Origin of the sequence: Kribbella sp. NPDC049227 (genome assembly GCF_043197265.1) — a bacterium.
Classification (GTDB): Bacteria; Actinomycetota; Actinomycetes; order Propionibacteriales; family Kribbellaceae; genus Kribbella.
The window spans coordinates 587,097-700,289 of record NZ_JBICST010000005.1 but is presented as its reverse complement, the minus strand read 5'-3'; the positions used below and the strand labels follow the sequence as shown (position 1 = coordinate 700,289).

Annotated in this window: 101 protein-coding genes (2 of these 101 running past the window's edge); 31 read left to right on the top strand and 70 right to left on the bottom strand. The window is 68.1% G+C overall.

Translation table 11 applies throughout. The features are described 5' to 3' along the window. Together ACGFH6_RS25605 and ACGFH6_RS25600 are read right to left on the bottom strand one after the other, a co-directional pair. Nucleotides 1-314: the beginning of a response regulator transcription factor gene (locus ACGFH6_RS25605; protein ID WP_360441320.1), read on the bottom strand. The gene continues 331 nt to the left of window position 1, outside the view; the window shows 314 of its 645 coding nt (coding positions 1-314); it begins with the start codon at nt 312-314; its stop codon lies off the left edge, out of view. Continuing rightward, nucleotides 311-1,276, bottom strand: a complete 966-nt coding sequence (locus tag ACGFH6_RS25600; RefSeq protein ID WP_393388504.1) for a histidine kinase — start codon at nt 1,274-1,276, stop codon at nt 311-313. Before ACGFH6_RS25600 ends, ACGFH6_RS25605 begins: the two co-directional genes overlap by 4 nt. Nucleotides 1,277-1,453: 177 nt before the next feature. Here ACGFH6_RS25600 and ACGFH6_RS25595 point away from each other — a divergent pair, with 177 nt between their 5' ends. Next, nucleotides 1,454-2,017: a hypothetical protein gene (locus ACGFH6_RS25595; protein ID WP_393388502.1), complete on the top strand. Its 564-nt coding sequence runs from the start codon at nt 1,454-1,456 to the stop codon at nt 2,015-2,017. Here ACGFH6_RS25595 and ACGFH6_RS25590 read toward each other — a convergent pair. The 3 genes from ACGFH6_RS25590 to ACGFH6_RS25580 all read right to left on the bottom strand — a co-directional run bounded on the left by ACGFH6_RS25590 (nt 2,005) and on the right by ACGFH6_RS25580 (nt 5,040). Then, on the bottom strand, nt 2,005-3,291 hold the full coding sequence (locus ACGFH6_RS25590; protein WP_393388499.1) for an ArsB/NhaD family transporter: 1,287 nt from the start codon (nt 3,289-3,291) through the stop codon (nt 2,005-2,007). The genes ACGFH6_RS25595 and ACGFH6_RS25590 overlap by 13 nt on opposite strands. Before the next feature lie 3 nt (nt 3,292-3,294). After that, nucleotides 3,295-3,810, bottom strand: a complete 516-nt coding sequence (locus ACGFH6_RS25585; protein WP_393388496.1) for a CBS domain-containing protein — start codon at nt 3,808-3,810, stop codon at nt 3,295-3,297. A gap of 138 nt (nt 3,811-3,948) precedes the next feature. Continuing rightward, entirely contained in the window at nt 3,949-5,040 is a 1,092-nt protein-coding gene (locus ACGFH6_RS25580; RefSeq protein ID WP_393388493.1) for a methyltransferase, read from the bottom strand. A 119-nt stretch (nt 5,041-5,159) separates the two neighbouring features. On the opposite strand from ACGFH6_RS25580, the gene ACGFH6_RS25575 reads away from it, so the two are divergent. Beyond that, nucleotides 5,160-6,044, top strand: coding sequence for a LysR family transcriptional regulator (locus ACGFH6_RS25575; protein ID WP_393388490.1), 885 nt, complete (start codon nt 5,160-5,162; stop codon nt 6,042-6,044). Between the two features lie 18 nt (nt 6,045-6,062). On the opposite strand, the gene ACGFH6_RS25570 is transcribed toward ACGFH6_RS25575, so the two are convergent. After that, entirely contained in the window at nt 6,063-6,560 is a 498-nt protein-coding gene (locus tag ACGFH6_RS25570) for a winged helix-turn-helix transcriptional regulator (RefSeq protein WP_393388487.1), read from the bottom strand. Between the two features lie 75 nt (nt 6,561-6,635). Between ACGFH6_RS25570 and ACGFH6_RS25565 the strand changes: the two genes are divergently transcribed. The 3 genes from ACGFH6_RS25565 (at nt 6,636) to ACGFH6_RS25555 (ending at nt 8,573) form a co-directional block, all read left to right on the top strand. Beyond that, complete coding sequence (locus ACGFH6_RS25565; protein WP_393388484.1) at nt 6,636-7,232, top strand: dihydrofolate reductase family protein; 597 nt, start codon at nt 6,636-6,638, stop codon at nt 7,230-7,232. After that, nucleotides 7,226-8,062: an MBL fold metallo-hydrolase gene (locus ACGFH6_RS25560; protein ID WP_393388482.1), complete on the top strand. Its 837-nt coding sequence runs from the start codon at nt 7,226-7,228 to the stop codon at nt 8,060-8,062. The genes ACGFH6_RS25565 and ACGFH6_RS25560 overlap by 7 nt, the downstream gene beginning before the upstream one ends. Nucleotides 8,063-8,123: 61 nt before the next feature. Further along, complete coding sequence (locus ACGFH6_RS25555) at nt 8,124-8,573, top strand: SRPBCC family protein (RefSeq protein WP_393388479.1); 450 nt, start codon at nt 8,124-8,126, stop codon at nt 8,571-8,573. 33 nt (nt 8,574-8,606) lie between these two features. Here the strand turns inward: ACGFH6_RS25555 and ACGFH6_RS25550 are convergent, their stop codons facing one another. Beyond that, nucleotides 8,607-8,882: a hypothetical protein gene (locus ACGFH6_RS25550; RefSeq protein WP_393388477.1), complete on the bottom strand. Its 276-nt coding sequence runs from the start codon at nt 8,880-8,882 to the stop codon at nt 8,607-8,609. Nucleotides 8,883-9,023: 141 nt separating this feature from the next. Between ACGFH6_RS25550 and ACGFH6_RS25545 the strand changes: the two genes are divergently transcribed. Next, nucleotides 9,024-9,767: a response regulator transcription factor gene (locus tag ACGFH6_RS25545; protein ID WP_393388474.1), complete on the top strand. Its 744-nt coding sequence runs from the start codon at nt 9,024-9,026 to the stop codon at nt 9,765-9,767. A 99-nt stretch (nt 9,768-9,866) separates the two neighbouring features. Here ACGFH6_RS25545 and ACGFH6_RS25540 read toward each other — a convergent pair whose 3' ends face one another. Continuing rightward, nucleotides 9,867-12,107 carry a carboxypeptidase regulatory-like domain-containing protein gene (locus ACGFH6_RS25540; RefSeq protein ID WP_393388471.1) on the bottom strand — a complete coding sequence of 747 codons (2,241 nt, stop codon included), beginning with the start codon at nt 12,105-12,107 and terminating at the stop codon, nt 9,867-9,869. Between the two features lie 153 nt (nt 12,108-12,260). Continuing rightward, nucleotides 12,261-13,280, bottom strand: coding sequence for a LacI family DNA-binding transcriptional regulator (locus ACGFH6_RS25535; RefSeq protein WP_393388469.1), 1,020 nt, complete (start codon nt 13,278-13,280; stop codon nt 12,261-12,263). Nucleotides 13,281-13,370: 90 nt separating this feature from the next. Here ACGFH6_RS25535 and ACGFH6_RS25530 point away from each other — a divergent pair, with 90 nt between their 5' ends. After that, nucleotides 13,371-14,444: a LacI family DNA-binding transcriptional regulator gene (locus ACGFH6_RS25530; protein WP_393388466.1), complete on the top strand. Its 1,074-nt coding sequence runs from the start codon at nt 13,371-13,373 to the stop codon at nt 14,442-14,444. Nucleotides 14,445-14,493: 49 nt separating this feature from the next. Here the strand turns inward: ACGFH6_RS25530 and ACGFH6_RS25525 are convergent, their stop codons facing one another. The 3 genes from ACGFH6_RS25525 to ACGFH6_RS25515 are packed head-to-tail and all read right to left on the bottom strand — an operon-like array spanning nt 14,494 to nt 17,617. Continuing rightward, on the bottom strand, nt 14,494-15,810 hold the full coding sequence (locus tag ACGFH6_RS25525) for an ABC transporter substrate-binding protein (RefSeq protein WP_393388463.1): 1,317 nt from the start codon (nt 15,808-15,810) through the stop codon (nt 14,494-14,496). A gap of 36 nt (nt 15,811-15,846) precedes the next feature. Next, a complete protein-coding gene (locus ACGFH6_RS25520) occupies nt 15,847-16,692 on the bottom strand; it encodes a carbohydrate ABC transporter permease (RefSeq protein WP_393388461.1) in 846 nt (281 codons plus the stop codon). Continuing rightward, a complete protein-coding gene (locus ACGFH6_RS25515) occupies nt 16,682-17,617 on the bottom strand; it encodes a carbohydrate ABC transporter permease (RefSeq protein ID WP_393388458.1) in 936 nt (311 codons plus the stop codon). The genes ACGFH6_RS25520 and ACGFH6_RS25515 overlap by 11 nt, the downstream gene beginning before the upstream one ends. A 296-nt stretch (nt 17,618-17,913) precedes the next feature. On the opposite strand from ACGFH6_RS25515, the gene ACGFH6_RS25510 reads away from it, so the two are divergent. Next, nucleotides 17,914-21,504 (top strand): glycosyl hydrolase 115 family protein, encoded by a 3,591-nt coding sequence (locus ACGFH6_RS25510; protein WP_393388455.1) that lies wholly within the window; start codon nt 17,914-17,916, stop codon nt 21,502-21,504. Between the two features lie 228 nt (nt 21,505-21,732). Continuing rightward, entirely contained in the window at nt 21,733-23,217 is a 1,485-nt protein-coding gene (locus ACGFH6_RS25505) for an alkaline phosphatase family protein (protein WP_393388452.1), read from the top strand. A 73-nt stretch (nt 23,218-23,290) separates the two neighbouring features. Here ACGFH6_RS25505 and ACGFH6_RS25500 read toward each other — a convergent pair whose 3' ends face one another. Continuing rightward, the gene (locus ACGFH6_RS25500; RefSeq protein ID WP_393388448.1) at nt 23,291-23,614 is read right to left on the bottom strand and encodes a YciI family protein; all 324 of its coding nucleotides are present in this window, start codon (nt 23,612-23,614) and stop codon (nt 23,291-23,293) included. 99 nt (nt 23,615-23,713) lie between these two features. Continuing rightward, nucleotides 23,714-24,616 carry an SAM-dependent methyltransferase gene (locus ACGFH6_RS25495; RefSeq protein WP_393388757.1) on the bottom strand — a complete coding sequence of 301 codons (903 nt, stop codon included), beginning with the start codon at nt 24,614-24,616 and terminating at the stop codon, nt 23,714-23,716. Between the two features lie 113 nt (nt 24,617-24,729). On the opposite strand from ACGFH6_RS25495, the gene ACGFH6_RS25490 reads away from it, so the two are divergent. Continuing rightward, nucleotides 24,730-25,689: an ArsR/SmtB family transcription factor gene (locus ACGFH6_RS25490; RefSeq protein ID WP_393388445.1), complete on the top strand. Its 960-nt coding sequence runs from the start codon at nt 24,730-24,732 to the stop codon at nt 25,687-25,689. A 5-nt stretch (nt 25,690-25,694) separates the two neighbouring features. Here the strand turns inward: ACGFH6_RS25490 and ACGFH6_RS25485 are convergent, their stop codons facing one another. Both ACGFH6_RS25485 and ACGFH6_RS25480 read right to left on the bottom strand, forming a co-directional pair. Next, nucleotides 25,695-27,230, bottom strand: coding sequence for an FAD-dependent monooxygenase (locus ACGFH6_RS25485; protein ID WP_393388442.1), 1,536 nt, complete (start codon nt 27,228-27,230; stop codon nt 25,695-25,697). Between the two features lie 93 nt (nt 27,231-27,323). After that, nucleotides 27,324-28,145, bottom strand: a complete 822-nt coding sequence (locus tag ACGFH6_RS25480; protein ID WP_393388440.1) for a hypothetical protein — start codon at nt 28,143-28,145, stop codon at nt 27,324-27,326. A gap of 184 nt (nt 28,146-28,329) precedes the next feature. On the opposite strand from ACGFH6_RS25480, the gene ACGFH6_RS25475 reads away from it, so the two are divergent. The 3 genes from ACGFH6_RS25475 (at nt 28,330) to ACGFH6_RS25465 (ending at nt 32,081) form a co-directional block, all read left to right on the top strand. Further along, on the top strand, nt 28,330-29,097 hold the full coding sequence (locus tag ACGFH6_RS25475) for an SDR family NAD(P)-dependent oxidoreductase (RefSeq protein ID WP_393388437.1): 768 nt from the start codon (nt 28,330-28,332) through the stop codon (nt 29,095-29,097). Nucleotides 29,098-29,125: 28 nt separating this feature from the next. Continuing rightward, entirely contained in the window at nt 29,126-30,127 is a 1,002-nt protein-coding gene (locus ACGFH6_RS25470; RefSeq protein ID WP_393388434.1) for a Gfo/Idh/MocA family protein, read from the top strand. Between the two features lie 139 nt (nt 30,128-30,266). Then, a complete protein-coding gene (locus ACGFH6_RS25465) occupies nt 30,267-32,081 on the top strand; it encodes a hypothetical protein (protein WP_393388431.1) in 1,815 nt (604 codons plus the stop codon). Here ACGFH6_RS25465 and ACGFH6_RS25460 read toward each other — a convergent pair. The 4 genes from ACGFH6_RS25460 to ACGFH6_RS25445 form a co-directional block, all read right to left on the bottom strand. Next, complete coding sequence (locus ACGFH6_RS25460) at nt 32,078-32,728, bottom strand: response regulator (protein WP_393388429.1); 651 nt, start codon at nt 32,726-32,728, stop codon at nt 32,078-32,080. The two genes, ACGFH6_RS25465 and ACGFH6_RS25460, sit on opposite strands and share 4 nt — an antisense overlap. Beyond that, nucleotides 32,725-34,254: a sensor histidine kinase gene (locus tag ACGFH6_RS25455; protein ID WP_393388427.1), complete on the bottom strand. Its 1,530-nt coding sequence runs from the start codon at nt 34,252-34,254 to the stop codon at nt 32,725-32,727. Before ACGFH6_RS25455 ends, ACGFH6_RS25460 begins: the two co-directional genes overlap by 4 nt. Continuing rightward, a complete protein-coding gene (locus ACGFH6_RS25450; RefSeq protein ID WP_393388424.1) occupies nt 34,251-34,607 on the bottom strand; it encodes a response regulator in 357 nt (118 codons plus the stop codon). The genes ACGFH6_RS25455 and ACGFH6_RS25450 overlap by 4 nt, the downstream gene beginning before the upstream one ends. 69 nt (nt 34,608-34,676) lie before the next feature. Next, nucleotides 34,677-36,122 (bottom strand): TRAP transporter substrate-binding protein, encoded by a 1,446-nt coding sequence (locus ACGFH6_RS25445; protein ID WP_393388422.1) that lies wholly within the window; start codon nt 36,120-36,122, stop codon nt 34,677-34,679. A gap of 160 nt (nt 36,123-36,282) precedes the next feature. Here ACGFH6_RS25445 and ACGFH6_RS25440 point away from each other — a divergent pair, with 160 nt between their 5' ends. The 3 genes from ACGFH6_RS25440 to ACGFH6_RS25430 all read left to right on the top strand — a co-directional run bounded on the left by ACGFH6_RS25440 (nt 36,283) and on the right by ACGFH6_RS25430 (nt 41,158). Further along, a complete protein-coding gene (locus ACGFH6_RS25440) occupies nt 36,283-37,989 on the top strand; it encodes a histidine kinase (RefSeq protein ID WP_393388420.1) in 1,707 nt (568 codons plus the stop codon). Nucleotides 37,990-38,056: 67 nt separating this feature from the next. Continuing rightward, entirely contained in the window at nt 38,057-40,159 is a 2,103-nt protein-coding gene (locus tag ACGFH6_RS25435; RefSeq protein WP_393388418.1) for a hypothetical protein, read from the top strand. A gap of 12 nt (nt 40,160-40,171) precedes the next feature. Continuing rightward, nucleotides 40,172-41,158, top strand: a complete 987-nt coding sequence (locus ACGFH6_RS25430) for an NAD-dependent epimerase/dehydratase family protein (protein WP_393388415.1) — start codon at nt 40,172-40,174, stop codon at nt 41,156-41,158. A 3-nt stretch (nt 41,159-41,161) separates the two neighbouring features. Here ACGFH6_RS25430 and ACGFH6_RS25425 read toward each other — a convergent pair whose 3' ends face one another. After that, nucleotides 41,162-42,451, bottom strand: coding sequence for a hypothetical protein (locus ACGFH6_RS25425; RefSeq protein ID WP_393388412.1), 1,290 nt, complete (start codon nt 42,449-42,451; stop codon nt 41,162-41,164). 122 nt (nt 42,452-42,573) lie between these two features. Here ACGFH6_RS25425 and ACGFH6_RS25420 point away from each other — a divergent pair, with 122 nt between their 5' ends. Next, complete coding sequence (locus ACGFH6_RS25420) at nt 42,574-46,515, top strand: NEW3 domain-containing protein (RefSeq protein ID WP_393388409.1); 3,942 nt, start codon at nt 42,574-42,576, stop codon at nt 46,513-46,515. Between the two features lie 39 nt (nt 46,516-46,554). On the opposite strand, the gene ACGFH6_RS25415 is transcribed toward ACGFH6_RS25420, so the two are convergent. Genes ACGFH6_RS25415 through ACGFH6_RS25390 form a run of 6 tightly spaced genes read right to left on the bottom strand, consistent with a single transcriptional unit; the run spans nt 46,555 to nt 52,618 of the window. Continuing rightward, nucleotides 46,555-47,682, bottom strand: a complete 1,128-nt coding sequence (locus ACGFH6_RS25415) for a mandelate racemase/muconate lactonizing enzyme family protein (protein WP_393388406.1) — start codon at nt 47,680-47,682, stop codon at nt 46,555-46,557. A 4-nt stretch (nt 47,683-47,686) separates the two neighbouring features. Then, the gene (locus ACGFH6_RS25410) at nt 47,687-48,550 is read right to left on the bottom strand and encodes an SMP-30/gluconolactonase/LRE family protein (RefSeq protein WP_393388403.1); all 864 of its coding nucleotides are present in this window, start codon (nt 48,548-48,550) and stop codon (nt 47,687-47,689) included. Beyond that, a complete protein-coding gene (locus ACGFH6_RS25405) occupies nt 48,534-49,373 on the bottom strand; it encodes a carbohydrate ABC transporter permease (RefSeq protein ID WP_393388400.1) in 840 nt (279 codons plus the stop codon). Before ACGFH6_RS25405 ends, ACGFH6_RS25410 begins: the two co-directional genes overlap by 17 nt. Continuing rightward, nucleotides 49,370-50,353, bottom strand: coding sequence for a carbohydrate ABC transporter permease (locus tag ACGFH6_RS25400; protein ID WP_393388398.1), 984 nt, complete (start codon nt 50,351-50,353; stop codon nt 49,370-49,372). Before ACGFH6_RS25400 ends, ACGFH6_RS25405 begins: the two co-directional genes overlap by 4 nt. A gap of 4 nt (nt 50,354-50,357) precedes the next feature. Then, nucleotides 50,358-51,806 carry an ABC transporter substrate-binding protein gene (locus ACGFH6_RS25395; protein ID WP_393388395.1) on the bottom strand — a complete coding sequence of 483 codons (1,449 nt, stop codon included), beginning with the start codon at nt 51,804-51,806 and terminating at the stop codon, nt 50,358-50,360. Continuing rightward, a complete protein-coding gene (locus ACGFH6_RS25390) occupies nt 51,803-52,618 on the bottom strand; it encodes an IclR family transcriptional regulator (RefSeq protein ID WP_393388392.1) in 816 nt (271 codons plus the stop codon). The genes ACGFH6_RS25395 and ACGFH6_RS25390 overlap by 4 nt, the downstream gene beginning before the upstream one ends. A 121-nt stretch (nt 52,619-52,739) precedes the next feature. Between ACGFH6_RS25390 and ACGFH6_RS25385 the strand changes: the two genes are divergently transcribed. The 4 genes from ACGFH6_RS25385 to ACGFH6_RS25370 are packed head-to-tail and all read left to right on the top strand — an operon-like array spanning nt 52,740 to nt 56,177. Next, a complete protein-coding gene (locus ACGFH6_RS25385) occupies nt 52,740-53,657 on the top strand; it encodes a dihydrodipicolinate synthase family protein (protein WP_393388389.1) in 918 nt (305 codons plus the stop codon). Further along, nucleotides 53,657-54,787, top strand: coding sequence for a mandelate racemase/muconate lactonizing enzyme family protein (locus ACGFH6_RS25380; RefSeq protein WP_393388386.1), 1,131 nt, complete (start codon nt 53,657-53,659; stop codon nt 54,785-54,787). The genes ACGFH6_RS25385 and ACGFH6_RS25380 overlap by 1 nt, the downstream gene beginning before the upstream one ends. After that, nucleotides 54,784-55,527, top strand: a complete 744-nt coding sequence (locus ACGFH6_RS25375) for an SDR family NAD(P)-dependent oxidoreductase (RefSeq protein ID WP_393388385.1) — start codon at nt 54,784-54,786, stop codon at nt 55,525-55,527. The genes ACGFH6_RS25380 and ACGFH6_RS25375 overlap by 4 nt, the downstream gene beginning before the upstream one ends. A gap of 5 nt (nt 55,528-55,532) precedes the next feature. Next, a complete protein-coding gene (locus ACGFH6_RS25370; protein WP_393388382.1) occupies nt 55,533-56,177 on the top strand; it encodes a DUF624 domain-containing protein in 645 nt (214 codons plus the stop codon). On the opposite strand, the gene ACGFH6_RS25365 is transcribed toward ACGFH6_RS25370, so the two are convergent. From ACGFH6_RS25365 to ACGFH6_RS25350, 4 genes are all read right to left on the bottom strand, one after another. Then, nucleotides 56,113-56,913: an IclR family transcriptional regulator gene (locus ACGFH6_RS25365; protein WP_393388379.1), complete on the bottom strand. Its 801-nt coding sequence runs from the start codon at nt 56,911-56,913 to the stop codon at nt 56,113-56,115. The two genes, ACGFH6_RS25370 and ACGFH6_RS25365, sit on opposite strands and share 65 nt — an antisense overlap. A 90-nt stretch (nt 56,914-57,003) precedes the next feature. Beyond that, nucleotides 57,004-58,461 (bottom strand): sulfatase-like hydrolase/transferase, encoded by a 1,458-nt coding sequence (locus ACGFH6_RS25360; RefSeq protein WP_393388377.1) that lies wholly within the window; start codon nt 58,459-58,461, stop codon nt 57,004-57,006. A 48-nt stretch (nt 58,462-58,509) separates the two neighbouring features. Beyond that, on the bottom strand, nt 58,510-58,998 hold the full coding sequence (locus tag ACGFH6_RS25355; protein ID WP_393388374.1) for a hypothetical protein: 489 nt from the start codon (nt 58,996-58,998) through the stop codon (nt 58,510-58,512). A 153-nt stretch (nt 58,999-59,151) separates the two neighbouring features. Beyond that, nucleotides 59,152-60,657 (bottom strand): alpha-L-arabinofuranosidase C-terminal domain-containing protein, encoded by a 1,506-nt coding sequence (locus ACGFH6_RS25350; protein WP_393388371.1) that lies wholly within the window; start codon nt 60,655-60,657, stop codon nt 59,152-59,154. A 107-nt stretch (nt 60,658-60,764) separates the two neighbouring features. Here ACGFH6_RS25350 and ACGFH6_RS25345 point away from each other — a divergent pair, with 107 nt between their 5' ends. Further along, nucleotides 60,765-61,973, top strand: a complete 1,209-nt coding sequence (locus ACGFH6_RS25345; protein WP_393388368.1) for an ROK family protein — start codon at nt 60,765-60,767, stop codon at nt 61,971-61,973. A gap of 1 nt (nt 61,974) precedes the next feature. Here the strand turns inward: ACGFH6_RS25345 and ACGFH6_RS25340 are convergent, their stop codons facing one another. From ACGFH6_RS25340 to ACGFH6_RS25275, 14 genes are all read right to left on the bottom strand, one after another. Continuing rightward, nucleotides 61,975-63,957 (bottom strand): hypothetical protein, encoded by a 1,983-nt coding sequence (locus ACGFH6_RS25340; RefSeq protein WP_393388365.1) that lies wholly within the window; start codon nt 63,955-63,957, stop codon nt 61,975-61,977. Nucleotides 63,958-63,971: 14 nt separating this feature from the next. Beyond that, entirely contained in the window at nt 63,972-65,561 is a 1,590-nt protein-coding gene (locus ACGFH6_RS25335) for an arylsulfatase (RefSeq protein WP_393388362.1), read from the bottom strand. A 31-nt stretch (nt 65,562-65,592) separates the two neighbouring features. Beyond that, nucleotides 65,593-66,321 (bottom strand): SDR family NAD(P)-dependent oxidoreductase, encoded by a 729-nt coding sequence (locus ACGFH6_RS25330; RefSeq protein WP_393388359.1) that lies wholly within the window; start codon nt 66,319-66,321, stop codon nt 65,593-65,595. Beyond that, a complete protein-coding gene (locus tag ACGFH6_RS25325) occupies nt 66,318-67,211 on the bottom strand; it encodes a carbohydrate ABC transporter permease (protein WP_393388356.1) in 894 nt (297 codons plus the stop codon). Before ACGFH6_RS25325 ends, ACGFH6_RS25330 begins: the two co-directional genes overlap by 4 nt. Beyond that, nucleotides 67,201-68,121, bottom strand: a complete 921-nt coding sequence (locus ACGFH6_RS25320) for a carbohydrate ABC transporter permease (RefSeq protein ID WP_131362052.1) — start codon at nt 68,119-68,121, stop codon at nt 67,201-67,203. The genes ACGFH6_RS25325 and ACGFH6_RS25320 overlap by 11 nt, the downstream gene beginning before the upstream one ends. Before the next feature lie 3 nt (nt 68,122-68,124). After that, complete coding sequence (locus tag ACGFH6_RS25315) at nt 68,125-69,204, bottom strand: enolase C-terminal domain-like protein (RefSeq protein ID WP_393388353.1); 1,080 nt, start codon at nt 69,202-69,204, stop codon at nt 68,125-68,127. Then, complete coding sequence (locus ACGFH6_RS25310; protein WP_393388350.1) at nt 69,197-70,426, bottom strand: ROK family protein; 1,230 nt, start codon at nt 70,424-70,426, stop codon at nt 69,197-69,199. Before ACGFH6_RS25310 ends, ACGFH6_RS25315 begins: the two co-directional genes overlap by 8 nt. Further along, a complete protein-coding gene (locus ACGFH6_RS25305) occupies nt 70,423-71,736 on the bottom strand; it encodes an ABC transporter substrate-binding protein (protein WP_393388347.1) in 1,314 nt (437 codons plus the stop codon). Before ACGFH6_RS25305 ends, ACGFH6_RS25310 begins: the two co-directional genes overlap by 4 nt. Beyond that, entirely contained in the window at nt 71,733-73,226 is a 1,494-nt protein-coding gene (locus ACGFH6_RS25300; RefSeq protein ID WP_393388344.1) for a sulfatase-like hydrolase/transferase, read from the bottom strand. Before ACGFH6_RS25300 ends, ACGFH6_RS25305 begins: the two co-directional genes overlap by 4 nt. Nucleotides 73,227-73,398: 172 nt before the next feature. Continuing rightward, nucleotides 73,399-74,193, bottom strand: coding sequence for a sugar phosphate isomerase/epimerase family protein (locus ACGFH6_RS25295; RefSeq protein WP_393388341.1), 795 nt, complete (start codon nt 74,191-74,193; stop codon nt 73,399-73,401). Next, nucleotides 74,190-75,242, bottom strand: a complete 1,053-nt coding sequence (locus ACGFH6_RS25290; RefSeq protein ID WP_393388338.1) for a zinc-binding dehydrogenase — start codon at nt 75,240-75,242, stop codon at nt 74,190-74,192. Before ACGFH6_RS25290 ends, ACGFH6_RS25295 begins: the two co-directional genes overlap by 4 nt. A gap of 32 nt (nt 75,243-75,274) precedes the next feature. After that, a complete protein-coding gene (locus ACGFH6_RS25285; protein ID WP_393388335.1) occupies nt 75,275-76,171 on the bottom strand; it encodes a carbohydrate ABC transporter permease in 897 nt (298 codons plus the stop codon). After that, a complete protein-coding gene (locus tag ACGFH6_RS25280) occupies nt 76,171-77,088 on the bottom strand; it encodes a carbohydrate ABC transporter permease (RefSeq protein ID WP_393388332.1) in 918 nt (305 codons plus the stop codon). The genes ACGFH6_RS25285 and ACGFH6_RS25280 overlap by 1 nt, the downstream gene beginning before the upstream one ends. A 1-nt stretch (nt 77,089) precedes the next feature. After that, a complete protein-coding gene (locus tag ACGFH6_RS25275; protein WP_393388330.1) occupies nt 77,090-78,394 on the bottom strand; it encodes an ABC transporter substrate-binding protein in 1,305 nt (434 codons plus the stop codon). Nucleotides 78,395-78,526: 132 nt separating this feature from the next. Between ACGFH6_RS25275 and ACGFH6_RS25270 the strand changes: the two genes are divergently transcribed. After that, on the top strand, nt 78,527-79,582 hold the full coding sequence (locus ACGFH6_RS25270) for a LacI family DNA-binding transcriptional regulator (protein WP_393388327.1): 1,056 nt from the start codon (nt 78,527-78,529) through the stop codon (nt 79,580-79,582). Nucleotides 79,583-79,657: 75 nt separating this feature from the next. Here ACGFH6_RS25270 and ACGFH6_RS25265 read toward each other — a convergent pair whose 3' ends face one another. Genes ACGFH6_RS25265 through ACGFH6_RS25220 form a run of 10 tightly spaced genes read right to left on the bottom strand, consistent with a single transcriptional unit; the run spans nt 79,658 to nt 90,885 of the window. Beyond that, nucleotides 79,658-80,479 (bottom strand): IclR family transcriptional regulator, encoded by an 822-nt coding sequence (locus ACGFH6_RS25265; protein ID WP_393388324.1) that lies wholly within the window; start codon nt 80,477-80,479, stop codon nt 79,658-79,660. A gap of 7 nt (nt 80,480-80,486) precedes the next feature. Continuing rightward, the gene (locus ACGFH6_RS25260) at nt 80,487-81,212 is read right to left on the bottom strand and encodes an SRPBCC family protein (RefSeq protein WP_393388321.1); all 726 of its coding nucleotides are present in this window, start codon (nt 81,210-81,212) and stop codon (nt 80,487-80,489) included. Continuing rightward, complete coding sequence (locus ACGFH6_RS25255) at nt 81,209-82,699, bottom strand: CoA-acylating methylmalonate-semialdehyde dehydrogenase (RefSeq protein ID WP_393388318.1); 1,491 nt, start codon at nt 82,697-82,699, stop codon at nt 81,209-81,211. The genes ACGFH6_RS25260 and ACGFH6_RS25255 overlap by 4 nt, the downstream gene beginning before the upstream one ends. A 16-nt stretch (nt 82,700-82,715) precedes the next feature. Next, nucleotides 82,716-83,414, bottom strand: a complete 699-nt coding sequence (locus ACGFH6_RS25250) for an ABC transporter ATP-binding protein (protein WP_393388315.1) — start codon at nt 83,412-83,414, stop codon at nt 82,716-82,718. Continuing rightward, entirely contained in the window at nt 83,411-84,100 is a 690-nt protein-coding gene (locus ACGFH6_RS25245; RefSeq protein ID WP_393388313.1) for an ABC transporter ATP-binding protein, read from the bottom strand. The genes ACGFH6_RS25250 and ACGFH6_RS25245 overlap by 4 nt, the downstream gene beginning before the upstream one ends. Beyond that, on the bottom strand, nt 84,097-86,259 hold the full coding sequence (locus ACGFH6_RS25240; protein ID WP_393388310.1) for an ABC transporter substrate-binding protein: 2,163 nt from the start codon (nt 86,257-86,259) through the stop codon (nt 84,097-84,099). Before ACGFH6_RS25240 ends, ACGFH6_RS25245 begins: the two co-directional genes overlap by 4 nt. Continuing rightward, nucleotides 86,259-87,122: a branched-chain amino acid ABC transporter permease gene (locus ACGFH6_RS25235; protein WP_393388308.1), complete on the bottom strand. Its 864-nt coding sequence runs from the start codon at nt 87,120-87,122 to the stop codon at nt 86,259-86,261. Before ACGFH6_RS25235 ends, ACGFH6_RS25240 begins: the two co-directional genes overlap by 1 nt. Further along, the gene (locus ACGFH6_RS25230) at nt 87,122-89,533 is read right to left on the bottom strand and encodes a xanthine dehydrogenase family protein molybdopterin-binding subunit (protein WP_393388305.1); all 2,412 of its coding nucleotides are present in this window, start codon (nt 89,531-89,533) and stop codon (nt 87,122-87,124) included. The genes ACGFH6_RS25235 and ACGFH6_RS25230 overlap by 1 nt, the downstream gene beginning before the upstream one ends. Further along, a complete protein-coding gene (locus ACGFH6_RS25225; protein WP_393388303.1) occupies nt 89,526-90,029 on the bottom strand; it encodes a (2Fe-2S)-binding protein in 504 nt (167 codons plus the stop codon). Before ACGFH6_RS25225 ends, ACGFH6_RS25230 begins: the two co-directional genes overlap by 8 nt. Then, nucleotides 90,022-90,885 carry an FAD binding domain-containing protein gene (locus ACGFH6_RS25220; protein WP_393388300.1) on the bottom strand — a complete coding sequence of 288 codons (864 nt, stop codon included), beginning with the start codon at nt 90,883-90,885 and terminating at the stop codon, nt 90,022-90,024. The genes ACGFH6_RS25225 and ACGFH6_RS25220 overlap by 8 nt, the downstream gene beginning before the upstream one ends. Before the next feature lie 151 nt (nt 90,886-91,036). On the opposite strand from ACGFH6_RS25220, the gene ACGFH6_RS25215 reads away from it, so the two are divergent. Beyond that, complete coding sequence (locus tag ACGFH6_RS25215) at nt 91,037-91,669, top strand: LysE family translocator (RefSeq protein WP_393388298.1); 633 nt, start codon at nt 91,037-91,039, stop codon at nt 91,667-91,669. Between the two features lie 64 nt (nt 91,670-91,733). On the opposite strand, the gene ACGFH6_RS25210 is transcribed toward ACGFH6_RS25215, so the two are convergent. The 7 genes from ACGFH6_RS25210 to ACGFH6_RS25180 form a co-directional block, all read right to left on the bottom strand. Then, nucleotides 91,734-93,869, bottom strand: a complete 2,136-nt coding sequence (locus ACGFH6_RS25210) for an MMPL family transporter (protein WP_393388297.1) — start codon at nt 93,867-93,869, stop codon at nt 91,734-91,736. Between the two features lie 114 nt (nt 93,870-93,983). Continuing rightward, entirely contained in the window at nt 93,984-94,745 is a 762-nt protein-coding gene (locus tag ACGFH6_RS25205) for an ABC transporter permease (RefSeq protein WP_393388294.1), read from the bottom strand. 8 nt (nt 94,746-94,753) lie between these two features. Further along, on the bottom strand, nt 94,754-95,512 hold the full coding sequence (locus ACGFH6_RS25200) for an ABC transporter ATP-binding protein (RefSeq protein ID WP_393388291.1): 759 nt from the start codon (nt 95,510-95,512) through the stop codon (nt 94,754-94,756). Next, nucleotides 95,512-95,880, bottom strand: coding sequence for a DUF1048 domain-containing protein (locus ACGFH6_RS25195; protein WP_393388288.1), 369 nt, complete (start codon nt 95,878-95,880; stop codon nt 95,512-95,514). Before ACGFH6_RS25195 ends, ACGFH6_RS25200 begins: the two co-directional genes overlap by 1 nt. A 3-nt stretch (nt 95,881-95,883) precedes the next feature. Then, nucleotides 95,884-96,201, bottom strand: coding sequence for a PadR family transcriptional regulator (locus tag ACGFH6_RS25190; RefSeq protein WP_393388285.1), 318 nt, complete (start codon nt 96,199-96,201; stop codon nt 95,884-95,886). A 112-nt stretch (nt 96,202-96,313) separates the two neighbouring features. Next, nucleotides 96,314-98,251, bottom strand: a complete 1,938-nt coding sequence (locus tag ACGFH6_RS25185; protein ID WP_393388283.1) for a family 43 glycosylhydrolase — start codon at nt 98,249-98,251, stop codon at nt 96,314-96,316. 91 nt (nt 98,252-98,342) lie between these two features. Then, a complete protein-coding gene (locus ACGFH6_RS25180) occupies nt 98,343-98,741 on the bottom strand; it encodes a PPOX class F420-dependent oxidoreductase (protein ID WP_393388280.1) in 399 nt (132 codons plus the stop codon). Nucleotides 98,742-98,839: 98 nt separating this feature from the next. On the opposite strand from ACGFH6_RS25180, the gene ACGFH6_RS25175 reads away from it, so the two are divergent. Beyond that, nucleotides 98,840-99,709 carry an LLM class flavin-dependent oxidoreductase gene (locus ACGFH6_RS25175; protein ID WP_393388277.1) on the top strand — a complete coding sequence of 290 codons (870 nt, stop codon included), beginning with the start codon at nt 98,840-98,842 and terminating at the stop codon, nt 99,707-99,709. Here the strand turns inward: ACGFH6_RS25175 and ACGFH6_RS25170 are convergent. Genes ACGFH6_RS25170 through ACGFH6_RS25160 form a run of 3 tightly spaced genes read right to left on the bottom strand, consistent with a single transcriptional unit; the run spans nt 99,687 to nt 101,627 of the window. Then, nucleotides 99,687-100,142 carry a hypothetical protein gene (locus tag ACGFH6_RS25170; RefSeq protein ID WP_393388275.1) on the bottom strand — a complete coding sequence of 152 codons (456 nt, stop codon included), beginning with the start codon at nt 100,140-100,142 and terminating at the stop codon, nt 99,687-99,689. The two genes, ACGFH6_RS25175 and ACGFH6_RS25170, sit on opposite strands and share 23 nt — an antisense overlap. After that, on the bottom strand, nt 100,139-100,906 hold the full coding sequence (locus ACGFH6_RS25165) for an ABC transporter permease (RefSeq protein WP_393388272.1): 768 nt from the start codon (nt 100,904-100,906) through the stop codon (nt 100,139-100,141). The genes ACGFH6_RS25170 and ACGFH6_RS25165 overlap by 4 nt, the downstream gene beginning before the upstream one ends. Further along, nucleotides 100,899-101,627, bottom strand: a complete 729-nt coding sequence (locus tag ACGFH6_RS25160) for an ABC transporter ATP-binding protein (RefSeq protein WP_393388269.1) — start codon at nt 101,625-101,627, stop codon at nt 100,899-100,901. The genes ACGFH6_RS25165 and ACGFH6_RS25160 overlap by 8 nt, the downstream gene beginning before the upstream one ends. A 95-nt stretch (nt 101,628-101,722) precedes the next feature. On the opposite strand from ACGFH6_RS25160, the gene ACGFH6_RS25155 reads away from it, so the two are divergent. Both ACGFH6_RS25155 and ACGFH6_RS25150 read left to right on the top strand, forming a co-directional pair. Next, nucleotides 101,723-102,379: a response regulator transcription factor gene (locus tag ACGFH6_RS25155; RefSeq protein ID WP_393388266.1), complete on the top strand. Its 657-nt coding sequence runs from the start codon at nt 101,723-101,725 to the stop codon at nt 102,377-102,379. 18 nt (nt 102,380-102,397) lie between these two features. Further along, nucleotides 102,398-103,663: a sensor histidine kinase gene (locus ACGFH6_RS25150; RefSeq protein WP_393388264.1), complete on the top strand. Its 1,266-nt coding sequence runs from the start codon at nt 102,398-102,400 to the stop codon at nt 103,661-103,663. Nucleotides 103,664-103,669: 6 nt separating this feature from the next. Here the strand turns inward: ACGFH6_RS25150 and ACGFH6_RS25145 are convergent, their stop codons facing one another. Both ACGFH6_RS25145 and ACGFH6_RS25140 read right to left on the bottom strand, forming a co-directional pair. Further along, entirely contained in the window at nt 103,670-104,353 is a 684-nt protein-coding gene (locus ACGFH6_RS25145) for a response regulator (protein ID WP_393388262.1), read from the bottom strand. Then, on the bottom strand, nt 104,350-105,519 hold the full coding sequence (locus tag ACGFH6_RS25140) for a sensor histidine kinase (RefSeq protein ID WP_393388259.1): 1,170 nt from the start codon (nt 105,517-105,519) through the stop codon (nt 104,350-104,352). The genes ACGFH6_RS25145 and ACGFH6_RS25140 overlap by 4 nt, the downstream gene beginning before the upstream one ends. Before the next feature lie 110 nt (nt 105,520-105,629). On the opposite strand from ACGFH6_RS25140, the gene ACGFH6_RS25135 reads away from it, so the two are divergent. The 3 genes from ACGFH6_RS25135 to ACGFH6_RS25125 are packed head-to-tail and all read left to right on the top strand — an operon-like array spanning nt 105,630 to nt 108,793. After that, a complete protein-coding gene (locus ACGFH6_RS25135; protein WP_393388256.1) occupies nt 105,630-106,562 on the top strand; it encodes an ABC transporter ATP-binding protein in 933 nt (310 codons plus the stop codon). 3 nt (nt 106,563-106,565) lie between these two features. Beyond that, a complete protein-coding gene (locus tag ACGFH6_RS25130; RefSeq protein WP_393388253.1) occupies nt 106,566-107,978 on the top strand; it encodes a hypothetical protein in 1,413 nt (470 codons plus the stop codon). Next, nucleotides 107,978-108,793, top strand: coding sequence for an ABC transporter permease (locus tag ACGFH6_RS25125; protein WP_393388251.1), 816 nt, complete (start codon nt 107,978-107,980; stop codon nt 108,791-108,793). Before ACGFH6_RS25130 ends, ACGFH6_RS25125 begins: the two co-directional genes overlap by 1 nt. A gap of 5 nt (nt 108,794-108,798) precedes the next feature. Here ACGFH6_RS25125 and ACGFH6_RS25120 read toward each other — a convergent pair whose 3' ends face one another. The 3 genes from ACGFH6_RS25120 to ACGFH6_RS25110 all read right to left on the bottom strand — a co-directional run bounded on the left by ACGFH6_RS25120 (nt 108,799) and on the right by ACGFH6_RS25110 (nt 111,257). Further along, on the bottom strand, nt 108,799-109,335 hold the full coding sequence (locus ACGFH6_RS25120; protein ID WP_393388248.1) for a DUF664 domain-containing protein: 537 nt from the start codon (nt 109,333-109,335) through the stop codon (nt 108,799-108,801). Nucleotides 109,336-109,375: 40 nt separating this feature from the next. Next, nucleotides 109,376-110,539, bottom strand: coding sequence for a lipid II:glycine glycyltransferase FemX (locus ACGFH6_RS25115; RefSeq protein WP_393388246.1), 1,164 nt, complete (start codon nt 110,537-110,539; stop codon nt 109,376-109,378). 103 nt (nt 110,540-110,642) lie between these two features. Beyond that, entirely contained in the window at nt 110,643-111,257 is a 615-nt protein-coding gene (locus ACGFH6_RS25110; RefSeq protein WP_393388243.1) for a DUF4386 domain-containing protein, read from the bottom strand. A gap of 302 nt (nt 111,258-111,559) precedes the next feature. On the opposite strand from ACGFH6_RS25110, the gene ACGFH6_RS25105 reads away from it, so the two are divergent. Beyond that, nucleotides 111,560-113,193, top strand: partial view of a glycoside hydrolase family 36 protein gene (locus ACGFH6_RS25105; protein ID WP_393388240.1) — the 5' portion only. 436 nt of this gene lie beyond the right edge of the window; only the first 1,634 of its 2,070 coding nucleotides appear in the window; it begins with the start codon at nt 111,560-111,562; its stop codon lies beyond the right edge, outside the window.

Genomic DNA, 113,193 nt, shown 5'->3' with positions numbered 1-113,193 from the left:
GATTTCAGGACGTAGCCGCAGGCGCCGGCCTTGAGCGCAGCGAAGAAGTACTGCTCGTTGTCGTACATCGACAACATCAGCATCCGCGGCGGCTCCCGCCGGCGTGACAGCTCGCGCGCCGCCTGCAGTCCCGTCATCCGCGGCATCGCCACATCGAGTACCGCCAGATCGATCGGAGTCCGGCGGAACGCCTCCACGGCCTCAGCACCGTCGCTTGCCTCGGCCACCACCTGCAGGTCCGGCTCACTGTCGAGGATCAGTCTTACGCCGCGACGTACCAGGGTGTGGTCGTCAGCCAGCAGGATCCGGATCATCGCGCCGGCTCCAACGGCACGGTGAGGCGGACCGACGTACCGCCGAGCTCCCCCACGCCCACGACCAGTTGCGCGCCGATCAGGAGCGCACGCTCACGCATCCCGTTGATCCCGGTCCCTTCGGCGGCTCCTCGCAGGCCCTGTCCGTCGTCGTCCACCGCGAGGACCACCGCGGATCCCTGGCGTTGCAGGGCAAGCCGCACGGTCCGGGCCTCGGCATGGCGGGCAACGTTCGTCAGCGCCTCCTGTGCTACCCGGTAGACGACCAGTTCTCGTTCCAAGCCGAGATCAGGCAGGCCGGGTGTGGATGTGCGCTGGACCTTCAGTCCATGGGCCGAGAACTCGGTTGTCAGGGCCGCCAGCGCACTGTGCAGGCCGAGATCCTCCAGCACACCTGGCCTGAGTCGCCGGGCCACCCCGCGGACTTCGTCCAACGTCGAGCGCGCCGTCTCCTGGACCTCCAGCAGGTCCCGCCGTACATCGGCCGGCACCCTCGTCGACAGTTGCCTGAGGCCCAGAAGTACGGCTGTGAGTCCCTGGCCGATCTCGTCGTGCAACTCCCGGGCGATGCGATGCCGCTCCGCCTCCTGCGCGGCCAGAGCCTTCGCGTTGCTTGTCCCGCGCTCGGTCTCGAGGCGCTCGATCATGGCATTGAACCCCCGGACCAGCTGACCGACCGCACCACTGCCCGACTCCGGCAGCCGGCGGCCTGGCCGCTGCAGGTCCACTGTCTCCATCAGCCGGCTCAAGCGGTCCAGCGGCGCGAGGCTCGTCCGCAGCAGCGCCGCGTTCAGTACGACGATGCCGACCAAGCCAAGCAGAAGCACCACCGCCTCCGAGACCAGAACCGTCGCGGACACAGTGATCGGCGCCAGGGCCAAGGCCAGCGTGCCGACAACGAACACCAGCCCGTTGATCAGGCAAACCCGCCAATACAACGGCAATCCCGCTCCCGATCTCACCACCCCAGCGTCCCCTACCGCCTCGAACACTGTCCATGAACCGGGGCAGAAGTGGGTGGTAGCACTCATTCCGCTGCGGGCTGTCACCTCGGAGACTGGAGATGCGGCGGGACGCGCCCGATGAGCCGAGGGGGTCGTCGGCAGGCGTCCTGCCGCACCAGTACTTCGGGAGTTGACATGCCGGCAGCACTCGCACTGTGGACTCCGGCGCCGACCGGGGCCGCGCCCTGGGTCGTGTTCGCGATCCTCCTGAGCGCTGCGGTCATCGCGGGCTCGGCACGACTCGTACCGACGGGACAGTGGCTCGTCGTCGTCCGTTCCGGACGCGTCGTCCGGGTTGCCGCGTCCGGCCTGACCTTCCACATCATTGGACTGGAGCGCCAGGTCCTCCTCGCGCGCGGTCCCATCCGGATGCCCCTGGTGGTGTGCGGGCGCTCCACAGAGGGCGCGGAGGTCCGGCTCTTCGCTGAGGCAACCTTCCGCATCGTCGATCCAGCGCTCGCCGCGCGAAGCTCGCTGGAGCCTCTGCAACTTGCGGCGGACGAGGCGGAGCGCACGCTCGGTGGGCTGATCGGTCGGTCCGGACTGGCATCGCTGGCCGTCCTGCCGACGTACGATCACGACCTCGAGCAGACCCTGATCACAGTTCGCGGCGTCCGGCTGACCGCGCTGCGGATCGACCGGATCGACGTCGAGTTGACGGCCTGTGTACTGCGGGCCGCCGGGCATCAGGTGAAGTAGCGCAGCCATACGTACACCCAGGCCAACCCGATACTCAGTGCGGTCACCACGATGCCGTAGCGGGTGAACTGCCAGAACGTGATGTGGTGGCCACTGCGTGATGCGATGCCGAGGGCAACCACATTCGCGCTGGCGGCGACCGCCGTACCGTTGCCGCCGAAGTCCGCACCCAGAGCGAACGCCCACCACAGCGACTGTCCGGTGCGGTGATCCGGCGCCTGCTCGACCACGCCTTCGACCACAGGCGTCATCGTGGCGACGTACGGAATGTTGTCGAAGAACGCCCCGAGTACGCCGGAACCGAACAGCAACGCTGTCGCGGCCATCAGGTAGTTGTCGCCGATCGCCGCCACCGCCCAGTCACCGATCGCTCCGATCACGCCGGTGTTGACCAGGCCCGACACCATGATGAACAAGCCCATGAAGAAGACCAGCGTCGACCACTCGACCTCACGCAGGATCTCAGGCACATCAGACCGGGACACGAGCAACATCGCGCCGGCGCCGAGCAGCGCCACCAGTGACGGCTCGAGATGAAGCACCGAATGCAGAGCGAACCCGACGATCATGACCGCCAGCACTGCCAGGCATCGCACCAGCAACCCCGCGTCGCGGATCGCACGCCGCTCCTGCAGCGCCATCACCGCGGCGACCTGCTCCGGGTTGTACCGGAAGCTCTTGCGGAACAGGAATCTCGTCAGTACGACGAACAGTGCGAACACGATCACCACGATCGGCGTCATATGCACCACGAAGTCGTTGAACGACAACCCCGCCCGGCTTCCGATGATGATGTTCGGCGGATCACCGATCAACGTCGCCGCGCCACCGATGTTCGAGGCAAGCACCTCGGCGATCAGGTAGGGCTGCGGCGGGATCCGCAGGCGTTCACACACCACAATGGTGACCGGGGCAACCAACATGATCGTGGTCACGTTGTCCAGGAACGGCGACGCGACCGCGGTGATGGTCATCAGCAGGACCATCAGCCGGTACGGCTCACCCCGCGATCGCTTCGCCGCCCAGATCCCCAGATAGTCGAAGACGCCGGTCTGCTTGATGATGCCGATCACGATCATCATTCCGAGCAGCAGGAAGATGACGTTCCAGTCGATCCCCTCGTGCTCGGAGAAGAACACCTCCGTACCCGGCGCCAGCCCGAGCAACAGCATGCCGGCGGCACCGATCAGGACGACCCGTACTTTGTTCGCCTTCTCCGTCGCGATGTAGAAGAACGCCAAGCCGAAGATCCCCAGCGCGACGAGAGGCCTCACGACTCATCCCGGCGACTGGTCACCGAGCCCGGTCACCGCCAGACTCGTCAGCAACCGTTCCAACGTGATCACACCGGTCAGGACTCCGTCGCTGCCGACCACCGCGACCAGCGGGCTGCGGGCACGCGCCATCAACGCAGCGATCTCCAGCAAGGTCGCCTCCGCGGTCACCATCGCCGGCCTGGCCGGAGTTCCCGGCAAGCAGTCACCAACCGTCAGACCGCCCAGTTCACGCCAGAAAGCATCCGCCGACGACTCGTCGACAGTCCGCACCAGCATCGGATCGTCCTGAAACGCCGCGGGAATGCTCAGCCTCAGCACCTGGGATCCAGGCAGAACCGCAAGCGGCCGCCCACCGACGTCCACGACGACCAGCCCCGGCATCCGCCCCACCGCCATCAACCGCACGGCCTTCACCACAGGATCGAACACCGTGACAGTGGGCAGACCAACGGCTATGTCCCCGGCGCGCATCGCTGCGCCCCGCCCGATCTGACCGAACGCCTCGACACTGTCCACCCTGACCTCCCTGGCCGCCTCCTCCGCGGCGACCCCTATGGCAAGTCAGTCTCGTCGCAACCCCACCCCCCAACCATGGGGTCCCGACCCCAACTTTGGTTGTGACGCGCAGGCCCGTGGGCCGTTCGGTCGGTGGCGTTAGGGTTTGTGGGCTAGGACTGCGCCGTTGGCGCCGGGGGCGTCGAAGGTCACGGTATGGACGTCGACGAAGCCGGTGGTGTGGAGCCATTGCTCGTACTCCGCGGCGGTGTAGTTGCGACCGACTGTTTCCACCAGCATGTTCAGGCTCATCAAGGCGGCGGCCGGTGGGCCGGTCTTCTCGTCGTTGACCAGCAACTCGCTGATCACGATCCGGCCGCCGGAAGGCAAGGCCGCGAAGCACTTGCGCAAGATCGCCAGGTCCTGCTCTGGCGTCCAGTCGTGCATGATCATGGACAGCAGTACGACGTCATGGCCGGTTGGGAGTTCGGGATCGGCGAGGAAGTCGCCCGGGGCGACCGCGATGCGGTCCTCGTAGCCTGCTGCCGCGAGCTTCGTCGAGGCGATCTCGCAGACCGGTGGCAGATCGAACACCGTTGCCCGCAGGTTGGGGAAGCGCCGGCACAGCTCGATGTCGTAGGCCCCGGAGCCGCCGCCGATGTCGAGCAGGGCGGTGGAGGCAGACAGGTCGACGTGTGCGCCGAGTTCGCGCGCGGTGAACGTCGACAGCGAGTGCATCGCCTCCCAGAACACGGCCAGCAACTGGGGGTCCTCGCCGACGAACAAGTGCTCCTGCTCGTCGGGGTTCCAACTCGTCGGCCGATTGGTTCGCACCGCCTCGGTCAGTCTGCCCCAGGCCGGGTAGAGCCTGCGGTCGAGCATCTGCACCCAGCCGCCGAAGTCGAAAGCCTTGCCGGGAACGAGGAACTCGTCAGCCAGCGCGCTGTTGACGTAGCGCTCGTCCCGGCGCTCGAGCAACCCGATGGACGCGCACGCGGTAACCAGCAACTCAACCGGCCGTTGGGCGATGCCCAGTAGCTCGGCAAGTTCGTCGATGGTGTGACCGTCGGTGCCGGACAAACGGGCGAAGAGGTCCAACTCGTGTGCAGTCGCGAGCGCCTTGAAAGACCAGAAGCCGATGGAGAGCTGCATCAGCGGCAGAGGCGAGACCGTGGGGAGGTCGTGGTCGGCAACGCGCGACTCGACGGCTGCGTTCGTTCCGGTCGGGGCCTGATCACGGGTGGTGCGCATGAATTCTCCTGCCACGTCGTACGAAGCTCGGACTCCTTCACCCTCGTCGGAGCCGCTCTGTCGATCAACGCGAACCTGTGCAACGCTCGTGAAGTGTGCCTTAACGAAGGAGGTCGGGAATGCTGGAGCGCTACGAGCTGGAGACGTTCCTGACGCTCGCCGAGGAACTCCATTTCGGTCGAACGGCGGAACGGATGCACGTGTCCACTGCCCGGGTCAGTCAGACGATCAGGGGACTGGAACGTCGCGTCGGCGCCCCGTTGTTCAACCGCACCAGTCGCCGCGTGGAGCTGACCCCCATCGGGCGCACGCTGTCCGACGACCTGCGGCCCGCGCGGGAGATGATCGCGGCCGGGTTCGAACGGGCAGTACGGTCGGCCCGAGGCATCACCGGCACCCTGCGCGTCGGCTTCGTCGGTGCGGCCGGAGGTCAACTGCTCCTTGAGGCCGCCGAGCTGCTGCACACCCGCGAGCCCGGCTGCGAGGTCCTGGTTCGCGAAGTGCAGCTCGACGACGCCGTACCGAGGCTGCTCGACGGCGAGGTGGAGGTGCTGCTGACCTGCTTCCTCAGCGAGCGGGACGACCTCGTGACGGGACCTGCGCTCGTGACCGAGGCACGGATGCTCGCAGTACCGTCCGGACATCCCTTTGCCGATCGGCGGTCCGTCTCGGTCGAGGACCTCGCCGGGGTCACGGTACTGCGGGCGCCCGATGAACTGCCCAGCTCCCATCCGCCGGGTCAGACCCCGGCCGAACCGCCGATGGAGCCCGGTCCGACGGCCGGGTCGTTCCAGGAGATCCTGACTCTCGTCGGTGCCGGCCGGGGAGTCTTCCCGATCGGCGCCCACGCCAGGCGCTACTACCTGCGCCCCGATGTCGCCTACGTCCCTTTCCCAGATGCACCGCCGGTGCACTGGCGTCTGATGTGGCGTACGGACGGCGCCACCGCCCGAGTCCACGCCTTCGCCGCGGCTGCACACGACCTGGTGAGCCACGCTGCGTGAGCGCGGCGCAACTGGTCGTTAGTCGGCGGGTTGTTGGTCGGCGGCTGCGGCGTAGGCGGCGTCGACGCGTTCGAGTGGGCTTGGACCGTCGTACGGCTTCGGTGGGGCGCCGAGGTGGCGGGCGCGGAGTTCGTCCATGAGCTCCTCGATGAACGCCGGACCCTCGTCGCGCATGAGTTGCTGCCGGCTGCGGAGCTCGGCGGTGCCCGGGCGCCAGTCGAGACCCCAGTTGCCGAGGGCGTAGATGATCGGGAGCGTCTGGATGCCGGCCTCCGTGAGGCTGTACTGAGCGCGCTGTCCCCGGGCGGCCGTGCCGCGCTTGAGGATCCCTGCTTCGACGAGCCGCACGAGGCGGTCGGCGAGGATGTTCGAGGCGATGCCCTCGATCGATCCGGTGAGCAGCGCCCGGAAGTAGCGGCGGTCGCCGAAGATGACGTCGCGCAGTACGAGCAACGACCAACGATCTCCGAGCACCTCGACGGCGGCGTTGATCGGACACCCGGACCGTGGTTCCACGACTCCTCCTTGACAGCTGTTTGCATCCTAATATAGTGATTGCAGAACGCAAGCACTATTCGGAAGAGGGGGATCATGGGCCGCTTCGTGTATTCGATGAACGTGTCCCTCGACCTGCGGATCGAGCAAGTTCCCGGGGACGACGGCGCGGGCGAGTGGCTGCGTATCGACGAGGAACTGCACCGCGCGTTCAACGCCCACGCTGAAGCACTCGCGCTGATGGTCCACGGCCGGGTCATCTACGAGACGATGGAGGAGTACTGGCCACGGGGACGCGAGGATGCGTCGCTGCCGGACTTCATGCGTGAGTTCGCCGAGATCTGGACCGCCAAGCCCAAGGTGCTCGTCTCCCGCACCCGCGACAGCGCCGATCACAACACCCGGATCATCGGCGGAGACGACGCGATCGACCAGCTTGCCGCGCTCCGGGCGGAGACCGACGGCAACATCGGCGTCGGCGGCGCGGCGCTCGCGACGCAGCTGCTCCGGGCGGGGCTGCTTGATGAGCTCCTGCTCGCCACCCATCCCACGATCCTCGGCTTCGGCCGGCCGCTGTTCGACGACTACGACCTGCCGATCGATCTCGAGCTGCTCGAGCAGCGATCGTTCAAGCAGGGAGTCACGATGCACCGCTACGCGGTCCGCGACGTCAAGGAGGCCGGCCCATGCTGACGCAGGTTGCGGACGGTGTGCTGGTCCACCAGAGCGACTTGATCCAGAACAACGCCGTTGTCGTGCAGGGCACGGCCGGTGTGCTCCTCGTCGACCCCGGAATAACGGGCGATGAAATGGCCTGTCTCGCGGCCGACCTTCGCGCAGTGGGCCAGCCCGTTGTGGCGGGCTTCGCGACGCATCCTGACTGGGATCACGTGCTCTGGTACGCCGAGTTCGGTGAAGCACCCCGGTACGGCACGGCGCGGTGCGCGGCAGCTCTGCAAGATCTGCTGTCGAACGCGGATTGGAAGGCCCGCGTCGCCGAGGGGCTGCCGTCGGAAGTCGCCGACGACATACCGCTGGACCTGTTCGGCCTCATCACCGGTCTACCCGCCGGAACGACTCATCTTCCTTGGGATGGCCCGAAGGTCAGAGTCATCGAGCATCAGGGACATGCCCCGGGCCATGCGGCACTGTTGATCGAGGAACGCGGTGTTCTCGTCGCCGGCGACATGCTTTCCGATGTCCTGGTTCCGATGCTCGATCTGTACGGCACCGCGGATGACCCGCTCGAGGACTACCTCGCCGGACTGCGGCTATTCGCGGACGTCGCGGACGACGTCACTGTCGTCGTCCCGGGCCACGGGTCCGTCGGCGGAGCGGACGAGCTGCGCGCACGGATCAACCAGGATCGGGCCTACGTGCGAGCCTTGCGCGACGGCCAGGACCCCACCGACCCGCGAGTCGGCTCATCGGCCAAGCCAGGCTGGGAATGGGTGAGCGACGTACACACAAGCCAACTCCAACGCCTCGCCGAAAGAACCGGACGCGACGCGACGCCCGGCTAGCTGCAGCGACCTTGACGGACATTGTCGGGGTGCTGCGCCGATCTGCGGGTACCGGGCGGGCATGACGGACAGCGGTATGACCGAGACCACCTGCCTGATCCGCGCCTCGGCGGCGGATGTCTTCGCGATCCTGACCGACGGCTGGACGTACGCCGCCTGGGTCGTCGGCGCGTCGCGGGTCCGCGACGTCGACGACGGCTGGCCTCAGCCCGGCCACAGCATTCACCATTCGGTCGGCATCTGGCCGCTGGTGCTGAACGACACCACCACCGTCGAGCAGTACGAACCGAACCGCTTGCTGCAACTGAAGGTCCGCGCGTGGCCGAGCGGTGCCGGCATCGTCGAGTTCGTGCTCACCGACCGCGACGGCATGTGTCACCTTCTGATGCGGGAACGCGCGGTCAGCGGGCCCCTCGCGCTGATCCCCCATCAGCTCGTCGACCCGGTCCTGCGCCTCCGCAACCACGAAACGCTGCGCCGCCTCACCCTTCTCGCCGAGAAGCACCACTGACGCAGCAGAAGGGCAGTTGAGAGACCTTCGCGCCTAGCGGTTCACGAGCTGACGGCGTCGGTGGATCAGGACTGCGCCGAGTGCGATGCCGGCACCGCCGAGGGCGGAGGCGCCGAGCTGCACGGCTTCGGAGGTGGTGTCGTCGACCGCGATCTCGACGGTCGTGGGTGGCGGAGGGTCCTGCGAAGTGACTGTGCCTGACGGCGTGCCGTTCTCGGCGGGGTGATTTGCCGCCGCGGTGGACGCGCCGAGCGCGATGGCGCTCACAGAAAGCGCTGCGACTGAGATTGCTGTGCGTGCGTGGTTCATGACCATCCTCCTGGTGAAGGGCCCGGTTCGGATCCCGGACTCGCTTCGACGCTAGGTATGGCGGCCGGCGGCCTGGAATACGCGCTGTCGCGTATAGCACCCGGCGCGGCGGCGGCGTAGCGTCGCAAGAGGGAGGGCGTCATGACCGACGGCATCAGCGGGCGGGATCTGGAGGCGATGCGCGACCTGCTCGCGTTGAAGGTGGACGATCCCGGCCCCGGGTTGCCGTGGGAGTTGATGGAGTGCATGCGCGACCTGTTCCACAGCGACTCCATGAAGCTGTGCCGTGCCCGGCCCGCTCAGGAAGAGTTCGTCCTCGAGCAGGGCCTCGACGAGTCCCGGTTCGTAGAGATCGGCAACGACCCTCCGGACCCGCACTACTGGGAGCTCGACAAGACGTCGGACGCCTGTAACTACGCGCAGCGCACTGGTGACATCGTCAACGTGACCAAGTTGAGCGACTTCGTCTCCGACCGCCAGTGGCGGGCGAGCCCGATGGGCATCGACTACGGCTTCGGGCGCATGCGGGCGCTGATGGTCTACCTACCCGACGTCCCCGGACACTCCACCCGGCTGTATCTGTGGCGCGGCCCGGGTCGCGACTTCGACGAGCGCGACCGGCTGGTGCTCACGCTGCTGCGGCCGCACCTGATCGCGGCGTACCGAAGTGCCGAGCGCCGCCGCCGAGCCCCCTCGGCACTGACGCCGCGCCAGCTCGAGCTCCTCCAATATGTTGCCCAGGGCTACACCAACACGCAGATCGCCCGGCGAATGCAGCTGTCCGAGGGAACCGTACGTACGCATCTGAATCACATCTACGAGCGACTCGGCGTCACCAGCCGCACCGCCGCCGTCACAACCATGAGCACCGCCGGGCTGGAATAGCCGGCCGAGACGAGAACCTCCGGTTGGGGGCTCGACAGGCTATCCCACAACCGGAGGTTCTCCTCAACCCACCGCTGCCAACCTCATGACCTGATACGGCTAGCTGCCGCTTTCTGCTGCGCCGAGAGTCAGGTCGGCGGGGAGGGTCGCGCCGTCGCGGGCTCGCAGCTTGAGGCCTTGTCCGTTCTCGAACCCCTCGGCCGACGGGGTCAGGGTGTACTTGCCGGCGGAGACCTCGATCACGTACCGGCCACGGGCGTCGGTCGTCGTGGTGCCGCGTCCGAAGGCGACGGTGGCGCCGGGTACGGCGTGACCGTCCTGCGCTATGACCGTGCCAGTGAGCAGGCCGTTGCCGTCAGCGGGGCGGTACGACGCCGGCCCCACGGTGGGTGGCGTGGTCACGTCTGCAGCGGAGAAGTCGGCGCGCAGCGGCAACTGGGTCGTGCCGGCGTTCCCGGTCGCGTCGAATCCTGGCGCGATCGCGGACAGATCGACCGTCGTACCTGCCGAGATCAGCGGTGAGCTGCTCGACACGGGCGCCGCGTTCGCGACGTCGGTTTCCGGGTTGCCACCCAGCCGGGGATCCGCGGTGATCGCGTTCAGGTCCGCGCCCGGCGCGGAGACCTGCGGGCCGTAGTACGCGTTGTTGCTGAACCGGACACCGGGATAGGCGGCCCGGAACTGGGCGGCCGTGACGTCTGCCCGGGTGTTGACGAACACGTTGTTCAGGACGTAGTGCGCGTTCTTCGCGGTCAGGATCGAGCTCGCGGTCCCCGAGGACTCGAAGAATCCGACGGTGTTGTTCTTCACCGGCCGCTGCGTGTTGTACATCAGGTTGTTGTAGACGACGTTCACGCCGCTGTCGCCGTGCGGGTTGACGTAGTTCCGGTCGACGTCCTGGATGATGTTGTACCGCACCACCGCCGAGCCGAAGCCGAAGCCGCACAGCAGGACGCCCTCACCCGAGTCGTGAATGTAGTTGCCCTGGACAAGGATGTTCGTCGAGCCGCGGTCCGGGTCGATACCGTTCGAGTCGGCGGCGTTGACGCGGGTCTCCAGTTCGGCGACCTCGTTGTTCTGGACGACGACATTGTCGGTGTAGTACATCTCGATGCCCGACACGCCCGCTCCGTCGATGACGTTGCCCTCGACGGTGGCGCGCTGGACGCTGGTCAGGTAGAGCGAGTCCCAGCCGTACTGCGTGTCCCGGTTGGTCAGGTAGTTGCCCGAGACCTCGATGTTCTGATGGGGGCGCCAGTCCGGGTCGGCCGTGACGGTGCCGTCGTTCGCGGCCTTGCCGACCGCGCGGTCGCCCCAGCCGGGTTCGACGTCCTTGTAGCGGTTCTCACCCATCCCGGAGAACTGCTTGAAGATCACGTTCGCGAACGCGGTGTTCGCGACATAGTTGTCCTTCACCGTGATGTCCTCGAACTGCGAGACCGTCTGCGCGTCGCCCTTGAGGCCCTCGAACAGGATGCCTCCGGTGCGTTTCGAGCGGTCGAGTCCGGTGCTGCCGATCGACCACATGACGCCGCTGACGTCGTGGACGAAGACGTTGTGGATCGTGTACCCCGCGAGCGTCCCCGCGTTCTCGGCCTGCACGTGGATGCCGCGCAGGTCGCCGGTCAACGGGTTCTCCTCCCCCGGCAACAGCCCCTGGTTCTTGCCAGGCTGGAACTTCGACGGATCGAAGCCGTCCGTCACATTGCTGATCTCGACGTTCGAGATGTCCCAGTGCTCCTGGTTGGTCAACTGCAGTACGTCGTTGACGACCCCGCGACCGTTCAGCTCGGGGGCGGCGCCGTCACCGTAGCTCGACAAGATGATCGGCCTGGCGGCCGAGCCGGAGCCCTTCGGCGCCAGCAGCGCGGTCGGGTCGGTGCCCGCGACGTCGGTCGGCTGGCCGGCCGTCCACTGGGTGTAGTCGTACGCCTCCTTGGCAACCTGGTCGCCCTCGGCGCTCCACGAACTGCCGGCCTTCAGCAGAATCCGGTCACCAGGTCCGAACGTCGTCGCGTTGACCTTCGCCAGCGTCTTCCAGGCAGTCGACGGCGACTTGCCCTTCGCCGTGTCGTCACCGCCGGCGGAGTCGACGTAGTAGGTGGTGCCGCCCCGTCTCGGCGGTGCCGAGCCGTCCACGACGGGAAGCGCGCCGTTGTCCACGACGCTGCGTCCCTGGGTCTTCAGAGCGGTCTTGTCGGTGTACCCGGCGAACGATGGCGCCGACTTCGGCGACTCTGCCGGCAGCGCTGCGGATGCGGGAGCCGCACCGGCGACGACCATCGTCACACCGACTGCCGGTACGACGAGGTGCGTGACCCAACGCCTCACTTTGGTCATGGTTCCTGTTCCTCCTTGTTCGCCAATCCCTTGCCGAGTGTGCCAACGGTTCCAACCTCCGTCAACGGCGCGAACAGGAGAATCTGACCGGATACGGACATCAGCGAGACAACGGTTCCATAATCGGCCGCAAGCGTCCCGGCAGCGCAACGATCAGGCTGGGACCGTGCTGTCGCGGATGATCAGGCGGCTCTGCAGATGGATGTCGGCCTGGTCGTCGCCGTCCAGGGCCATGGCGAGCGCCGCCCTGCCCGCCTCCATGAACGGCAGCGAGACAGTGGTCAGCGGCGGGGTGATGTCCCGGGCGATCGGGATGTCGTCGACGCCGGACACGGCGATGTCCCGCGGGACGTTCAGCCCTGCCTCGTGGGCCTCATGGATCGCTCCGATCGCCAGCACATCGTTGCCGGCCAGGAGCATGTCCGGCTTCTCGGCGCGTTCGAGCAATCGCCTGGTCGCCGTACGGCCGCCCTCTCGCGAGATCTCGACGCTCTCGACGGCGATGGCATCGCGTTCGTACCCCGCCGCCGCAAGGGCCTCGAGGAACCCCTGGGTACGGCCCTCCATGGCCGGGTGGCCGGCCGAGGTCAGGATCGCGGGCCGGCTGCGCCCGAGCGACGCCATGTGACGCGCGACGAGGTGGCCGATCTCGACGTCGTCGAACCGTACGGCGGGGAAGTCGTAGTCGTGCTCGCCGATGAACACCACGTTCGCCCCTTCACGATGGGCGGCCTCGAGTTCGGCGAGGATCAACTCCCGGTCCGTACCGACGAAGCTGGCGCTGGTCACGACCAGGGCGAGCGGGCGCAGGCCACGCAGGATCCGTAGCGCCGCAAGGTGCGTCTCCGCGTCGGGCCCGACCGCGGTGATGCTGACGGCAACATCCCGCTCACGACCGGCTTCCTCCATGCCGGCACCCATCGCGGCGATGGAGGCGGTGCGCGGATCACCGCCCAGGAGGACGACTCCTGAGCGCTGGCCCCGCAGCGCTCGAGCTGCCTGATTACTGACGTAGCCGAGGGCGTCGGCCACAGCCAGGACACGCACTGAGAGATCGTCGCTGACCGCGCGGCCGCCACCGTTGAGAACCCTGGAGGCCGTCGACGGCGACACACCTGCCACCCTCGCAACGTCCCGGAGGGTCGCGGTGCCCGTCGGCTCGTCAGCTGCCACCGATTCGACTCCGATCGTCACGCCGGCCCGGGCCGGCGACTGCGTGCATGGTCATAGCATCGCTCAGGGACGCGATGGGACAATCATTGCGTGGCCAAAGACAATGACGACGGAGCAACGACTCGATCCGGGGCCAGGCGTCCCGTCGTCACCTTGCGGGACGTCGCCAAGGCGGCCGGCGTCGGTCTGGCGACGGCATCGCGAGCCCTGGATCCGGCGTCTCGTTACGTGACCGACGACGCGCGCCTGCGGGTCCACGACGCCGCGACCAAGCTGGGGTACCGCCCGAACTCGTCGGCGCGCGCGACCACGACCGGCGCGACCCCGACGATCGCCATGGTGGTCTCCGACATCCGCGACCCGTACAACGCCCAGCTGGTCCACGGGGCGATCAACGCGGCGCGGCACCGCGGCCTGATGGTCACGATCAGCGGGACCGAGCACGCCGCCGACGACGAGGTCCGGGTCATCCGGATGCTGCGCAGCCAGCGTCCACTGGCCCTCGTGCTCGCCGGAGCCCGGGGCGGCACGAACACCTCGCACGCGGCGCTCTTGCGCGAGCTCGAGCGGTACGAGCGCGACGGCGGGCGCATCGTCGTGGCCGGCGAGGACGAACTGCCTTTCGACACGGCGATCGTTCCCCGGCGCGAAGGCGCCCGGCTCCTGATCACCTCGCTCGCCGAGCTCGGCTACCGCTCGGTCGCGTTGATCCGGCCGAACGGAGACTCGTCGGGCGTCCGCTCCTGGGAGACCGGGATCGCCGAGGGAGCACGGCAGACCGGAGTTCACGTCGACCACGTCGCACACCTGCGTGACGTTCCGATGTCGCGCGAAGGCGGGTACGCGGCGGCGACCGAGTTGCTGTCGGCCCGCCGCGCGGACGTCGACGCGCTGGTCGCGGCGACCGACACCATGGCCCTCGGGGCGATGAGCGCGATGCGGACGATCGGACTAGTTCCGGGCACCGACATCGGCGTGGCAGGCTTCGACGATGTCGTCGACGCTGATGACGTCACCCCTGGCCTGACCAGCGTGAACCTGGCACTGGAGGCCATCGGAGCGGCTGTGGTGGACATGGCGACGTCCGTTCCCGCGGAACAGCGGCGGGCCCAGCAGTTCGAGGCCCGCATCACGGTCCGCGCGAGCACCCCACCGCGTGGGTGACATGCCGGTACGGCGTGAGCCGGCTGGACCCACGCCGTACCGGCGCGTCCTACTTTGCGGCGCTGATTCCTGACTTGAGCTCTCCGATCAGTCCGTCGGCGGCCTGCTGCGGCGTCTTCTTGCCGAAGAGCACGTCCTGCAGGTAGCGAAGGATCAGGGTGTCGGTGTCGCTGGCGCCGTTCGGGACGATCTCCGGGGCCTGCCCCAGGTCGGGCGTCATGGCGTCGGTGTAGTCGACGACCTTCTTGTCGTTGGCGTCCAGGTGGCCGGTGATCGCCTTGACGACGGTGGGATTGGCGGGCAGTCCGCGTTCGGTGCCGAGGATGGCGCCCGCGTCCGGGTCGTTGACCATGAAGTCGACGAACAGCGCGGCCTCGGCCGGGTGCTCGCTCTTGGCGGAAACGGACCAGTACATGCCCGGCTTGAAGTAGAAGTACTTGCCGGCGTTCGCGTCGGTCGGCAGCTTGGCGACGACGACGTTCGCATCCCCCGCGGCCTTGGCGTACGCCGTCAGCTGGGACACCTGGGTGAAGATCATCGCGGACTTGCCGGTGGCGAAGTCGGACTGCTCGAGAGTCGCCGAGGCCTGTTCGGCGAACTGGGACGCCGGCTGCGAGGCGCCGTCCTTGGACCAGTCGAGGGCCCGCTGGAAGTAGCCGGCCACCGTCTCGGGCTTGATGACGATCTGGCCGTCCTTGAACATCTGGTCGCCGGCCTGCCGGGCGGCGAGCTCCAGCGAGTACTCGTTGCCCCACGGGGTCGTGCCGTACACCTTGCCGCCGGACTTGTCCGTGATCGACCGCGCGAACGCGTCGAACTGGTCCCAGGTCCAGGTGTTCGTGTCGGGAAGCGAGATGCCCAGCTTGTCGAGGGTGTCCTTGTTGACCAGCAGACCGAACGCCGTGGTGGAGATCGGCATCGCGTACAGGCCGTCCTTGGTCCGTCCCATCCCGAGCACGGACGGGTCGAGAGCGGACGTGGTGAGCTGGCTGATCTTGGACAGGTCGGTCAGCGCACCGCGGTCGGCGTACGAGGCGAGGTACAGCTGATCCATCTGGATGACGTCGGGAGAGTTCCCGCCGGCCGTCGCGGTGGCGAGCTTGTCCCAGTAGCCGTTCCAGTCGGAGAACTCGCCGGTCACGTGAATGGTCGGATGCTTCTTCTCGAACGCGGCGATCGCGGTCTGGGTCAGCTTGGTCCGGGCGTCGCCGCCCCACCAGTTGACCCGGAGGTTCACGTCGCCCTGGCTGAGCTCGGCCGGCTTGCCCGACCCGGCGCTGGTGCCGACGCCACAGGCGGCCAGGCCGAGGGAGGCCAGAGCGATCGTGACGGCGCCGGCGGCAGCGCGTCGAATTCTCAAACGCATGGCTGTTGTCCTGCTTTCTGGATGGAAGGAGCCCGGCTACTTGCCGCCGGTGGTCGCGATGCCGCGGATCAGGTACTTCTGCCCGAAGGTGAACGCGAGGAACAAAGGGATGACCGAGACCACACTCATGGCGAACATCGAGCCGTACGACGACTGCGACTGTGCGTCGACGAACGACCGCAGCGCGACGGGCACCGTGTACAGGTTGGGATCGGTCAGGTAGATCAACTGGCTGAAGAAGTCGTTCCAGGTCCAGATGAACGTGAAGATCGCCGTGGTCGCCAGGGCCGGGGTCATCAGCGGCAACAGGATCTGGAAGAAGATCCGGCCGTGGCCCGCACCGTCGATCCGGGCGGCCTCGTCCAGTTCCCGCGGCAGCCCGCGGATGAACTGGACCATCAGGAAGACGAAGAAGCCGTCCGTGGCCAGGAACTTCGGGACGATCAGCGGCCAGAACGTGTTGATCAGGTGCGCCTGCGCCCAGATCACGTACTGCGGAACGATCACGACATGGATCGGGATCATGATCATCAGCAGCATCAGCGCGAACGCCGGCTTCTGGAACCGGAACCTCAGTCGTGCGAAGGCGTAGGCAGCCATCGAGCAGGTCACGAGGTTGCCGATGATCGCGCCCAGCACGACGACCGCCGAGTTCAGCAGATACGTACTGAACGGCCGGGTGAGCGCCGACCAGCCACGGGTGTAGTTCGAGGTCTCGAACGTGTTCAGCAGCAGCGACGGGTTGGAGAAGATGTGCCCGTCCGGCCGCAGCGAGCTGACGATCATCCAGAGCACGGGATACAGCGCGAGCACCACGACCGCGATCATCAGGACCTGCCGCGCGATCCGCCGGGTCCGGGTCCACCAGGTCTCAGTCGTCATAGTGCACCCAGTACTTCGAGGCCCAGAAGTTGATCGCGGTGAACGCGCCGACGATCACGACCAGCAGCCAGGCCAGCGCGGACGCGTACCCCATCCGGAACGAGCCGAAGCCCTCCTGGTACAGGTACAGCGTGTAGAACAAGGTCGAGTCGCTGGGACCGCCGGTGCCGCCCGACACCACGAAGGCCTGCGTGAACGCCTGGAACGAGTTGATGATCGCCAGCACGAGGTTGAAGAAGATGATCGGAGTCAGCAGCGGCAGGGTGATCGAGGTGAAGGTGCGCCACGTTCCCGCGCCGTCGGTGGAGGCGGCCTCGTAGAGCTCGCGGGGGATCTGCCGCAGGCCGGCCAGGAAGATCACCATCGGTGAACCGAACGTCCAGATGTGCAGCACGATGATCGTCCACAGCGACGTACCAGGGTTGGCGATCCAGCTGGTGTGCGTCTGCACGCCGAGGAAGCCGAGGACGCTGTTGAACAGTCCCTCGCCGCCGAAGATCAGCCGCCACAGGACGGCGATCGCGACGCTCGACCCCAACAGGGACGGCAGGTAGAACGCCGACCGGTAGAACGTGAGCCCGCGCATACCGCTGTCCAGCAGGATCGCCAGGGCGAGCGCCACGATCAGCTGGCCCGGCACACCGACCAGCACGTAGACGAACGTGACCCGCAGCGAATGATGCAGCCGGTCGTCGGAGAACATCCGGACGAAGTTGTCCAGACCGACGAACTTCGGATCCTGCAGCAGGTTGTAGTTCGTGAAGGCGAGGTACAACGAGGCGATCAGGGGGCCGATCGTCAGCGCAACCACCCCGACCAGCCAGGGGCCGAGGAAGATCAGGGCCGCCTTGTTGTCGGGCGTGCCGCCCTTGGCTCTCGGCCCGCCCCGGCGCCTCGTCAGCTGCTGCAACTCGGCAACGCTCATGCGTCGCCGCCTCTCAGCGACGGCCGGTCAGCCTCGTCGCCCATCGCACCACTCCTCTGCTCGAGGGAACGGCATGCCGCGGCGCCGGCCGATCCCCGGTGACAAACACTCTGAAACTGCGGCCATCATGACAACGGTTCCAGAGTTCGTCAACATCGCCTATGCTCACTGTCCAGTCAGCGAGAACCCTGGAAATCGTCGGTGTTGAGCTCAGCTAGGTTGACTCGGCCGCCGCGCTGAGCACATCAGCGGACGTGACGGTTCCATGCCGCACCTTGGACACCATCGGAGATGCCATGACCAGCAGCTATGTCGCTGAAAGCCGCGACGGAGGAACTCTTGTCGCAGCGCGCGATCAGGCCACGACCGTCGCGCTCGGCGGCGCCGAGGACGGCGCCGTCCGTCGCGCCGCCGAGGACCTGTGCCGGGACCTGGAGACGGTCTGCGGAGCCCACGCGACGATCTCGGCGCAGGCGGCCGGAGCGCGGCTGGTGGTCGGGACCATCGGGGTGTCACCGGCGATCGACGAAGCGATCGCCCGCGGCGACCTGGACGTCTCGGCGCTCACGGCGCCCGATGGCGGGTTGCGCTGGGAAGGGTTCGTGATCCAGGCCGGCCCGGACGCGGTCTACCTCGCCGGCGCCGACCGGCGCGGCACGATCTTCGGCATCTACGACCTGTGCGAGGCGATCGGAGTCTCGCCGTGGCACTGGTGGGGCGACGTTCCGGTCCGCCGGCGCGAGCACGTCACCATCGCGCCCGGAACCAGGGCCGACTGGCCGTCCATCCGGTACCGCGGGATCTTCCTGAACGACGAGGAGGAGCTCGACGCCTGGGCTCGCAACCACACCGCTGACGGCACCATCGGACCGGAGACCTATCGGCGCGTCTTCGAACTCCTGCTGCGCCTCAAGGCGAACTACCTGTGGCCGGCGATGCACGTCAACGCCTTCAATCAGGACCCGGCCAACGGCCGGCTGGCTCACGCGATGGGCATCGTGATCGGCGGCAGCCACTGCGACATGCTGCTGCGCTCGAACGAGCACGAGTTCGACCCATGGGTCGCCGGCCAAGGTGAGCCCGTCGTGTACGACTACTCGTTGCCGGGCCGCAACCGGGACAAGCTGCTCGAGTACTGGCGCGGAAGCATCGAGCAGAACCGGGGCTTCGAGGTCACCTGGACCGTGGGCATGCGCGGCATCCACGACTACGGGTTCTCCACCGCGGCCATCGACGCCGACGGCACGCTGAGCGAGTTGGAGAAACACACGGCGCGGGTCAGTCTGCTCGAGCAGGTCATCACCGACCAGCGCGCGTTGCTCACCCACGAGCTCAGCGACCGCGCCGACGAAGTACCGCAGATCTTCATCCCGTACAAGGAGGTTCTGCCGCTGTACGACGCGGGGCTGCGCGTACCCGATGACGTGACCATCGTGTGGGCCGACGACAACTTCGGCTACGTCCGCCGCTTCCCCTCCGCGCAAGAGCGCGAACGCTCCGGCGGCCACGGCTTGTACTACCACTCCTCCTATTGGTCGCAGCCGCCACGCAGCTACCTCGCGACGTCCTCGACTCCCCTCGCGCTCATGCGCCATGAGCTGACCAAGGCCTGGGACCAGGGGATCCGCCGGCTCTGGGTCGACAACGTCGGTGGGCTCAAGCCGCTGGAGATCGAGACGGAGTTCTTCCTGCGATCCGCGTGGGAAGCCGGCAAGGAGTCCTCCACCGCCGATGTCGTCGGCTTCGTCGAGCAGTGGGCGGCCAAGACGTTCTCCGGCAGCCACGGCCCGCAGATCGCCCACCTGTACGCCGAGTACTACCAGCTGGCCAACCAGCGCAAGATCGAGCACCTGAGCGCGAACACGTTCACGCAGACCGGGTACGGCGACGAGGCCGGACGCCGGCTGGATGCCCTGCACCGCCTGTACGTGCGGACCAACGAGATCCACGACGCCCTGCCCGCCGACGAGCGGGACGCCTTCTTCCAGCTCATCGGCATCAAGATCCACCTCGCCTATCTGACCAGCGCACAGTTCCGGTACGCCGACCGCAGCACACTCGCCTTCGATCAGGGCAAAGCGTCTGCCGCCGACCACTACCTGACGTTGTCGCGCACGTTCGACAGCCACAAGCGGGCGGCGATGCACTACTACAACCACACGATGTCAGGCGGGAAGTGGGCGCACATGTTCACTCCCGACGAGTTCCCGCCGCCGGTGATGGCTCTGTACCCACCGGCCAAGCCGGCCCTGTCGATCGGCGCACCGGGTCTCGGCGTACTGCCGTGGAGCGACGACGGAGCGACCGAGGACCCCCGACTCGATTTCTGGCCGTACGGCGCCAGCACCAAATGGCTCGAGGTCTTCACGACCGGTGCGGGCGGCCTGAAATACCAGGTCGCCGCCGACGACTGGATCGAGGTCTCCCCTCTGTCTGGCGTCATCGACACCGAGGCTCGTGTCTCGGTGAGGGTGCCGGACGCGCAGGCTCGACGCGGGCAGTCAGGAACGATCGTGGTCCGCAACCTCGACGACGAAACGGAGGTCACCGTCACGGTGACCGTCCCGTCCGTTCTCGCTCCCGATCCGGGGTTCGTCGGCTCCGTCGAGGCAGGCGGGTACCTCTCGATCGATCCGTCGCTGCCCGAACGCCGTCTCGACGGTGCCTCGTCGTCGTGGGTGACTGTGCCCCACCTCGGACGGTACGAGAACAGCGCGGCGGTCGCCCGCGGAGACCGTGGTGCCGTTCTGGAGTACGACGCACACCTCGTCACTGCCGGAGCGCACCTGCTCGAACTCCACCGGCTTCCCACCCTCGACGCCACCGGCCGGATCCGCGTCGCGGTCAGCGTCGACGATGCCGCGTCGGTAGTGATCGAATCGCCGACCACCGACGAGTACCGCGGCGCCTGGACGACCGCCGTACTGGACAACGTCGAGCTGCTCCAGGCCCGGCTGCCCTATCTCGACGCCGGCCGGCACACCGTCCGCATCCACTCCGTCGATCCGGGCGTGGCCGTCTCCAAACTCGTGATCTACACCGGTACGCGGCGCAGTTCCAACCTCGGCCCGCAGTTCAGTCAGCACACCGCCCGGCCGACACAATCGACACGGGAGCCGGCACCCGACCTCGTCGACGAGCGAGAGCTCGCCCGCGTCGCACGAGACATCTACCGCACCGATCCCGACGGGGTGCCGCTGCCGCCGGTCGTGTACGCCGGACATGGGTTCTGGGACACGGATACAACGTTCAAGCCCAACCACGCGGTGGCCCAGGAGTCCCTCGCCGAACCGCGCGCCTGGGCCCGTGCCGACGGGAGGAAGAACGTCCTCGAGGATCTCGGCGCCGGCGTCGTGGTCGAGGAGGGCGGGGTCCTCGCGCTCGAGGCGGAGTACGCGCTCGTCAACCAGGCGAGCGCATGGACGACACCGAGCCTCGATGCCGAACCGGTGACCTGGTCTCACACGCAGGCTGAGACCGGTGGTGGTTCCGGACTGGCCATGCACATCGCCGAGCGGGGCCTCCGATGGGACGACCCGGTGCGTGCTCCAGGGCTGCACTACTCCGTGGACGTCACGACGCAGGGCAGCTACCACGTGTGGTTGCTGGCGAAATACGACGACCGCGACGACGACTCGTGCTGGCTTGCGGTCGACGGAACCCCGCTGTCGCTCGACGCGCAGTACTCGGGTGGAAACCTGTACAGCTTCGGAACCCAGCAGATCTGGCTGTGGACGCTGCTGTCCGACGTGGAGCTGCACCCCGGACGACATGTGCTGTCGATTCTCGCCCGCAAGTCCGGGTTCCGCATCGACCGGCTGTACCTGACCACCGGCGACGAGGTCCCGCCCGCGGATGCGGACTGGACCGCGAGCGGCCGCCACTGACCGAACGTCACGAGGACGGGCACTCGGTTGCCTATGGCATCTTTGGTGCCGGCGGAGGTCCCGAGGTCGCGGGATCTCAACTATTACTGAGGTTTGGTTCGTGGTGGGTGGTGTTGGTTGCCGTTCGTTCGGCAACGCGCCATCAAGCAATCAGCGGTGGGTCAGATCGGAGGTCGACGATCGCAGGGCGCCGATCGCGGCGTACTCGACTGTCGATGTGAGGTAACCATGAACGACTCCCCCGACGCACCCGCGGGCATGAGCCGGCGCCGGCTGCTCGGCACCGGCGCCGCGGCCGCGAGCCTGGCCGCGGCCTCGCTCGCGCTGCCGCCGAACGTCCGTACAGCGCTCGCGTCACCGCCCCCGAAGCACGGTGGGCTGAAGGACATCAAGCACGTCGTCATGCTCATGCAGGAGAACCGCAGTTTCGACCACTACTACGGGACGCTGTCCGGCGTACGGGGCTTCAGCGACCCCCGCGCGGCGCGGCTGCCCAACGGCCGGAACGTGTTCTACCAGCCGGACCCGTCGAACCCGGACGGCTACCTGCTGCCCTACCGGCTGAACACCAAGATCACCGCCGCCCAGGCGATCCCGTCGATGAGCCACGAATGGAAGGTGCAGCACGAGGCGCTGAACGGCGGGAAGAACGACAACTGGGTGCCCGCCCACATGGCCTCCGACGGCGCCACCGACGGCCAGTACACGATGGGGTACTTCACCCGCGAGGACATCCCGTTCCAGTTCGCCCTCGCCGAGGCCTTCACCATCCTCGACGGCTACCACTGCTCGGTCCTCGGTCCCACGGCCCCGAACCGGCACATGTGGATGTCGGGCACGCTCGACCCCAACGGCCTGGCCGGCGGACCGTCGCTGACCACCGGCGGGCCGGCGAACCAGTTCAGCTGGACGACCTACCCCGAGCGGCTGCAGAAGGCGGGCGTCAGCTGGAAGATCTACCGCCAGCCCGGCGGCCAGACCGGAGCGGCATCGATCAGCAAGTGGAAGCAGTTCGGCAGCGCGCAGCCCGGCGACCCGCTGTACGACAACGGCATGGTCACCCAGCCGATGGGCCAGTTCGAGTACGACGCGATGAACGACCAACTGCCCACCGTGAGCTGGATCCTCCCGCCGTCGGGCTTCGACGAGCACCCGGCCGCGCTGCCCGCCGCCGGGGCGACCTTCGTGGCCGCCAAGATCGACGCCATCGCCGCCAACCCCGAGGTGTGGGCCAAGACGGTGTTCATCCTGTCGTACGACGAGAACGACGGCATGTTCGACCACGTCGTACCGCCGACTCCCAAGCCCGGCACGCCCGACGAGTTCGTGTTCAAGACGTCCAACACCGGGGTGGACGGCGCCGGCCTGCCGGTCGGACTGGGCTTCCGGGTCCCGTGCATCATCGTCTCGCCGTGGACGACCGGCGGCTACGTCTTCTCCGAGACCTCCGACCACACCTCACAGTTGCGCTTCCTGGAACGCATCACCGGTGTGAAGGAGACCAACATCAGCGACTGGCGACGCAAGACCGTCGGCGACCTGACCGGCGCGTTCCGGTTCGGCGACTCGAAGCACGCGCCGACCCTGCCGGACACCACCGGTCAGTACAACCTCGCCCAGTACCAGGCCTCCCAGCTGCCGCTGCCGACCATCCCCGGCAGCCAGCAGTCGATCCCCCGCCAGGAGCCGGGCCACCGCCCGCACGTCAGCTGACGATGCAGACGGCCGCTCCCACACGCCGGGAGCGGCCGCCGCGTCACGTCGTGGCCGTTCGTGCTGTTTGCGGTCATTGGAACGGGCGTACCTCGACCTTGCGGTTGCAGGCTTTGGAGGCCTCGGCGGCCAGCCTGTGCGCTGTGTCCAGGTCGGGCGCCTCGATCACCCAGAAGCCACCGAGGTACTCCTTCGACTCCAGGTACGGTCCGTCGGTGAACAGCGGTTTCCCGTTCCGGTTGTCGATGACCGTGGCCGTGCCGGGCGCTGCGAGGCCGCCGACGAAGACCAGGTGCCCCTCGGCCTCGAGTCGGTTGTTGTACGCGCCCGGGGCGTCCGGGGCGCCCGGGCTGGCGGAACTGGTCTCGTCGTCGATCGCGGAAACTAGGTACTGCATCTCGGATCATCTCCTGTTGCTCGGACGGCGCCGCTCCTTGACAGCCGCTCACCCCTACCACGAGCACGATGGCGCAGATCCGACAGTTCCGGGGAGTTGCTACTCGTCGAGAGTGCCGGTGATGTAGAGGACGTCGCCCAAGTGGATGTCGTCGTCGGTGAGGGGTGGGAGGTTGTTCGCGGCGAGTAGGTCGCGGATGGTGATTCCGTTCAGCTTCCAGCCGTGGTCGGTCAGGTAGGGAGCGGCTTCGTTGCGCTCGCCGTAATAGCGCACTCTCGCCATGCCGGGGTCGAAGTTGTGCTCGCGCCATTGGTCGGAGATGCGATCCAGGCGTTGCTTCGTCGTGGCCTCCTCGCCGGGTTGTGGATTCGGCTTGCTTTCGGTGGCCATCCGGCTTCCCGAGGCGCTGAGTTCGGTGATGGTGTCCAGCAGGCGATCCTGCGCCTCAGGCGGCAGATAGCCGAGCAGGCCTTCGGCACTCCAGGCGGTCGGCCGGGCCGGGTCGAAGCCCGCGGCACGCAGTACGGCGGGCCAGTCGTCGCGGAGATCGACCGCGGCCACTCTCCGGTCGGCGGTGGGCGCGGCACCCAGCTCGGCCAGGGTGCGGGTCTTGAACTCGATGACCTCCGGCTTGTCGAGCTCGTACACCACGGTCCCGGCCGGCCAGGGCAGCCGGTACGCGCGGGAATCCAGCCCCGAGGCCAGGACCACGACCTGCGTCACACCGGCGTTCGTCGCATCGAGGAAGAACTCGTCGTAGAACGTCGTACGCACCTTGGCGACGTCGATCCAGACTTGCTCGACCAAGTCACCCGGGGGCACTTCGCCGGTCGCCAGCCGGGTGAGGAGATCGATGCCGACCGCCCGGACGAGTGGTTCGGCGAACGGGTCGCCGATGAGCCGTCGATCCGTTCGGGTCGCGATCGCCCGGGCTGCCGCGGCCGCGGTGGCGGTCGTCCCGACGCTGGATGCCAGGTCCCAGGTGTCCCCGTCGTACCTCATGGAAGTCACGCGCGCACTCTAAAAGTCACCTCCGACAATCGTTTGAAAGCTCACGCAGCTCATGCGAGAAGGGTTCCTGGGTACGGCGTTGGTGTGACTGTCTGGAGGACGGCATGCTGAGAATCCTGTTCACCCCGGACGACCTCGCGTCGACGCGGTTCCTGCCCGAACCCACTCCGATCCTGGAGCTGAAGTTCGCGGCCGTCGGGCTGCGCCAGGGGATTCGCGCGCCGTGGGGAGAGCGGTGGCGCAGCCGCGCGCTGGCGGCGATCCCGCCGTCGGCGCGGCGGACAGTGCGTCACGTCGGCGGACACTTCTCCTGGGCCTTGTCACCCACCTTCGCGGTCAGCACGGACCTCGACGAAGGGATGGAAACGTTCCTGGGCTTCGGCACGGAGCGGTTGCGCGAGGAGATGGCGCTGTACTTCAGCGCCCCCAACTCGGGTGTTCCGATGTGGTCTGCGTTCGAGGGGGACCGCGACGCCGGACGGGTGCTGGTGCACGGGGCGAAGACCACCTTCACCGCGACGGTGCAGCCGTACTGGGACGACATCCGCGCCAACCACCACAGCGAACTGGCGCAGCACGGGCGGCTGATGGCCTGTGCCGGAGTTGGTGCCGCGCTGACCACGGTGATCCCCGGAGCGAGCTGGTACGGCGACTGCCTGCGGATCGACAGCCCGCAGGACCGCACGGTCCGGTTGGGCGGGCGGGGACTGGTAATCACACCGACCGCGTTCTGGACGGGACCGCCGCTGGTGGGCGAGCTGCCTGATCAACCGGTCCTGCTGGCCTACCCCGCCCCGGCCGAGCTCAGCATCCGGGTCGGTACTGAGTCCGACTCCCTCGCGGCGATCCTCGGGGCGACCCGGGCCGCGGTACTGCGCCTGCTGTCCACCGAACACACGACAGGCGACATCGCGCGGGAGCTTGGCATCAGTGCGCCATCGGCGTCCGAGCACAGTACGTCGCTGCGGGAGGCCCGCCTGATCTCCAGCCGCCGCGACGGCAAGGCGGTGATCCACCGTGCGACCGTCCTGGGCCAGGACCTCGTCAGACTCAACAGCCCGTAGTCGATTCAGGATGGGCCGAACCAGGCAGTGAGTGCCATGCGCAGATCGCGGTGATCCGGGTGCGGCGTGTCGGTGGCCCACGCGATGTAGCAGTCCGGGCGCAGGAGTAGGCCGGTGGCCGAGGTGTCCTTGCTGTGGGCGGCGACGATGTCGATGCGGTCGCGCCATCCATCCACCGCTGTCGTCAGCGACGCGTCGTCGGTGAGGTCGAGCAGCAGCGGCCGGGCGGTCGTGGTCAGCTCCGCGAGCCGGACAGGTTCGCTGCCGGCGTCGAGCAGCAGATCGGGAGCCCACCGGCCGATCAGGTCATGGGGATCGCGGACGCCCATCTCGTACCGGATGTCCGCACCCGCCATCATGCTCGCGATCTGGGCGATGTTCCGCCGATCGCGCAGCAACTCGGTGAACAGCTCACGCAGCGCCGTGACCTCGCTGCCCGGGGCCAGCAGTGCCAGCTGGGCCTGGCTGAGCATGGACACCCGCTCACCGACCGGCCGCCGCTCGGCCTCGTACGTGTCCAGCAGGCCGGGTGGTGCCCAGCCATGGATCACGGCCGCGAGCTTCCAGCCGAGGTTGACCGCGTCCTGCAGGCCGAGGTTGAGTCCCGGTCCGCCGATCACGAAGTGCACGTGGGCGGCGTCTCCGACCAGCAGGACCCGGCCGTCGCGATACCGGTCGGCCAGGCGGGTGTTGACGCCGATCGACCGATCCAACCGATGCGGTCCCCCGCCGTCCGGTGGCCGCAGCGGTAGGTCAGCGCCCATGACGCGGTAGATGCTGTCGTGAACCTCGTCGAGCGTCAGCGACGCGTCGGGATCGATCCCGCCTGCCGTCCACTCGACGGTGAACACCAGATCCGGTCCTGACGCAAGCCGCGCATAGGCGAAGACTCCGTGTTCGGTGCGGTGGTACATCGGCGAGATGTAGCCGTAGCCAGGCACGGTCAGCCCGCCGGTGGCCGGGTCGACGTGGTCATCGGGTACGGCGACCTCTGCGATGCGAGTGACGATGTGATCGCTTGCCGCGCCGGGAAATCCGATGCCGGCGAGCTTGCGGGTCGCGCTGTGTGCACCGTCCGAGCCGACTACGTACCGACTGCTGAGCTCATAACTCCCGTCCGGGCCGGTGACTTCGGCGGTGACGGTGTCAGCGTTCTGGGACAAGCCGGTCAGTTCGTGGCCCCTGCGGACCTCGACACCCAGTTCGGCGGCTCGTTCGGCCAGCACCTGCTCGATTCGGGTCTGCGGTACGGGCAGCAGATAGAACGGGTTGTCGTCGAGCACCTGCAGGTCCAGGGGCATGGCGCCGAAGAAGAACGCCGGCAGCGGTTCCGGAGGCTCGGACTTCCCGGCCAGTGGTTGGTACAGACCGCGGCGATCCAGCATCCGCACCACCTGGCCGACCAGCCCGTTGGCCCGGTTCTCCCGACGCGGCTCGGGCAGACGCTCCAGCACAACGGGACGCACCCCGGCCAGCCTCAGCTCGCAGGCAAGCATCAACCCGTTCGGACCCGCACCAGCGATCACGACATCGGCAACCATGCACGTCTCCTCGAACGGCGAAATCGGTCCCGATGCTGCTGCGCCGCGGCACAACCGCAAAACAATTCGGCCAAGCCCGAACAGAGGAAGCGATCACTCCACCGGAACTGGTGGTGTCAGGGCTGCCTCGAGGTCGACGGCTATCGCGTCCAGGTCCTGTGGCATCGTTTCGGCGGTGCTGGATTCGCGGAGGGCTTCCATGCGGACCCGCGCGGAGCGTACGGCGTCTCGAAGGGTGGCTGCTCGGGCTTGCGCGGATTCGTCGGGTGCGGACGCCTCGAGTACGGTCAGGCGGTCCTCGGCCGCAGTCACGCGGCTCGCGGCGACGGCCCAGCCGCCGGCGACTGCTTCGACCGACCCCGTCTGGCGTAGCTCGGGGATCAGCGATCGGGCGAACCACGCCACCTCGTCCTCAGCGGACGCAAGATCGTCCCGCCAGGCCTGGCGATGCCGGCTTCGCACCAGCAGAGCTATCGCCACGGCGAGCGCAACCAAGAACGCGATCAGGACCCACCACAGCCACGTCGGCGTACCGGACGTCTCGGACGACGTGGGCGCTATGGCCGGCGAGGTCGACGGCGAGGTCGGAGACGCGGGCTGAGACTGGGTCTGGGTCTGCGTGGTGGTTTCGGTGCGTGTCTGTGTCTGGGTGGGGTTCGGCTGGGAGTTGGTGCGAGTGGGGGCCCTGGTCTCGGTGCGTGTCACTGTCTGGGTCGGGTTCGGCTGGGTGTCCTCGGGACTTGGAGCGGTGGTTTCCGCACGGCTTGGTGACCGTGTCGGGCTGGGAACCGCCGCCGTCACTTCCGGCCGATCGCCTGGTGAGCGCGACGGCGCGACGGTCGGGGTGCCGACGGAGTCGGCGCCACCGCACGCGCCGAGAAGGAGGGCCGCCACGGCCAGAACGACCAGTCGCATCACGCGCACCGACGACATCGTGCTCCCCCTCTGTCTCGCAGGGTCACCATCGTCGCGTCGTACGGCGTCCGCGGCATCACCCCGCAGGGGCGAGACCTGTCCCTCCGCGAGAAGCTCGGGCGCGTTCGGTGGAAGATGTAGCCCAGCAGTCACCGGCTCACCCGCATGCCACCGAAGGGACACCATGAACGCCCTGCAGAAGTTCTCACTCGAGGGCAAGGTCGCTCTCGTCACCGGCGGCAGCCGGGGCCTTGGACGCGCGATGGCCGAAGCACTCGGCGATGCCGGTGCCTCGGTAGCGGTCACGGCGCGAACACTCGCCGCGGCCCAAGCCGCCGCCGACGAGCTGAGCGCCCTCGGCATTCGCGCGTACGGCGTACAGCTCGAGGTGTCCGATGTCGACGACGTCGAACGCGCGGTCGAGCAGGTGAGCACCGAGTTCGGCGAGATCGACGTACTGCTCAACAACGCCGGCATCGGCGTCGCCGGGCGGGCCTTCGAGACGCCCGACTCCGCCTGGCACGAGGTGTTCTCCGTCAACGTCGACGGCATCTGGTACTGCAGTCGTGCGGTCGGGCGCCGGATGGCGGAGCGAGGCGGAGGCACGATCGTCAACGTCGGTTCCATGTCGGCCGAGATCGTCAACCAGCCCCGCTGGCAGGCGTCCTACCTCTCGTCCAAGGCCGCCGTCCATCAGTTGACCAAGGCGTTGGCGGCCGAGTGGGCGCCGCACGGGATCCGCGTGAACGCGATGGCGCCGGGGTACTTCCTCACCGAGATGTCGCCGGTCGACCAGCCGGAGTTCAAGGAGTGGTGCGTCGATCCCGCTGCCATGAAGCGCTACGGGCTGCCGCCGGAGTTGGGGCCGGTGGCAATCTTCCTGGCCAGCGACGCGTCCAGCTTCATGACCGGCTCGATCGTGAAGGTCGACGGCGGCTTCACCCTGTTCTGATCCACTACGTTCCCCTGAAGGGTCGCTCATGGTAACCATTGGCATCGTCGGCGCCGGACTGCGCGGGAGGCTGTTCGCCGAGGCTCTGCAGTCTCAGCCGGACGTCACCGTCGTCGGCCTCGCGGAGCCCTCGGCCAAGGTGGCTGAGGACGCGCGGGACGCGACGGGCCTGCCCGTCACCGCGTCGCACTCCGAGTTGCTCGAGAAGTTCGATCCGGACGCCGTGATCGTGGCAACCCCTGACTTCGCCCACCGTCAGATCGCCGTTGACGTGGCTGAAGCCGGTAAGCATCTGCTGATCGAGAAGCCTGTCGCCACCACCTCGGACGATGCCCAGGCCATTGCCGCGGCGGTCCACCGCGCGGGCGTTCGATGCCTCGTCGGCTTCGAGAACCGTTGGAACCCGCACGTGGTGCAGGCCAAAGAAGCGATGGGGTCCGTCGGCGAACCGATCACGGCATCAGCCACCCTGAGCAACTCCTTCTTCGTTCCGACCACCATGCTGTCGTGGGCGGCGCAGTCCTCGCCGGCCTGGTTTCTCATGCCGCACACTGTCGACCTGGTCCTGTGGCTCACTGGCGGCAATCCCGTGTCGGTGAGTGCGGTGGGGTCGCGTGGTGTCCTCGCCAAGCGCGGCATCGACACCTGGGACGTCGTCCATGCCCTCCTCACCTTCGACGACGGATCGACCGCGACGCTCTCGTCGGCGTGGACGCTCCCGGATGCCGGTGACGGCATCGTCGACTTCCGGTTCCAGGTGATCGGCACCGAGGGGTCGGTGACCGCGGACCTGTCGCATCAGGGACTCACCGTGGTGAGCGACAAGTACCGGTCGGCGTGGCCGGTCTCCGGCCGGATCGGCCGATCACAGGTCGGCCCCGCCGTGTGGATGGTGCAGGACTTCGCGGCGGGGCTCGTCGACGGCGGTGACCTCGGGCCGGGCATCGACCACGGCGTCCTGGTCACGGAGATCATCTGCGCGATCGAGCGGTCGATCACCACCGGACAGAGCGTGAGCCTCAGCCACTGACCTTTCAAACGTGAAGGGTGTCCGTGGCGTTGGTGAACGTTGTCCCGCGCCCCGGGGAATTCGATTGCCGGAGTGTTCCCGTACTCGGCAGCAGGTCCATAGCCTCGAACGGCAATCGCCTGATGAGGAAGGAATCTGCATGTCTGCAGGAGACCTATCGCGCCGACGCGTCCTGGCAACCGGCCTGGGTGCCGGCATCGCGGCAGCCGTCGGTGGTGTGGAGCTACCCGCCGTGGCGGCCGAGACCATGCGACCGGCGGCGTCGAGGTTCAAGCCGGTGAGCATGGTGCTGCACACGCACTCGTGCTTCAGCGAGGGCGGCAGTTACGCCGCGGGTGGCGGCGGCGCCAGCATGCTTTCGCAGTTGGAGCAGGCGACGAAGAACAACATCGACGTGGTCTGGTGGACCGATCACGACTGGCGGATGGAGGCGTTCGGCTACTACGACGGCATCGCCTTCGACGGTACGGACGAGGACGGCGACCTGGCGTGGTCCGTCCAGAACGAGGGCACCGTCGGCGGTACGGCGCACGCGTTCGTCGACGAGCCGCACAGCCCGGACGAGGACGGTAAGGCGCTGCGCATCACCGCGACCGGGCCGTCGGCGAACTGGGGCGTGTCGTACCTGTGGGGCGACCCCGGCAACAGCTTCTTCTCGACGAACATCTCCGACACGACGCTCACCATCGACGTCCTCGGTGAGCAGATCGGGCCCGACGCCGAACTCGTCGTACAGGTGGAAACGTCGTACCGGCCCGAGATCCACGGACGGCCGGCGGGTGTGTACGTCCTGGAGTACCGCGTCGGTACGACGAGCGCCCGGGTGCTCGAGAAGCCGCTGACCGGCGTGGTGTCGGTGCCGGTGAAGGACGGCTGGCAGACCCTCACGATGCGGCTGCTCGACGACATCAAGGCGTTCTGGCCGGACCTCATCGCCGAGGACTCCGGACTGGCCCGGCTGCGGTACGGCGTTCGCGCGCGCAACAACGCGACCGCCCAGGCTGTCTTCGACCACCTCCGGATCATCCGCACCCGTGACCCGTTGCGGTGGCCGGTCAAGACCCAGCAGAAGCTGATGAAGGCGTACGCCAAGCAGTACCCGGACGTGAAGCAGTTGCTGGCGGCCGAGGTGTCGATGGTCCGGCATCTGAACGTCTTCGTGGAGGACTTCGAGCTGTACCCGTACCCGGACCAGGGCAAGGCACCCAAGCTCGACGGCTCCGTGGAGGGTACCGAGAAGGTCGTGCGCTGGTACCAGGAGCGCGGCGCGATCGTCCAGTACAACCACCCGGACATCAAGCCCGCCGAGTTCGTGCAGACCCGGGCGCTCGGAACCGATCTGACCGAGGTGGCCAACGCCGACGGCAACTTCGACGTGATCCACGATCGGATCAACCAGTACGACGCGGCGGCCCGCAACGCGATCTTCCTGACCGCGACCAGTCAGGTCGACGACCACGCCGGACGGAACTGGGGCGGCAAGCCCCACCTGTACACCACCTCTGTCTGGTCACCGTCGAAGGAGGCGAAGGACCTGATCGCGGCGCTCCGGTCCGGGCAGGCCTGGTGGTTCCATCAGCGGCTCTGGCCGACAGGGCAGCTCGACCTCGCCATCCGCGGCCGCCGTGCGATGGGCCGGGTCGTCCAGACCACGGCGGCCGCCGTCCCCGTCGAACTCATCGCGCAGAATCTGCCCGCAGGCTCGACAGTGCAGGTCGTCGTCGGCCTCTGCGACCGATCCGGCGCAAGTACGCCGTCCATCGAGAAGCACGCCGTACCCGCCGACGCCTTCACCCAGGACACCACCACATTCACCCTCGAACGCGGCATCGGCAGCTACCTCCGCCTGGAGGTGTACACCTCCGACAACACCCTCATCGGCTTCAGCAACCCCGTGTGGCTCCTCTCCCCCCACGACAAGATCGCCGTACCCCACGCCCGCCGACTCACCTAGGGCGCGGATCGCAGATAAGAGAGCACGGCCAGTACGCGCCGGTTGTCGTCACGGGACTCGGGCAGCCCGAGCTTCTGCATGATCTGCCGGATGTGCGCTTCGACCGTCTTGGGGCCGATGGCCAGCTGCGATGCGACGGCGTCGTTCGAACGACCCTCGGCCATCAAGCCGAGCACGTCTCGTTCGCGGGCGGTCAACGCATCCAGCGGCTGTCGGCGCTGCGGCCGGCGCATCAACCGGGTCACGATGGTCGGGTCGATCACGCACTCGCCCTCGATCAGACGGTTCAGCGCGTCCACGAGTACGGCGACGTCGGACACGCGTTCCTTGAGCAGATAGCCGACGTGATCCGGCGCGTCGGTGAGCAACCGCATGGCGTACTCCGACTCGAGGTAGTGGGAGAGCACGAGGACGCCGAGGCCGGGATGCTGTTCCCGGAGCCGGCGAGCGGCGGCGATGCCCTCGTCGGTGTGGGTCGGCGGCATCTTGATGTCGACGATCACCACGTCCGGGGCGGTCAACTGGACCTCTCGCATCAACACTTCGGCGTTCTCGGCCGTCCCGACGACGTCACACCCGGCATCGGACAGCAGGCGGGCCAGTCCTTCCCGCAAGAGCATCGAGTCATCAGCGACAACGACCTTCACCCGAGCCCCCTCCCATCCGGACCATCCCCGACCGGAATTCGCGCCAGAACCAGTGTGCCTCCGCCGGGACCGTCGCCGACGGCGAAGTGGCCGTTGAGAGCCTCGACGCGGTCCGCCAGTCCGCGCAGGCCAGAACCCCGTGGGTCGGCACCGCCCACCCCATCATCGATCACGGTGGTGACGACGCCGACCGGGCAGGGCTCGACAGTCACCTGGACGCGAGTGGCGTTCGCGTGCTTGGCGATATTGGTCAGGGCTTCCGAACACACGAAGAACAGGGCCGCCTCGACGGCCGGCGGGAGACGACCGACCGAAACGGCCAGCTCGACCTGCAGCGGGGCTCGAGCAGCCAGCACCGGGAGTGCGGCGGAGAGACCGCCGGATCCGAGCGGCGAGGGCCGCACTCCCTGGGCGAACTCGCGAAGCTCCATCTGTGCGCCACGAACCTCGGCCACAACGTCCGCCAGACCATCTGCGGACGACCCTCGCTGGACGTCGGCGACCAGCCGCGCCACCTGCCCCAGGCGGCGTTCGGCGCCCAGTGCCAACTCTGCCTCGAGGGCACGCCGTTGCGCATCGGCAGCCTCCACGATCCGCCGACGGGACGCGGCGAGTGCGCTGACCCGGGCCTGCACCTCGGCACGCATCCTCGCATTCGCGACGGCCAGGTTGAGGGCTGCGCTGACCCCGGCCACGAGCTTGTGATCGTCCAGAACCGCGTTGTCGTCAACGAGTACGGCGATCGGCTCGCCGCCGTCGGTGACCGTCGTCGTCGATCGACCGTCCTCGGCATCGGGCAAGGCCAGTGGGACGCCCCGCTCGTCGACGTACTGCGCCTGGTCCGGCACCCAGTAGCCCACCACGAGCGTCGGATCGCCCAGCGCTTGCTGCAACTCCCCACGCAACCCGCCGGTGCCCGGACCGCCGCCGCCGAGCTGGGTCACCAGGTCCGACAGGGTCGCATCGGTCCAGCGGCCTGATCGCAGGTCGGCTGTGAGGACCAGCGCCAGTACCGCGATCGTGGTGTCGTAGACGAAGAGGACCAACCGGTCGGCCTCCCAGCCGAGCAACAAGTTGGCACAGCTGAAGGCCAGGACGGCGGCGAAGGTCAGCGCTGCGATCAGCGCCGGCCAGCCTGCTTTGCGTGCGCGACCAGAGGTTCGCGCGAACACGTCCACGGCCGCCGCGGCGACGAGAACGGCCAGACCGAGCGTCAGCCAGGGGGTACGGACCACCGCTTCGAGCAGCGACACGGCGTACGCGATCATGACGGTGATCCAGGCGATCGGGCGGCGAAGGCGGCCGGTCGGATACGAGATATGCAGGTGGACCAGCGGCCCGCGATGCAGGAAGAGGAACGGGGCGACGAAGGTCCCGAGGAACCAGCATCCGGCGGCCGCGATCATGATCAGACCGACCCGCCCGCCGGTCCTCGACCTCCGCGCGATCAGTCCGCAGCCCAGAAGAATCACTCCGACGGTTGAGTCGGCGAGAACCGCGACCGTACCGCCTCCCACTCCGCTCACCCCGCCAGCGCATCGAGGGCTGGGCCCGAGAGATCGTTCTTGGCAATGAACCCGCGGGCCTTGCTCTTGCCGAGCCGCTCCCGGTACGACGAGATGTCGCGGCTCGAGGTCAGAACCACAGCTGGCGGTGGCTGCCCGTCCTGCATGATCTGCTCGCACACCAAGAATCCGTCGATGTCCGGAAGCGCCACGTCGAGCAGGACGAGATCCGGGGCGAGGGCACGGGCCGCCGCGACCGCGGAGGTGCCGTCGTCGGCCTCGCCGATCACGACGTAGCCCTCCGCCTCCAGCAGAGCCCTGGCGAATGATCGGAAGCCGGCATGATCATCGACGATCAGCAGTCTGCGACTCATGGCTTCAGGCTCCGCGCAACGACCGATCCGCACATCGGGAGAGATCCCGATGTGTGGATCGGAGCCTCACTACCGGTCGGTGACACGGACCCAGGCATGAGTTGTCCACACGGCGACGCTGTCACACTTGGCGCCGTTCAGTTGGGTCAGCGTCAGGCGGGTGCCGTCGAAGGACCAGGTCGCAGTCATCCGCTCCCCGTTCGTCGTGCGCTCGATGAGCTGGATCTGGTCGCGGAAGATCCGGAACGTGCCCGCCCACCCGATCTCACGGGAGGTGCCGCGACGCTCGTACTGAGTCGCGACTCCGTTCTTCAGCACCAACTCGAGGGTGGGTTCGTCACCCGGCGACCTGGGCGGTGTCGTGCCGGTACAGGCCGCCCTCACCACACCGTCCACCAGCTTCTGCTGGTAGGTACCGTCGAGGACGGTCTGAGGTCCCGGCGCACTGCCGGTCCCAGAACACGTCGCCAGGTCCGGGCCGACGGCAACCGTCGTCTTCAGGTCCTCGATCTTGGCGAGCCAGGCGCTGGTCTTGTCGTTCGTGCCGAGCTGGTCGTAGACCCGCTGCAGGGTGCTGCGGAGATCCCTGAGACTGTCAGCCGAAGCAACCGTGAACGTCATCCCGGCCTGGCACAGGGCAGAAGTGGCCTTCCCGTCCTCGGCTCGCAACTCATCGAACGTGGGCGACAGCACATCGTTCACCGCATCACGCAGCGCCTTCCGCTGCCTGTCGTCGAGCGTCTTGTCGGTGTCCTTGGCCATCAACAGCACCAAAGGCCTCGGCCACAGATTCACGTTGGCCGTCACGTAGCGGGCCGTCTCCGCGTAGTGGTTGCCAACGATCGAGTCCAGCTGCTGTTCGTAGCCGTCGACTCCGCTGAGCTTGGCTCCGCTCGGAACCGCCCTGGACTTTGCTCCCCAGGCCTGGAGAGTCGTCGCGGTCAGCGCGGAGTCCTGGATGGCCACGGTGGTTCCGGCGAACGCTTCGGGACTCACCAGCGGCTTGCGTATGCCGAGCACTCGACGCAGCGGACCTGGGAGCACGCCGATGCCGACGACATCGATCGCGTCGACACCTTGCAGCATCTGCGCCGGTATGCCGGCCTCGAACACCTTCGCCTCGAGGTCGTAGCTGTCGACCAGCATCGGCGCCAGCAGGGCCTGGAAGCTGGTGACACCGACCTTGTCCAGCACCCGGGCGCCGACCCATGCCATGTCGACCTTGTGTTCCTGTACGTCCCTGACCGTTCCGGACTCGAAGTCGGCTTCACCGTCGCGCCACTGGTTCGTGAACTCGATCCGCAGTGACCCGTCCGAACGCCGGGCAACATTGTCGGCCCACGCCTGCAGCTGCACCGGAACTTCCCCGTTGGGCTGCGCGAACGTGAGCACGCGAGTCTCTCCGTCCGCGTTGCCGCCGGCGCGATCCCGGGCCGGCGCCTCGCACGCGGTTCCGGCGAGGATCAGTCCTGCGACGGCGACCGTCGCCCATCCCCGAAGTTTCGTGGTCTGCATCGAGCACCTCCCCCAATCGATGCCGCTCACGCTAGGCACCGCGTGTGCCCTCCACATCAGGGCTGGCCCTAGGTCCCGCGCCGCCAGTACGAGGGGAAGCCCTGTCCCGTTGCCGCATTCAACGGCAGACAATTACTCGATGTGTTGGAACAATCAGCGTATGCCAGTTCGGCTTGTGCTGGTCGGTGTGGGAGTGGCGATCGGCCTGTTCACCGTGTCGATCGCGCACGAGGATCCCGGCTTGTCCTTCGTGCTGACCTCCACCCTTGGCACGACAACCCTGCTCGTCACCGGCTGGAGCCTGATGGTTGCCGGCCTCGCCCTGTCGCTCAAGCGGCCGCGGAACCGGGCAGCCCTCGGCCTCTACCTCGCCGGGTGTGCCTGGTTCCTGTCCGAGTGGGACAACCCGGGGGGCTCGTCAAGTTGGATCTTCTCGGCCGGCCTCGTCCTGTACGCCGCATGCCCGGCCGTGGTGACTCATGTGGCGCTGGCATACCCGTACGGTCACCTCCGCACCTGGACGAACCGGACTGTCGTCGCACTGGGCTACGTAGTCACGATCGGCATCCAGGGACTGGCGAGCGCGATGGTCTTCGATCCCGGATCGCAGGGGTGCTCGGACTGTGCTTCGAACCTCTGGGTCGTCGCCGATCGGCCGGATACTCGGACAGCGGTCGACCTGCTCGGCGTACGAGCAGGAACTGCGTGGGCCGTCATCGCCTTCCTGACGGTCATGTGGCGCGTGGTCAAAGCCAGTGCGGCCGGACGACGAGCGATCGTGCTGGTGTCGACCTGCGCGCTCGGCTACCTCGCCCTGGTCGCCGGCATGTATGCCACCAGCCTCGGGCGCGGCTTCATCGGAACGAGTGACACCGAACACGATCTCTGGCTCGCGCAGGGGGTGACGCTTGTCCTGTTGTCCATCGCCGTCCTGGTCGACCTGGCCAGGGCACGCCTGATCCAGCGCGCGCTGACTCGTCTGGTGGTCGACCTGGGGCACGCAGCGCCTGCCGGTCGATTGCGGGACGCCTTGGCCGAACGCCTCGGCGACCCAGACCTCCTCATCGCCTACCCGATCGACGACGGCAGTCGCCACGTCGACGCGATGGCACGCGAGGTCGAACTGCCGCCGGCCCCGGATCGACGATCAACGACACTGAGGTACGCCGGGGCGGATCTCGCCGTACTCGTGCACCAGCCCGGTCTTCTCGATCATCCCGGTGCGGTCAGCGATCTGGCGTCCGCCGTCCATCTGGGACTCGAGAACGAACGGCTGCAGGCCGAGGCCCTCGCACAGCTGGCCGAGGTTCGCTCGTCCGGCGCACGGGTCGTTGCCGCCGGCGACGAAGAACGCCGGCGCCTCGAGCGAGACCTTCACGACGGCGCCCAGCAACGTCTGATCGGACTGTCGCTGGCGCTGCGGCTCGCCCGGACCCGTCTCCCGTCCGGGGCGACCGAACTCGACGCGGCGGACACTGAACTCCGGGAGACGATCGCGGATCTCCGGACTCTCGCGCACGGTCTGTCTCCCGTCATGCTCAAGGAAGACGGCCTGCCCGCCGCCCTTCGCGCGCTGAGCGAGACCGTCGACATCCGCGTCGATGCCCTTCCGGCGCGGCGACTGCCCGACGTACTCGAGACAACTGCCTACCTGCTTGCCGCAGAACTCGCCCGGCAGGCCCCCGCGTCGGTAACAGGCACGGTCACCGACGGCTGGTTCACCTTCGACCTCCAGGTCCACGGCGACCACTTGGACCTGGGCGAACTCCCGGACCGCATCAACACCCTCGACGGCCGCCTGGAGCTTTCCCCAGGTCCCGACGGCACGACCCGTGTCGTGCTGCGCCTTCCGGTGTCCAGTTCCTGACGGCAGGCTGGCGCTCGGGTGCCTGGTCGGGACAGGGTTGAGGGCAGTCGAGGAACGGGAAGTGCGCATGACGGACAGCAAGGACCGCGAGGCGACCGGGTTTCAGGAGCAGGCGGGGTACGACGCATCGATTGATCTGCGGACCGATTTCGTCATGGTCTACGGGCTCAACGACAGTACGTCGCAGCGCATTGCGCGGTGGCGTGAGGCCGGGTATCGCGTGCATCTGATGACAGGCATCTCCTGGGGCAACTATCAGGACTATCTGGACGGGCGGTGGGACGGCTCCGACCACTGGGCCGACGCGCAGGCCGCGGGCGACGGGTCGCCGATCCTGCACGGTCACAGCACCGACATCCCGTACATGGTCCCGACGTTCGGCTTCACCGAGTACCTGGTGCAGAAACTCCGCCCGATCATCGAGCTCGGTGTCGAAGGCATCCATCTCGAGGAGCCGGAGTTCTGGGCCCGCGCCGGCTATTCGGAATCCTTCAAGCGGGAGTGGCAGGCGTACTTCGGTGAGCCGTGGCAGGCCCCGCACAGCACCGCCGAAGCGCACTTCCGCGCCGGGCAACTGAAGCAGCACCTGCTCTCGCGCAGCCTCGACCGGGTCACCTCCGTACTGCGCGACGAAGCCCTCCAGCAGGGTCGCCAGGTGCGCTTCTACGTCCCGACGCACAGCCTCCTGAACTACACCCAGTGGCAGATCATCAGCCCCGAATCACGGCTGCGGACGCTGCCCTCGATCGACGGCGCGATCGCCCAGGTGTGGACCGGGACCTCCCGCACCCCCAACGTGTACGCCGGGAAGGTCGCCGAGCGCACCTTCGAGACGGCGTACCTGGAGTACGGCATCGCCCAGGACCTCACCCGCGGCACCGACCGGCGGATGTGGTTCCTGCACGACCCGATCGAGGACCACCCGGACCGCACCTGGGAGGACTACCTGGCCAACTACCAGCGCACCCTCGTCGCGTCGCTGCTGCATCCGGGCGTCTCGCGGTACGAGGTGGCGCCGTGGCCCAACCGGATCTTCAACCGCCCCTACCTGCGCGAGGGATCCACCGAGCGGCAGCCGATTCCGCCGGACACTGCCACCAGCTACCTGATCGCCATGAACAGCCTGCGCGACCTGGACCAGCCCGAGGTGCGCTGGGCAGCCGACGGACCGCGGATCGGGATCGCGCTCTCGGACACCGCCATGTTCCAGCGCTGGGCGCCCGGCGGTGAGAGCGGACACTACGACGGCCTGCAGGATGCCCTGTCACTCGAGGGCCGCGAGCAACTGCACTTCTCCGACTTCTACGGCCTGACGCTGCCACCGCTGTACGACGGCCAGCGGGTCAGCCCGGTCCAGTTGGAGAACGTGATCGACACTCCTGATGCACTGGACGACGTCGACGTACTCGTCCTGAGCTACGAATTCCAGAAGCCGCTTGCCCCCGGCATCCATTATGCGCTGGCCGGATGGGTCAACCGGGGCGGCAGCCTGCTGTACGTCGGCGACGGCGCCGATCCGTACCACGAGATCCGCTCCTGGTGGACCGGCCGCTACGACACCTGCGCCGACCACCTGGCCGAGGCGCTCGGCGCGGACCGCAACCGCGATGGCGTGCAGCCGATCGGTCAGGGCCGGGCCCGGTTCCTTCCGACCCGGCCGGCCGACTTCACCGAGTCACCGGAACGGGCCGCCGAGCTGGTCGCGGCGATCCGAGAGCTGGCCGAAGCGGGCGGCCACCCCTGGAAGTCCACCAACTGGCTGTCCGTGCAGCGCGGTCCGTACCTCATCGGCGCCGTACTCGAGGAGGCCGGCGGCTCGCACGTTGTCGAGGGCAAGTACCTCGATCTGCTCGACCCACAACTAGGCATCGTCCGCCGACGAGAGCTGGGCCCAGGCCAGCTCACCTGGCTCCGCGACCTCACCCACGACGATGAACCCCTGCTCGCCTCCGCCGGCCGAGTCGTCAACTGGCAACAAGACCGAACCACCATCCACTTCACCTGCGAGGCCCCAAGCGGCGTCCAGGTAACCACCGCTCTACGCGTCCCCGCCGAGCCCACGACCGTCCGAGCCGACGGCACCGACCTGCAGTACGACGCCGAGGATGGCGTCCTGTGGCTCCGTCATCCCGGCATCCCCAGCGGCACCCACATCGAAATCACGTTCTGAGGAGTTGTTCGTATGGCTGCGTTGCGTGTCTTGTTCGTTGGTGGGACCGGGATCATCAGCTCAGCGTGTTCGTGGCGCGCGGTTGGGGCGGGGCTTGACCTCTCGGTCGTCAATCGTGGGAAGACCTCGGTGCGGCCGATGCCGACGGAGGTTCGGCAGATCACGGCTGATGTGAATGATCCAGCGGCGTTCGCGGAGGTTGCCGGTCAGGACTTCGATGTGGTGGTGGACTGGGTGGCGTTCACGCCGGATCAGGTGAAGGCTCGCACCGATGCGCTGCGCGGACATGTCGGCCAGTACGTGTTCATCAGCTCTGCCTCGGCGTACCAGACGCCTCCGGCCCGGCTGCCGATCACCGAGTCGACGCCGTTGCGGAACCCGTTCTGGCAGTACTCGCGCAACAAGATCGCCTGCGAGGACCTCCTGACGACGCTGTACCGCGACGAGGGCTTCCCGGTCACGATCGTGCGGCCTTCACACACGTACGACCGCACCCTGGTCCCGTTCGACGGCGGCTGGACGATCGTCGAGCGCATGCGCCGCGGCCAACCCGTCGTGGTGCACGGTGACGGCACCTCACTGTGGACGCTGACGCACCACCGCGACTTCGCCCGCGGCTTCGTCCCGCTGCTCGGCCACCCCCGCACCCTCGGCGAGGCCTTCCAGATCACCTCCGACGACGTCCTGACCTGGGACCAGATCGCGCACGCGCTCGCCGCCGCAGCCGGGACGACAGCACAGATCGTCCACGTCCCCTCCGACGCCATCGCCGCCGTACACCCGGCGTGGGGCGACGGTCTCCTCGGCGACAAGGCCCACGCGGCGGTCTTCGACATGACCAAACTCCGCCGCGTGGTCCCGGACTTCGTCGCCACCATCCCCTTCGAAGCAGGCGCCCGCGAGATCGTCGCCTGGCACGACGAGGACCCGACCCGGCACCGCATCGACCACGCCATCGACGAAGCAATGGACACCCTCATCGCCCGCTACACGCCCTAGGAGTCAGCCGACGCTCGGGGTGTCGGCCGGGTAGTTGTCGACGGAGAGCTTCTGGCGAACCAGGCTGGAGTGGCCACCGGCCAACTGATGCCGGAGGAACAGGTACGACCTGCCGTTGTCGTACAGGCGGTCGAAGTTGTCGTCGCCGAAGTCTCCGCCGTCGAAGTCGACCACCGACTGGTAGTTGGTGACATTGATGTCGCCGGCAACCAACAGCTTCGAGGCGTTCCAGTTCACCAGGTCGGTCGAGGTGGAGTAGCGAACTCCGTCGGCCGCTCGGTAGAAGGCGATGAAGTACCCCGACGGCTTGTGGTAGACCACGCTCCGGACGGGCTGCTTGAACATCGTCGGCGCGACCACCTTGCACCCGGTGTTGGTGGAGACCTCGTACGGATTACCCATCACCTGAGTGAACTGCGGGTTCGCCGTGTCGCCGTTCCAGCCGCGCCAGCTGGTTCGGTTGGTCGGGTCGTTGCTGCGGAACAGGCACACGCCGAGGGGCTGCTGCGCCGGGTCGTCCCCCGCGCTGGTGTAGACGAACATGTACGTGTAACCGTCGAGCGTGCCGGCGTTGCGACCGCGGATCAGGTTCGACGGAGCGCCGTACCCGACCCAGCCGTTCTCGGGCGTGTTCTCGTTCCCGGGGTACTGGACGCGCGGATAGATCGCGATGTGGTTCGGCGGCGTACCGACCTTGCCGAAGGTCAGGTGTGAGCCGCTGACCTGCGCCTTCCACACCGCGACGGCCGAGTACCAGCAGGCGTTGCCGTGATCGTCGGGGTCGGTGCTGTCGTCGCACCCGCTGGGGATCGGGTCGAGGCGGGTGGCGTAGTAGTCCTCGTGTCCGTAGCCGTAGATCGTCGGCGACTTGAAGTAGAGGCCTTCCAGGAACGTCTTCTGGTCGAAGAGTTCGATCTCGTCCGGAGTCACCGGGTCGCTCTCGTCGTAGCTGACCATCACCGGGGTGCAGTCCAGTACGGCGGTCCGCGGGTTCGCCGTGAAGGCGGCCACCGATCCCGTCCACTGGTACGCCGATCCGATCGGGATCGCGGTGATCAGGTGGATCAGGTGGTTCTGGTCCTCGAAGGCGCGTACCGGGCCGTCGATGTTCAGGCGGTCCGGCGGACACGGGTTCGTCGAGCTGTCGTGAAAGGTCTCGAGTGTGCTGTCGACCGAGAGCACCGGCGTCGCAGCCGCTGCACCGGACGTACCGGCTTCGGCGGTCGGCTGATGAGTCGCGGCCGCGGCGGACAGGAGCAGGCTACCGGCCAGGAGGAGGGCGGGGGCTTTCACAGGACACTCCCATCAAGAAGGTGTTCGTGTCACTACATGGTTGACGTAATCCACATAATGCGCAAGCCTCCCATACTGTGGATTTTCCGCCGACCATGCGCACTCCTGGAAGGACCTCCGCCATGTCCGACCCCTCCGAGCTCTCCCGCCGTACCGTCCTGGCCGTGCTCACCGGCGCGGCCCTGACCCCCGCCCTCGGTGTCCTGCCGGCCGCGGCGAGCGACCCAGGCGCGGCCGGCACAGCGGGCCTGGTCAACGCGCCACTGCGCGACCTGGACAAGCCCGGGCTCCAACTGAGGGAGGTGGCGACCATCACCGGCAGCACGCACCGGATGGTCTTCCACCTCGCGACGTGGGACGGCGGCAGCACCCACGTGTACGACGTGTGGTTCAAACAGGACGGCCGCTGGATCCAGCAGAACGACCCGGCCAAGCGGTTCGACGAGCAGTGGGTGGTCCTGGTCGGCACCGACGGCAACCCGGGCGGCTACTACACCTCGATGACTCCGCACTGGCTGCGACTCGACCGGCTGCGGCGGATCGACGGCAAGACCGTTGAACTGAGCAACGACCTGGCCGGCGAGCACCGGCTCACGCTGCGCTGGAGTGTGGCCGGTCCGGACCCACTGGTGCGCACCACGCTGCTCGCCAGACAAGAGCGCCAGTACGTTCTGGGCTACCAGAGCGGAGACGCCAAGACGTTCGACGACGTCACCGAGGTGCTGTGCGGCACCCGCCAGCACGCGCGGGTGGTCGACGACATCGAGGCGCTGAGCGCCTGGGAGCTGATGGCGCCGATGACCCTGCTCCAGAGCGAGCGCGGTACGAGCGGGCTGTTCGTGGCGGCCGAGTCGCTGGCGTTCGTGCACGAGCGTGAACTGCTGTCAGGCAACCAGCCGTTCGGGATGAGCCTGCGGAACGAGGAACGCGGCATCCAAGCGGTGGCGTACGCGCCGCAGGCCGGGGTCCGCGCCGAACTGAAGCCCGGCCAGTCTGCCCGCTTCACCTTCGGCCTGTACGCACGCCCCGGCAGCGTGAGCCAGGCCTACGAGCACGTCGCCCGCGAGCAGTACGGCTACGACCGCTACCGCCGCAACGTCTACGACACCTCGATGACGCAGACCGTGTTCAACCTGCTCGACCTGATCAAGACCGAGGCACCCGCCCGCGCCGACGGCGGATTCACCCCGTCGCCGAGCGGCTGGTGGGCGCGGGCGAAGAGCTTCGCGGACCCCGAGCACGACCAGGCCATCCGCACGTCGACGGCCGGGGTGCTGTTCGGCGCCGCGCTGCTCACCGACGACGCGGACCTGTACCAGCGGCGGGCCCGGCCGCTGCTGGAGTTCCACGTGTCGCGCGAGAACCACGCCTGGACGCCGGTGAAGGGCAAGATCACCGAGGGTGCGACGTCCTACTACAAGCTCGGCAGTACGCCGGGCGACGCCTCCACCCTGGTGCCGCTCTACCGGCTCGGCCAGGAACAGAGCGGCGCCGTCTTCGCGATGGCGATGACGGCGATCCGCACCCGCCCGAACAAGGGCTCCCGTACGCCGATGAGTACGCCGCTGCAGGCGTACGTACTGACCGGGAACGCGGCCTACCTGGCCGAGGCGCGGTCCGAGGCCCGGCGCTACGTGCAGCGCGAGGTGGACCCGCCGTACGTCAAGAACGTTGCGGGTAACGGCTTCCAGTACAACTACAGCAAGGCCTGGACCGAGCTCTTCCTGGTCGCGGAACTCACCGATGACGACGACCTGCTCGCGGCGGCTCACGTGGAAGCGCGCCGCTTCATCACCCAGACGCAGCTCCGCCCGGTGCCGAACACGACCGTCCAGGTGCCGAACCAACCGGTCATCCAGAACCAGGCCAACCTGTGGAAGGACAGCCCGGGCATCTACGACTACCCACGCACCACGGTGCCGACCGAGACGGTGCCGGCGTGGGTGGTGTCGACGAACGGCGTGACGTTCGAGCAACTCACGACGTACAAGACGTTTCCAGCGCCCGGTGACACCAACCCCGGTGGCGGCTTCTCCCAGATCCCTGCCTGGGCGCCGTTCCTGGCCCGGCTGGCCGAGCGGACCGGCGACGACCTGCTGCGGGACGTGGCGCACAACCTGGTGGTGGGTCGCTACACGAACTACCCCGGGTACTACAGCCGCCAGTACGACGTCGCGCACCTGAAGCCGGACTTCCCCTACCAGGGTCCGTCCGGGATCAGCTCGATCTTCTACAGCCACGTCCCCGCCCACCTCGGGATGAGCATCGACCATCTGGTGACCCGGCACCTGATCCGGTCGGGCGGCCGGATCAGCATGCCGTCTGAGTTCGAGACGAACTACGTCTTCTTCCGGTTCGCGCTCTACGGGCACCGGCCGGGAACGTTCTACGGGGTGCAGAACGCGTGGCTCACCCTGCCCCGGGATCTGGTCGAGCTGAGTACGCCGCAGGTCGACTGGCTCGCAGCTGTTGCCGAGGGCACCCTTTGCCTCAGCCTGACCAACGCCGGTCCGCACACCCAGCCGGTCACACTGAAGCTCGACCGCAAAGTGCTGCCGCACAAGGGCTACACGGCCGAGCTGCATCGCGACGGCGAGGTGCGGACAGTCCAGATCCGGGACGGCCGGGTCACGATCAGTGTCCCCGGGCACGGCATCGCCGCACTGGTCATCCGGGGCGCCGACGTCGAGCTGCCCGCGCACGCCCGCTCGGTGCTGCCGTACCGGGGGCAGAGCGACCACCGACACGACGAAACCAATACGAACGGGGTCCAGCGCGGCATGCTCCTGGTCCGCCCGGACGGCGCGTCGTACGACGCCTATGTCCAGCTGGCCAACGACGCCCCAGCGACGCTGCGCTACCGGATCGGGGACGGGAACACGATCGATCTCCCGGCGCCTTACTACCCGAACGAGTGGACGATCGCAGTGGACGACCTCACTGCCGCGTTCAGCTACCAGGTGCTGGTGAACGGTCAGCCGACGACTCCGGAGCCCGTCGTACTGCGGCTTGCTCCGGCTGTGACAGGCCGCTGCCCCGCCGGAGTCGCAGTCGCCGGGGATGTCTTCAGCTGTCCCGACACGACTCCTGGCGACACCTTCCGTGTCACCTTGCGAGCTCGTGCCGGAGCAGAGGCCCTCAGCGGGGCTACCGCGCAGCTGACGGTCCCGGCCGGCTGGACCACAGTGGTGCAGTCCGGCAGCGACGGCGACGTCGCGGCGAACGCCCTTGCCCTGTGGACCATCGACGTAACGGTCCCCGCTACCGCGACCCCAGGGCCGGTGACTCTGACCGGAAAGGTTCTGTGGTCCGGTGGTGAGGCAGCACTCGAGCCGGCGGACTTCGAGGTGCTGCAGCCCGTGCGGCTCACTCCGATCGTGCTGGAGCCCGCCACCCCGGTGCGAGCAGGCACGCAGGTCGTCGTACGGGCGACCGTACTCAACGTCGGCCCGGTCGAGCAGTCGACCACGGTGTCGTTCATCAAGCCCACCGGCTGGACGGCTTCCGCGAGCCAGACCGTCGTCGAGGTGGCCGCTCGGGAGGAGTCGGAGGTCCGCTTCACCGTCACCGCGCCCGCCAACGCGGCACCTGGGAGCACCAATCGCATGACGCTGCGCCTGCCCGACGGCCGGTCGGTAGCGGCCAACATCCTGATCCCCAGCACCGACATCATCGTCGACAACGCCGACCCGTGGCCGCGGTACGCCGAGACCGGATGGTGGGGCGACAGCTCGCTGAGCGGCTGGAACAAGACGCCGAGCCGCTACAGCATCGAGGAGCACCTGGGCGGTACCGCGACCTGGCGGCCGGTGATCGAGACCGCGGGACGGTATCTGGTCGCGGTCTGGTACCCGACCAACCCGACGACGACCACAGCCGCCGTCTACGTGGTGCACCACGCCGGTGGCGAGGAGCGGGTCATCGTCAACCAGCTGGAGCAGGCCAACAACTGGCGGGAACTCGGCACGTTCGACTTCACCGCCGGCGCCGACGGTTACGTCCAGCTCCAGGTGGAGGCACCAGGCTTCCACCGCGTCGACGCCGCCCTGTTCCGCCCGGTGTAGGTCAACCGGGCGAACAGAGCCCGCCCTTGACGGCGAGTTTCACCAGTTGGTGACGGAGCCGTCCGGGCGGTTGAGGCGCGGGATGGTGGCTGTCTCGGGCGGCACTGCCTGGGACAGGTCAGCGGTGATGCCGAGGCCCGGTGCGTCGGACGCGGTCAAGCGGCCCGGCTCGGCCAGGATCGTGGAGGAGAAGGCACCGAGCGGCGCTGTGGCGCGGTGGGCCTGCTCCTGCACGCTCACATTCGGCAGCGCGGTGTTGAACTGGGTCGACGCCGCCGTACAGAGCGCGCCGATCGAGTTGTGCAGCGCCAACTGCACGTGGTGCGTCTCGCACAGGGCCGCGATCTTGCGTCCTTCGGTGAGGCCGGTGTGGCCGAGGTCGATCCGGGCGTGGTCGATGAGCTCGTCCTCGACCAACTGCCGGAACTCCCACTTCGTGCAGAGCTGCTCCCCCGCCGCGATCGGTACGCCGACCCGGCTCCGGAGCGACTTGTACGCCGACAGATGCTCGCTGCGCAGCGGGTCCTCGACGAAGAACGGCCGCAACGGCTCGAGCTCGCGGCACAGTTGCACCGCCTCGGCCAGGTCGAGCCGCGTGTGTACGTCGATCAGCAACTCGACGTCGTCCCCGAGTCCGGCCCGCAGCTCCCGCATCAGCTCGACCGACCAGCGCACCGCACGACGCGCGTCGTACTCCGGCTCCTGCGGGTCCCACGCCGTCAGCCGCAGATGCTTCCACCCCTGACCCGCCAGATCGGAGGCATGGTTGAGTACGTCGTCCATCGATCCGCCACGCACGTGCGCGTATGCCGGAACGTAGTCCCGCGACCGCCCGCCGAGCAGCTCGTGCACCGGTACGCCGAGCGACTGCCCACGGATGTCCCACAGCGCGATGTCGATCCCGGCCAGCACCGATGCGTGATGGCGGTCCGAGGGGAAGAACACCGACCGGAACCCCAGCTGCCAGATGTGCTCGATCCTGGTCGCGTCGACCCCGACGAGCAGCGGGCGCAGGTCCTCCACCAGACCTGCCGCGGCCCGCTCGCGGCCGCGCATCCCCACCTCGCCGAGGCCGGTCAGACCGTTGTCGGTCTTGACCACTGCCACCAATGCCGGCCAGTCGTCGGCGGCCGGCAGGGCCACCAGGTCGATCTCCTCGATCTTCATACCCTCACCCCATCACAGCACCCCTCCAGGGGCGCGACGGCGGTCCCTTGACACCGGCATCGACCGCGAACAGACAGCCGCTTCCCGGCGCCGGATCGTCCAGGCCCAGCGAGGCGGTGGTGATCACCAGAGTGCTGCCCTGGAAGCAGACGGCGGTCGGTCTCGGCACCGGCAACTCGACCGTCGCCAGGAGCTCACCGGTCGGCGCGTACCGCCGTACCTCGCTCGCGTCCCACACCGCCACCCAGACGCATCCGTCGTCGTCCAGCGCCAGCCCGTCCGGATTGCCGCCGGTCACCTCGACGACCGTACGCCGTTCGCCGAGCTCGGCACCGTGGACGTCGATCGCCTCCAACCGCCGATGCGGCAGCGTGTCCACGAAGTACACGGTCTCACCGCCCGGGGTGAAGTCGATGCCGTTGGCAACCGTCAGCCCGGACAGCGCCGTACTGACCGAGCCGTCGGGGTCGAGCCGGAAGAGGGCAGCATGCGGATCGCGGGGAATCGCCTGCGAGCCGGCCCAGAAGCTGCCGTCCGGGTGGCAGCACCCGTCGTTCATCTGGTCCTGGCCGGACGTCAGCCCGCTGACCAGCGGCGTGACAGTGCCATCCTCGCCGAGATGCGCGAACCCGCCCTGCACCGCGAGCGCCCACCCGCCACCGTCCTCTTCAAGCGGTACGGCGACGCCGACGCGCGAGCCGATCACGTACCCCCGGACCACAGTGAGCGAACCGCCCTCCAGACGTCCCCGATGAACCCGGCCGGCCAGGATGTCCACCCAGACCAGCTCACCGGTGCGCGGATCCAGCCGGGGCGACTCGCCTTGCACGTACGCCGCCGACGAGATCCGGTCAGCTCTTGACCGCACCGGCGATGCCTTCGACGAAGGTGCGCTGCAGGAACAGGAACACCACGACGATCGGCAGCACACCGATACAGGCGGCCGCGGCCAGACCGGTCCAGTCGGTCGTGTCCTGGCCGTAGAAGCCGTACATGCCGACGCCGAGCGTGCGCAGTTCCGGGTTGCCGAGGGTGAAGACCAGCGGGATGAAGAAGGCGTTCCAGGCACCGATGAAGTTCATCAGCGCGACCGTCCCGACCACCGGCTTCGCCAGCGGCAGCATCACCTTCCAGTACGTGCGCAGGTAGCCCGCGCCGTCCATCCGCGCCGCCTCCTCCAGCTCCTTGGGGATGCCACTGAAGAAGCCCATGAACAGCAGCACGGGTACGACGAGGGCAGGCCCGGCCTGCGCCAGCGCCGCCCCGAGCAGGCCGTTGCCCAGTCCGATCCCGTTCACCAGCAGGAACGTCGGGATGATCGTGTAGCCGTGCGGGATGAACATGGTCGCGATCAGGACGCCGACCATCACCTTCTTGCCGGGCAGGCCGGGCCTGGCCAGCGCGTAGCCCGCGGTCGACGCGACCAGCAGCACCAGGATCACCACGGCGATCGAGTAGGTGATCGTGTTCGCGGTGTAGGTGCCGAACTTCGCGGTCGTCCAGGCCCGCTTGAAGTTGTCCAGCGTGACGTCGTCGGGCAGCAGCGACAGCCCACCGAGCAGCATCTCCCGGGGCGTCTTGAACGCGGCCGAGATCATCCACACGAACGGATAGATCCAGACCAGGCACAGCGGCACCAGCAGCACGTGCCAGATGTTGCGCCTGGCAATCACCCGCCAGCGGCCGGTCATGTCGCACTCCCACTCATCCGGCGTTTGAGGAAAGGTGCCTGCAGCAACGTCACGACCAGGGTGAGCACGCCGAAGGTCACTCCCGCCGCCGAGGCGAACCCGTACCGCGGTGCCTGCAACTGCGGATCGAACGCATACCGGTAGATATAGGTCGGTACGACGTCGGTGGCGTAGTCCGGCCCGCCCTCGGTCACCGCCCGGACCAGGTCGAACGTGCTCAGGCTGCGCTGGAACACCAGCAACAGGATCACGATCGCGATCGGCGTCACCACCGGCAGGGTGACGAACCGCAGCGACCGCCAGAAGCCGGCGCCGTCGATCGCCGCCGCCTCCTGCAGGTCCTTCGGCACCGTCTGCAGCGCCGCGAGCCAATAGATCAAGGTGATGCCGAAGCCCTTCCACACGTCGATCGACATCAGCGTCGGCAGCGCGGTCGACGTTGAGCCGAGGAAGTTCACCGGCTGGTCGATCAGGCCGGTGTCCAGCAGCACCTGGTTCACCAGGCCGCCGGCCGGGTCGAGCAGGATCGCGATCACGATCCCGATCACCGCGGTGGTCGCGACCACAGGCAGGAACAGCACCAACCGGTAGAGGTTGCGGAAGCGCAGCCAGGTGTTGTTCAGCAGGATCGCCATCACCAGCGCCAGCGGCAGCTCGACGAAGATCGCGGCCATCGAGAACAGCAGCGAGTGCCAGAACGCCCGCCAGAACGCGGCCGAGCCCAGCACCTCGGAGAAGTTCGAGAGCCCGACCCACGAGGTCGGCGTACCGACACCGTCCCAGTCGAAGAACGCGTACACCCAACTGGCGATCAGCGGCCAGATCGTGAAGCCGCCGAACAGCAGCACCGTCGGCACCAGGAACAGGTAGCTCCACAGGTGCTTGCGGAAGCGGCCCGGCCCGCGGCGCGGGCGCTCGGTGCGCCCGCGCCGGACCGGGGCCTGGTCGAGCTTTCGCTCGACGGTCTCGGTCGTCGTCATCGCGTCAGCCTCCCGGCGTGTAGTCCTTCAAGGGATCCCAGGTCGCGAAGGTCAGATCCTTGGCCGATCCCTGCTGGCCCTTGGCCTTCAGGCTCGCCGTCGTCTGGTCCAGGAAGGTCTGCAGGTTCTGGTCCAGCTTCGCCGCGGCTGGTGCAAACGGCTGGTTCTTGATGATCGAGCTGAACGCCGCGTCGGTGTGCTTCAGGTCCGGCTTGGCCGCCAGCGCGGCGAGCACCGCGGTGCCGCCCGGGGTGGCCAGCTTCGGGCTCGGCACCCGGCGCATCCCGTCGGCGGCGACCTTCAGGATCGCGGCCTGGTCGGGGTTCTTCTCCGCCTCGGACTTCCACGCGCTCTCCAGCGCGGTCAGCGTCCCGAACTTCTCGTAGTACGCCTTGTGGAAGGCCTCCGACGACAGGAAGTCCATCACCTTCCAGGCCTCGGCCTTGTGCCCGGACTTCGACGACATCGACCACAGCGGGCTGAACGACTGCGAGATCGGCTGGTAGGCGCCGCGGCCGGCGTCCGGCACCGGGATCCCGGTGACACCCATCGTGATCTCCGGCGACAGCTTGCGGATCTCGGCCACGTGCCACGGCGCCGACGGGTACATCGCGAGCCGGCCGGCCGCGAACTCCTTGAACGCGCGGCTGCCGTCCCAGCTCTCCCAGCCGGGCATCATCACCTTGTTCGCCTGCATCCGGCGATTCAGCTCGACCGCTTCGACCAGGCCGGGGCTGGAGGTGGCGGGCTTGCCGGTGCGGAAGTCGATCCCGGTCGCGGGCACCGAGTACGGCACCGCGGTGTCGGCCAGCATCTCGACGCCGACCGCCTTCGCGGCGGTGGGGGCAAAACCGAAGTACTTGCCCTTGCCGTCGGCGGTGACCTTGGTGGCCATCTTCTCCAGGTCGGACCAGGTCTTCGGCGGTCCGTCGAAGCCGGACTTCTTCAGCAGATCCTCGTTGTAGATGAAGACCCGCAGGGTCGACCACTGCCCCCAGACCAGCGGCAGGCTCATCAGCTTGCCGTCGCGGTGCAGGCCCGAGGTGGCCGGGTCCATGCTCCCGGCCGGGAAGCGCTTCAGGAAGTCCGGGGTGACGAACTCGTCCAGCGGGGCGACCCAGCCGCGGGCGGCCATCCGGTCCATGCCGTCGTCCTGGGCCCGGAAGACGTCGGGCGCGTTGCCCTGCTGGAACATCAGCTCGACCGCGTTCAGCTGCTGGTCGGACGGGTTCTCCAGCACCTTGACCGCGATCCCGGGATTGGCCTTCTCGAACTCGTCGAACTGCTGGCGGTAGAACTCACTGGCTCCCGGTGGATCGGGGACCAGGGCAACGGTCACGGTGACCTTGCCGGCGGCGTTGCCGGCGTCCGGGCTGCCGCCGACGAGGTTGCACCCCGACAAGGCGAGCGCCACCGCGCCGACGAGCACGGTGAGGGCAGGGCGGATCTTCATGATCGGCTCCGTTGGTCGTGGCGCACAGGCGCCGGAATCTGGTGATCGGTGGGTCCGTGATGACCCAGCTGGGAGTTGATGGCATCGGCTGTCTCCACCAGCAGGCGGGACAGCTCCTGCTCGCGAGTGGGCAGATCGACCACGCTCGACGGACCCGACAACGACAGGGCGGCGACCACTTGACCGGTGCGGTCGCGCAGCGGCGCCGCCAGGCACGCCCTGCTGAGCGACAGTTCCTCGGTCTCGGTGGCGTACCCCTGCCAGACGGCCTCGTCGATCGCGGCGTCCAGTACGTCGTGCTCGGTGATGGTGCGGGGCGTGTAGCGCTCGAGCTCGCCGAGCAGCTCACGTCGTACGGCGGATGGCAGGCTGATCAACAGGCACTTGCCGAGCGCCGTGGCGTGCAACGGGTTGCGCCGCCCGGTCAGGGCGAACGAACGCGGTGCGAGCCGGCCCTCGAAGTTGCACAGGTAGAACGCCTCGTCGCCGCGGCGGACCGCGACGTTGGCGCCGAGCCCGGTGCTCGCCGCGAGGGACTGGGCCGGTTGCCGGGCGGCGTGGTGGACGGGGTGACCGTTCACCGCGACGCCGGCCAGGGTGATCAGGTCGGCACCCAGGCGGTAGAGGCCGTCGGTGTCGCGCTCGACGAAGTCCGCCTGCTCGAGGGTGCTGAGCAGCCGGGACGCGGTCGACTGACGCAGGCCGGCCAGCTTGGCGACCTCGGTGACGCGCAGCGCGCTGGTTCGCGCGAACGCGCGCAGGACGGCCACGGCGCGCTCGACGCTCTGGTTCGTCCCTGCCTCTTGACCCACCCTGCGACTCCTGACCTGGGAAAGATGGACGATCTCATCCACTATGTGGCAGCCTTACGCACATGATGGATCTCGTCAAGCATGGATCGGATGCCGAATGCTGAACGCCGAGAGGAAGACCATGCCGCCCACCGTTGAAGGTTTGGTGCCGATCCTGGCGACGCCGTTCCAGCCCGACGGCAGCCTCGATCTGCCGGGGCTCCGCCGGCTGACCGAATTCCAGCTCGCCGGCGGAGTGCGGGCGGTCGCCGTACTGGGCATGGCGAGTGAGGCCTTCGCCCTCACCACGGCCGAACGCCGGATCGTGACGACGACGGTGGCGGAGATCGTCCACGGTGTGGTGCCACTGGTGGCGGGAGTCGCAGCGACCTCGACGGTCACGGCGGTCGAGCAGGCGACAGAGGCGGCGGCGGCCGGAGCCGACGTGGTGATGGTGCTACCGCCGTACATGGTGGCGCCGAGTCCGGCCCAGCTGCCCGAGTTCTATGCCGCGGTCGGTGCCGTAGGCCCGGAAGTGATGGTGCAGGATGCGCCGGGAGCCACCGGCGTCGCGATGTCGCCGCAGCAGATCGCGGAGCTGAGCAGGCTCCCCGGAGTCACCTCGGTGAAGGTGGAGGCTCCCCCGACCGCGTCGAAGGTGGCCGCGGTGGTGGACCGGATCGACGAGCCCGGCTTCGTCGTGATGGGTGGCCAGAACGCGCAGTTCCTGCTCGACGAACTGGCCGCCGGAGCGGTCGGCACGATGCCCGCCTGCGAGGTGCCGGATCTGCTCGCACCGATCTTCACCGACTGGTACGCCGGCCGCCACGACGACGCCCGGGCCAGGTTCGAGCAGCTGCTTCCGCTGCTCGTGTTCGGTTTGCAGCCGGGGATCGCCTGGGCCGTGCACAAGGAGGTCCTGGTACGGCGTGGCCTGATCGAGAGCGCGTTCGTCCGTACTCCGGCTCGCGACCTGGACAGCCGCACCCGGGCCGGTCTGACTGCGATACTCGACCGGCTGGGCCTTCCGGCCACCCCCGCGCTGACGAGGATCCCCTGATGCCGACGATCACCGAGGTCGAGGTCTTCCCGCTCGTGCTGTCCGGGCCGGACTCGCCGCCGCGCAGCTACTCCACCAAGCCACCGTGGCCGAGCATCTACGCCTCCTCGCGGGAGGCACTGCTGGTCAAGCTGACCGCCGACGACGGCTCGGTCGGCTGGGGCGAGGCGCTGGCACCGGTCTCCCCGGAGGTGCCGGCCAAGCTCATCGAGCTGCTACTCAAGCCGGCTCTTCTCGGTGCCGACCCGACCCGGGTCCGCCCACTGGTCAACTCGCTGCGGTCCCTGATGAGGGAGCGCGGCCATCTCGGCGGTCACCAAGGCGACGCCGTCGCCGCGATCGATGTCGCCCTCTGGGACCTGGCCGGCCGGATTAGCGGGCTTCCTGTGCACCAGCTGCTCGGTGGCGCCCAGCGCGACGTCGTACCGACGTACGTGTCCGGACTCCCGGGCAAGAAGGACAGCGAGCGGGTCGCTCAGGCACGGGACTGGGTGGCCGAGGGCGTCCGCCAGGTGAAGGTCGGGCTCGGGTACGGCGTACGCGCCGACCTCGCGACGGTAGAAGCACTGCGGTCGGTGCACGACGACCTCTTGGTTGCCGTCGACATCCACGGTGTCTACACCGTGGCGGACGCGATCCGGTTGGGGCGCGGCGTGGATCAGCTGGGTGGCTGGTTCCTGGAGGCGCCGGTCGGCTTCGAAGACGTCGCGGGGCACGCAGAAGTTGCCCGACGCATCGATACGCCGGTGGCGATCGGCGAGAGCCTGCGACACCGGCAGGAGTTCCGCCCCTGGTTGCAGGCCGGTGCCGCCTCGATCCTGCAGCCCGACGCGGGCCGCACCGGCATCACCGAACTGGTGGATCTCGCGGCTGTCGCGGACACCTGGTTCACACCGTTGGCGCCGCATCACTCCTCCGGACTCGGCGTCATCCTGACCGCGAGCATCCACGCGGCTGCCGCGGTCGAGAACCTGCTGGCCTACGAGTTCCACCCCACCCTGTTCGGCCCGGTGAACCGGGTCCTGGCCACCCCGATCGAGCCCGGTCCGCTCGGGTTCGCCGTACCGACCGGCCCGGGCCTGGGGATCGAGGTCGACGAGGACGCCGTCCGCGCGGCGTGTGTCGCATGAGCCCCGCGGCCCGGCGTGCCCTGGTCATCGGCGCCACCACCCCGATCGGTACGGCGATCGTCGCCGGGCTGGTCGCGGACGGCTACCGGGTCGCGGGAGCCTCCCTCGAGGACGAGAAGGTCGAGGGCCTCGAGCTTCACCTGGCCGCGGACTGCTCGCATCCGGACACCGCGACCGAGGTGGTCGACCAGGTCGCGGCGGAGTTCGGCGGCCTCGACGTACTGGTCGCCGCCGCGGGGCGGATGCCACTCCTGCCTGCGCACCGGACCTCGGACGCGCAGTGGGTCGACGCACTGTCGAACACGCTGGACACGTTCTTCTTCCCGGTGCGCGCGGCCTTGCCGTACTTGTTCGAGAGCGACTCGGCCGGCATCGTGGCGGTCTCCTCGGTCAACACCCTGGTCGCGGCTCCGTGGGCAGCGGCGTACACAGCGGCCAAGGGCGGTGTGGACGCTCTGGTCCGGCAACTGGCCGTCGACTACGGCATCCGGGGTGTCCGAGTGAACGCCGTCGCGCCTGGAATGGTTGGTGGAGCCAACCTTCCCGACGCGGCGGCCGGCTACCTGATCGGTCGCACGATCCTCCCGTCAGAGGTTGCGGACGCGGTCGTGTTTCTGGCCGGACCGCAGGCCTCTGCCATCACGGGTGTCGTGCTTCCGGTCGATGGTGGTCTGTCAGTCGTCTCGCCCGCCGCAGTCGGGCGCGCGGATCTACGCGCCCGCTTGGCCTCGGAGGAGTAGCCGACATGCCTGAGGTGGAGCTGACCGGCCGTGCCGGGCCGCTGTACCGCCTGCTCGATTGGCCGCTGCGGTTGGCGTTGCTGACCCTGCTGTGGCTGCTGGGCGTCGCCGCCGGTGTGGTGATCGCCGGAGTGGCTCCGGCCACGCTCGCGGCCCATCAGGTCGCGGTGGCCTATCTGGACGACACCGAGGTGCACCCCTGGTCGCGCTTCTGGGCGGCCTGGCGACAGTGGCTGGGCCGCGGCCAACTGATGCTCGGGTTGCCCTTGGCTACTGTCTTTGTCCTGGCGTTCTACCTGGCGGCGGCCCGGCAGACAGTCTGGGCTGTCCCGGTTTCAGTCGTCGTACTCGGCTACCTGGTGACTGTCTGGCTACTGCCGGCCGTTGCCGTCTCGGCCGGTCAGCGCCCGGTGAAGGAGGTGTGGCTACTCACGATGCACGTCACGTGGCGTAGGCCCGGCGTACCGCTGGCGGGAGGCGCCGCACTCGTCGTACTGATTGCCGGTGCCTGGTACGTCGTACCTGGCGCGCTGGTGCTCGCACCGGCAACGGCCGCGGCTGTCGCCGTGTGGGTCGTCCGCCGGGTCAGCTCACCGCGGCCGACGCGTGATAGCCGAGCCCCGACGAGATCTGGTCCGCCTGCTCGATGACCTGCGTGGCCAGTGACTCCTCGCGCGCCGGCAGGTCCATCGCCGACAGCGGGCCGGAGACCGACAGAGCCGCGACGATCGCTCCGGTCCGGTCCCGGATCGGAGCGGCCAGGCAGGCCCGACCGAAAGCGAGCTCCTCCAGCTCGGTCGCGTAGCCGCGCTCCCGAACCTCGCGGAGGATCCGCTCCAGCTCATCGCGGTCGGTCACCGTGTGCGGGGTGTAGCGGGCCAGATTCTCGCCGACGAGCTCCTCCCACTCCGGCCGCGGCATCTCACTGATCAGCGCCTTGCCCATCGCGGTCGAGTGCAGCGGACCGCCGCGACCGACCAGGGTCGACGAACGTCCGGCCGCACGGCCCTCGAAGTGGCAGAGGTAGAACAGCTCGGAACCGCGACGCTCGGCCACATTCGCACCCAGGCCGAGATCGGCGGCCAGGTTCTGCGCGACCTGGCGGGACTGCTGGTGCACCGGCATCTCGTTCAGCCCGATGCCGGCCAGCGTGATCACCCGCGGCCCGATGCCGTACAGCCCGCTGCGCTGGTCGTAGGCCAGGAAGCCCAGCGCCACCAGCGCGCCGACCAGCCGTGAGACCGTGGACTGCCCCAGCCCGGTCGCCTCGACCAGCTCGGAGACGCGCCGTTGCGGGTGCGCCTCGGTGAACTCCGACAGCAGTGAGAGCGCGCGCTCGACACTCTGCGTCCCTGGTCCGGCTTCCCGGCCGATCGCTCGTGCCACGAGTTCACCCTCTCCCTAAAATATGGTTGTCTCATCCGCATCGTAGATCCCCCCAGTCTCCTCCTCCAGTCAACCCGCGGCCAATCCAGGTCAGAAGTGGTCCAGGCGGGGCTGGGTGCGGTCTTCGGTGGCGACCAGTACGTCGATGAGCATTTCCTGGAGTCGCAGCCGCTCGGGGGCGTGGTCGGGGGTGTCCCAGAGGTTGTTCAGTTCGTGGGGGTCGGCCGCCAGGTCGTAGAGCTCGCCGGTTCGGTCGCGGTCCGTGGCGGGCAGGCCGTGGTAGACGACGATCTTCCATTGGCCGGTGCGCAGCATCGTGGTGTGTACGGCGGGGTCGTACGGGTGGCCGCTGTTGCGGTACTCGCAGAGGGCCCAGCCACGGGCGACCGCGTCCTGCTCGCCACGAGCCAGGGGCAGCAGGCTCGTGCCTTGACCGCGGGGTAGTGGCGAAGTGCCGGCCGCTTCCAGGAACGTCGGCGCCAGGTCGATCCACTGCACCAGCTCGGATTGCCGCTCCCCCGCCGGCAGGTGCCCCGGCCACCGCACGATCAGGGGGACGCGGACGGCGCAGTCGTACATCATCGGCCCCTTCAGCATCAGCTGATGATCGCCGAGCATCTCGCCGTGGTCACTGGTGAACACCACGATGGTGTTGTCCGCGAGGCCTTCCTCGTCGAGCGCCGCCAGGATCCGGCCGACCTCGTCGTCCACCAGGCTGACCATCGCCCAGTACGCCGCTTTGACCTGCTGCAGCTCGTCTTCGCTGTACGACAGGTAGCCGCGCGCGTGACCGCCGTACGACTCCTTCGACGCCTCGGTGAGGATCGGCGGCTTCCCGTCCAGCTCACCGTCTCGCGTCACCGGTCGCGGCAGCTCGTCCGGCTGGTACCGGTCGAGGTACTCCTTCGGCGCACCGAAACCGTGGTGTGGGTCGAAGAAGTTGGCGACGAAGCAGAACGGCTTCGACCGGTCCCGCGACGCCTGGAGGAAGTCGATCGTCTCGTTGCCGATCCACCGGCTGTAGTGCGCCTCGGTCGGCAGATTGTCGAATCCGGATCCGCCGGGTGTCCGCGCCTCGGCGTACAGGTCCGGGAAGGCCGTTTTCAGCCAGCGGTGGTACTGGTTCTCCGACGAGCCCGGGTACGGATCGTGCGCCCACCGGAATACGCGGAACCCGTCGTCGTGCCGCGGCTCCAGCCGGCCGCCCTTGCAGGCCGACAGGTGCAGCTTGCCGACGAGTCCGCAGTCGTAGCCGTCGTCCGCGAGCGCCTTGGTGAAGAACTGCTCGTGATCGGGCAGCTGGACGCCGTTGGCCCACAGACCATGGGCGTGCGGGTACCTCGAGGTCATCAGCGACGCGCGCGACGGCGAGCAGACCGGGTTCTGGACGTAGCAGTTCTCGAACAGGACACCGTCAGCGGCCAGCCGGTCAAGGTTCGGCGTCCGCACATGCTCGTTGCCGTAGGCCCCGATCGTGTCGTAACGCTGCTGGTCCGTACAGATCAGCAGGACGTTCGGCCGGCCGGTCCCGGTACTGGAAAAGCTCATGACTTGATGGCTCCTGCGATTCGAAATGAACTCGAGCGTTGGCTCGTGTCATGCCGCCTTCGCGGCTGAGCGGCGGTCTTTCCAGGCGTTGGCGCCCAGGGCAACGATGGCGACGGCCAGGCCCGAGCCTACGCCGATCATCAGGGCGATGCCGCTGGTGTACCCACGCAGCGCGAGGTCCTGCCAGCTTGTGCTGAAGTGGTCGGCGAAAGCGACCGCGCCGGCGGGTGGGTTGTGGCCGAGCGACGGCCCGACGTTCCACAGCACCTGGTGGACAAGCACCAGCGACAGTGCGTAGAGGACGCCGATCATCAGGAAGTCCAGGAACGGGCGACGACTCCTGCGTACGACCGCCACGACCAGCCAGACCGCGAACGGCACCAAGGCGAGGAAGTAGTAGAACAACGAGCCTTCCGGTTCGACGATGCCCAGGTCCTCCAGGACCGTCCGCGGCACCGCGAGCGCGACCAGCAGAAGCATCAGCCACGTCGGCAGATCCGTGGCCGGGAAGCGCCGGCTGACGTGATGCTGATTCATGGTCCTCCTCCTTTCGGGTGGGCGACGCAGGACCGCGTCGCATCCATCCAAGAGTCGGTTGAACCACTGTGCTCCCGCATCGGCTCAGCGGCGGCACCCGATGTACGCCCGACGACGTACTCCGAAGCCAACTCCCCCTCCGAGAGGGCTACTTCACGCCACAACAGGCGCGGTCGTGGTCAGCTCGATGATCGAGTAGGAGCTTGGTGGCAGGACCAAGGCAAGGTCGTCGTCCAGCTTGACCTCGTCCGACCGCGGAGCGACGCGGTCCGGTTCGGCCAGGCTGTTGCGGTCCAGCGGATCGTCCGTGTGCAGTTGATGGACCCGCACCACGTTGGTCGCGAGCGGCTGTCCTAGCTCGACGGACAGCCGCACGGACTGGTGGCGATCCCGGTTGACCACTGACAACCAAACGGTCGTTTCGCCCCGATCCGCCGAGGCGCTCACGTCGACGGCCGGCAGTTCGATCGCCGTACGTTCGAGCGATTCACCGGCGACGTTCGAACAGATGGTGTCACCGGCAAGCGAGATCCCGCCGCTGTACCGGCGCTGCATCCACAGCGGCCAGTAGACGGTCTCGCGCACCAACTCGTCGTCGGTGACAACCAGAGCTCCCACGACGTTGATGGTCTGGGCGAAGTTCGCCAGCGTGACGCTGCCGGCCTGCCGCTGCATGACGTTGAGGAACGATCCGACCGCCAGCGCGTCGACCGTCCGGTAGCGCGTGTCGGCCGGGCGCCACTTCGGACTCATCTCGAACCGGGTCGCATCCGCGCAGTTCCACTCGGTGAAGGCCAACTCCGGCTTCGGCGTACCGGGCTTCTCCCGCGCCACCAGGTCCACGAGTCCCTGGATCGCGACGATCGCGCTCTCCGTGCGGTACGGACCGCTGAGGACACGCTCGTAGTCCCCGCTGTCAGCGTCGGGATCGAACGGCCAGTAGGTGTGCAGCGTCAGGTAGTCGATGTGATCCCACGCCTCACGCAGTAGAGCCAGATTCCAGTCGAGTGCCTGCGACGGCTCGAAGCAGCCGATCGCGAGCACCTTCAGCTCCGGGTCCAGACGCTTGATCGCTTTGGCCCATTCGCGGCATCGTACGGCGTTCTCCTGCGGACCCACCTGTCCGAGCTCCCACGGCCCCCACTCCTCGTTGCCGATCTGCCAGTAGCGGACGCCGAAGGGTTCGTCGTACCCGTGCGAGCGTCGCAGGTTGGCCCACACCGAATCGCCGGTGCCGTTGCAGTACTCGACCCACGCGAGCGCCTCACGCAGGGACCCGGTCCCAGTCGTCAGGTTGATCTGCGGCTCGGCGCCGATCCGCCGGCAGTACGCGACGAACTCCGCCGTACCGAAGCCGTTGCCGACGTCGTACCCGAAGTGCCAGTCGACCGTCCGCGCGCGCTGCTCGCTCGGACCGACCCCGCGTTCCCACTCGTACGACGTCCCGGTGCACCCACCCGGCCAGCGGACGACCGGCGCCCCGAGCTCGCTGACCGCGTCGACGACCGACCGTCGCAAACCCGACGCGTCCGCGTCAGGATGACCGGGATTGTGCAGGGCCTCGTCGGCCACCCAGCGACGGCGGGACAGGAACTGCCCGTAGATCTCCGGCCGGATCGTCCCGTTGACAGTTCCTCGCAGCTTGAACCTCGCTGGCATCACTGGCCGCAGTCCCTTCGTCGACTTATCTCTGCCTTGAAGATAAATATCCGGGGTCAGCGTGTCAACAGTTGGCCCAGGGCCCGGGCAGTGCTAGAACCGACGGCATGAAAGAGCTCATGCGTTCTGCCCAGCTCAGCGATGTCCGGCAGCAGAACTACTCGACGATCATGCGTGAGCTCATGCGGTCCGGACCGACAGCCCGCACGGATCTCGCGTCCGCGATCGGCATGTCCACCGGGTCGGTGACCAGGCTCACCGGTGCCCTCGCGCGGGCGGGGCTGGTCAGGGAAGCCGCGGAGCCGACGACGCGGGGCATGGGCCGCCCGAAGGTCCCGGTCGCCATCGACGAGTCGACGTACGGCGTCATCGGCGTGCACTTCGGCCTGCACCGGATCAACACCTGCCTGATCGATCTGCGCGGACAACTCGTCGCCGAGATCCCCGCGACCGAGCGCACGACGAACCTCAGACCCCTGCTCCGGGGCGCGGCCCGATCGGTGCGGAAGATGATCGACAGTCACGGCCTGACTGTTCTCGGGGTCGGCGCGAGCACTGGCGGCTGGGTCGACAGCTCGAGCGGACAGGTGCACAGCCAGCCGGTGCTGGGGTGGCAGGAGGCCCCGCTGGCGGAGGCGCTCCATGACCTGGTGGGCCTTCCGGTGCTGGTCGATTCGCAGGTGCGGGCGCTGGCGCTCGCCGAGCACTGGTTCGGGGCGGCGGCCGGCGTGGACAACTTCATCCACCTGTTCGTCGGCAACGTCGTCGGCGCCGGCTTCGTGTTCAACGGGTCGCCGTACCGGGGAGCGCACTCGGCCGCGGGCGGGCTGGATCACCTGCCGGTCGCCGGCCGATCCGGCCAGACCTGCGTCTGTGGCAGCCGCCGCTGCTTCGCGATGGTCGCCGGAGACCTCGAAACCGCCCGCCGGGCCCGCGCCGCCGGCCTGATCACGGACGATCAGGAGGTCTACGACGTCTTCGCCCTGGCAGTCTCCGGCAATCCGCAGGCTCGACGGCTGCTCCAAGATCGCGCCGGCGTGGTCGGGACGGCGACCGCCACCCTGATCGAGCTCCTCGATCCCGAGCTCGTCGTCATCGGCGGCGGGGTCAGCGCCCCGGTCGACCACGTCGCGGTCGTGCGCGACGCCGCGCAGGACAGGCTCGCATCCGGCCGGGGCGGCGATGCCACCGCGCGGATCCTGGCGAGCGCGTTCGGACCACACGCCCTGGGCATCGCCGCCGGCGCGATCATGCTGGACGCCGTCTACCGCTCCCCCGAGGCCTTCGTCCCGGCGCTGACCGCCACCGCCGGCTGACTCAGCGATACCTCAGCTCGATCAGGTTCGCCGAGTGCGGCGGCAGCTCGGCATCGACCTTCCGCCCTGTCGCCCGCAGAGGCGTCGTCGTCCGCTGCACCGGCTGCATCACGTCGTTGTTGTACGCCGTGATGTCGTCGTCGGTCACGGTGGTCCGAGATGCCGACTTCACCGCCTGACCGCCGCCCGGATCGACCGTGATCGGAACCGCCTGGTCGAGGCTCCGGTTGACGACCAGCAACTGGACGCCGTCGTTCGTCCGGGTCGCGGCGGCCACAACGGCCGAGTAGTCCTGGCCGGCCGGCACCGGATTGCCCGTCATCGTCACCTTCCGCGGCGCGGCGCCGATCATCGGCGCGGCGAGCGTGAGCGACAGCGCGCGTCCGGTGACGCCGAAGCCTGGCGGAGACCCGAGGATGTTGCCCCAGTCCCGCTTCGCCGGATCGGCGTTCGGCCCACCGTTGAGGTTCGAGTTGATCGACAGTCGTACGCCGTTGGCGATCTGACCGATCAGCAACGCGGTCTCGTAGACGTTGTGCATCTGCATCGCCGTGAAGTTGGCCGGCGTACTGACTCCGGTCGGACCGTTCTGGCTGATGGTGCCGTACTCCGTGACCGCGAGCGCGGGCCGCTTGCGCGGGTCCGGGAAGTACCGGCCGAGTTGGCGGCGCAGATCGGTCAGCTCCTGGGTCGGAGCGTCGCTCACGCTCATCAAGCGCTGATAGAGCTGCGTCGGCGTGTACGCGCCGTCGGCGTCACCGCCCTGCTGATCGGTGTAGGAGTGGATGCCCAGGCAGTCGTACGGGCGGTTGCCCATGGCATCGACGAACTCCGCCTTGCCCCAGCCGGAGCAGACCGTGATCTTCGGATCGACCGCCTTCATCGCGCGGACGAAGTCGAGGAAGCCGTCCTGACGGCCAGTGGTGTACTCGATGCTCAGCTTGGCGTCCTTCGGCGGCACCGCACCGTGGACCCCGTCGCCGAAGCTGACCGTGCCGTCAGCCGTTCCGATGCGGTACACCTGCTCGCTCGGTCCGGCGGTCGCCAGTGAGTCCACCCGCGTCCATCGCACTCCGTTCACGGTCAGCACCGGTTCCGCGATCGGGCCGGACTCGGCCGTCGCGTCCGCAGGCAAGGCGATCGGCCGGTACCGCGTTCGGTAGGTCTGGTCGGCCGCGCCCGTACCGGTCCGCCGGTTCACCAGATCGCAGCCCGTGAACAGCCCGTCGTCGTTCTGGTAGGTCACCGATGCCGCCGTCTGCCGACTCCACCCGCCCTCGATGAACTGCTTCACCCGGACCTGCTGATCCTCGTCGCGCCAGTAGCGCTGACCGTCGAGAAACGGCTCGTTGCCGTACTCCCAGATCTTGATCCCGTACGGCGCCGGATGGCCGTTGGCAGCACGTACTTCGGCCCAGTCAGTGCCTCCGTTGGGGTTGCTCGCCGTACCGTCGCTGGGCGAGTTCATGTACTCGACATAGTCAGCCGCATCCGCCGACTTCTGGTTGATCGACGGCACCATGACCATGGTCTTCGCGCCGATCGCCGAGACCAGAGCCTCCTCCTCGTCCGGCCCGAACCCGTTCCGCGCACCGGAAATCGCGCCGAAGCGAACCGCCGCGAAGCCGCCGGACGTCTGGCATCCGCGCTGCCCCACCGGACCGATCGCCGACTTGAAATCGAAGAAGTTCGCGACCGTCCCACCCGGGTAGCGGATCAGGTCGAGCCGCGCCGCCGCGGCCGCGTCGGCGAACCCGGCCGCCGGACCGTGCGTCGCCGGATCCCAGGCACCGAGCTCGTCGTCGATCCACCGAGCGTTCGCACCGAAGATCGCCGGCTCGATCGTCGGCGCGGGCGTTCCGTCCGCCATCACCAGCGGCGCCCGATCGACCCGGATCTCCACCCGGCTCGGCGGTCGGGCGGCAGCCTGGGTGAGTCCGGCGGCGACCAGTACGACGGCGATCGCCCCTGTCGTTCTCCTCATGTCTGCAACCTCCGTCAGGCGGGCTGGGTCGGCATCGTGGCGCGGGCAGCCAGCACATCGCCGTACGGAATGACCCCGACCGTATTCGCCCAGGTCTGCCAGCGAGTCGCCAGCTCCTGGACTCGTTCCGGCTGCGCGTCGGCGAGGTTGTTGCTCTCGCTCCGGTCGGTCAGCAGGTCGTACAGCTCCCACGGTCCTTCGTACTCGCGGACGAGCTTCCAGCGATCGGAGCGGATCGCCGCGTTGCCGATGTGTTCCCAGCACAGATCGTGGGGTTCGGCCTCGCCGCCGCGGAGCAGCTCGAGCATGCTGACACCCGGCAACGCGGGCATCGCGTGCCCGTCGCGCTCGGCGAGCGGCGGCACACCGGTTGCCTCCAGCAACGTCGGCGCGATGTCGGTCAGCTGGTGCGGCGCGGCGATCACGCCGTCGGTCAGGCCACCGTCCGGCCACGACACGATCAGCGGGGTCGCGATACCGCCTTCGTGCACCCACCGCTTGTACAGACGGAAGGGCGTGTTCGAGAGGTTCGCCCAGGCCTGTCCGTAGCTGGTGTAGGTGTCCGCGGTTCCCGGGCGGATGTCGGGCGAGTTGCCCACGCGCATCGGCGTACCGTCCGGTGCGCTGGGCGGGATGATCAGATGGTGCTGCCGGAACCGCGCCGCGCCCTCGGGATCGCTGCGGAGCTCCTCGGCGCAGCCCCCGTTGTCGGACAGGAAGAGCACGATCGAGTTGCCGGCCTGTCCGGTCTCTTCCAGCGCGGTGAGAATCGTGCCGACGGCCCGGTCCATGGCGCGCACCTGCGCGGCGTAGGCCTCCATCCGTTCGAGCTGCCACTTCTGTTCCGGTTCGTCCGTCCACGCCGGAACGGCCGGATCGCGGTGGTCGAGCGTCGCGTCGTCCGCGCAAATCCCGGCATCGAGCTGACGCTGACGACGGCGGGTCCGCAGGACGTCCCAGCCCTCGTCGAAGAGGCCGCGGGTCTCCGCCAGGTCGGATTCCTTGGCGTGCAACGGCCAGTGCGGCGCGGTGAAGGCGACGTACCCGAAGAACGGGCGCTCACCCTCGGCCGCGTCCCGGATCGCCGCCGCCGCATGTGAACCGATCTCGTCGGTGTAGTAGAAGTCCGGCCCGAGCTCGGACAGCGGTACGGGCGTTTCGCCGTCGTGCAACGTGGTGGTCTGGAAATAGCTGCCGGCGCCGCTGATCGTCCCCCAGAAGCGCTCGAACCCACGACGTGTCGGCCAGCTCTGATCCGGCTGCTCGCGTTCGTTGGACAGGTGCCACTTGCCAGTCATGTGCGTGTGGTATCCGGCAGCCCGGAATGTCTCGGCCAGCGTGGCGCACCGATCGCTGAGGCTGCCCGGATAGCCGCCAGGGCCGTCGTTGTTCACCAGCTCGGCGACACCGGTCTGGTGTGGGTGCAGACCGGTCAGCAGCGACGCGCGCGAAGGGCTGCAGCGGGCGGTGTTGTAGAAGTTCGTCAGGCGGGCGCCGTTCCCGGCGAGCCGGTCGATGTTCGGCGTACCGATCTCGCCGCCGTAGCAGCCGATGTCGGAGTACCCCATGTCATCGACGAGGATGATGAGGACATTCGTTTCCATGCAAGGCCTCCAAGAGCTTCGGGTGTTCGCATCAGGCCCACCGTGGCAACGTGGCGAGCATTCCTCCGTCGACCGGGAGCGACACCCCTGTCACTCCACGGGCGTACGGTCCGAGGAGGAAGGCAACGACCTGCGCCACGTCCTCGGCGGTGACGAAACGGCCGAGTGGATGCTCGGCCAGCAGGCTTTCGGCAGCACTCGGATCGCACCAACGCTCCTTGTTCCGCTGCACCGGGACGAAACCCGGAAGGACGGCGTTGCAGCGCACACCCTGGCGGCCCCACTCCACCGCGCCCGCCCGGACCAGGGCGTCCAGAGCGGCCTTGCCCATCGCGTACGCCGCCATGCCGGGAGCTGCCCGCTGCGCATGCACGCTCGAGATGTGGACGATCGATCCGTCGCCCGACGCCGCATCGGCGACCGCCGTACTCCAAGCCCACGCAGCGGCGACCTGAACGTCGTACACCTCCGCGAGGGCACGCCGGTCGAGACCCTCGAGCGCACCACGATGCTCGGTCAAGGTCGCCGTCACCAAGCCACTCAAACGGCCCAGGTGAGCCGCGGTCTCGACCGCGCGGCCGATGCTCGTCTCGTCGCGGACGTCGCCCACGACCCACTCCACCGCTCCCGCAGCCGCGAGGCAGGCGGGCCGCTCCACCAGGTCGACGCCCACCACCGCCCAGCCACCAGCCGCGAGCGTCGAGGCGACCGCGGAGCCGACGCCGCCACCCGCGCCGGTCACCAGGGCAACGGATCTCATCCCTTCAGGCCAGACGTGGCGACTCCGTCGACGATCCTCCGCTGGAACGTGATGAACAGGACGAGCGGCGGGAGGAGGGCAACGGTGCTCATGGCAAGCATCGGCCCCCAGGACGAGTCGCCGGTCGAGTCGAGGAACTGGCGCAGCCCCAGCGGCACGGTGAACAGCTCGACGTCGTTGAGGTAGATGAGCTGCTTGAAGAAGTCGTTGTAGGTCCAGATGAACGTGAAGATGATGGTGGTGACCAACGCCGGCCGCAGCAACGGGAACACGATGTAGCGGTAAATCTTCCAGGGATTGCAGCCGTCCAGCCGCGCGGCCTCGTCCAGCTCGCGCGGCAGCGACCGGATGAACTGCACCATCAACAGCACGAAGAACGCGTCGACGGCGAAGAAGTGCGGCACGAACAACGGGTAGAACGTGTTCACCCAGCCCAGCTTGTTGAACAAGATGTACTGCGGCACCAGCGTGACGTGGGTCGGCAGCATCAGCGTCACCAGCATCGTCGCGTAGGCGATCCGCCGCCCGATGAAGTTGAGCCGGGCGAACGCGAACGCGGCGAGGCTGCACGAGATCACGTTCCCGACGATGGCGAACAGCGAGATCAGCAGTGAGTTCTCGATGAAGATGCTGAACGCGGTGGACACTCCCCGCCAGCCCTCGGCGTAGTTCGACGGCTGCAGGTGCCGCGGAATCAGCCCGGGTTGGGAGAAGATCTCGTCGGTCGGTTTGAAGGAGCTCGCCACCATCCACACCAGCGGATAGAGCATGACGAGCGTGACCACGATGAGCGCGAAGTGGGCCAGCAGGCGCCGTCCCGGCGCCCAGCGGCGGACGGCCGGACGGGTGTCGGCGTCGTCCCGGATCGCGGCGAGTCGTTCAGTCGCCATAGTGCACCCAGTACCGGCTGAAGATGAAGTTGACCGCGACGACCGCGCCGGCCAGCAGCACCAGCATCCAGGCCATCGCCGCGGCGTAGCCCATGTCGAAGTTCACGAACCCCTCCTGATAGAGGTAAAGGGAATAGAAGAGCGTGGAGTCGGCCGGCCCGCCCGAACCGTCGCTGATGATGAACGCCGGCGCGAACGCCTGGAACGACCGGATCAGTTGCAGGGTCAGATTGAAGAACAGGATCGGGCTCAGCAACGGCATCGTGATGCTCCAGAACTGGCGCCACCGGCTCGCACCGTCGACCTGGGCCGCTTCGTAGAACTCTCGCGGAATCTGCCGGAGCCCGGCCAGGAAGATCACCATCGGGGCACCGAACTGCCACACCTCGAGAGCGATCAGCGTGCCCAGCGCGGTGTGCGGTTCGGAGATCCAGGACGGACCGTGGATACCGACGAGGGCCAGCACCTGGTTGACCAGCCCGTCGCCGTTGAAGACCTTCCGCCACAGCACCGCGATCGCCACGCTGCCACCGAACAGCGACGGCAGGTAGATGGCCGAGCGATAGAAGTCGAGGCCGCGCAGTCCCCGGTTGAGGACCACCGCGACCGCGAGGGCGAAGGTCAGACTGAGCGGCGTACCGACGAAGACATAGATCGCGGTCACCTTCAGGGACTGCAGGAACAGCGGATCGGCACCGAACATCCGGCTGAAGTTGCCTGCGCCGATCCACTTCGGTGCCGACAGCAGGTCGTAGTCGGTGAAGGCGAGATACAGCGACATCAGCATCGGACCTGCGGTGAACGCCAGGAAGCCCACCAGCCACGGTGCCAGGAAGGCCAGCGCCCAGCCGTTCTGGTAGCGGGTACGACGCTTCCGCTCGCCACGGATCGTCGGATAGGTGATTGCCATGGATCACTCCTTTCGGCGGGAACGAGGCCGGCAGCCGATGCCGGGACCGGCCGGCCGGATGATCCCGTCGTTCACGGGCTCGGCAGGCTCGACGAAGGCGGTGCGATCCGCTTCGCCCCACGCGAACTCGAGCCAGGTCGTCGTACCGGCCAGTCCGGCGAGATGAGCCGCGTGGGCGGTACCGATCGGACCGCTCGGATTGTGGAACGTCAGTTGCGTACCTTCGACTGCCTCGGCGATCCGTGCGACGCCGACCGGACCGCCGGCGTGCTTGGGATCGACCAACCAGTACCGGAGTGCACCCGTGGCACACGCGGCCGCAGCAGCCTCCGGATTCCAGATGTGCTCCCCCGCGGCCAGCGCGAGGCCGCCGGCCGCTGCCCTTTCCATCCCGGACCGGTCACCGATGGGCACAAGGTCCTCGACCCAGTGCAGCCCCATCGGCGCCAGCTCCCGGACGACGACATCGAGCAGTTCGGCGGGGACCAGGTGGTGACAGTCGACCATGAGCTGTACGTCGCTCGGAAGCGCGTCCCGAACGCGTGCGACGAGTTCGATGCCTGCGTCAATCAACTGGGCGCCGCGCATTCCGCGGGCCTGGTTGTCCAGGAACGGCGCCACTTTCAGTGCGGGGAATCCGTTGCTGGTGGCATCCAGTGCCGCCGCGAGGATCGCCTCCGGACCGTCACCGCCATACGTGCGGTTGAGGTTGGCGTACAACCGCACGGGCTGCGGTTCGCCGAGGCCGAGCGACGTCGAGAGCGGTCTGCCCTCGAGGCGTGCCTGCAGATCCGCGAAGGCAGCCTCGTAGCCACCGAGGACGGTGGACCACAGGAACGCGTCCTCGCCGGCGGTCCTCAGCTTCTCCAGCTGCCGACGCAGCGTCGTCCGGGCCACGTCCAGCGGAAGCCCGATCACCACCGAGCTGACCGAGCGCGCGGCGTTCACCAAGATGTCCAACGGTGCTCCGTCGGAGAGCTCGCCGACACCTCGGGTGCCGTCTGCAACCACCTCGACCATCACCCACGCACTGCGCCGCGACGCCTGGTGCGACCAGACTTCCACCGAGTCGACATCACCCATAGCGCAACTCGAGTAGTCCGGGGACGAACTCCGCCGGTGCCGCGTAGATCCGATCGAGGATCACGCTGGCCGCGGAGACCGCTACGCCATCTGTGCCGAACGCGCTCAGTCGCACCACCGAATCGACATCCACCGGGCGCTTGTCGCGGAGGTACACGCGGGCTCCCCGCTGGACGGACTCGAGGTACTCCGGCGCATCGACCACACCGCCGCTCACGACGACCACCTCGGGGTCGAGCATGTCGATCAACGTGCCGGCCGCGACACCCACCAGCTCCGCCCTCGCGACCAAGAGAGCGTCCGCACGAGCATCGCCGTCCCTGGCGGCCTGGACGAGACGCTCCAGCGTCCCTCGCGTCCCGATCACACCTTCCTTGCGGGCACGCGCGAGTACCGCGAGATCACTGGCCGCCACGTGCAGACAGTCCCGCCGCCCACAGGAACAGACCTCGTCGGCCGTCACACCCACCGAGAGGTGATCGACGGTTCCCGCGGCCGCGCAGTAGCCCGGGAACACCCGGCCGCCGAGCAGGAAACCGGCACCCACGACGTTCCCGACGAACAGCCCGATCAGATCGTCCACACCCTGGGCGCCACCGAACCAGCGCTCGGCCATGGCCAACGCCCGGAAGCTGGAGTCGACCTCCGTAGGCATCCCCAGACCGCCCGCCAGCGCATCCCGCAGCGGAGCGTCCCGCCACCGCAGTACTCGATGGTCGCGCACCACACCGGCTTCACGATCGACCCAGCCGCCGGTGCTCGCGCCGACCCCCAGAATCCTGCCCGGGGTCCGCGAAGTCAGCTCCTGGATCCCTTCGACCGCCTGGGCGACAAGCGGTTCGAAGCCGCGTCGGCGATGCGGGAGACGTACCTCGGCCAGCAACGCGCCGCGCAGATCCAGCAGGCAGACAGTAGTACGGCGCAGTCCGAAATGTACGCCGACCACGCGATGGGCCCGGTCGTCGACGACCATCGGGGTTCGCGGCCGGCCGAGCGCGCCGTGACCGGACTCGGCCGGCAACTCGCGCAGCAGGCCCGCCTCGGACAGCAGCCCGGTGAGCTTCGTCATCGTGCCCGTCGCCATTCCGGTGAGCCCGGAGAGCTCCGACCGCGCGATCGGACCGTGCTGCATCACCGCACGCAGGATCGCCGAGTAGTTCTGCTGCCGGACGTCGAACGGCTGCGCCGACCGCAGCCGCCGGCCCTGGCAGGCAGTACTCACTTGAGCGCGGCCTGAGCGTCCGCGAAGAACTTGGTCACCGCCTGAGCGACTGTGCTCTTGCCGAAGCCGACGACCTGGTTCGCGTTCGGCAGCGAGGTCTGCAGGAGCTTGCTCGCGCCGGGCGGGTACATCTGCAGCGCCGCCGGACCCTTCGACGCGACCAGCGCATAGTTCTCGAGCACCAGCTTGTTCAGGCCCGTCGCGGACTTCGCGACCGTGGCGCGAATGTCCTCGGGGATCGGGACGCCACGGGCCAGGCCCATCGCGTTGGCCGCCTCCGGCTTGCTGGTGAGGAACTTGAGCATCGACACGGCGCCCTCGATGTTCTTGGACTTGGGCGAGATCGCGAACCAGCCGGCCGGAATGATGTTCGTGCCGGGCTGGGAGCCCGCACCACCGGACGGGAACGTGCCGAGACTCAACGTGTCCTTCGTCAGACTCTGCATCGACGGCAGGCCTCGCGACGTCGCCGTACCGGTGTACGCCGCCTTGCCGACCGTCACCGGGTCGTTCTGGAACCCGGTCGCAGCCGCCGTCAAGGCCATCGGTACGGCGGCTCCGTTGCCCCGCAGGTCCTGCCAGAGCTGCAGCCAGGCCGCCATGTCGTCCTGACCGAACCCGAGCGAGCCCGCGTCACCGAACAGCGCCTTGCCGCGACCGCGCAGGAAGGATTCGAGGGCGATCGGGCTGCCGCCCTGATCCGCCGTACCGGCGAGCTTGTGACCGCTCTTGCCCCAGACCTCCGCCATCGTGGCCTTGTACTCGTCGAGCGTCCAGTCGGGGCTGGGCGCTGCCAGACCGAGGCCCTTGAGCTTCGTCGTGTTGACGATGATGGCCGGCTGGGTCGCGGCGCCGAGCAGGGCGAAGTAGTACTTGCCGTCCGCCTTGATCGTCGTCGACACGTAGTCCGGCATCGAGTCGAGACCGAGGTCGTCCTTGTACTGGTCCAGCGGCTGCACCGCACCGCGCTTGACGTACTCCATCAGGTACGGCAGATGGATCTGGAACACGTCCGGTGGGTTGCCGCCGGCAACTCGGGTGGCGAGCTTGTCGTAGTACCCCGAGAACCCGGAGTACTGCGGGTTGACCTTCGCCGCACCCTCGCTCTTCTGGTAGACGTCGAGGGCCTCGATGAGCTTCTTGTTCTGGTCTCCTTCGCCCCAGAACATCACCTCCAGGGCCGCGCTGGATCCGCCGCCGCTCGACGAGGAGCCACCGAGGCCGCGGGAGCAGGAGGAGACGGCGGCGACTCCGGCCGCCGCGGCACCCAGCTGCAGGAACGTGCGCCGGGACAGGTGTGTGCGGGTCATGATGTGGCCTTCGCTTTCGATGAGCCGGCGCGGACCAGAGCCGCGGCGTCGGGAAGTACGTCGGCCACCTCGTCCGCAAGGAGCTTGGCCAGCGACGCCGCCGTCGGTGCTCCCTCGGCCGTGGCCGCGATGTTGTGCTGCTCCCAGGGGTCGGCAGCCAGGTCGTACAGCTCGGCCTCGTCGTGAGACCGGAAGATGTAGCGATGATCCGCGGTGCGGACGGACAGGTTCAGACTGTCTCTCGGGTACTGCCAATCTCTTGCATGGAACGGATCTCCGTTCCCACCGGGACGACCGTCGTGCAGCATCGTCTCGGCGGTCACGTAGTCGCGCGTCGGTGCCGCGGAGTCGTCGCCGAGCATCGCCGCGAACGAACGCCCGTCCTGCGGTTCGTGCCAGGGCACCCCGGCGACCTCGGTCAAGGTCGGTCCGATGTCGCACAGCGACACGAAGTTCGCGGTGCGGCTCTGCCGGCCGTCCGGGTGACGCACGATCAACGGCACCCGGAGGTCTTCCTCGTAGTGCAGCCAGTGGCCCTTCTCCATCAGCCGGTGGGCGCCCATCAGGTCACCGTGGTCGGACGTGAAGACGACGACCGTCCGGTCCCACTCGCCGGCGTCCTCCAGGTACTGGCGGATCCGGCCGAACTGGCTGTCGACGAGGGCGCACAGCCCGAGGTAGTGGCTGGTGACCTCGATCCAGTCCTGCTCGCTGAGGCCCTCGAAGTCGCGGGCGAAGTGCGACTCCCGCACCTCGCGCGGCTTGGTCGCCGTACCCGTCGACCAGCTCTCGGGGAGCCGGACCTGGTCGCGATCGATGAGTTTGTCGTACGGGCTCGGGACGAGCATCGGGAAGTGCGGTGCGTTGAACGAGCACACGGCCAGCCACGGCTTGTCCGCGGGACGCTGATCGAGCCCGGTCAGGAACCTGTCGCACTGCCATTTCTCGAGGAACGACTCCAGTGGGACGCTCGATGTCGCGTACGGCCGCTCGGCCAGCGCTTCCAGGTCGGGTGCGGTGAGGTTCTCGATGTGGTCCGGGTCGAACGCGTACCCCCGTTCGCCCGCCCAGGAGCGGTACTCCTCGATGTACCGGCCACGATCCTGACCACGCAGTACGGCGGGAATCGCACTGCTGTCGGCCCACCCCATCCGGTCCGGCGTCGTACCGGGAACGTGCCACTTGCCGTTGTAGTGCGTGTGATAGCCCGCGGCGGCGAACGCCTGCGCGACCCCCGCCGTACGCAACTGTGGCTCGATCGGCCGCCAGTTCCCCAGCACGCCGTGATGCCGAGGCATCAGGCCGGTCCACAGACTCGTCCGCGCCGGGCAGCACAGCGGGAACGGCGTGTAGCACGCGTCGAAGACGGTCGACTCCCCCGCCAGTTCATCCAGGTACGGCGTCCGCGCCGCGGGGTTGCCGGTCCAGCCCATCGTGTTCCAGCTCTGCTCGTCAGCCATGACGACCAGCACATTCGGACGGTCGGTCACACGTCTCACCTTGTCGGGGGGTCAGCGGCTTTACTTCCAGCTGAAGTTAATTGCCCGCACCGACCCTGTCAACCACTCGTCCGAGGGGTTGACAGCACCACGAGAGGCTATTAACTTCAACCGGAAGGAAAGCCCTGCCGCCTCCCTTTTGTTGCCTGGACCAACAAGATGGTCAGCGTGACAGCAGCTTGGCGACCCTTGGCAGGACCTGGTCGACCGGACCGCTGAGGCCGCATTCCATGGCCAGCCAGCCGGTGTAACCGATGGCTTCCAGGGCTTGCAGGGTTTCCGGCCAGTCGTAGTGGCCGGCACCGGGCTCCAGGCGGTTGCTGTCGCCAAGCTGGACGTGGCCGATCAGCGAACCGGCCTGCCTGATCGACTCGCCGACGCGGGCTTCCTCGATGGACATGTGGAAGGTGTCCGCGGTGATCATGACTCCGGGCGACCCGACCTCCTCGACCACCGAGACCGCATCGGCCAACTGGTTGATCACGAAGTCCTCGAACCGGTTCAACGGTTCCAGGTAGACCTTCGCACCCACGGACTCGGCGTGCTCGCCCACTTCACGCAAAGCCTCGACCAGTGCCGCCCGGGAGTCCTCCACCGAACGCGGCGGGACGAACGGCGGCAACCGCCGGGAGAACAGACCGAAGGCGTGCGGCGAGACGATGCCGGTGCCGCCCGCCGCCACGATCGTGCTCAACTGGATCTTGAGCTGCTCGATCGCATCGCGGCGACGGTCGGCATCGAAGTCTCCGATGAAGTGGTCCATGTGCACGACCGCGGTCGGCATCAGTACGCCGGCGTCGCGGGCCCGCCGGAGTTCGTCGGTCCGCGCTCCGAAGATCCCGTCGCCACGGGCGGACAGTTCGATCCCGTCGAAGCCGACCGTCCGCACGAGATTGAACTTCTCCTCCAACGTCTCGCCGGGCAGTGTCAGCTCGGCGGCCGCAAGCCGGAAGCTCATGCGGTCACCTCCTGGTCGAAGCTGAGCACGACCTGCAGCGCGTCCTGCGGACGTTCGTCGAGCATCTGGAAGGCCTCCGCGGCTTGAGCGATCGGCACCGTGTGGGTGATCAGGTCGGTCACGTTCAGCCGCTTGTCCGAGGCAAGCTGGATCGCGGTCCTCGCCAGGCGGTCGTAGTTCCAGCGATGCTGCAAGGCCGGCGCGACACCCGAGATCTGCGAGCCGATCAGCGACACTCGGTTGTGATGGAACTCCTCTCCCAGCAGCAAACCGGCGCCCTCACCTTGCATGAAGCCGGCGACACAGACTCGGGAGCTGTACGCGACCGACCGAACCGCCTCGTGCAGGGCGTGGTAGCTGCCCGACACCTCCAGGCACACATCGGCGCCGCGGCCTTCGGTCAGGTCACGGATCCGCTCGGCGATCCCACCGTCAGCGGGATCGAGGGCACACTCGGCGCCGAGGTCCAGCGCCAGTTGACGGCGGGCAGGGAGCCCGTCGATCGCGATCACCCGGCCGCCGTTCAGCCGGGCCAGCTGAGCGGCCAGTTGCCCGGGTACGCCGAGGCCGAAGACCGCGACCGTCTCGCCGATGTGGATGTCAGCGTCCAGCACCAGGTTCAGCGCGATCCCGCCGATCTGGCTGAAGATCCCGACCCGCGGATCAACGCCCGCGTCCAGGATCCGCTGCGCGGCCCAGGCCGCCTTCTTGACCGTATGGCTGCGATGTCCCCAGGTCCCCCAGACCACGTCCCCGACGTTGACGCCGTCGGCCGCGGCGCCGAGCGAGACGACCTCGCCGACCTCCTCGTACCCCCAACCGTCGACGGGGTAGCTGATCGAGGTGTCGCCCTCGACGAAGAGCCGGGAGTCGTCGTTCCATCGCTTGTTCAGATACGGGTTGCTGCCGCGGTACGCCGTCAGTTCGGTGCCCGCGGAGATGCCGGAGTACAACGTGCGAATCAGGACCTCGTCGGGTTGCGGGGTGCGCTCGATGTCGGGCACGACCTCCGCGACGCGAGGTGAGCTGAATCTGACCAGGGATGGCATAGGTCTCCTTCGGAACTGCGTTGTGCGGTGAGTCAGCCCTTGACGGCGCCGGACATGAATCCCTGCGTGACTTGGCGTTGGAGGACGACGAAGATCACGATCACCGGGACGATGGTGATCAAGGTGCCGGCCGCCAGCGGCCCGATGTCCATCGAGCGGCCACCGGTGAAGTTGTAGAGACCGGCCGTGAGGGGCCGGTACTTCCCGCTGGGCAGGTAGAGCAACGGCACCAGGAAGTTGTTCCAGTTGCTCAGGAACGTGAAGACCGCCAGCGCGGCCGCACCCGAGCTCACCATCGGCACCATCACCTGCGCGAAGATGCGGCTCTCGGAGGCGCCGTCGATCCGCGCCGCCTGCTCCAGTTCTTCGGGCAGATCGGAGAAGAAGGCCCGCATGAAGAACGTCCCGAACGACAGGTTGGTCGAGATCAGCACGAGATTGGCGCCGACCAGGCTGTCCAGCAGGCCCATCGACCGGAGCTGGAAGTACAGCGGGATCATGTAGGTGAAGAAGGGCACCAGCAGCCCGAGTACGACGAGATAGAAGACGACCGTCCGTCCCGGGAAAGGCAATCGGGCGAAGGCGTAGCCGGCCATCGTCGAGATCACGATGACCACCGCCGTACTCGGCACAGTCAGCAGCACGCTGTCGAGCAGATAGCTGCTGAACCGCCCGACGGTCCAGGCCGAACGCAGGTTCTCCAGTGAGAACGAGGAGAACAGTCCGAACGGATCGCTACGCACGTCCTGCGGTGTCTTGAGTGCCGTGGAGACGATCAACAGCACCGGGAACAGTGTCAGCGCCGCCATCGCGATCAGCGCCAGGTGGCGGACGGCGAGATCCGTGGACCGGCGGACCGCATGCCGGCGGAACTCCACCTGCTCGCTGGATCGAGTGCGGCGGGGGACGGCGACAGGCAGATCGGCCATCAAGCCCCCAGCCCTTGCAGCGAGAGCCGTCGCTGAAGACGGTTCAGCATGATGGTGAACGGCACCGCCAGGACCGTGATCAGCAGCGCCAGCACGGTGCCGTAGCTGATCCGGTTGAGCTGGAACGCGCTCGAGTACGCGTACGTCCCGAGCACCTCGGTGGCATCGGCCGGTCCACCGCCGGTCATGATGAAGATGATGTCGAAGACGCTGAACCCACCGACCAGAGTCAGGGTCAGAACCATCAGGAAGACCGGCATGATCTGCGGCAACAGGATGTGCCACAGCCGCTGGCCGGCGTTCGCGCCGTCGATCCGGGCGGCGTCGACGAGTTCCACGTCAACGTTGCGCAGCGCGGACAGGATGATCATGATGACGAAGCCGCAGGTCGCCCAGATCGCGGTGGCGAGCACGGCGAAGATCGCGGTGTCCGGATCCCCGAGCCAGCCGCGGCTCCAGCCGCCGAGACCGACGGCCCCGAGCACCCGGTTGATCCAGCCGTTGACCGGGTCGTAGATCCAGCCCCACACGATACCGATCGCCACGCCAGGCAGCATGAACGGCAGGAAGAACAGCAGCCGGTACGCCGCCCCGCCGCCGCGGCTGGACCAGATCAGCACGGCCACGAGCAGCCCGATGATCATCGGCGCGGCGGTGCCGATCCCGATCCAGATCGCGTTGTTCCCCAGCGCGTGCCAGGTCGCGGAGTCGGTGAACATCTCGGTGAAGTTGCTCAGCCCGACGAACGGCGGTGTCGGATCGAGGCCGTCGAAGTCGACCACCGAGTAGTACAGCGCGTTGACCATCGGGAACACGAAGAACACCGCCGTGATCACCGCCACCGGAAGCGCGAGCAGGATGCCGAGTCGCGCCTGGGCCCTGCGGGTGACCGGAGGAACGTTGCTGACGGCACCCATCCTATTTCGCCGACTTCTCGTACGCCGTCTGCAGCTGGGCGGCGACCTTGGCCGGATCGGACTGGTCGCTGAGGATGCCCTGGATGCCTTTCCACATGGCGTTGTTGAAGACGTCAGTGGTCAGAACGTCGATGTTGTACCCGAAGTCACCGGTGCCGTCGGCGATCTTGGCCGAGTCGTCCAGGACCTGCTTGAACAACGGCGACGCCTTCATGCCGGCGGTGTCGATGGGATAGGCAGGGATGTCCTGCAGCTTCTCGGCGGCCCAGCGGCCGTGTTCGGCGGTGAGCAGATAGTCCAGGAACTTGATCGACGCGTCCGCTTTCGTGGTCGACGCGGAGACGAACGTGCCCGCCCCGAGACCGCCGCTGAAGATGCCCGGTCCGTCCTGGGCCGGGAACGGAATGAAGCCGACGTCGAACTTGGCGTTCCGCTCGATGTCCAGGGCCAGCCAGCTGCCGGTCGGGTCCATGGCAGCCTTGCCGGAGTAGAACAGCGCGTTCGCGTTGTCGTAGCTGACCGCTGCCGGGGACGGAGTCAGCAGACCCTTGTCGTTCCACTGCTTCCAGACCGCCAGCGAATCCACCACCGGCTGGGTGTTCCACGACGTACGGCCGTTGAGCAGGTCGTCCATGCCCTTCGATCCGACCGCGCTGGACAGCGACATGCTGAGCAGATGACCGCCCTGCCAGCCTTCCTTGTCGCTGACGGCGAACGGGACGACGTTGTTCTGCTTGAGCTTCTCGGCCGCTGCGGTCAGGTCGGCGAGGTTCTGCGGTTGGGCGATCCCGTGCTTCGCGAACAGCGTCTTGTTGTAGAAGATGCCGACTTCCTCGATCTGGCTCGGCACCCCGACGATCTTGCCGTCGAAGGTGACGCGCTTCTTGGCGAAGTCGTAGATCGGCCACTTGTGCTCGGCGTAGGCACTGGTCAGGTCGTACACCAGTCCTGCCTTGGCCAGTGCGCCGGCGAAGCCCGGTCCGGTGTCGTATCCGAAGACGTCGGGACCCTGACCGGAGCGCAGTTGGGTCTGCAGGACGGTCCGGACGTTCTCGCTCGGGATGACGTCGAGCTTCACCGTGATGCCTTGGTTCTTCGACTCGAACGTCTTCAGGTCGGACTTGATCAACTCCAGATCCGCCGGATCCTCCGGCTGCCCGATCATGTACCGGATCTCCTGCCGGCTACCGGTGTCCTGCTCGACGGTTCCGGACCCGGTGCCCCCAGCGCCGCCGGTGCAGGCCGCGCTGGCGAAGAGTGCTCCGGTGGTCAGCATGATCGAGGCGACGTACGCGATCTTCTTCACGAGCCCACTTCCCTGTCGGCGGCGGCACTGCATCGGAAGCGTTTCTAACGTTAGAAGTTCTAACGTTAGAAGTATGCTGACCGGGCTCGTGGGCTCTGTCAAGATGTGGCTGAAGTAGTCGAAAGGAGAACGATGACGCCTGAGAACGGCCTACCGGGCCGTCCGGCGCGCCTGAAGGACGTCGCGGAGCTGGCCGGGGTGTCGTTGAAGACCGTGACGAATGTGGTCCACGAGCGGCGGCACGTGAAAGCCGAGACCCGGGCCCGGGTCAAGGCCGCCATCGCCGAACTGGGCTACACCCCTTCACTGGTCGGCCGGCAACTGCAGAGCGGCCGCAGCAACATCGTCGCGCTCGCCGTACCGCGGATCGACGAGCCGTACCTGGGCGCGTTGGCGCACGCCCTGATCATGGCTGGGGAACGGCACGGGTACGCCGTCTTCACCGACGAGACCGGGCGCAGCGACGAGCACGAACTGCGTGCCGCCGGCGGATATCCCGGCCACAGCATCGACGGGGTGATCTACAGCCCGCTGGCGGTGGATCCGCGGCGGATGGCGGACATGAGCCGGTTCACCCCGATGGTGCTGCTCGGTGAGCACCTGAGTGAAGGCACCGCGGACTACGTCGCCATCGACAACGAGCAGTCCGCCCGGGATGTCGTTCGGCATCTGGCCGACGGCGGCCGGCGGCGGATCGCCTACGTCGGTGGCAATCCGTCCCGGCCGTCGAGCGTCGGCCAGCTACGGCTCGAGGGCTACCGCGCCGCGGTGCGAGAGTTGGACCTGGAGAGCCGTGACGACTGGTTGCTCCGCTGCGACCGCTACAGCCGGGAGTCGGGTTCGGCGGTGGCCGAGCAGCTACTGCCCCGGATCGGCGAGATCGACGCGTTGGTCTGCGCCAGCGACCTGCTGGCGATCGGCGCCATCCGGACCTTCATCGAGCACCAAGTCCGGGTGCCTGACGACGTGGCCGTGATCGGCTGGGACAACATCATCGACGGACGCTACCTGTCCCCCAGTCTGAGCAGTGTCGCCACCGACCTGGATCTCCTTGCGGACAAGACATTCGAGGCCTTGATCAGCAGAATCGAGGGCAACCGGGACCCGGCCCGCGTCTACACCGTCCCGCACGACATCATCATCCGCGAGTCGAGCCGGCCGGCGAACGCGACACCCGAACCGGCCTGAGGCCGGATCACGCATATCTGGGCCGTGCGTAACCCCGAGAAGTTCCGGCCGTGGACGCAGCGGTAGCGGAGTCGGTCAGGAGTGGCGGTTCTTCAGTGGGACTGAGTCGACGGTGACCGGGGCATGCACCGGGCCGCCGAGGCGGGCGGTCAGCGCATGCGCCATCCGGAGCAGCGACTCGGCGGCCTGCTTGCCTCGGTGCTGGTCCACTGCCGCTTTGACCATGCTCACGCTCAGGGCACCCACCGGGCGGCCAGATCCGTCGGTGACGGCGGCGCCGACGCAGATCATGCCCAGCGCGGTCTCCTCGTCGTCGATGGCGTAGTGGCGGGTGCGGACGTTGTCGAGGTCGCAGTTCAGGTTCGACCTGTTGGCGATGCTGTGCTGGGTCAGTACGTCGAACTGGTTGTCGGCGTACAGGATGTCGAGTTCGGGGACGGGGAGAGCGGCGAGCAGGGACTTGCCGCTGGCGGTGCAGTGGGCAGGCAGCCGCATGCCGATCTCGTAGTGCACCGCCACCGGGCGGGTGCCGTGGCGCGTGCCGACGTACAGCACGTTTCTGCCGTCGAGGATGGACAGCAGGATGGTGTCTTCCGGGAGCAGGCCCAGCTCTGCGTCCACCCGGCGGAACTCCGTGGCGATGTCGGAGCGGGCCAGATACGCGCGGCCCAGCTGGACCACCTTCCAGCCGAGCAGGTAGTGGCCGGTGCCGGAGCGCACGAGGAGCCCTGACTCGACGAGGGTGGTGCAGACCGAGAGGCAGCTGCTCTTCGGCGCCCCGATGGCGCGGGCGATCTCGCTGAGGGTCAGGCCGTTCGGCGCGTCCGACACCACCTCCAGAGCACGGGCGGCTCGGGCGACAGCTGGCACGGTGGGCTTCCCACTCACTTCGGACACGCCACGATCATCGCCGAAGCCGCCGGATCAGCAGCACCAGACCCGCCAACAGGGCCACGACGGGCGCCACTCGCTTGGCCATCGGCAGCGCCACGGCGCGGAGAACGTCGAGGGATTGTTCCGCCGGGACGCCCCCGGAGCCGTTGGCGGAGAAGCTGACAGCCCTGGCCGGGGCGTCGTCCGGCCAGGGCTCCTCAGCCAGGTTCGTGACCACTTTCTTCGGCGTCGATGCGGCGCCGTTCAGGCTGGTAGCCGCCGCGGCACGTGGCGTGACCGCGCTCGGGCGCCGTTCGCCGGCGATCTCCTTCTCCAGGTTCGTGACGAACTGGCTCAGCAGACCGTTGCTGACCTCGCCGATCACGCCCCGGCCGAACTGGCCCAGGCGACCCGAGATCGACATGTCCGTGGCGACTGCGACGTGGGTGCCGGCCGCGGCCGGCTCCAGCTGCATGGTGACCGTGGCCGACGCGCCGCCCTTGCCTCGGGTCTCGCGACCCGTCGCGTGCCACACCACCGTCCGTGCCTCGACGTCCCGTTCGACGAACCGGGCCTCGCCCTCGTACGTCGCCGCGATCGGGCCGACCTTCACCTTCAGGCCGCCGCGATACACATCGTCGGTGGTGTCGGTCAGGTTGACGCCCGGCATGCACGGGGCGATCCGCTCCAGGTCCGTGAGCACCTGCCACGCCTCGTCCACCGGTAACCGCACGTCGAACGCATGAGTCAGCTTCACGATGCCGCCGCCCCCGGGAAGCGCAGGTCGAGTCCGCCGCCGGTCTCGGCCCAGCGACTGGTCACGACCTTGCGACGGGTGAAGAACCGTACGCCGTCCTCGCCGTACTGGCCCGCGTCGCCGAACAGGGACTTCTTCCAGCCGCCGAACGGGAAGTACGGGATGGGCACCGGGATCGGGACGTTCAGGCCGATCATGCCGACCTGCACGGCGTGCTGGAACCGCCGCGCGGCCACGCCGTCCCGGGTGAACACGGACACGCCGTTGCCGTACTCGTTCGCGTTCACCAGCCCGATTGCCTCGTCGAGGCTGTCGGCCCGGAGCATGACCAGCACCGGACCGAAGATCTCGTCGCGGTAGATCGACATCGACTCGTCGACGTGGTCGAACAGGGTCGGCGCCAGGAAGTAGCCCTCGGTCGGCAACTCGGCGGCCCGGCCGTCCACGACCAGGTCCGCGCCGGCCTCGACGCCCGCGGCGACGTACCCACGCACCTTCTCGAGGTGTTCCGCCGTCACCAGCGGGCCCATGTCCGCGCCCGTCACTCGACCGTCCACCACGGACAGCTTGCCGATCCTGGCGACCAGCTTCTCCCGCAACGCGTCGCCGATGTCGCCGACCGCGACGGCGACCGAGATCGCCATGCAGCGCTCTCCCGCCGACCCGTACGCGGCCGACACCAGTGCGTCGGCTGCCGCATCGAGGTCCGCGTCCGGAAGCACCACGAGGTGGTTCTTCGCGCCGCCCAACGCCTGCACGCGTTTCCCGTGCGCCGCGGCGGTCTCGTACACGTGCCTGGCCACCGGAGTCGATCCGACGAAGCTCACCGCGGCGATGTCCGGGTGCGTCAGGATCGAGTTCACCGCGTCGGCCCCGCCGTGTACGACGTTCAGCACACCCGGCGGGAGGCCGGCCCGTTCGGCCAGTGCGGCCAGCTCGTTCGATGCCGACGGGTCCTTCTCCGAGGGCTTCAGGACGAACGCGTTGCCGCAGGCGACCGCGATCGGGAACATCCACATCGGCACCATGACGGGGAAGTTGAACGGCGTGATGCCGGCGACCACGCCGAGCGGCTGGCGGATCGAGTACGTGTCGACGCCGCGGGACACGTTCTCACTGAACTCGCCCTTCATCAGATGCGGGATGCCGGCCGCGAACTTCGCGACGTCCAAGCCGGCGTTGATCTCACCGTGCGCGTCGGCGAGCGTCTTGCCGTGCTCGGACGTGATGGTCGCCGCGAGCGCGTCGCGGTTCTCCTGCACCAGCCGGACGAAGTCCAGCAGCACCTGCTGCCGCGCGCCGAGAGACGCCGCGCCCCACTCGGCCTGCGCTTCACCGGCGACCCGGACCGCATGCGAGATCGCCTCGCCGCCGCCGAGCGCGACCCGGCCGGACACTGCGCCGAGTGCGGGATCGTGGACGTCCGCCCAGACAGGCGGCGCCTCGGCGACGGGCCCGCCGCCGATGTAGTGGTTGATCGTCTTCACGACTTGTTCCTTCCCGTCACACGCCGAGGTAGAGGTCGAGCAGGTCGTCCCGTTCGGACAGCTCACTGGTGGGTAGCTCGGCGGCGACGCTGCCGCGGTCGATGAAGTACACGCGGTCGGAGACCCGCCGCACCATGGAAAGATCCTGTTCGGCGATCAGTACGCCGACCCCACTGTCGTGCAGCAGCCGGATGATGTCGGCGACCTGCCGGACCACTCGGGGCGCGAGCCCTTCGCTCGGCTCGTCGAGCAGCAGCAGCCGAGGGTTGGTCATCAGCGCCCGGGCGATCGCGAGCATCTGCTGCTCGCCGCCGGACAGCGTGCCCGCGCGGTGACCGCTCCGTTCCGCGAGCCGCGGGAACAGGTCATGCACCTTCTTCACCGTCCAGTGCCCAGGCCGGGCGACCACGTCGAGGTGCTCGCTGACGGTGAGGCTCGGGAAGATCCGCCGGCCCTGCGGCACGTAACCGATCCCGGCCCTGGCGACGTCGTGCGGCTTACGCCCGGCCAACTCCGTCTGTCCGAACCGGACACTGCCGGCCGTGACGCGCGGCGACGACAGCGCCATCAACGCCTTGAGTGTCGTGGTCTTGCCCATGCCGTTGCGTCCGGCGAGTGCTACCGCCTCGCCCTGCGCGACGGTCAGTGCGACATCGGAGATCACCGGATGTCCCTGGTAGCCGGCGGACAGCCCGCTCACCGTGAAGGTGCTCATTCGTCGTCACCCCTTCCGAGGTACACCTCGCGGACCGCCGCGTGCGACCGGATCTCGCCGGCCGGCGCGTCCGCGACGAGCTTTCCGTTGGACAGGCACAGGACGCGGTCGACGAGCCCGAGCACGAGGTCCATGTCGTGCTCGATCAGCAGCACGGTCACGTCGTTCGGCAGGTCGCTGATCGCCTTGGAGATGATCACCCGCTCGCCCGCGCCGAGGCCGGCCGCGGGTTCGTCCAGCAGCAGGACGGACGCGCCGGTCGCGAACGTGACGGCCAGCTCGACCATGCGCTGCTGCCCGTAGCCGAGGTCGGCGACCTCGGTGTCCAGCCACTCGCCGAGCCCGAACCGCTCGACCACCTCGTCGAGCGGCCGGCCACGCGCGGCGAGCCGCAGGTTCTCCGCGACGGTCAGCGTCGTGAACAACTCGGTGATCTGGAACGTGCGGCCGATACCCATCCGGGCGCGCCTGCGGGCCGGCGTACGGGAGATGTCGCGGCCGTTGAACTTCAGGTTGCCGCTGCTGGCTCGCTCGCCGCCCGCGATCACCCGGAACAGTGTGGTCTTGCCTGCGCCGTTCGGGCCGATCACGCCGACGCGTTCGCCGGATCGCACGTCGAACGTCACGTCGTCGATGGCACGCAGGCCGCCGTACTCGCGGCCGACGCTGGTCAGTGTGAGAGTCATGGGGTCACCCCTTGGAACTCGCGGGAGAACACGGGCCGGCTCAGGTACTCGTCGTAGGACAGTCCGCCGGTGGCGCCGACGTCGGGGAACTCTTCGGTGACTGTGTTCCACGGCAGCCCGCCGGGGCCTGCTTTCACCTTGCGCAGGTACACCGTGTAGACGGGCTGGCCGCGGTCGTCGACCTTGATCGGGCCGAACACGCTGTCGGTGTAGGAGATCGTCCGCATCTTGTCGACGAAGTCGGTCGCGTCGCCGACCTTGCCGCCGTTCGCCTCGAGGGCGCGGGCGGTCCAGTCGGCCGCGAGGTAGCCGCTCGCCGCGTAGTAGCTCGGCAGCTTGCCGTACTTCTTCTGGAACGCGGCGGCGAACTTGCTGGACGCCGGCGAGTCACGGCCCTCCGCGTAGTGCCCGATCGACACCAGACCCATCGCGGACTTGCCGACACCACGCAGTACCGCCTGGTCGAACGACGGGTCGGAGCCGAGCAGCGTCATCCGTCCGTCCATGCCGAAGTCCCGCCACGCCTTGAGGAACTTGACGCTGTCCGCACCGATCAACCCGACGAACACGGCGTCCGCGTCGGATTGGCGCAACTGCGAGATGAACGGCGCGAAGTCGGAACTGCCCAGCGGCGGCCAGAGCTGTCCGGCCAGCGAGCCACCCGACGCGCTGAGCCCACTGGCGAACCCGCCGCACACCTCCTGCCCGAACGTGTAGTCCGAGCAGATCGTGACGACCTTCTTGTGTCCCGCCTCCGCGGCCCATGTGCCGAGCGGCACGTTGAACTGCGGTGCGGTACCGGTGAGCGGGAAGACGTTCGGATACGAGTCGTGCACGAAGATGTCGCTGGTGGGGATCGGATAGACCAGCGGCACCTGGGTGGTGGTGACGTAGCGGCCGAGCGCGACGCCGACGTTGCCGGCCAGCGGGCCGATCACCAGATCAGCCTGCTTTTGCTCGACGAGCCGCTTGGTGACCTGTACGCCGGTCTCCGTCGACCCCTGGTCGTCCTCGACGAGCAGGTTGACGTCCCGGCCGGCCATCTTGTTGCCGTGCTCGGCGAGCCAGAGCTGGGTGCCCTGCAACATGTCCAGCCCGGCTCCGGCCAGCGCGCCGGACAGACTGTCGACGTATCCGACGGTGATCGGACCGGTGGTCCGGTTCGCATCTGTGTCGTTGGCGAGAGCGGGTGCACACGCGGTCAGCGCGCCGGCGACCGCGACGGTGGCCGCGAGCTTCTTGGCCCGCCGGGACTTCAGCCACTGTGCGACGGTGCCGGTGATGCCGTTGCGGGCGAACAGGACCACGACGATCAGGACGATGCCCATGACGGTCGGCCAGCGCGGGGTCTCCGTGGACACCGCGGCCCGCATCACCGTCAGGAGGATCGCGCCGAGTGCGGGGCCGAGAAACATGCCGGAGCCGCCGACGATCACCATCAGCATGAACAGGATCGACGTGGACAGGTGCGCGGTCGACGGGCTGACCACCGGGTAGTAGCCGGCGTACAACACTCCGGCGATCGCAGTGACCGCGCCGGACGCGAGGTACGCGACGAACCGTTGCCCGGACGGCGCGTACCCGATGCTGGTCATCCGGGCGGCGCTGTCACGGGTGCCGCGGATGCGGATCCCGGCGCTGGACCGCAGGAACAGCCACAGCGCGGCCGCGACCACCACGAACACCGCGAGCACGAGCCAGTAGTACTGGTAGTACTCGCTGAAGCCGTCGGGCCGGACGCCGGACAGCGCGCCGTTCTCACCGCCGGTCAGCGCCGAGTACCGGTGCGCGAGGCCCCAGATGAGCATGCCGGTGGCGAGGGTGATCATCAGGAAGTACATGCCGGAGGTGCGTACGGCGGCGATCGCGAAGATCGCGGTGACGCCGATGGTGACCAGCACCGCGACCAGCGCGGAGGTGAGGAAGCCGAGGTCGTAGCGGGTCTGGGTCAGCGCCGCGGTGTACGCGCTGACCGCGAACAGCCCGGCGTGACCGACCGAGACGAGCCCGGCGTGGCCGATGAGGACGTTGAGGCCGAGTGCGACGATCGCGAAGATGATCGCCTCGGTGGCGATGCCGACCCAGTACTGGCCGGAGACGTACGGGACCACCAGGCCCACGATCGCGAGGGCGACGAGCACAGCTGCTTTTCTGGACATCAGTGCCGCCCTCCGAGAAGTCCGCGCGGCCGCACGACGAGCACGAGCAGCATCGGGCCGAACAGGATGAAGTACAGGAGGTCGGACGCCAGCGTCACACCGAAGCTGTAGACCAGGCCGACCGCGAGACCGCCGAGTACGGCGCCCTGCAGGCTGCCGAGCCCACCGACCACGACGACCACCAGCGCGAACAGCAGCATCTCCGCGTCCGCGCCGGGATAGAGGCCGAAGAACACGCCGCCGACGACGCCGCTCGCACCGGCCAGCAACGCGCCGAGCACGAACACGCCGGCCGCGACCCGCCGTACGTTGACGCCGAGCGCGTCGAGCATCTCCTCGTCGTCGACACCGGCACGGATGATCGCGCCGACCTTGGTGCGCTTGAGCAGCACCCACAACCCGATCGCGACGACGACGGCGGCGACGATCACGGCGATCCGGAACTTCGGCACGACGACCTCACCCATGGAGACACTGCCGGCGAGCGCGTCCGGCGGGTCGATGGTGAGCGAGTCGCCGCCGAACCGCGCCAGCGCGAGGTCGGCGAGCACGAGTGAGATGCCGACCGACAGCAGTACCTCTGACAGCTCCATCCCACGGACCCGCCGATAGACGACGCGTTCGAGGATGCCGCCGCCGACCGCGACGCCGAGCGCCCCGACCAGCAGTGCCAGCAGCCAGCTGCCGGTCGCGCCGAGCGTGACCAGGCCGAGGTAGCCGCCCCAGAGGTAGAAGGTGCCGTGCGCCAGGTTGAGTACGCCCATCAGGCTGAAGATCAGCGTGAAGCCGCTGGCGACGAGGAAGAGCAGACCGGCGAAACTGAGGCCGTTGAACGTGGTGAGAAGTAACTCGCTCCCGGACATCACTGTCCCTTCTGGAGAGTGGGTAGGGGTGGGAGGCTCGGTGTGTCCGGGTCATCCGGCCACTTCGCCCCCGCGGCCTCGTCCAGAGCGCGCAGCACCCGTTCCGGTGTGATCGGTTGGTGCCACACGCGAGCGTTCCGTTGCGCCAACGCGTTGTTGACCGCGTTGTGTACGGCGGCGGGCGCGCCTGCCGCGCCCGCCTCGCCTGCGCCTTTCGTGCCGAGCTTGGTGTTGGGGCTCGGAGTCTGGATGTGCGTGACGTCGATGTCCGGCAGTTCCGGACCCGTCGGCAGCAGGTAGTCCAGCAGCGTGGAGGTCAGCAGCTGCCCGTTCTCGTCGTAGTACAGCCGTTCGTACAGCGCACCGCCGACGCCCTGGACGACGCCGCCGCGGACCTGACCGTCCACGATGGTCGGGTTGATCAGGACACCGCAGTCCTCGACGCAGTAGTAGTCGACGAGGTGAACGATGCCGGTGTCCTCCTCGACCTCCACCACCGCCGCGTGCGCGCCGTTGTTGAAGGTGACGTTCGGGCCGACGTACTCACCGACCACCGACAGCCCGATCCGCAGTTCCTCCGGCAGCTTGTGTGTGCGCCAGTGCGCCGCCTCGGCGACCTCCTGGATCCCCATCCGCACAGTCGGTACGCCGCTGACGCGCACCGACCCGTCCGTCAGTTCGAGGTCACTCGGATCGATCTCGAGCAGGTGACCCGCGATCGCCAGCACGCGGTCCCGCACCTCGCGGGCCGCCGACGCCGCGGCGCCGGAGCTGACCACCGCGGAGCGGGACGCCCAAACGCCGGTCCCGTGCGGCACGGTCTTCGTGTCGCCGGAGATCACCGTGATGCGGTCGAACGAGACGCCGAGGTGATCGGCGACCACCTGCGCGGCCGTCGTGTGGAGACCTTGCCCCTGACCCGGCGTACCGAGCAGCACGGTCACCGAGCCGTCCGCCTCGACGCGGACCTCCACCTGGTCGTGCGCGGTGATCGGCGCGCCGCGGGCGCCGTAGAACGCGACGCCGGGCGCGGTGACCTCGACGAAGCACGACAGCCCGATGCCGAGCAGCCTGCCGGGCGCCGGTTCGCGCGCCGGGATTCGCTCGAGCAGCCGGGCGAAGGCCTCCTGATGCGAGCCGGAGTCGTAGACGTGACCGGTGATCGACGTGTACGGCAGCTCGTCGGGTGCGATCAGGTTGCGATGCCGCAGCTCGGCGGGGTCCATGGCCAGGCGCCGGGCGGCCTCGTCGAGCACCGCCTCCATCACGAGGATCGCGACCGGGTGGCCGACTCCGCGGTACACCGCGAGCGGGGCCTTGTTGGTGATCGCGACCCGCAGGTGTCCGGCGTACGCCGGGACCCGGTACGGGCCGGGCATGATCGTCGCGACCTGAACGCCCTCGGTCACCATGCTGCGCGGATAGACGGAGAACGCGCCACCGTCGCTGACGACCTCCGAACGCAGGCCCAGGATCGTGCCGTCCTTGGACAGCGCGAGCGCCACCGAGACGCGTTCGTCGCGAGACTGTGTGTCGGACTGCAGCGCCTCCACCCGGTCCTGGATCCACTTCACCGGCCGGCCGAGCAGGATCGACGCGACACACGTGGCGAGCTCGTCCGGATACACGTGCGCCTTCATGCCGAACGCGCCGCCGACCTCGTCGGTGAGGATCCGCACGTTCGCCTCGCGCAGGCCGAGCAGTTCGGCGAACGTCGACTGCAGCATGTGCGGCGCCTGCGTGGACAGCCGCACGGTCAGCGATCGCGCGGTCGGATCGAACTCCGCGACCGCGCCGCGCGGCTCGATCGCGGTCGCCGTGTGCCGGGCGGTGGAGATGCCGACCTCGACGATCTCGTCCGCTGCCGCGAACGCCGCGGCCACATCGCCGCCGCCGAAGTTGCCCTCGAACGCGAGGTTCGTGCCGAGCTCCTCGTGCACGAACCCCGAGGTGGCCGTCACCGCCGCCACCGAGTCCACGACCGCGGGCAACTCGTCGTACTCCGCCTCGATCAGCTCGAGCGCATCCTCGGCGACCGCTCTGCTCTCGGCGACGACGATCGCGACCGGTTCGCCGACGTAGTGGACCTTGCCGGTGGCGAGCGGCCGCTGGTCGCCGGACACGAGCCCGGGCCAGTCGAGCAGCCCCTTCCACGACCGGCACACCTTGTTGACGTCGTCGGCCGTGAACACCGCGTGTACGCCGTCGAGCGCGCGGGCCGCGTCGGCGTCGAGCCGGGTGATCGTTCCGTGGGCGAGCGGCGCGCGGACGAACGCGGCGTGCAGGCAGCGGGCCGGCGTCACGTCGTCGGCGTACTTCCCTCGACCGAGCAGGATCTTCGGGTCCTCGACGCGCCGTACGCGCCGGCCGACCCACGTCGAGGTGTCGACGGCTGTCGTGTTGTCACTCATGCCGGCTCCGCTCCTCGGAGTACTCCACGACCGCGTCGACGATCGGCTGGTAGCCGGTGCAGCGGCAGATGTTGCCGGACAGCCGCTCCCGGATCCGCTCGCGCGACATCGTCGGCTCCTCCTCGACAGCGACGATGCCGGCCATCAGGAATCCCGACGTACAGAACCCGCACTGCAGCGCCTGGTGCTGCCAGAACTTCTCCTGCAAGGGATGCATGACCGCCTCGTTGCCGTCCCGTTCGGCAAGACCCTCGACTGTCTCGACGGCGGCGCCGTCGGCCTGCACCGCGAGCGTCAGACAGCTCCGCACGGGCGCGCCGTCGAGCAGCACTGTGCAGGCGCCGCACACACCGTGCTCGCAACCGAGGTGCGTGCCGGTCAGGCGCAGGTCGTGCCGGAGGCAGTCGGCGAGCGTGGTGCGCGGCGTGACCCGCGCGGTCTCCCGATGCCCGTTCACCGTCATGGACACGGGTGCCGGCTCGTTGGCGTCACGCATGGGTTATCTCCAAAGGCAGCGCTGCTCGCAGTGACTTCTCGACGAGGCGAACCCCGGCCTTGCGCCGGTATGTCGCGGATCCGTGCAGGTCACCGACCACGTGGAAGCCGTCGAACGCGTACGCGGCGGCCTCGGTCAGCACCTGCGGGGTCAGTTCCGCGCCGACCAGTACCTGTTCGGCGACCGTGGCCCGCTTGGCGGTGCCGGCCACCCCGAACAGGGCGATGCGGGCGTCGGTGCAGCGTCCGTCCGGCCCGGCGTCGAGCACGGTGATGACGCCGACCAGCGCGAAGTCGCCGTCGCGGCGGGCGATCTCGAGCACGGACGCCCGAGCGGTCGGGGCCAGCTCCGGCAGCTCGATGCCGGCGACCAGCTCGCCCTCCTCGAGCACCGTCAGATACGGGCCGAGGAAGAAGTCCGCGGCGGCCACCCTGCGTCTGCGGGTGTCGCTCGCGACCCGCACCGCACCATCCAGCGCCAGCAGCAATGCGGGCAGCTCGGCAGCCGGGTCGGCGTGCGCGACGGCGCCGCAGACGGTCCCTCGGGTTCGGATCTCGACGTGGCCGACCTTGGCGAGGCACTCGGTCAGCAACGGATGTCCGGCCGACTGTTCGGCGGTGCGGGCGGTCACGGCGGCCGAAACCACCGCCCGCCCGTTCTGGATGGCATGACCGCTCAGGTCAGCGGCTTTGGAGATGTCGACGAGCAGAGCCGGCTGCGACATGCGCAGGGCCATCACCGGCAGCAGGCTCTGCCCGCCTGCTAGCACCCGCGCGTCCGCGCCGTGGCTCGCCAGCAGCGCCGTCGCCTCCTCGAGGGACTCGGCTCGCTGGTACGCGAACGCGGGCAGTTTCACGACTGCAACCTCCGTTGTTCAGAATGCTGAACGCAGTGCCGTTTATGGAACACACAGCTTGGCGAGGGTCGCGTCGGGTGTCAAGATCCCGTGGATTCACGTGTGGCCGAATGGCTGGCGGGCCACCGAGGCGCCGCGGCAGGATCGCGGTATGCCTGAGTTCTCGATCCTGGCGGCGTACGTCGCTGCCGTCGCGGTGATCACCGTTGTCCCGGGACCAGGGCAGGCGGTGATGATCACGAAGAGCGTCGGCGCGGGACGATCCGCGGCTTTTGCCACGGCTCTGGGACTGGAGACCGGCACGATGGTGCACTGTCTGCTGGCGGCGTTCGGCCTGTCCGCCGTCCTTGCCCAGGTCCCAGTGGCCTTCGTCGTCGTCAAGGTCATCGGGGCGGCGTACCTGATCGGGCTCGGACTCCGGTCCCTCTTCGGACGGACGGCATCCCATCGGGACAGCTCTGATCCGGCCCCGGACGCCGGGTGGGCGACGGACTATCGGCGGGCGGTGACGATCGGCGTACTCAACCCGAAGGTCGCCCTGTTCTTCCTGGCTTTCCTGCCCCAGTTCGTCCAGCCCGCGCGTGGTCTGGTGATCGTGCAGTTCCTCGTGCTCGGGGTGGTGTTCTGCACGATCGGTCTTTGTTTCAACGTGATCATCACGTTCGCCGGCGACCTGATCGGACGCCGGATCCGGGACAGTCGCCGGTGGCAGGCCTGGACACGCCGCGTCAGTGGCGTGGTGATGGTGCTGCTGGGCATCAGACTCGCCGCGCAACGAGTGTGACCGCGGCGGCAAGACGGTCCCGGAGCCGGGCTGCTCGGTTCGGCAGGCCGGCTCCGGGGGTGGATCAACTGATTCGGACCGGCTCTCGGTCCTCGGTGTGCTGTGGCTTCTGCTGGGCGTCGCCGTGGCCGGGCCACCAGGCGCGGTGGCCGATCAGGGCGGTCAGCGCCGGGGTGAAGAACATCGCCATGACGAACGCCGCGATCGCGATGCCGACCGAGATGGCGAAGCCCATCTGCGCCAGCGTCGAGTTGCCGGCCAGCATCATCGAGGCGAAGGTGCCCGCCAGGATGACGCCCGCCGCGGCGATGGTCGGGCCGGTGTGGTGCAGGGCCAGGGCCGCGGCTTCCCTTGGATCGCGGCCCTCCCGCGCCTCTTCCCGCAGTCGGGCCACCATCAGGATGTTGTAGTCGGTGCCTAGGGCAACCACGAAGAGGTACATGATCACCGGCAGCGTGAAGATGAGCCCGCTCTCGCCCCGCAGATGCTGGAACACCATGACGGTCGCACCCAACGTGGCCCCGAAGCCCAGGAACACCGACGCCATCAGGTACCACGGCGCCACCAGGCTGCGCAGCAGCAGCGCCAGCACGATCATGATCAGGACCGCCGCCAACGGGAACACGACCTTGTAGTCGTGGTTCATCGCATCCTGGAAGTCGACGAACACCGACGTCAGGCCACCGACCACCGCGGTGGTCCCGGGTGGCGCCGCCTCGTGGACCGCAGTACGGAGCGGTCCCCGGACAGTCTCGATCGCCTGGTCCGATTCGGGCGCGGTCTTCAGCGTGACCTGGAAGTGGGCGACCGATTTGTCCTGCGACAGCGTGGGTTCCGAGACCTCGCCGACACCGTCGACCCGGGTCAGCTCGGTGCGATAGGTGTCGAGCTGGGTCTTGTTCAGCGGGTTCGGTGACTGCAGCAGCACGTCCGACGGCTGGGTGACGCCGGCGGGCAGGCCCTTGAGCAGTTCCTTGCTGTACGTCGTGGACTCGGAGGTGTCGGAGGTCGAGCCCGAGGTGAGATCGAACGTCGGGTTGAACCCGATGGCGAAGACACCCAGCACGATCAACAGACCACCAGAGGCCGCCGCGAACACCGCCGGACGACGACCGAGCCCGCGACCGAGCCTGGCGAACGAGGCCCCCTTCGGCTCGACGCGCCAGGCCTTCGACGGCCAGAACACCTTCGTGCCCAGCAGCGAGACGATCGCCGGCACCAGGGTGAGCCCGGCCAGCAGTGCCACCGCCACCGCGATCGCCAGCGCCGGTCCGAGCGAGCGGAACAGGCCGAGGGTCGACAGCGTGAGTGCCATGAAGGCGATGATCACCGCGCCGGCGGCCGACGTGATCGCCTCACCGACCCGGGTGACGGCGTTGATCATCGCGGTCTTCGGATCCTCCCCTGCCCGCAGCCGTTCGCGGTAGCGGAACATCAGGAACAGGATGTAGTCGGTACCGACCCCGAACAGCACCACCAGCAGGATGGGACTGACCGAGGGGTCGATCTTCAGGTCGAACGCCTTGCTCACCATGGCGATCAGGCCGTTGACGACCGAGGAGATCGCCCCGATCACCACGACCGGCAGCAGCGCGATGACCGGACTGCGGAAGATCACCAGCAACAGCACCAGAATCAGCGCCACGGTGGCGATCCCGACGATGGCCAGGCCCTTGGTCGAGGACTCCTGCGCGTCGAGGGCCTGCGCGGCCGAACCGGTGACGCCGGCCTTCAGGTCGGTGCCGTCGACCTTGTCCTGCAACGCCGTACGCAGCGCCTTGACCGCGTCGCTCTGCCTGGTGTCGCTGGGGTTCGTGACCTTCGTCATCTGCACCGCGGCGATCTGGATCAGCCGGTTGTCCGGCGGTGGGACCGCCTGGATCCCGGTGACGTCCTTCAGTTTCGCCTGGTTCAGCTGCCCGGTGACGGATTCGACCGTTGCCGCGTCGGCCGCGGTGAGCGGCGCGCCGTCAGATCGTTCGAACACCACGATCGCGGCCGGCGCGGCAGCGTTGGGGAAGGCCTTCTCCTGCAGCTTGGCCGCCTGGATCGACTCGTAGTGCGACGGCAGGAAGGCGGATTGGTCCGTGGTCGAGTTCAGTGCCGGGGCCGTCGCGACGACCCCGATGATGATCACCACCCAGGCGCCGATCGTACGCCAGGGATGGCGAACGACCAGCGAGCCTAGTCGTGCGAACATGACAGATCCTTTCAAGAACTTGTTCAGTGGAACTCAGAGTTGTTGCCACGACCCTCGCGGACGGACCTGACATGCGACTGACACGCCGCAGACACAGGCCGGGGGCCGGTGTGTCTAGCTGATCTTGCGCCGGTACAGCGCGACCGCGAGGGCATAGGCGGCGACCAGGAGGCCGACGCACCAGGCCAGGGCGACCCAGATGTCGGAGCCGACCGGTTGCCCGGCGAACAGCGCGCGGATCGTGTTGACGATGGACGTCACCGGCTGGTTCTCGGCGAAGGCGCGCACCGGGCCCGGCATGGTCTCGGTGGGCACGAACGCCGAACTGAGGAACGGCAGGAAGATGAGCGGGTACGAGAACGCGCTCGCGCCGTCCACCGACTTGGCGGACAGGCCCGCGACGACGGCCAGCCAGGTCACCGCGAGGGTGAAGAGGGTGAGGATCCCGGCCACCGCGAGCCAGGCCGCCACTCCCGCTCCGGTGCGGAAGCCCATGACGAGGGCGACGCCCACAACGATCACGAGTGAGATCAGGTTGGCGACGACCGAGGTCAGCACGTGTCCCCACAACACGCCCGACCGCGCGATCGGCAGGGACTGGAAACGCTCGAAGATCCCGCTCTGCAGATCCGTGAAGAGCCGGAATGCGGTGTAGGCGACGCCGGACGCGATCGTGATGAGCAGGATGCCGGGCAGCAGGTAGTTCACGTACGACGTCGACCCCGTGTCGATCGCGCCGCCGAACACGTAGACGAACAGCAGCATCATCGCGATCGGCATGAGTGCGGTGGTGATGATGGTGTCCGGGCTGCGGGTGATGTGCCGCAGGGACCGGCCGGTGAGTACGGCGGTGTCGCCGAAGAGACGCGTGGCCATGGTTGTCCTTACTTGTCCGTGCCGACCAGGGTGAGGAACACGTCCTCGAGGGTCGGCTGCTTCTCGACGTACTCGACCTTGGCCGGCGGGAGGAGTTGCCTCAGTTCGGCGAGGGTGCCGTTGACGATGATGTGGCCCTGGTGGAGGATCGCGATCCGGTCGGCGAGTTTCTCGGCCTCGTCCAGGTACTGGGTGGTGAGCAGCACCGTCGTTCCGTGCTCGGCGAGTTCCTTGACGCTGTTCCACACCTCGATCCGCGCCTGCGGGTCGAGTCCGGTGGTCGGCTCGTCGAGGAAGATGACCGGCGGATCCCCGATCAGGCTCATGGCGATGTCGAGGCGGCGACGCATGCCGCCCGAGTACGTCGCAACCCGCCGCCCGCCCGCCTCGGTCAGCGAGAACCGGGCGAGCAGATCGTCCGCGATCGCGCCCGGGTCGTCGAGGTGCCGCAACTTGGCGATCAGCACGAGATTCTCCCGCCCGCTGAGGATCTCGTCGACGGCGGCGAACTGGCCTGTCAGGCTGAACGACTCCCGGACCTTGTCCGGTTGGGTCGCGACGTCGAAGCCGTTCACCGTGGCTGTCCCCGCGTCGGCCTTGAGCAGCGTGGACAGGATCCGCACGACCGTCGTCTTGCCCGCCCCGTTCGAGCCGAGCAGGGCGAAGATGCTCCCCCGCCGCACGTCGAAGTCCACGCCGCGCAGTACCTGCAGTTCCTTGTACGACTTCTCCAGGCCCTGCACCTGGATGACGGACTGAGTCGTCATCAAACCGGCCTCTCGTCTTCTCCGGCAGCGTCTGCGATGGCTTTGTTCAGCCGGTTCTGCTCGCGGATTCGCCACTGCCCGTCCGGATAGTTCTGAACGAATGTCTCGACGAACTCCACCGGGTCCTGCCCGACGATGTCGCGGATCGGTGTCCTGGCCGCGGCGCTCTGCTCGAACAGGTCGATGAGGTCCTCGTACATCGTGGTCAAACCGGCCTCGCCCCGCCCGAAGTACATCAAGTACCGCTCGATGGCTTCGACCGCCGTGCGATAGTTCGCCGGAAGCCGGCGGGTGCGTGCCTTGTACTGCCGCCATCGCTTCTTCTCGTCGAGCGGTCCGGTGACCTTCTCGATCCATCGTGCAGCCATTTCCTACCGACCTCCTTCGCGGAGCTGTTCGAGCCGTTCGGAGAGGAAGCTCCACGTCCTCCAGAACTCGTCGAGATATTCCTGACCCTGAGCATTGAGGGAATACACCTTGCGCGGCGGGCCCTTTTCCGACGGGACCTTCTCCACGTCGACGAGACCCCGTCGCTCGAACCTGACCAGTAGGGCGTAGATGGTGCCCTCGGCGATGTCGGTGAAGCCCTGCTCCCGCAACCACGCGGTGATCTCGTAGCCGTACGCAGGCCGCCCGGACAGCATCGCGAGCACGATCCCCTCCAGCGTGCCCTTCAGCATCTCCGTCATCTGTTTGACCACGGCTCACCTCCTCACTACTCAGTGCTGTTGACTACCAGTAGATAGTAGCACTGAATAGTGCGGACACAACTGTGCCCCCGGCGGTCACCGGGGGCACGAGTCAGTTGTCGCGGGAGACCATCAGCCAGCTGACTTGGATGTCCGGTGCGCGAGTCGGCGCGACGGAGACGGTGATGTTGCCGTCGGCACCGACCGTGATCCCGCCGTACGACGCCGCCGTACCGGTGCCCGTGAACAGACGCTGCTGGTCGACGACCGAACCGTTGACCGTGACTTGGGCGGCGCGGTTGGCCCACGGCCACGGATCGAAGTACCCGGCGTGGACCGTGTACGTCCCCGGCTCCAGGCCGCCGAAGGTGTAGACGAGCGCCTCGTGATCCTTGGCGTAGCGCAACGTGCTGTACAGGTCACCGCTGCCCGCGGGTGCGCTCGACCCGGTGTAACCCCAGGTCGTCCCGGTAACGGGATCGGTTCCCAATGGTTGCTCGGGGCCCGAATTCAGCAGGGCACCTTCACTGGCGGCGGCCCGCATCAGCGTCTGCCAGTCCGGCGTCGCGGCACCGCCCGCGTTGACGGCGTACCGAGCGTTGTGCGGGACCACCATGACGGACCGCGTGAACGTTCGCCCGTCCGACAGGGTGCCGCGGAGGCTCGCCGGCCCCGGCTGCGCGATGGTCGACGCATCCCACGTGACCACGACCTGCTGTGAGCCCGCCGCCGTCTTCACACTGACCGCGGCCGGCAACGTGCTCGTGTCGTTCAGCCAGACGTGATCCGGCAGCGACGTCTCGACAGTCCAGCGCTGGTACGGCGCCAGGTCGCGCAGCGTCCACTCCTGGTCGGGGCCGATCGACAGGCTGCCGCCCTCGCCGAAGCTCATCGGCATCCAGATGTACGGCGCGTTGGCCAGGTCATCCGGAGTCCAGCGGTCCCCCATGAAGGCGTACTTGTTCCGCGCCGGATCGACCGGGATCACCGACGTACTCTGCGACCGATAGGTGTCCGCCGCGCCTGCCCCACTGATCGGGCTGCCTTTGTCGGTCCACTGACCGAGAACGCTCGTCGCGGTGGCGTAGCGCGCCGGGTTCGGATCCCATCCCGTGGCCCCGGAGGTGATCAGGTAATAGGTGCCCTCGGACTTGAACATCGCCGGCGCCTCCCGCTGGTTGCACGCGAGCGTCCGCACGAAGTCCTTCCCCTGCACGGCCTTCTCGGGCGGCGCGGACAGGTACGTGTACGACTTGTTCAGCTTCGAGATGTACATCGTCCGGTTCTCCTCGGAGGAGTACACGATGTACGCCGTCCCGTCGTCGTCGACGAACAGGTTCATGTCCCGGGCCATGCCGCCGGCCGGGTCGAACGCGGACCCGGTCCCACACCACGGCACCGAGTCGCTCGGCACGCGGTTCAGCCGGTACGAGTCGATCCACCGGAACGGCCCGGCCGGCGAATCCGCGATCGCCACTCCGGCCTCGGCCCGCGCGTACGTCGACGTACCGGTCGGGGACGACGGTCCGTCGGAGTGCACCCACATGATCCACTTGCCGGTCGTCTTGTTGTGGATCACCTTCGGCCGCTCGAGGATCGACGGGCGGGCCCAGCCGTCGGTGCGGACGCTGTTGGTGGACAGGTCGCGCCAGACGATCTCCTTCTGCGTGGCGGTGTAGTGCTTGTACAGCTTCGCGAAGTACTTGTCGTTCGTGAACTGGTCCGGTGAGCTCATCGCCCGCAGTGCGAGACCTTCGTCCTTCCAGTTGTACAAGTCGTACGACGCGTACACGTGGACTCCGGGTGAGTCGAAGTACCCGTTGCTGCGGTCCTCGCCGTACCAGTACCAGATCCGCCGGCCGCGCTGGTCGGTCGACGGCACCACCTGGCCGCCATGTGCCTGGATCACCTGGCCCGTGGTGTCGAGCCATTCGGCGCCGGGGCGGAACGAGTTGTAGGTCGTGGGTGCGGGTGGGGCCGGGGCGGCGATCGCGACCGGGGCCAGCAGGGTGAGCGTTGCGCTCAGGACGGCGAGTCTGATCAGTCTCATCCGGGGTCCTTACGTCGGGGCGGACGGGCAGTAAGGATGTTTACGTCAACACGGCTGGAGACATCGATTACAGCCCGCTGGGGGGGTGTCGTCAAGGGCTCCCGAGCTGGCTCGTGGTGCGTTCCACGATGATCGCTGCCGCGTACCGCGTCGTACCGGGCGGTTCGACGTCCGCCCAGTCGCCGGTGTACTTCCGGGCGATCGCCTGCTCCAGCGCGAGATCCGGGTCGGGGATCAACCCGTCGACCCGCCCCCGCAGTTCCAGGTAGTACGTCGGCCGGGCCGGGTCCACGATCACGACTGAGATCCGCGGGTCACGTTGCAGGTTGCGCAACTTCTGGCGGCCCTCCACCAGGCTGATCCGCACCCGCTCGCCGTCCCAGAGGAACCACAGCGGCGTCACCTGCGGCTCACCTCGCTTACCGATCGTGCCAACGAACGCGACTGTTGCCGATGACAACAGTTCCTCGAACTCGGCCGGGATCTCCACTCTCGCCTCCTGATGTACGTCGGTCCGTGGCCCGACAAGACTGGCATCACGCTGTCGCGTGCGTCGAGACTGTCGGTGGCCTGGACGAGCATGGTCGCATGACCAATCAGCTGAGACTCGGCCTGGTGTTTCCCCCGGCGCTGCCCCCGGAGTCGATCAGACCGTTGGCAAGGTCGGTGGACGCCGCCGGGCTGGACGACTTCTGGGTGTCGGAGGACTGTTTCAAGGAGAGTGCGGTCGCCAGCGCTGTGGTCGCGCTGGAAGCCACCGAGCGGGTGCGGGTCGGAATCGGCATCCTGCCGGTGCCGTTGCGCTCTGTCGCCCAGGCGGCCATGGAGATCGCGACCATCGATCGGCTGTTTCCCGGCCGGTTCGTGGCCGGCATCGGTCACGGCGTACAGCCGTGGATGGAGCAAGCCGGAGTGCGGGCCGACGCCCCGCTCACCTTGCTGCGCGAGTACGCGACCGCACTACGCCGGTTGCTGGACGGCGAACGGGTCACCGTGTCCGGCCGCTACGTGCACCTGGACGACGTCGCGCTGACCTACCCGCCGCTGCAGCCCACTCCGCTGCTGATCGGCGCGGCCGGTCCACGATCGCTTGCCGCAGCGGGCCGGCTCGGCACCGGCACAATGCTCCCACTCGGCCTGAACCTCGCCGAACTGAAGCAGTCGACCGCAACCACCCTGGCCGACGCCGCACCAGGCCACGAGGTCGTGGCCACCCTGACCGTAGCCACCGGACCGGATGCTCACGCACGGGTGGACGCCGAGCTGGCCAACTGGGACATTCCAGGCGGACGAGAGGTGGGTGCCGCCGGCAACGCGCGCAGCATCGCCGACCGCATCCTGCAACTGGCCGACGCCGGGGTGACCACAGTCTCCATCCAACCGTGCCGCGACGAACCGGACCTCGACACCTTCGTGCATTTCCTCGGCAAGGACCTCAAGCCCTTGCTGCACGCCTGAGGCGCCCGATCAAAGCGGCGGCGCCGAGCAACGCCGGTACGGCGATCGCGACCGGCAGGGCACCACCGGTGTCGAGCGTCTGGCGAGGTGAGACGGTGATGTGAACCGGTGGTCCGGCGACCAGAGCTCCGCTCTGCGGGATCAGTACGACGTACACCGCGAAGTGACCGGGGTTGACGGCCTGGAACTCCCAGTCCAGTTGGGTTTCCCGGCCGGCCGGGACCGGCTGGGTGACGTCCTGCGTCCAGTCCTCCAGGTCGACGTACACGCCGTCGAGGCTGACCACGTTGAGATGGGCGATGGCCGGACCGGACTCGCTGACGACCGACTCGACGGTGAGGGTCTGGCCTAGCTGCGTGGTCAGTTGGTCCTGATTCATCGTGATCGTCGGGTTGGCCATCACGACGGTGGCGATCAGGCTGAGCAGGTTCATCGCAACCCCGCAGTCAGCCGGACGAGCCGCGGACCGGCCGCGATCAGAACCACGATGACGACCAGTGCGACCACGACCGGCGCGACCAGGTAGCTGAGGTCGTTGGTCCAGCCGCGGCGGCCGACAAGGATCTGGGAGATGTAGTGCAGGGCGGACCCGATCGGGTTGATCCGGGTCAGCACCTGGCCGAATCCGGTCTTCGGCAGCGCGGGCAGTTGGGTCGGCGCGAACAGCACGAGCAGCAGGAGCAGGCCGCACGCCAGGCTCGTCTTGTTGGAGTTCGTCCAGCCGCTGAAGAGCAATGCGATGCCGCCGAGCCCGATCGCGACCAGCGTCCCGACGACCAGGGCGAGGAGCGCCGCCTGGCCTGCGCCTGCCACGCCGCGGCCGAGCACCCACAGATAAGGGAGCGTGACGGCCAGGCAGGCCAGCCACATCGTCGAGGCGGCCGCGAGCTTGCCGACGACGATCGCGCGCCGGGACACGGGCGTGAGCAGAAGCGCCTCGAACGTGCCGCGTTCGCGCTCGCCGCTGATCGCATCCGCACTGACCACGACCGTGAGCAGGACCCCGACCGCCAGCCCGACCTGGACCGTGAGGTTGACCGCCTCGCGTTGCTCGAGGAAGTTCATGGCCTGATTGGTCGCGGCCAGGTAGGTCATCGCGCTGAGCAGGAGGCTGAACCCGAACACCAGCACCGGTCCGCGTCCGCCGATCCAGAGGTCCCGGCTCTCCTGCTCGGCAACCACTGTCCACCTAGTCATGACCGCTCTCCCCGGTCAGGTCGAGGAACGCGGCACTCAGGCTGCCCGCTCCGGCGACGATTCCGGCGATCGGTCCGGCCGCCCGAAGCCTGCCGTGGTCGAGGATGAGCACGCTGCCGCAGACCTGCTCGACCTCGGTGAGCGTGTGGGTCGATAGCACCACCGTCACACCACGTCGACCGGCGATGTCCGCGATGGTGCTCAGAATCTCGCGCTGACCGGCCGGGTCCAACCCGAGCGTCGGCTCGTCCAGGAACACGACCGCGGGGTCGTTGACCAGCGCGCGGGCGATCCCGAGCCGTTGCTTCATACCCCGGCTGTACGTCGAGATCCGTGCACCCGCTCGATCGCCGAGACCCACGTCGGTCAGCAATCGCCCGGCCACCGCGCGTGCATCGTGGCGACTCGATCCGAACAGCCGCGCTGCGTAGCGGAGGTACTCCGCACCGGTCTGCCGCGCTGGATACCCGGTGCTCTCCGGCAGAACACCGATGCGCTGCCTGATCCGGTGCGGCTGCTCGCTGGGTACGCCGGCGACGCTGAAGGTCCCGCCGGTCGGCTCGAGGATCGTTGTGAGCACGCGGATCGTGGTCGTCTTCCCGGCGCCGTTGGGGCCGAGCAGTCCGATCACCTCGCCCGCGTCCGCGGCGAAGGTGAGTCCGTCGAGGGCGTTGCGCGCGCCGTACCGCTTGCTCAGGCCGATCGCCTCGATGGTCGCCATGGGCCGACGGTAGGTCCGCCCGGCTGAATCCCCGCTGAACGGTGCATTCAGCCGGGATTCAGCCAGAATGGAGGAGGATCGCCTGGAGGTGGGTGATGCGCGCGCTGGTGGTGGAGGACGAGCTCCGGCTGGCCACGGGCCTGCGGGCCGGCCTGGAGGCAGAGGGGTACGCCGTCGACGTCGCGCTGACCGGGACCGACGGACTGTGGCTCGCCCGCGAGTACGGGTACGACGTCGTCCTGCTGGATCTGATGCTGCCCGGGATCGACGGGTTCGAGATCTGCGCGACGCTTCGGGCCGAGCAGGTGTGGACGCCGATCCTGATGCTGACGGCACGGGATGCGGACACCGACCAGGTCCGTGCCCTCGACACCGGCGCGGACGACTATCTCACCAAGCCCTTCTCGTACGCCGTCCTGATCGCCAGGCTGCGCGCCCTGGTACGGCGGGGTGCGGCGGAGCGACCGTGCGTTCTGGAAGCAGGTCACCTGCGGCTGGATCCCGCGGCCCGACGAGCCTGGGCCGGTGAGGTCGAGCTGGCGCTGACCGCGCGGGAGCTGTCGTTGCTGGAGTTCCTTGTTCGGCGGCATGGTCAGGTGGTCTCGAAACGAACGATCCTGGACCACGTCTGGGACTACGACTTCGACGGCGACCCGAACATCATCGAGGTCTACATCCGGCGACTCCGCACCAAGCTCGGGCAGGACTCGATCACGACCCTGCGCGGAGCCGGCTACCGACTTGCCGATTGACGATGGGGAGGTCGCGCCATGCGGCTGCGGGTGACAATCACAGCGGTGCTGGTGCTCGGCCTCGCGCTCGTCGCCGGCGCCCTGGTGCTCGTCGCGTTGCTCGGCTCGGTGCTCACCGACCAGGTGTGCCAGGACGCGCGGGACCGAGCCGCGCAACTGAGCTCGGCGACCGGCACAGGCCGGCCACAGTCGACGAACAGCGAACTGATCCAGTGGACCGCAGGACAGGGCGGTGGCGAGACGATTGCTTCTCCGCCTGCCAACGGCTGCGTCTCGGTCGAACCTCCCGGTTATCCGGAGGACTTCGTCTTCGCCGCGGCACCGCTCGCCACCGGTGGTGACGTGATCGTGGGCAAGCCCTTGGTGGATGTGCTCGACTCCACCCGGTTCGTACGTCGCGTCCTCCTGGTCGGGGTGCCGTTGATGATGCTGATCGTCGGCGGCGTGACCTGGGTGGTGACAGGACGGATCCTGGCGCCGGTCACGGCGATCCGGCGTGAGGTCGACGAGATCACCGCGACCGAGCTCCACCGCCGCGTCCCCGCCGCCCGCACCGACGAGATCGGCCGACTGGCCAGGACGATGAACCGGATGCTCGATCGCCTGCAGCGGTCGCAGGAGAGCCGGCTGCGGTTCGTCTCCGACGCCTCGCACGAGTTGCGGTCGCCGATCGCGGCGATCCGCCAGCACGCCGAGGTCGCCCGGGCCCATCCCGGGCGCACGACCGTCACCGAGCTGGCGGCGACAGTCCTCGACGAGGATGTGCGGATGCAAGGCCTGGTCGACGATCTGCTGTTACTGGCCCGCTCCGACGAGGACCACACGGAACCTCCGAACACCCCGGTCGATCTCGACGACCTCGTTCTCGCCGAGGCGCAACGGTTGCGATCGGCAACAAGTCTGGCGATCGACACGACCGGTGTGTCCGGCGGTCAGGTCCGCGGCGACGAGGCGGCGCTGGCCCGGATGATCCACAACCTCGCCGACAACGCCGCGCGGCACGCCCGGTACCGGATCGCGTTCACCCTCACGGAGTCCGCCACCACCGTCGTCCTCGCCATCAGCGACGACGGTCCCGGTGTCCCCGCGGCCGACCGGACCCGCGTCTTCGACCGGTTCGTCCGGCTGAACCCGGCCCGCTCCCGCGACGCCGGCGGCACCGGCCTCGGCCTGGCGATCGTTGCCACCATCATCGAACGCCACCACGGCACGATCACGATCCGCACCGCCGACAGCGGAGGCGCCACCCTGGAAGCCAGAATCCCACAGGCCGACCACACCTGAGGCCGCTCAGCCGTCGCGTGGGGCACCGGGGACGACGAGGCCTGACTCGTAGGCGGCGATCACGGCCTGGGTGCGATCGCGTGCGCCGAGCTTGCCGAGCAACCGGCTGACGTGGGTCTTGACGGTCTCGTCGCTGACCACCAGCCGGGTCGCGATCTCAGGGTTGGACAGACCCGCGGCGATCAGCCGGAGCACCTCGATCTCGCGCGGTGTGAGGTGGCCGAGAGACGCCGCCGGGTCGCCGGCCGGACGACGCCGGGCGAACTCCGCGATCAACCGGCGCGTCACGGTGGGCGCGAGCAGACCACCGCCGGACGCGATCACCCGGACCGCGTCGAAGAGGCGTTCCGCGGTCACGTCCTTGAGCAGGAAGCCGCTGGCTCCGGCGGCCAGAGCGTCGTACACGTGCTCGTCCAGGTCGAACGTGGTCAGCATCAGGATCCGCGGACCGGCCGTGGGACCGGAGTCGGTGACGATCCGACGGGTCGCCTCGATACCGTCCAGGACCGGCATCCGGACATCCATCAGGACGACGTCCAACGCCTGGTCGCGACACAACCGGACCGCCTCCGAGCCGTCGGCAGCGGTGCCCGCGACGACGAAGTCCGGCTGGGTACCGAGGAGTGTGCCGAATCCGGCGCGGATCACCTCCTGATCGTCGACGACGGCGATCCGTGTCGGTGTCGTCATGGCGCGTCCAGCGGGATCGGAAGAACAGCCTCGACCACGAAACCGCCGCCCACGGACCGGCCGAAGGTCAGGGAACCACCCATCATCGCGGCGCGCTCGCGCATGCCCACCACCCCGTGTCCACCGGCGCCGTCGGGGTCGAGGGCCGGGCCTGGACCGCTGTCGCGGATCCGCACGCGCAGTGTCTCGTCGGCGTAGTCCAACTCGACGTCCGCGGCCGCGCCGGGTGCGTGCCGGCGTGCGTTGGTCAGCGCCTCCTGGACGATGCGGAACGCCGTCAGCTGAACCCCCGGATCGAGCGGGACGACACCGCCGCGCACGATCAAGCGAGTGCTGGCGCCGGACGATGCACGCGCTTCGTCGACGAGTGCGTTCAGCTCTTCCAGACCGGGCTGCGGTGCCCGCACGGCCCGAGTGCCGGTGTCAGCGTCTTCGCGCAGTACGCCGAGCAGCCGGCGCATCTCGGTGAGAGCGGATCGCGCGGTGTCGCCGATCGCGATCAGCCGTTGCGCACCCTCCGGCGGTAAGCCTGGTGTGGACAGCCGGGCGGTCTCGGCCTGGACGGCGATGATCGAGATGTGGTGCGCGACGACGTCGTGCAGTTCGCGGGCGATCCGGGCTCGCTCACCCCGTGCGGCGTAGTCATGCAGGGTCTCCGCGGTCTCCCGCTCGGCTGCCGCTGCGGCCACCGCCGTACCGCGTTCCCGTACGGCGGTGCCGAGCAGGACCGCGGCCGTCATCAGGACCAGCACGACAGTCGAGTCCACCCGCGGCTCACCGAGCGCGAGCACCACGAACGGCAGCAGCAGCGGGAACGCCACCAGACGCGATCTGCTCCGCGCCAGCCGGTACGCAGCGATCATCCCGGCCAGCACCGCGGCGACGTACGGCGTCTCCGGGCTGGCGAGCAAGACGCTGTTCGCCAGGGTGACTGCGAGCGCTGCGGGAACCGGGTGGGCCGGCAGGAATGCGAGCGGCACCGTCGCACAGAGCCCGAGGAGCAGCGCCGTCCCCTGGTCCAGGCCGCTCCGGTCGCCGCGGCTCGCAGACTCCATGACCGCGAGCAGTGCGAGCAGGACCGCCACGACGACGTACGCATCGCGGGTGTCGGCGATCCTGCGGACGGCAACGAACGCCCGGTCGCCCAGCTCACGGACCTGGCTCACAGCCTCATTGTCCGCCCGGTCCGTCACCCTGGTCGTCCCCCACGCGAGGGACGACCAGAGCGCTCAGGAGCGTGACGAAATCTGCCGGACCGAGCCGTAGCGTCTCAGGCATGGAGTCCACCACGATCGAGGTTCGCGAGCTGTCCAAGACGTACGGCGCCACAGTCGCCGTGGACGGTCTGTCGTTCACTGTCCAGCCGGGGCAGGTGACCGGGTTCGTCGGACCGAACGGAGCCGGGAAGTCGACGACGATGCGGGTGATCCTCGGGCTGGATGCGCCGGACGACGGCGACGCATTGGTCGGCGGCCGCCGCTACCGGGATCTCGCATCGCCGCTGCGCGAGGTCGGTGCGCTGCTCGACGCGGCTGCGGTCCATCCGGGCCGGAAGGCGCGCGATCACCTGCTCTGGATGGCGCAGTACAACGGTTTGCCGGCCCGGCGCGTCGACGAAGTCCTCGAGCAGGTCGGCCTCACGCAGGCGGCACGGCGCCGGGCCGGCGGGTTCTCCCTGGGCATGCGGCAGCGGCTCGGGATCGCCGGGGCGCTGCTCGGGGATCCGCCGGTACTGTTGTTCGACGAGCCCGTGAACGGGCTGGACCCCGAGGGCATCGTCTGGATCCGCGGTCTGCTGCGGTCGCTGGCGGCCGAGGGCCGGGCAGTGCTGGTGTCCAGCCACCTGATGGGTGAGCTCGAAGGCAGCGCGGACCATCTGATCGTGATCGGCCGCGGCCGGCTGATCGCGGACACAACCGTGGCGGAGCTGGTCTCCGCCGCATCGGCGGACAGAGTCGTACTCCGCACTTCGCATCGGACCCAGGCGATGACAGTGCTGGCGACGGCCGGCGCCACGGTCGCCGCGACAGACCATGATCGAGTGACCGTGACCGGGTTGACGTCAGAGCACGTCATCAAACTGCTGAACCAGCACGGGCTGACGTTCACCGAGGTCGCCGCGCATCGGGCGTCGCTGGAAGAGGCCTACATGGACCTGACCCGCGACGTGGTCGAGTTCGCCGCGCACGGCCGGCCACTGGAGGCGTGAACGATGACGAGCTTCCTGCGTGTGCTGCGCGGAGAGTGGACGAAGTTCCGCTCCGTGCGGAGCACCGCGCTGTGCCTGCTCGCGGCGGTCGCAGTCACCGTGCTGCTGGAACTCCTGGGTACGTCGGCCGGCTCGACCGACGCCAACGAGCAGCCGCGGTACTCCGACCAGGCCTACTTCGTGCACAAGCCCCTGGCCGGCGACGGCTCGGTGGTCGCCAGGGTGGTCAGCCAGCAGAGCAGCCACGAATGGGCCAAGGCGGGCCTCCTCGTGAAAGCTGGGATCACACCGGGATCGCCGTACGCCGCTGTGCTTGTCACACCTGACCACGGCGTGCGGATGCAGGCGATGTTCGACACAGATCTGGCCGGACCGCCCGACCGGGCGCCGCAGTGGCTCAAGCTGACCCGGGTCGGCAGCTCGATCACCGGGTACGCATCTGCCAACGGCCAGGACTGGCACGAGGTCGGGACGCTGACCGTGGCGCTGCCGCGCGACGTCGAGATCGGCCTGTTCGTCGCGTCACCGCCGTCGTACGTGTCCACCCGAACCGGCGGCGGAACGTCGATCGGGATCAGGAACACGATAGGCGCGGCGATCTTCGACGATGTCAGGGTGACCGGTGCACTGGCAGGGAGCCGGGACTGGATCGGTCAGAACATCTCGACGGTGCCGTCGAAGGAGACCGGTGGAGTTCCGATCGGTGACCTGAGCCGGTCCGGCGACACCTTCAACGTCACCGGGTCGGGCGACATCTCCGGGTACGGCATCGCGAGCTGGCATTCGCCGGGCGACGACGATGTGGTGCTGCTCAGCCTCTTCGGCGTACGCGTCGGAGTGATCGCGGTGATTGCCCTCGGCGTGCTGTTCATGACAGCGGAGTACCGGACCGGGCTGATCCGCACGACGTTCATCGCCGGACCCCGGCGCGGCCAGGTTCTCGCTGCGAAGGCCGTCGTGCTCGGCGGCACCGTGTTCGTGGCTGGGCTGATCGCCAGTGTCGCGTCGTTCCTGATCGCGCAACCTGGGCTGCACTCGGGTGGCTACAACCCACCGGCGTACCCGCATGTGTCGCTGCTGGACGGCGAGAGCCTGCGTGCGGTCGTCGGAACCGCCGCCTTCCTCGCCCTGATCGCGCTCTTCAGCCTCGGCATCGCCGTACTCCGGCGACGTACTGTCGGCGCGATCGTGTTCGTCGTCGCACTCGTGGTGGTGCCGCAACTCGTCGTACCGGTGATCTCTCCCGATGCCGACATCTGGGCCACCCGGCTGACCCCGATCGCTGGGCTGGCCGTGCAGCAGACGGTCGACGCGGGCCAGGTGATCGGTCCATGGGCGGGTCTGGGCGTGCTCTGCGGGTACGCCGTCGTTGCACTCGGTCTGGCCCGCTGGCAACTCGGCCGCCGGGACGCCTGATGGCCGCCGGATGGAGGCTGCTCGCCGGACGGGCGCTGCGGGCAGAGTGGACGAAGCTGCGCACGATGCCGGCCACCGGCTGGACGCTTGCCGCGGTGGTGTTGTCGACGGCAGCCATCGGGGCCTTGGTGACTTGGGACCTCACACCGCCGGATTGCGCGCGCTCCGACCCCAGCTGCGACTTCGATCTCGCCAAGCTGAGCCTGTCCGGGGTCTACCTCGGACAGGCGGCGGTGATCGTGATCGCAGCGCTCGCGGTCACCGCCGAGTACGAGACCGCGATGATCCGAACCACGCTTGCGTCCTGCCCGCGGCGGTTCGTCGTCCTCGCCGCGAAGGCGGTGGTTGTCACCACCGCGGTCGTCGGGGCCGCCACGATCAGTGTGTTGCTATCGCTGCTGGCCGGCCGCGAATTCCTGGCCCGCAACGGGTTCACCACGACCGCGGGCTACCGGCCGCTCTCGCTCGGAGACGGGCCGACCCTGCGCGCGTACGGCGGAACCGTGCTGTACCTCGGCCTCGTCGCCCTGCTCAGCCTCGGCGTCGCCTTCGTCGTCCGCCATACCGGCGGCACGGTGACGATCCTCTTCGTCCTGCTCTACGTCGCGCCGATCATGTCGATCGCCGTCACCGACCCCCGCTGGAAGGAATGGATCGAGAAGGCGTCACCGATGACCGCAGGCTTGTCGATCCAGGCCACCCTGCGCCTGGACGCCCAGTCAATCGCTCCCTGGTCAGGTCTCGCCGTCCTCGCCCTGTACGCCGCCGCCGCACTCGCCACCGCCCTGGCCCTCGTCCACCTCCGCGACGCCTAGCATCCTCAACGGGGGTCGTTGCCTGTCAGGCCGTCGATGGCTTCACGCAGCAGGTCGGCGTGACCGGTGTGTTTGAGGTACTCCTCCAGGAGATCGATGAGAAACCGGCGGCGGCTCTGGGCCCATTCCGGGTCGCCGGTGTCGATCACCACGTCGAGACCGCCGTCGGCGCTCAGTTGCGCCCAGACGGCTCGAGATCGCGCCGCGGCTCCGTACCACTCGGCGTACAGCTCCTCCGGGTCGTCCGTGACCGCTGACTCCCACCCCCACTCGTCGTTCTCGACCCAGCTACGGGTGTTCCACGGCGGCCCGAGCGGTTGCTCTGCCGCTTGGGCGGTGAAGCCGTCCTCGACGAACGTCATGTGCTTCACCAAGCCTGCCAGGGTCATCGTCGACGGCGGATGCGTACGGCGCAGCTGCTCCGCGTCGAGACCGCCGGTCTTCCAGGCGAACTGCTGTCGCACCCGATCGACGGCGAACTGCAGCATCTCCGCATCGTTGCCACGCGGGCACTCGGCCTTCGGAATGTCTCGCCAGTCCACGGAGCCTCCTCGTCGGTCGTGGGGACGATGACATGGTGCCTCAGCGTTGGGCCGGATCCGAGCGGCGGCGGTGACGGAAGTGGATCATCGCCCGGTGCAGTGCGCGGTTGATCGGGCCAGGCAGTGGCCGCTCCCATTCGCCGACGGTCTCGACAACCTCTCCGCCGGTGCCCAGCTTCCACCGCAGCAGCCCGTACGCGGCGTCATCCGGATCCAGCGAAGCCGACACACCACGCATGTCGTACCGCTCGGCGCCGAGCTTCTGGGCGTCGGCCATCATTTTCCACTGCAGGATGTGGCTCGGCCTGACATCGCGGCGGTGGTCGGCCGATCCGCCCGACTGGTACCAGACGCGCCGGCCGACGACGTTCATCGTGTGGGCGGCAAGGACTTCGTCCTGCCAGCTCGAGAGATACAACCGCATCTGACCTGGCACCTCGCCGTTCATCACCCGGTACTGGCGTTGGTAGTACGCCAACGACCGGCCCAAACGGAACCCGTTGCGTCGTTCCGTGGCGCTCAAGAGCTCATAGAACGTGGGCAGGTCGCGCTCGCCTCCGAGTCGTACGTCGACACCCGACCTCATCGCCTTGCGGATGTTGCGCTGCCACTCCTTGCTGAAGCCGGCCACGAGATCGCGACCCGCGATCGGGACCTGGAACAGGTACCGGGGCTGTGCATCGCCGGCGGACTCCTGCTCGCCGCATCGGCGCCATCCCAGGGTTCTCAGGCGATCGGCGATCGCCGAACCGACCGGCTCCACCACATCAGGCAGGACATGGTCGACCCGGCGGCCAGGTGCGACCGCCGACCTCAAGGTGGCCGCCTGCCAACGCCGCAACGCCTTCGGCGGCCCCAACCTGACCGCGAAAGCCTCCCGTCGCTCCAGATAGTCGAGCAGGGGATCGAGCCACCGCTCCAGCCAAGGATCCGCCCAATCGATATCCGGGCCCTCAGGCAGGTACGCATACCACCGGGACAGGCCCGGCACCTGGCGAAACAGCACCAGCGTCGTACCGACCACCCGTCCGTCGCCGTCCCGCCAAGCCAGTAGCTCGGATGCCCAGCCGGTCTTGACCTGAGCCCAGGACGGGATCTGCAGAAAGCTCCTGTCGTCGTGGAGATCGGCTACCGCTCGATAGTGCAGCGGCTCGATCTCACCGACCGTCAGTTGGTCCTGACGAATCGAAACATCGGTGCGCACACGTCTCACCCCGCCCGCAATCGGCTGTCATGTCGTCGCGTCACCCTGTAAGACGCCTCGACAACCGCAAAAGGTCACACCGACCGGGAACCCCGAAGGAGCCCTACGTCGCCAACGCCGGTGACCCGACCTCATCGACAGGCGTCGGTGACCTGAATCCCTTGGCGATCAGCCAGATCGGCATGGCCACGAACTCGAACAACCCGCCCGGAATCAGGAGCGCAAGCCCTGCGCCTTCGTTCATGTCGAGAACACCGAGAAGGTCGAGGGGTACTCCGAGCAGGAGACAGGAGTAGCCGACGATCCCGAGCACCGCGATCGGCCGAGGGACGAGCCTGGAAACGAACAGCAGGTAGGTCAGGATCAGACCACCGATACCCGTGGGGATGTACACCCAGAGCAGGTGATTGGGAACGACCTCCAGCTGTGCCAGCAGATAGATCCCGCACACAGCGGAGACGGTGAGCTCGATGACTCTCATCACCGGGTACCAGATCGCGAGCCTCTGATTGACGTCCTTCAGAACCTGGTACATCAGCAGGCCGATCCCCACGACGGCGATCCCAGAACACATCATCAGTACGACGCCGACCGTCAGTGGCGCGCGGTCGGTGTCACCGTTCTCGAACGCGTCGATCAACGTCGTGCCGACCATGGCCGTGACCATCTGGACCAGGAACAAGATGCCGACGGCGACCGCGATTCCCCTTCGTGACATGACTCTCCCTCGATCGAGCATGAGCAAGGAGATGCGACGTCGCCCCGATGACAGTCCCCCGGATGTCCGCCCGGGATGTGGCGTCCGCTCCTCAGCCCCCGGCAGACGTCCGTTCCCACAGTGCGCCTCCCCCGGTCGGTTGTCCAGGTTGGGGATCGCACTGGAACTGCCAATTGCGCGTTTTGATCAATATTGTGCGCGAATAGATTGTTGCCTTGACGGAATGTGTTCGTCAGATTACGTTTCAGGCCTCATCGCGCATATTTGCGCTGCGTCGGCTTTCACTCCCGAGGGGTTTTGGCATGACCGATATGAAGCGGCGAACCGTGCTGAAAATCGCATTGGGAGGCGCAGGTCTGGCCGCGCTCCCGGCCGCGACCGCTGCTGCGGCAGAGGCGAAGCGCGACCCCAGGATCGTGGGCGTCGGCGACACTTCTATCACCGTTGAGTTCGATGACCAGTTGCACAGCAGGGTCGCGCTGAACGGCTCGCAGTTGACGCGGTTCGACGCCGGCGAGGCGTTGCTCCTCGGCGAAACAGTCATCGACACCTTCGCCTACCGCGAACACCGGACGCGAAAGACCTGGCATTCCCGCCATGGCGCAGGAGTGCAGGTGACCATCGAAGGTGATTCCCAGGAACATGTGCGGAAGACCGTCGAGCTCACCTGCTATCAGCGATTGAGCGGTATGGCCGTGATGCAGGTGAGCTACACGAACCTGTCCGGCCAGTCGCTCGACATCACCGGCTGGCGGAACGGTGCCCACGAACTGCTGCAATCGCCAGGCGGCTTCTACACCTTCTCCGGCTCGACACACGAGGACCGGCGCGACTGGGTGCAACCGGTGACCGACGACTTCGCCCAGGAGAACTCCCTCGGCATGGATGCCTCCGACTACGGAGGCGGCACCCCGATGGCGACCATCTGGCGTCGCACCGGCGGCCTCTCCGTAGGGCACGTCGAGCCCGAGGCCCGGATTCTGCGGATGCCTGTCCGCAAGTCCGAGCACGGAGCGAGCATCGCCATCGAGGGCGACACCCCGCGCACCCTGAAGCCGGGACAACGGCTGACGACCGACACCACCTTCGTGACGGTCCATCCCAGCGACCACTTCGTGCCGCTGCAGCGGTATCGCGACTACCTGGGCGACCTCGGTCTGCGGGCGCCCAAGGTCGCGAAGTCGGCGTACGCTCCGGTCTGGTGTGCCTGGGGATACGAGCGCAACTTCACCGTCGAGCAGGTGCTCGGGACGTTGCCGAAGGTCCGCGATGTCGGGTTCACATGGGCCGGTCTCGACGACGGCTGGCAGACCAACGAGGGCGACTGGGACATCAACCTGGCGAAGTTCCCCGGCGGCGACGCGGACATGCGGGCGTTCACCCGGGACATTCGCGACGCCGGCCTGCTGCCCCGGCTGTGGTGGGCGCCGCTGGCCGCGGATCCCGGGAGCAACCTGTTCAAGGAACGCCCCGACATGCTGCTGCTCGACCGCGACGGCAACAAACAACAGGTGACCTGGTGGGACGCCTGGACCCTGTGCCCGGCGTACCAGCCGGTGGTCGACTACTTCGCCGGGCAGGCGCGGAAGTTCATCGGTGACTGGGGTTACGAAGGACTCAAGATCGACGGGCAGCATCTGAACGGCGTCACGCCCTGCTACAACCCCGCTCACGAGCACGCCCGGCCGGAGGAGTCGACCGAGGGACTGGCGCAGTTCTGGAAGGCGATCCACGACGCCGCGCACGCCGAGAATCGCAACGCGGTCGTCGAACTCTGCCCGTGCGGTACGGCGTTCGCGTTCCACAACCTGCCGTACGTCGACCAGTACCCGGGCTCGGACCCGACGTCGTCGTACCAGGTCCGGACCAAGGGCAAGTCGATGAAGGCGCTGATGGGGCGGGGCTCCAGCTACGCCGGTGACCACGTCGAGCTGAG

Excerpts from the sequence above, each read along its gene's own strand:
- ACGFH6_RS25595 (WP_393388502.1), top strand. The coding sequence starts at position 1,454 with ATGCCGGCAGCACTCGCACTGTGGACTCCGGCGCCGACCGGGGCCGCG.
- ACGFH6_RS25580 (WP_393388493.1), bottom strand. The coding sequence starts at position 5,040 with ATGCGCACCACCCGTGATCAGGCCCCGACCGGAACGAACGCAGCCGTC.
- ACGFH6_RS25575 (WP_393388490.1), top strand. The coding sequence starts at position 5,160 with ATGCTGGAGCGCTACGAGCTGGAGACGTTCCTGACGCTCGCCGAGGAA.
- ACGFH6_RS25565 (WP_393388484.1), top strand. The coding sequence starts at position 6,636 with ATGGGCCGCTTCGTGTATTCGATGAACGTGTCCCTCGACCTGCGGATC.
- ACGFH6_RS25560 (WP_393388482.1), top strand. The coding sequence starts at position 7,226 with ATGCTGACGCAGGTTGCGGACGGTGTGCTGGTCCACCAGAGCGACTTG.
- ACGFH6_RS25555 (WP_393388479.1), top strand. The coding sequence starts at position 8,124 with ATGACGGACAGCGGTATGACCGAGACCACCTGCCTGATCCGCGCCTCG.
- ACGFH6_RS25550 (WP_393388477.1), bottom strand. The coding sequence starts at position 8,882 with ATGAACCACGCACGCACAGCAATCTCAGTCGCAGCGCTTTCTGTGAGC.
- ACGFH6_RS25545 (WP_393388474.1), top strand. The coding sequence starts at position 9,024 with ATGACCGACGGCATCAGCGGGCGGGATCTGGAGGCGATGCGCGACCTG.
- ACGFH6_RS25540 (WP_393388471.1), bottom strand. The coding sequence starts at position 12,107 with ATGACCAAAGTGAGGCGTTGGGTCACGCACCTCGTCGTACCGGCAGTC.
- ACGFH6_RS25525 (WP_393388463.1), bottom strand. The coding sequence starts at position 15,810 with ATGCGTTTGAGAATTCGACGCGCTGCCGCCGGCGCCGTCACGATCGCT.
- ACGFH6_RS25520 (WP_393388461.1), bottom strand. The coding sequence starts at position 16,692 with ATGACGACTGAGACCTGGTGGACCCGGACCCGGCGGATCGCGCGGCAG.
- ACGFH6_RS25515 (WP_393388458.1), bottom strand. The coding sequence starts at position 17,617 with ATGAGCGTTGCCGAGTTGCAGCAGCTGACGAGGCGCCGGGGCGGGCCG.
- ACGFH6_RS25510 (WP_393388455.1), top strand. The coding sequence starts at position 17,914 with ATGACCAGCAGCTATGTCGCTGAAAGCCGCGACGGAGGAACTCTTGTC.
- ACGFH6_RS25505 (WP_393388452.1), top strand. The coding sequence starts at position 21,733 with ATGAACGACTCCCCCGACGCACCCGCGGGCATGAGCCGGCGCCGGCTG.
- ACGFH6_RS25500 (WP_393388448.1), bottom strand. The coding sequence starts at position 23,614 with ATGCAGTACCTAGTTTCCGCGATCGACGACGAGACCAGTTCCGCCAGC.
- ACGFH6_RS25495 (WP_393388757.1), bottom strand. The coding sequence starts at position 24,616 with ATGAGGTACGACGGGGACACCTGGGACCTGGCATCCAGCGTCGGGACG.
- ACGFH6_RS25490 (WP_393388445.1), top strand. The coding sequence starts at position 24,730 with ATGCTGAGAATCCTGTTCACCCCGGACGACCTCGCGTCGACGCGGTTC.
- ACGFH6_RS25485 (WP_393388442.1), bottom strand. The coding sequence starts at position 27,230 with ATGGTTGCCGATGTCGTGATCGCTGGTGCGGGTCCGAACGGGTTGATG.
- ACGFH6_RS25480 (WP_393388440.1), bottom strand. The coding sequence starts at position 28,145 with ATGCGACTGGTCGTTCTGGCCGTGGCGGCCCTCCTTCTCGGCGCGTGC.
- ACGFH6_RS25475 (WP_393388437.1), top strand. The coding sequence starts at position 28,330 with ATGAACGCCCTGCAGAAGTTCTCACTCGAGGGCAAGGTCGCTCTCGTC.
- ACGFH6_RS25470 (WP_393388434.1), top strand. The coding sequence starts at position 29,126 with ATGGTAACCATTGGCATCGTCGGCGCCGGACTGCGCGGGAGGCTGTTC.
- ACGFH6_RS25465 (WP_393388431.1), top strand. The coding sequence starts at position 30,267 with ATGTCTGCAGGAGACCTATCGCGCCGACGCGTCCTGGCAACCGGCCTG.
- ACGFH6_RS25450 (WP_393388424.1), bottom strand. The coding sequence starts at position 34,607 with ATGAGTCGCAGACTGCTGATCGTCGATGATCATGCCGGCTTCCGATCA.
- ACGFH6_RS25445 (WP_393388422.1), bottom strand. The coding sequence starts at position 36,122 with ATGCAGACCACGAAACTTCGGGGATGGGCGACGGTCGCCGTCGCAGGA.
- ACGFH6_RS25440 (WP_393388420.1), top strand. The coding sequence starts at position 36,283 with ATGCCAGTTCGGCTTGTGCTGGTCGGTGTGGGAGTGGCGATCGGCCTG.
- ACGFH6_RS25435 (WP_393388418.1), top strand. The coding sequence starts at position 38,057 with ATGACGGACAGCAAGGACCGCGAGGCGACCGGGTTTCAGGAGCAGGCG.
- ACGFH6_RS25430 (WP_393388415.1), top strand. The coding sequence starts at position 40,172 with ATGGCTGCGTTGCGTGTCTTGTTCGTTGGTGGGACCGGGATCATCAGC.
- ACGFH6_RS25420 (WP_393388409.1), top strand. The coding sequence starts at position 42,574 with ATGTCCGACCCCTCCGAGCTCTCCCGCCGTACCGTCCTGGCCGTGCTC.
- ACGFH6_RS25415 (WP_393388406.1), bottom strand. The coding sequence starts at position 47,682 with ATGAAGATCGAGGAGATCGACCTGGTGGCCCTGCCGGCCGCCGACGAC.
- ACGFH6_RS25405 (WP_393388400.1), bottom strand. The coding sequence starts at position 49,373 with ATGACCGGCCGCTGGCGGGTGATTGCCAGGCGCAACATCTGGCACGTG.
- ACGFH6_RS25400 (WP_393388398.1), bottom strand. The coding sequence starts at position 50,353 with ATGACGACGACCGAGACCGTCGAGCGAAAGCTCGACCAGGCCCCGGTC.
- ACGFH6_RS25395 (WP_393388395.1), bottom strand. The coding sequence starts at position 51,806 with ATGAAGATCCGCCCTGCCCTCACCGTGCTCGTCGGCGCGGTGGCGCTC.
- ACGFH6_RS25385 (WP_393388389.1), top strand. The coding sequence starts at position 52,740 with ATGCCGCCCACCGTTGAAGGTTTGGTGCCGATCCTGGCGACGCCGTTC.
- ACGFH6_RS25380 (WP_393388386.1), top strand. The coding sequence starts at position 53,657 with ATGCCGACGATCACCGAGGTCGAGGTCTTCCCGCTCGTGCTGTCCGGG.
- ACGFH6_RS25375 (WP_393388385.1), top strand. The coding sequence starts at position 54,784 with ATGAGCCCCGCGGCCCGGCGTGCCCTGGTCATCGGCGCCACCACCCCG.
- ACGFH6_RS25370 (WP_393388382.1), top strand. The coding sequence starts at position 55,533 with ATGCCTGAGGTGGAGCTGACCGGCCGTGCCGGGCCGCTGTACCGCCTG.
- ACGFH6_RS25360 (WP_393388377.1), bottom strand. The coding sequence starts at position 58,461 with ATGAGCTTTTCCAGTACCGGGACCGGCCGGCCGAACGTCCTGCTGATC.
- ACGFH6_RS25355 (WP_393388374.1), bottom strand. The coding sequence starts at position 58,998 with ATGAATCAGCATCACGTCAGCCGGCGCTTCCCGGCCACGGATCTGCCG.
- ACGFH6_RS25350 (WP_393388371.1), bottom strand. The coding sequence starts at position 60,657 with ATGCCAGCGAGGTTCAAGCTGCGAGGAACTGTCAACGGGACGATCCGG.
- ACGFH6_RS25345 (WP_393388368.1), top strand. The coding sequence starts at position 60,765 with ATGAAAGAGCTCATGCGTTCTGCCCAGCTCAGCGATGTCCGGCAGCAG.
- ACGFH6_RS25340 (WP_393388365.1), bottom strand. The coding sequence starts at position 63,957 with ATGAGGAGAACGACAGGGGCGATCGCCGTCGTACTGGTCGCCGCCGGA.
- ACGFH6_RS25335 (WP_393388362.1), bottom strand. The coding sequence starts at position 65,561 with ATGGAAACGAATGTCCTCATCATCCTCGTCGATGACATGGGGTACTCC.
- ACGFH6_RS25330 (WP_393388359.1), bottom strand. The coding sequence starts at position 66,321 with ATGAGATCCGTTGCCCTGGTGACCGGCGCGGGTGGCGGCGTCGGCTCC.
- ACGFH6_RS25325 (WP_393388356.1), bottom strand. The coding sequence starts at position 67,211 with ATGGCGACTGAACGACTCGCCGCGATCCGGGACGACGCCGACACCCGT.
- ACGFH6_RS25320 (WP_131362052.1), bottom strand. The coding sequence starts at position 68,121 with ATGGCAATCACCTATCCGACGATCCGTGGCGAGCGGAAGCGTCGTACC.
- ACGFH6_RS25315 (WP_393388353.1), bottom strand. The coding sequence starts at position 69,204 with ATGGGTGATGTCGACTCGGTGGAAGTCTGGTCGCACCAGGCGTCGCGG.
- ACGFH6_RS25305 (WP_393388347.1), bottom strand. The coding sequence starts at position 71,736 with ATGACCCGCACACACCTGTCCCGGCGCACGTTCCTGCAGCTGGGTGCC.
- ACGFH6_RS25295 (WP_393388341.1), bottom strand. The coding sequence starts at position 74,193 with ATGAGCTTCCGGCTTGCGGCCGCCGAGCTGACACTGCCCGGCGAGACG.
- ACGFH6_RS25290 (WP_393388338.1), bottom strand. The coding sequence starts at position 75,242 with ATGCCATCCCTGGTCAGATTCAGCTCACCTCGCGTCGCGGAGGTCGTG.
- ACGFH6_RS25285 (WP_393388335.1), bottom strand. The coding sequence starts at position 76,171 with ATGGCCGATCTGCCTGTCGCCGTCCCCCGCCGCACTCGATCCAGCGAG.
- ACGFH6_RS25280 (WP_393388332.1), bottom strand. The coding sequence starts at position 77,088 with ATGGGTGCCGTCAGCAACGTTCCTCCGGTCACCCGCAGGGCCCAGGCG.
- ACGFH6_RS25270 (WP_393388327.1), top strand. The coding sequence starts at position 78,527 with ATGACGCCTGAGAACGGCCTACCGGGCCGTCCGGCGCGCCTGAAGGAC.
- ACGFH6_RS25250 (WP_393388315.1), bottom strand. The coding sequence starts at position 83,414 with ATGAGCACCTTCACGGTGAGCGGGCTGTCCGCCGGCTACCAGGGACAT.
- ACGFH6_RS25245 (WP_393388313.1), bottom strand. The coding sequence starts at position 84,100 with ATGACTCTCACACTGACCAGCGTCGGCCGCGAGTACGGCGGCCTGCGT.
- ACGFH6_RS25240 (WP_393388310.1), bottom strand. The coding sequence starts at position 86,259 with ATGTCCAGAAAAGCAGCTGTGCTCGTCGCCCTCGCGATCGTGGGCCTG.
- ACGFH6_RS25235 (WP_393388308.1), bottom strand. The coding sequence starts at position 87,122 with ATGTCCGGGAGCGAGTTACTTCTCACCACGTTCAACGGCCTCAGTTTC.
- ACGFH6_RS25230 (WP_393388305.1), bottom strand. The coding sequence starts at position 89,533 with ATGAGTGACAACACGACAGCCGTCGACACCTCGACGTGGGTCGGCCGG.
- ACGFH6_RS25225 (WP_393388303.1), bottom strand. The coding sequence starts at position 90,029 with ATGCGTGACGCCAACGAGCCGGCACCCGTGTCCATGACGGTGAACGGG.
- ACGFH6_RS25215 (WP_393388298.1), top strand. The coding sequence starts at position 91,037 with ATGCCTGAGTTCTCGATCCTGGCGGCGTACGTCGCTGCCGTCGCGGTG.
- ACGFH6_RS25210 (WP_393388297.1), bottom strand. The coding sequence starts at position 93,869 with ATGTTCGCACGACTAGGCTCGCTGGTCGTTCGCCATCCCTGGCGTACG.
- ACGFH6_RS25205 (WP_393388294.1), bottom strand. The coding sequence starts at position 94,745 with ATGGCCACGCGTCTCTTCGGCGACACCGCCGTACTCACCGGCCGGTCC.
- ACGFH6_RS25200 (WP_393388291.1), bottom strand. The coding sequence starts at position 95,512 with ATGACGACTCAGTCCGTCATCCAGGTGCAGGGCCTGGAGAAGTCGTAC.
- ACGFH6_RS25195 (WP_393388288.1), bottom strand. The coding sequence starts at position 95,880 with ATGGCTGCACGATGGATCGAGAAGGTCACCGGACCGCTCGACGAGAAG.
- ACGFH6_RS25190 (WP_393388285.1), bottom strand. The coding sequence starts at position 96,201 with ATGACGGAGATGCTGAAGGGCACGCTGGAGGGGATCGTGCTCGCGATG.
- ACGFH6_RS25185 (WP_393388283.1), bottom strand. The coding sequence starts at position 98,251 with ATGAGACTGATCAGACTCGCCGTCCTGAGCGCAACGCTCACCCTGCTG.
- ACGFH6_RS25175 (WP_393388277.1), top strand. The coding sequence starts at position 98,840 with ATGACCAATCAGCTGAGACTCGGCCTGGTGTTTCCCCCGGCGCTGCCC.
- ACGFH6_RS25170 (WP_393388275.1), bottom strand. The coding sequence starts at position 100,142 with ATGAACCTGCTCAGCCTGATCGCCACCGTCGTGATGGCCAACCCGACG.
- ACGFH6_RS25165 (WP_393388272.1), bottom strand. The coding sequence starts at position 100,906 with ATGACTAGGTGGACAGTGGTTGCCGAGCAGGAGAGCCGGGACCTCTGG.
- ACGFH6_RS25160 (WP_393388269.1), bottom strand. The coding sequence starts at position 101,627 with ATGGCGACCATCGAGGCGATCGGCCTGAGCAAGCGGTACGGCGCGCGC.
- ACGFH6_RS25155 (WP_393388266.1), top strand. The coding sequence starts at position 101,723 with ATGCGCGCGCTGGTGGTGGAGGACGAGCTCCGGCTGGCCACGGGCCTG.
- ACGFH6_RS25150 (WP_393388264.1), top strand. The coding sequence starts at position 102,398 with ATGCGGCTGCGGGTGACAATCACAGCGGTGCTGGTGCTCGGCCTCGCG.
- ACGFH6_RS25145 (WP_393388262.1), bottom strand. The coding sequence starts at position 104,353 with ATGACGACACCGACACGGATCGCCGTCGTCGACGATCAGGAGGTGATC.
- ACGFH6_RS25135 (WP_393388256.1), top strand. The coding sequence starts at position 105,630 with ATGGAGTCCACCACGATCGAGGTTCGCGAGCTGTCCAAGACGTACGGC.
- ACGFH6_RS25130 (WP_393388253.1), top strand. The coding sequence starts at position 106,566 with ATGACGAGCTTCCTGCGTGTGCTGCGCGGAGAGTGGACGAAGTTCCGC.
- ACGFH6_RS25125 (WP_393388251.1), top strand. The coding sequence starts at position 107,978 with ATGGCCGCCGGATGGAGGCTGCTCGCCGGACGGGCGCTGCGGGCAGAG.
- ACGFH6_RS25110 (WP_393388243.1), bottom strand. The coding sequence starts at position 111,257 with ATGTCACGAAGGGGAATCGCGGTCGCCGTCGGCATCTTGTTCCTGGTC.